Origin of the sequence: Acetobacter aceti NBRC 14818, from assembly GCF_000193495.2 — a bacterium.
Taxonomy (GTDB): Bacteria; Pseudomonadota; Alphaproteobacteria; order Acetobacterales; family Acetobacteraceae; genus Acetobacter; species Acetobacter aceti.
Genome location: NZ_AP023410.1, coordinates 1,495,765 through 1,611,107 on the forward strand (window position 1 = coordinate 1,495,765; position 115,343 = coordinate 1,611,107).

At 55.5% G+C, this 115,343-nt stretch carries 102 protein-coding genes, 4 tRNA genes and 4 pseudogenes (2 of these 110 only partly in view); 60 read left to right on the forward strand and 50 right to left on the reverse strand.

Annotated elements, in window-relative coordinates:
- A protein-coding gene (locus tag EMQ_RS06735; RefSeq protein WP_018308277.1) for an adenosine kinase crosses the window boundary here: on the reverse strand, positions 1 to 722 show its 5' portion. 268 nt of this gene lie to the left of the window's left edge; 722 of the gene's 990 nt are visible here — the first part of the coding sequence; it begins with the start codon at positions 720 to 722; its stop codon lies off the left edge, out of view.
- A gap of 281 nt (positions 723 to 1,003) precedes the next feature.
- On the opposite strand from EMQ_RS06735, the gene EMQ_RS06740 reads away from it, so the two are divergent.
- On the forward strand, positions 1,004 to 1,744 hold the full coding sequence (locus tag EMQ_RS06740) for a bactofilin family protein (RefSeq protein WP_373278083.1): 741 nt from the start codon (positions 1,004 to 1,006) through the stop codon (positions 1,742 to 1,744).
- 173 nt (positions 1,745 to 1,917) lie between these two features.
- Here EMQ_RS06740 and EMQ_RS06745 read toward each other — a convergent pair whose 3' ends face one another.
- Positions 1,918 to 2,658: a GcrA family cell cycle regulator gene (locus EMQ_RS06745; RefSeq protein WP_010665844.1), complete on the reverse strand. Its 741-nt coding sequence runs from the start codon at positions 2,656 to 2,658 to the stop codon at positions 1,918 to 1,920.
- A 166-nt stretch (positions 2,659 to 2,824) separates the two neighbouring features.
- Entirely contained in the window at positions 2,825 to 4,051 is a 1,227-nt protein-coding gene (rnd, locus tag EMQ_RS06750; RefSeq protein ID WP_010665845.1) for a ribonuclease D, read from the reverse strand.
- A gap of 102 nt (positions 4,052 to 4,153) precedes the next feature.
- Between rnd and queF the strand changes: the two genes are divergently transcribed.
- Entirely contained in the window at positions 4,154 to 4,624 is a 471-nt protein-coding gene (gene queF, locus EMQ_RS06755; protein ID WP_010665846.1) for a preQ(1) synthase, read from the forward strand.
- 214 nt (positions 4,625 to 4,838) lie between these two features.
- Here the strand turns inward: queF and atpC are convergent, their stop codons facing one another.
- The 7 genes from atpC to EMQ_RS06790 all read right to left on the reverse strand — a co-directional run bounded on the left by atpC (position 4,839) and on the right by EMQ_RS06790 (position 11,669).
- The gene (gene atpC / locus EMQ_RS06760) at positions 4,839 to 5,246 is read right to left on the reverse strand and encodes an ATP synthase F1 subunit epsilon (protein WP_010665847.1); all 408 of its coding nucleotides are present in this window, start codon (positions 5,244 to 5,246) and stop codon (positions 4,839 to 4,841) included.
- 28 nt (positions 5,247 to 5,274) lie between these two features.
- On the reverse strand, positions 5,275 to 6,753 hold the full coding sequence (gene atpD, locus EMQ_RS06765) for a F0F1 ATP synthase subunit beta (protein ID WP_010665848.1): 1,479 nt from the start codon (positions 6,751 to 6,753) through the stop codon (positions 5,275 to 5,277).
- Positions 6,754 to 6,813: 60 nt separating this feature from the next.
- Entirely contained in the window at positions 6,814 to 7,695 is an 882-nt protein-coding gene (locus tag EMQ_RS06770) for a F0F1 ATP synthase subunit gamma (RefSeq protein WP_010665850.1), read from the reverse strand.
- A gap of 16 nt (positions 7,696 to 7,711) precedes the next feature.
- The gene (gene atpA, locus EMQ_RS06775) at positions 7,712 to 9,247 is read right to left on the reverse strand and encodes a F0F1 ATP synthase subunit alpha (protein ID WP_010665851.1); all 1,536 of its coding nucleotides are present in this window, start codon (positions 9,245 to 9,247) and stop codon (positions 7,712 to 7,714) included.
- Positions 9,247 to 9,930 (reverse strand): F0F1 ATP synthase subunit delta, encoded by a 684-nt coding sequence (locus EMQ_RS06780; RefSeq protein WP_010665852.1) that lies wholly within the window; start codon positions 9,928 to 9,930, stop codon positions 9,247 to 9,249. The genes atpA and EMQ_RS06780 overlap by 1 nt, the downstream gene beginning before the upstream one ends.
- 117 nt (positions 9,931 to 10,047) lie before the next feature.
- A complete protein-coding gene (locus EMQ_RS06785; protein ID WP_010665853.1) occupies positions 10,048 to 11,487 on the reverse strand; it encodes an MFS transporter in 1,440 nt (479 codons plus the stop codon).
- 108 nt (positions 11,488 to 11,595) lie between these two features.
- A tRNA-Gly gene (locus tag EMQ_RS06790) sits at positions 11,596 to 11,669 on the reverse strand.
- A gap of 296 nt (positions 11,670 to 11,965) precedes the next feature.
- Between EMQ_RS06790 and EMQ_RS06795 the strand changes: the two genes are divergently transcribed.
- The 3 genes from EMQ_RS06795 to nusG all read left to right on the forward strand — a co-directional run bounded on the left by EMQ_RS06795 (position 11,966) and on the right by nusG (position 12,930).
- Positions 11,966 to 12,042, forward strand: a tRNA-Trp gene (locus EMQ_RS06795).
- 153 nt (positions 12,043 to 12,195) lie between these two features.
- Positions 12,196 to 12,390 carry a preprotein translocase subunit SecE gene (secE, locus tag EMQ_RS06800; protein WP_026200153.1) on the forward strand — a complete coding sequence of 65 codons (195 nt, stop codon included), beginning with the start codon at positions 12,196 to 12,198 and terminating at the stop codon, positions 12,388 to 12,390.
- Positions 12,391 to 12,399: 9 nt separating this feature from the next.
- On the forward strand, positions 12,400 to 12,930 hold the full coding sequence (gene nusG / locus EMQ_RS06805) for a transcription termination/antitermination protein NusG (protein ID WP_010668723.1): 531 nt from the start codon (positions 12,400 to 12,402) through the stop codon (positions 12,928 to 12,930).
- A 157-nt stretch (positions 12,931 to 13,087) separates the two neighbouring features.
- Here the strand turns inward: nusG and EMQ_RS06810 are convergent, their stop codons facing one another.
- Complete coding sequence (locus tag EMQ_RS06810) at positions 13,088 to 13,537, reverse strand: DUF2501 domain-containing protein (RefSeq protein ID WP_010668722.1); 450 nt, start codon at positions 13,535 to 13,537, stop codon at positions 13,088 to 13,090.
- A gap of 296 nt (positions 13,538 to 13,833) precedes the next feature.
- Between EMQ_RS06810 and EMQ_RS06815 the strand changes: the two genes are divergently transcribed.
- From EMQ_RS06815 to EMQ_RS06845, 7 genes are all read left to right on the forward strand, one after another.
- A complete protein-coding gene (locus EMQ_RS06815; RefSeq protein WP_010668721.1) occupies positions 13,834 to 14,856 on the forward strand; it encodes an aspartate-semialdehyde dehydrogenase in 1,023 nt (340 codons plus the stop codon).
- A 272-nt stretch (positions 14,857 to 15,128) separates the two neighbouring features.
- Complete coding sequence (sdhC, locus tag EMQ_RS06820; protein ID WP_010668720.1) at positions 15,129 to 15,605, forward strand: succinate dehydrogenase, cytochrome b556 subunit; 477 nt, start codon at positions 15,129 to 15,131, stop codon at positions 15,603 to 15,605.
- Position 15,606: 1 nt separating this feature from the next.
- Positions 15,607 to 16,026 (forward strand): succinate dehydrogenase, hydrophobic membrane anchor protein, encoded by a 420-nt coding sequence (gene sdhD / locus EMQ_RS06825; protein WP_010668719.1) that lies wholly within the window; start codon positions 15,607 to 15,609, stop codon positions 16,024 to 16,026.
- A gap of 84 nt (positions 16,027 to 16,110) precedes the next feature.
- Entirely contained in the window at positions 16,111 to 17,922 is a 1,812-nt protein-coding gene (gene sdhA, locus EMQ_RS06830; protein WP_018308276.1) for a succinate dehydrogenase flavoprotein subunit, read from the forward strand.
- 27 nt (positions 17,923 to 17,949) lie between these two features.
- Entirely contained in the window at positions 17,950 to 18,732 is a 783-nt protein-coding gene (locus tag EMQ_RS06835) for a succinate dehydrogenase iron-sulfur subunit (RefSeq protein ID WP_010667270.1), read from the forward strand.
- Between the two features lie 234 nt (positions 18,733 to 18,966).
- Complete coding sequence (locus EMQ_RS06840; protein ID WP_010667271.1) at positions 18,967 to 20,043, forward strand: aromatic ring-hydroxylating dioxygenase subunit alpha; 1,077 nt, start codon at positions 18,967 to 18,969, stop codon at positions 20,041 to 20,043.
- Positions 20,044 to 20,358: 315 nt separating this feature from the next.
- Positions 20,359 to 21,459, forward strand: coding sequence for an acyltransferase family protein (locus tag EMQ_RS06845; protein WP_018308275.1), 1,101 nt, complete (start codon positions 20,359 to 20,361; stop codon positions 21,457 to 21,459).
- A gap of 3 nt (positions 21,460 to 21,462) precedes the next feature.
- Here the strand turns inward: EMQ_RS06845 and EMQ_RS06850 are convergent, their stop codons facing one another.
- Together EMQ_RS06850 and EMQ_RS06855 are read right to left on the reverse strand one after the other, a co-directional pair.
- A complete protein-coding gene (locus tag EMQ_RS06850; protein ID WP_010668959.1) occupies positions 21,463 to 21,810 on the reverse strand; it encodes a zinc ribbon domain-containing protein YjdM in 348 nt (115 codons plus the stop codon).
- A gap of 120 nt (positions 21,811 to 21,930) precedes the next feature.
- The gene (locus tag EMQ_RS06855) at positions 21,931 to 23,046 is read right to left on the reverse strand and encodes a THUMP domain-containing class I SAM-dependent RNA methyltransferase (protein WP_018308274.1); all 1,116 of its coding nucleotides are present in this window, start codon (positions 23,044 to 23,046) and stop codon (positions 21,931 to 21,933) included.
- Positions 23,047 to 23,283: 237 nt separating this feature from the next.
- Here EMQ_RS06855 and EMQ_RS06860 point away from each other — a divergent pair, with 237 nt between their 5' ends.
- Both EMQ_RS06860 and EMQ_RS06865 read left to right on the forward strand, forming a co-directional pair.
- On the forward strand, positions 23,284 to 24,672 hold the full coding sequence (locus EMQ_RS06860) for a PAS domain-containing protein (RefSeq protein ID WP_018308273.1): 1,389 nt from the start codon (positions 23,284 to 23,286) through the stop codon (positions 24,670 to 24,672).
- Between the two features lie 271 nt (positions 24,673 to 24,943).
- Positions 24,944 to 25,606 carry a protein-tyrosine phosphatase family protein gene (locus EMQ_RS06865; protein ID WP_010668736.1) on the forward strand — a complete coding sequence of 221 codons (663 nt, stop codon included), beginning with the start codon at positions 24,944 to 24,946 and terminating at the stop codon, positions 25,604 to 25,606.
- Positions 25,607 to 25,776: 170 nt separating this feature from the next.
- On the opposite strand, the gene EMQ_RS06870 is transcribed toward EMQ_RS06865, so the two are convergent.
- Entirely contained in the window at positions 25,777 to 27,399 is a 1,623-nt protein-coding gene (locus EMQ_RS06870; protein ID WP_010668737.1) for an ABC-F family ATP-binding cassette domain-containing protein, read from the reverse strand.
- A gap of 383 nt (positions 27,400 to 27,782) precedes the next feature.
- Here EMQ_RS06870 and glf point away from each other — a divergent pair, with 383 nt between their 5' ends.
- The gene (gene glf, locus EMQ_RS06875) at positions 27,783 to 28,931 is read left to right on the forward strand and encodes a UDP-galactopyranose mutase (protein WP_026200152.1); all 1,149 of its coding nucleotides are present in this window, start codon (positions 27,783 to 27,785) and stop codon (positions 28,929 to 28,931) included.
- A gap of 105 nt (positions 28,932 to 29,036) precedes the next feature.
- Here the strand turns inward: glf and EMQ_RS06880 are convergent, their stop codons facing one another.
- Together EMQ_RS06880 and EMQ_RS06885 are read right to left on the reverse strand one after the other, a co-directional pair.
- Complete coding sequence (locus EMQ_RS06880; RefSeq protein ID WP_010667923.1) at positions 29,037 to 30,335, reverse strand: AI-2E family transporter; 1,299 nt, start codon at positions 30,333 to 30,335, stop codon at positions 29,037 to 29,039.
- Between the two features lie 201 nt (positions 30,336 to 30,536).
- Positions 30,537 to 31,142 carry an NUDIX domain-containing protein gene (locus tag EMQ_RS06885; protein WP_010667922.1) on the reverse strand — a complete coding sequence of 202 codons (606 nt, stop codon included), beginning with the start codon at positions 31,140 to 31,142 and terminating at the stop codon, positions 30,537 to 30,539.
- 150 nt (positions 31,143 to 31,292) lie between these two features.
- On the opposite strand from EMQ_RS06885, the gene EMQ_RS06890 reads away from it, so the two are divergent.
- The 4 genes from EMQ_RS06890 (at position 31,293) to EMQ_RS06905 (ending at position 33,853) form a co-directional block, all read left to right on the forward strand.
- Complete coding sequence (locus EMQ_RS06890) at positions 31,293 to 32,498, forward strand: MFS transporter (protein WP_010667921.1); 1,206 nt, start codon at positions 31,293 to 31,295, stop codon at positions 32,496 to 32,498.
- 118 nt (positions 32,499 to 32,616) lie between these two features.
- Positions 32,617 to 32,820: a hypothetical protein gene (locus tag EMQ_RS06895; protein WP_180952843.1), complete on the forward strand. Its 204-nt coding sequence runs from the start codon at positions 32,617 to 32,619 to the stop codon at positions 32,818 to 32,820.
- A 257-nt stretch (positions 32,821 to 33,077) separates the two neighbouring features.
- Positions 33,078 to 33,674, forward strand: a complete 597-nt coding sequence (locus EMQ_RS06900; protein ID WP_018308271.1) for an LOG family protein — start codon at positions 33,078 to 33,080, stop codon at positions 33,672 to 33,674.
- A 102-nt stretch (positions 33,675 to 33,776) separates the two neighbouring features.
- Positions 33,777 to 33,853: transfer RNA gene (locus tag EMQ_RS06905), tRNA-Pro, on the forward strand.
- A gap of 851 nt (positions 33,854 to 34,704) precedes the next feature.
- On the opposite strand, the gene EMQ_RS06910 is transcribed toward EMQ_RS06905, so the two are convergent.
- Positions 34,705 to 34,920, reverse strand: coding sequence for a hypothetical protein (locus EMQ_RS06910; protein WP_162467793.1), 216 nt, complete (start codon positions 34,918 to 34,920; stop codon positions 34,705 to 34,707).
- Between the two features lie 295 nt (positions 34,921 to 35,215).
- On the opposite strand from EMQ_RS06910, the gene EMQ_RS06915 reads away from it, so the two are divergent.
- The 4 genes from EMQ_RS06915 (at position 35,216) to EMQ_RS17140 (ending at position 39,847) form a co-directional block, all read left to right on the forward strand.
- Positions 35,216 to 36,088, forward strand: coding sequence for a hypothetical protein (locus EMQ_RS06915; protein ID WP_010665903.1), 873 nt, complete (start codon positions 35,216 to 35,218; stop codon positions 36,086 to 36,088).
- Positions 36,089 to 36,305: 217 nt separating this feature from the next.
- Positions 36,306 to 38,072, forward strand: coding sequence for an aminopeptidase P family protein (locus EMQ_RS06920; RefSeq protein WP_373278085.1), 1,767 nt, complete (start codon positions 36,306 to 36,308; stop codon positions 38,070 to 38,072).
- A 70-nt stretch (positions 38,073 to 38,142) separates the two neighbouring features.
- Entirely contained in the window at positions 38,143 to 39,174 is a 1,032-nt protein-coding gene (locus EMQ_RS06925) for an isocitrate/isopropylmalate dehydrogenase family protein (protein ID WP_010668740.1), read from the forward strand.
- A gap of 535 nt (positions 39,175 to 39,709) precedes the next feature.
- Positions 39,710 to 39,847, forward strand: a complete 138-nt coding sequence (locus EMQ_RS17140; protein WP_018308268.1) for a hypothetical protein — start codon at positions 39,710 to 39,712, stop codon at positions 39,845 to 39,847.
- 455 nt (positions 39,848 to 40,302) lie between these two features.
- Here EMQ_RS17140 and EMQ_RS06935 read toward each other — a convergent pair whose 3' ends face one another.
- The 17 genes from EMQ_RS06935 to EMQ_RS07015 form a co-directional block, all read right to left on the reverse strand.
- Positions 40,303 to 40,500: a LysM peptidoglycan-binding domain-containing protein gene (locus tag EMQ_RS06935; RefSeq protein ID WP_081471047.1), complete on the reverse strand. Its 198-nt coding sequence runs from the start codon at positions 40,498 to 40,500 to the stop codon at positions 40,303 to 40,305.
- 6 nt (positions 40,501 to 40,506) lie between these two features.
- A complete protein-coding gene (locus EMQ_RS06940) occupies positions 40,507 to 41,406 on the reverse strand; it encodes a hypothetical protein (protein WP_165878934.1) in 900 nt (299 codons plus the stop codon).
- Positions 41,406 to 42,296: a hypothetical protein gene (locus tag EMQ_RS06945; protein WP_132012057.1), complete on the reverse strand. Its 891-nt coding sequence runs from the start codon at positions 42,294 to 42,296 to the stop codon at positions 41,406 to 41,408. Before EMQ_RS06945 ends, EMQ_RS06940 begins: the two co-directional genes overlap by 1 nt.
- A gap of 136 nt (positions 42,297 to 42,432) precedes the next feature.
- Entirely contained in the window at positions 42,433 to 42,750 is a 318-nt protein-coding gene (locus EMQ_RS06950) for a hypothetical protein (RefSeq protein WP_018308266.1), read from the reverse strand.
- A gap of 2 nt (positions 42,751 to 42,752) precedes the next feature.
- Positions 42,753 to 43,178, reverse strand: a complete 426-nt coding sequence (locus tag EMQ_RS06955) for a hypothetical protein (RefSeq protein WP_132012056.1) — start codon at positions 43,176 to 43,178, stop codon at positions 42,753 to 42,755.
- Positions 43,178 to 44,800 (reverse strand): phage tail sheath protein, encoded by a 1,623-nt coding sequence (locus EMQ_RS06960; RefSeq protein WP_190653919.1) that lies wholly within the window; start codon positions 44,798 to 44,800, stop codon positions 43,178 to 43,180. The genes EMQ_RS06955 and EMQ_RS06960 overlap by 1 nt, the downstream gene beginning before the upstream one ends.
- Positions 44,787 to 45,635 carry a hypothetical protein gene (locus EMQ_RS06965; RefSeq protein ID WP_132012055.1) on the reverse strand — a complete coding sequence of 283 codons (849 nt, stop codon included), beginning with the start codon at positions 45,633 to 45,635 and terminating at the stop codon, positions 44,787 to 44,789. The genes EMQ_RS06960 and EMQ_RS06965 overlap by 14 nt, the downstream gene beginning before the upstream one ends.
- Positions 45,635 to 46,315: a hypothetical protein gene (locus tag EMQ_RS06970; protein ID WP_132012054.1), complete on the reverse strand. Its 681-nt coding sequence runs from the start codon at positions 46,313 to 46,315 to the stop codon at positions 45,635 to 45,637. Before EMQ_RS06970 ends, EMQ_RS06965 begins: the two co-directional genes overlap by 1 nt.
- The gene (locus EMQ_RS06975; RefSeq protein WP_132012053.1) at positions 46,315 to 46,698 is read right to left on the reverse strand and encodes a hypothetical protein; all 384 of its coding nucleotides are present in this window, start codon (positions 46,696 to 46,698) and stop codon (positions 46,315 to 46,317) included. Before EMQ_RS06975 ends, EMQ_RS06970 begins: the two co-directional genes overlap by 1 nt.
- Positions 46,699 to 46,751: 53 nt before the next feature.
- Positions 46,752 to 48,119, reverse strand: coding sequence for a hypothetical protein (locus EMQ_RS06980; protein WP_018308263.1), 1,368 nt, complete (start codon positions 48,117 to 48,119; stop codon positions 46,752 to 46,754).
- A gap of 13 nt (positions 48,120 to 48,132) precedes the next feature.
- On the reverse strand, positions 48,133 to 48,699 hold the full coding sequence (locus tag EMQ_RS06985; RefSeq protein WP_081617501.1) for a phage scaffolding protein: 567 nt from the start codon (positions 48,697 to 48,699) through the stop codon (positions 48,133 to 48,135).
- A gap of 30 nt (positions 48,700 to 48,729) precedes the next feature.
- Entirely contained in the window at positions 48,730 to 50,178 is a 1,449-nt protein-coding gene (locus EMQ_RS06990; RefSeq protein ID WP_231367980.1) for a phage portal protein, read from the reverse strand.
- Positions 50,179 to 50,186: 8 nt separating this feature from the next.
- A complete protein-coding gene (locus tag EMQ_RS06995) occupies positions 50,187 to 51,074 on the reverse strand; it encodes a hypothetical protein (RefSeq protein ID WP_190653920.1) in 888 nt (295 codons plus the stop codon).
- A 53-nt stretch (positions 51,075 to 51,127) separates the two neighbouring features.
- Positions 51,128 to 51,520, reverse strand: coding sequence for a hypothetical protein (locus EMQ_RS07000; protein ID WP_018308262.1), 393 nt, complete (start codon positions 51,518 to 51,520; stop codon positions 51,128 to 51,130).
- The gene (locus EMQ_RS07005; RefSeq protein WP_132012052.1) at positions 51,510 to 52,004 is read right to left on the reverse strand and encodes a hypothetical protein; all 495 of its coding nucleotides are present in this window, start codon (positions 52,002 to 52,004) and stop codon (positions 51,510 to 51,512) included. The genes EMQ_RS07000 and EMQ_RS07005 overlap by 11 nt, the downstream gene beginning before the upstream one ends.
- Positions 52,005 to 52,298 carry a helix-turn-helix domain-containing protein gene (locus tag EMQ_RS07010; RefSeq protein WP_099349287.1) on the reverse strand — a complete coding sequence of 98 codons (294 nt, stop codon included), beginning with the start codon at positions 52,296 to 52,298 and terminating at the stop codon, positions 52,005 to 52,007.
- Between the two features lie 30 nt (positions 52,299 to 52,328).
- The gene (locus EMQ_RS07015) at positions 52,329 to 54,527 is read right to left on the reverse strand and encodes a hypothetical protein (protein WP_010666934.1); all 2,199 of its coding nucleotides are present in this window, start codon (positions 54,525 to 54,527) and stop codon (positions 52,329 to 52,331) included.
- 238 nt (positions 54,528 to 54,765) lie between these two features.
- Between EMQ_RS07015 and pheS the strand changes: the two genes are divergently transcribed.
- The 17 genes and pseudogenes from pheS (at position 54,766) to EMQ_RS07100 (ending at position 75,581) form a co-directional block, all read left to right on the forward strand.
- Entirely contained in the window at positions 54,766 to 55,833 is a 1,068-nt protein-coding gene (pheS, locus tag EMQ_RS07020; protein WP_010666935.1) for a phenylalanine--tRNA ligase subunit alpha, read from the forward strand.
- Positions 55,834 to 55,836: 3 nt separating this feature from the next.
- Complete coding sequence (gene pheT, locus EMQ_RS07025; RefSeq protein ID WP_010666936.1) at positions 55,837 to 58,299, forward strand: phenylalanine--tRNA ligase subunit beta; 2,463 nt, start codon at positions 55,837 to 55,839, stop codon at positions 58,297 to 58,299.
- 49 nt (positions 58,300 to 58,348) lie between these two features.
- Entirely contained in the window at positions 58,349 to 59,497 is a 1,149-nt protein-coding gene (locus tag EMQ_RS07030; RefSeq protein ID WP_018308260.1) for an ATP phosphoribosyltransferase regulatory subunit, read from the forward strand.
- A 66-nt stretch (positions 59,498 to 59,563) separates the two neighbouring features.
- Complete coding sequence (locus EMQ_RS07035) at positions 59,564 to 60,853, forward strand: adenylosuccinate synthase (protein ID WP_010668402.1); 1,290 nt, start codon at positions 59,564 to 59,566, stop codon at positions 60,851 to 60,853.
- Positions 60,854 to 60,933: 80 nt separating this feature from the next.
- On the forward strand, positions 60,934 to 62,907 hold the full coding sequence (locus tag EMQ_RS07040; protein WP_018308259.1) for a serine/threonine-protein kinase: 1,974 nt from the start codon (positions 60,934 to 60,936) through the stop codon (positions 62,905 to 62,907).
- On the forward strand, positions 62,904 to 63,359 hold the full coding sequence (locus tag EMQ_RS07045) for a hypothetical protein (RefSeq protein WP_010667925.1): 456 nt from the start codon (positions 62,904 to 62,906) through the stop codon (positions 63,357 to 63,359). The genes EMQ_RS07040 and EMQ_RS07045 overlap by 4 nt, the downstream gene beginning before the upstream one ends.
- A 247-nt stretch (positions 63,360 to 63,606) precedes the next feature.
- Positions 63,607 to 64,308, forward strand: a pseudogene (locus EMQ_RS07050) (IS5 family transposase).
- Positions 64,309 to 64,336: 28 nt separating this feature from the next.
- A complete protein-coding gene (locus EMQ_RS07055; protein WP_010667250.1) occupies positions 64,337 to 64,504 on the forward strand; it encodes a hypothetical protein in 168 nt (55 codons plus the stop codon).
- A gap of 133 nt (positions 64,505 to 64,637) precedes the next feature.
- Positions 64,638 to 65,900: a C4-dicarboxylate transporter DctA gene (locus EMQ_RS07060; protein ID WP_010667251.1), complete on the forward strand. Its 1,263-nt coding sequence runs from the start codon at positions 64,638 to 64,640 to the stop codon at positions 65,898 to 65,900.
- Entirely contained in the window at positions 65,901 to 66,944 is a 1,044-nt protein-coding gene (locus EMQ_RS07065; RefSeq protein WP_010667252.1) for an Ldh family oxidoreductase, read from the forward strand.
- A 116-nt stretch (positions 66,945 to 67,060) separates the two neighbouring features.
- Entirely contained in the window at positions 67,061 to 67,879 is an 819-nt protein-coding gene (locus EMQ_RS07070) for an EAL domain-containing protein (RefSeq protein WP_010667253.1), read from the forward strand.
- Positions 67,880 to 67,925: 46 nt separating this feature from the next.
- Complete coding sequence (locus EMQ_RS07075) at positions 67,926 to 69,224, forward strand: Hsp70 family protein (RefSeq protein WP_010667254.1); 1,299 nt, start codon at positions 67,926 to 67,928, stop codon at positions 69,222 to 69,224.
- A gap of 51 nt (positions 69,225 to 69,275) precedes the next feature.
- Positions 69,276 to 70,442, forward strand: a complete 1,167-nt coding sequence (locus EMQ_RS07080; RefSeq protein ID WP_010667255.1) for an L-dopachrome tautomerase-related protein — start codon at positions 69,276 to 69,278, stop codon at positions 70,440 to 70,442.
- Between the two features lie 40 nt (positions 70,443 to 70,482).
- A complete protein-coding gene (gene thrC / locus EMQ_RS07085) occupies positions 70,483 to 71,883 on the forward strand; it encodes a threonine synthase (protein WP_010667256.1) in 1,401 nt (466 codons plus the stop codon).
- A gap of 50 nt (positions 71,884 to 71,933) precedes the next feature.
- Complete coding sequence (locus EMQ_RS07090) at positions 71,934 to 73,199, forward strand: M16 family metallopeptidase (protein ID WP_010667257.1); 1,266 nt, start codon at positions 71,934 to 71,936, stop codon at positions 73,197 to 73,199.
- Positions 73,196 to 74,554 carry a TldD/PmbA family protein gene (locus tag EMQ_RS07095; protein ID WP_010667258.1) on the forward strand — a complete coding sequence of 453 codons (1,359 nt, stop codon included), beginning with the start codon at positions 73,196 to 73,198 and terminating at the stop codon, positions 74,552 to 74,554. Before EMQ_RS07090 ends, EMQ_RS07095 begins: the two co-directional genes overlap by 4 nt.
- An 88-nt stretch (positions 74,555 to 74,642) precedes the next feature.
- Complete coding sequence (locus tag EMQ_RS07100) at positions 74,643 to 75,581, forward strand: Tim44 domain-containing protein (protein WP_010667259.1); 939 nt, start codon at positions 74,643 to 74,645, stop codon at positions 75,579 to 75,581.
- Between the two features lie 320 nt (positions 75,582 to 75,901).
- On the opposite strand, the gene EMQ_RS07105 is transcribed toward EMQ_RS07100, so the two are convergent.
- The 6 genes and pseudogenes from EMQ_RS07105 to gmk all read right to left on the reverse strand — a co-directional run bounded on the left by EMQ_RS07105 (position 75,902) and on the right by gmk (position 82,702).
- Entirely contained in the window at positions 75,902 to 76,972 is a 1,071-nt protein-coding gene (locus tag EMQ_RS07105) for an acyltransferase family protein (protein ID WP_048874231.1), read from the reverse strand.
- A gap of 306 nt (positions 76,973 to 77,278) precedes the next feature.
- Positions 77,279 to 77,362 (reverse strand): annotated as a pseudogene (locus EMQ_RS07110) (IS5/IS1182 family transposase); the annotation flags it as partial.
- 345 nt (positions 77,363 to 77,707) lie between these two features.
- Positions 77,708 to 78,697 carry an adenosylcobinamide-phosphate synthase CbiB gene (gene cbiB, locus EMQ_RS07115; RefSeq protein ID WP_010668993.1) on the reverse strand — a complete coding sequence of 330 codons (990 nt, stop codon included), beginning with the start codon at positions 78,695 to 78,697 and terminating at the stop codon, positions 77,708 to 77,710.
- A gap of 294 nt (positions 78,698 to 78,991) precedes the next feature.
- Positions 78,992 to 80,191: an iron-containing alcohol dehydrogenase gene (locus EMQ_RS07120; protein WP_018308253.1), complete on the reverse strand. Its 1,200-nt coding sequence runs from the start codon at positions 80,189 to 80,191 to the stop codon at positions 78,992 to 78,994.
- A 415-nt stretch (positions 80,192 to 80,606) separates the two neighbouring features.
- A complete protein-coding gene (rfaE1, locus tag EMQ_RS07125) occupies positions 80,607 to 82,043 on the reverse strand; it encodes a D-glycero-beta-D-manno-heptose-7-phosphate kinase (RefSeq protein WP_010668858.1) in 1,437 nt (478 codons plus the stop codon).
- Between the two features lie 8 nt (positions 82,044 to 82,051).
- On the reverse strand, positions 82,052 to 82,702 hold the full coding sequence (gmk, locus tag EMQ_RS07130; protein ID WP_018308252.1) for a guanylate kinase: 651 nt from the start codon (positions 82,700 to 82,702) through the stop codon (positions 82,052 to 82,054).
- Positions 82,703 to 82,800: 98 nt separating this feature from the next.
- Between gmk and EMQ_RS07135 the strand changes: the two genes are divergently transcribed.
- From EMQ_RS07135 to EMQ_RS07155, 5 genes are all read left to right on the forward strand, one after another.
- Positions 82,801 to 83,640, forward strand: coding sequence for an SDR family NAD(P)-dependent oxidoreductase (locus EMQ_RS07135; protein WP_010668911.1), 840 nt, complete (start codon positions 82,801 to 82,803; stop codon positions 83,638 to 83,640).
- A gap of 46 nt (positions 83,641 to 83,686) precedes the next feature.
- Positions 83,687 to 85,036 carry a purine-cytosine permease family protein gene (locus EMQ_RS07140; RefSeq protein WP_010668912.1) on the forward strand — a complete coding sequence of 450 codons (1,350 nt, stop codon included), beginning with the start codon at positions 83,687 to 83,689 and terminating at the stop codon, positions 85,034 to 85,036.
- A gap of 167 nt (positions 85,037 to 85,203) precedes the next feature.
- Positions 85,204 to 85,767, forward strand: coding sequence for a hypothetical protein (locus EMQ_RS07145; RefSeq protein WP_010668913.1), 564 nt, complete (start codon positions 85,204 to 85,206; stop codon positions 85,765 to 85,767).
- A gap of 103 nt (positions 85,768 to 85,870) precedes the next feature.
- Positions 85,871 to 85,962: transfer RNA gene (locus EMQ_RS07150), tRNA-Ser, on the forward strand.
- Between the two features lie 155 nt (positions 85,963 to 86,117).
- Entirely contained in the window at positions 86,118 to 87,326 is a 1,209-nt protein-coding gene (locus tag EMQ_RS07155) for a tyrosine-type recombinase/integrase (RefSeq protein ID WP_018308250.1), read from the forward strand.
- 87 nt (positions 87,327 to 87,413) lie between these two features.
- Here EMQ_RS07155 and EMQ_RS17145 read toward each other — a convergent pair whose 3' ends face one another.
- A complete protein-coding gene (locus tag EMQ_RS17145) occupies positions 87,414 to 87,668 on the reverse strand; it encodes a helix-turn-helix transcriptional regulator (protein ID WP_010668950.1) in 255 nt (84 codons plus the stop codon).
- A 481-nt stretch (positions 87,669 to 88,149) separates the two neighbouring features.
- Between EMQ_RS17145 and EMQ_RS07165 the strand changes: the two are divergent.
- The 3 genes and pseudogenes from EMQ_RS07165 to EMQ_RS07175 form a co-directional block, all read left to right on the forward strand.
- Positions 88,150 to 88,815, forward strand: a pseudogene (locus EMQ_RS07165) (IS5/IS1182 family transposase); the annotation flags it as partial.
- Positions 88,816 to 89,182: 367 nt separating this feature from the next.
- The gene (locus tag EMQ_RS07170) at positions 89,183 to 90,262 is read left to right on the forward strand and encodes an IS5 family transposase (RefSeq protein ID WP_018308246.1); all 1,080 of its coding nucleotides are present in this window, start codon (positions 89,183 to 89,185) and stop codon (positions 90,260 to 90,262) included.
- 220 nt (positions 90,263 to 90,482) lie between these two features.
- Entirely contained in the window at positions 90,483 to 90,845 is a 363-nt protein-coding gene (locus tag EMQ_RS07175; RefSeq protein WP_231367979.1) for a transposase, read from the forward strand.
- Positions 90,846 to 90,859: 14 nt separating this feature from the next.
- On the opposite strand, the gene EMQ_RS07180 is transcribed toward EMQ_RS07175, so the two are convergent.
- The 4 genes from EMQ_RS07180 to EMQ_RS07195 form a co-directional block, all read right to left on the reverse strand.
- Positions 90,860 to 92,299: a CoA transferase gene (locus EMQ_RS07180; RefSeq protein WP_010668792.1), complete on the reverse strand. Its 1,440-nt coding sequence runs from the start codon at positions 92,297 to 92,299 to the stop codon at positions 90,860 to 90,862.
- A 65-nt stretch (positions 92,300 to 92,364) separates the two neighbouring features.
- Entirely contained in the window at positions 92,365 to 93,963 is a 1,599-nt protein-coding gene (locus tag EMQ_RS07185) for a carbohydrate porin (protein ID WP_018308245.1), read from the reverse strand.
- Positions 93,964 to 94,071: 108 nt separating this feature from the next.
- Positions 94,072 to 95,589 carry a sodium:solute symporter family transporter gene (locus tag EMQ_RS07190; RefSeq protein ID WP_010668712.1) on the reverse strand — a complete coding sequence of 506 codons (1,518 nt, stop codon included), beginning with the start codon at positions 95,587 to 95,589 and terminating at the stop codon, positions 94,072 to 94,074.
- Between the two features lie 108 nt (positions 95,590 to 95,697).
- Entirely contained in the window at positions 95,698 to 95,961 is a 264-nt protein-coding gene (locus tag EMQ_RS07195) for a DUF485 domain-containing protein (protein ID WP_010668711.1), read from the reverse strand.
- A gap of 228 nt (positions 95,962 to 96,189) precedes the next feature.
- On the opposite strand from EMQ_RS07195, the gene EMQ_RS07200 reads away from it, so the two are divergent.
- The 4 genes from EMQ_RS07200 (at position 96,190) to EMQ_RS07215 (ending at position 103,193) form a co-directional block, all read left to right on the forward strand.
- Positions 96,190 to 97,068 (forward strand): LysR substrate-binding domain-containing protein, encoded by an 879-nt coding sequence (locus tag EMQ_RS07200; protein WP_018308243.1) that lies wholly within the window; start codon positions 96,190 to 96,192, stop codon positions 97,066 to 97,068.
- A gap of 432 nt (positions 97,069 to 97,500) precedes the next feature.
- Positions 97,501 to 100,407: a nitrite reductase large subunit NirB gene (gene nirB, locus EMQ_RS07205; RefSeq protein ID WP_018308242.1), complete on the forward strand. Its 2,907-nt coding sequence runs from the start codon at positions 97,501 to 97,503 to the stop codon at positions 100,405 to 100,407.
- 234 nt (positions 100,408 to 100,641) lie between these two features.
- Entirely contained in the window at positions 100,642 to 101,634 is a 993-nt protein-coding gene (acuI, locus tag EMQ_RS07210; RefSeq protein ID WP_010666245.1) for an acrylyl-CoA reductase (NADPH), read from the forward strand.
- A gap of 602 nt (positions 101,635 to 102,236) precedes the next feature.
- Complete coding sequence (locus tag EMQ_RS07215) at positions 102,237 to 103,193, forward strand: alpha/beta hydrolase (protein WP_010666180.1); 957 nt, start codon at positions 102,237 to 102,239, stop codon at positions 103,191 to 103,193.
- Between the two features lie 62 nt (positions 103,194 to 103,255).
- Here EMQ_RS07215 and EMQ_RS07220 read toward each other — a convergent pair whose 3' ends face one another.
- Both EMQ_RS07220 and EMQ_RS17330 read right to left on the reverse strand, forming a co-directional pair.
- On the reverse strand, positions 103,256 to 103,903 hold the full coding sequence (locus EMQ_RS07220) for an SOS response-associated peptidase (RefSeq protein ID WP_010666181.1): 648 nt from the start codon (positions 103,901 to 103,903) through the stop codon (positions 103,256 to 103,258).
- A gap of 188 nt (positions 103,904 to 104,091) precedes the next feature.
- Positions 104,092 to 104,466, reverse strand: a pseudogene (locus EMQ_RS17330) (replication initiator protein A); the annotation flags it as partial.
- Positions 104,467 to 104,733: 267 nt separating this feature from the next.
- On the opposite strand from EMQ_RS17330, the gene EMQ_RS07230 reads away from it, so the two are divergent.
- From EMQ_RS07230 to EMQ_RS07245, 4 genes are all read left to right on the forward strand, one after another.
- On the forward strand, positions 104,734 to 105,099 hold the full coding sequence (locus EMQ_RS07230) for an antitoxin Xre/MbcA/ParS toxin-binding domain-containing protein (RefSeq protein WP_010668813.1): 366 nt from the start codon (positions 104,734 to 104,736) through the stop codon (positions 105,097 to 105,099).
- The gene (locus tag EMQ_RS07235) at positions 105,096 to 105,614 is read left to right on the forward strand and encodes an RES family NAD+ phosphorylase (protein WP_081471034.1); all 519 of its coding nucleotides are present in this window, start codon (positions 105,096 to 105,098) and stop codon (positions 105,612 to 105,614) included. Before EMQ_RS07230 ends, EMQ_RS07235 begins: the two co-directional genes overlap by 4 nt.
- Before the next feature lie 395 nt (positions 105,615 to 106,009).
- Positions 106,010 to 106,522: a hypothetical protein gene (locus EMQ_RS07240; protein WP_132012121.1), complete on the forward strand. Its 513-nt coding sequence runs from the start codon at positions 106,010 to 106,012 to the stop codon at positions 106,520 to 106,522.
- Between the two features lie 83 nt (positions 106,523 to 106,605).
- A complete protein-coding gene (locus EMQ_RS07245; RefSeq protein WP_010668290.1) occupies positions 106,606 to 106,893 on the forward strand; it encodes a hypothetical protein in 288 nt (95 codons plus the stop codon).
- On the opposite strand, the gene EMQ_RS07250 is transcribed toward EMQ_RS07245, so the two are convergent.
- Together EMQ_RS07250 and EMQ_RS07255 are read right to left on the reverse strand one after the other, a co-directional pair.
- Positions 106,887 to 108,137, reverse strand: coding sequence for an MFS transporter (locus tag EMQ_RS07250; protein WP_010668291.1), 1,251 nt, complete (start codon positions 108,135 to 108,137; stop codon positions 106,887 to 106,889). The genes EMQ_RS07245 and EMQ_RS07250 overlap by 7 nt on opposite strands.
- A gap of 144 nt (positions 108,138 to 108,281) precedes the next feature.
- Entirely contained in the window at positions 108,282 to 109,733 is a 1,452-nt protein-coding gene (locus EMQ_RS07255; protein ID WP_010668292.1) for a multicopper oxidase family protein, read from the reverse strand.
- A gap of 266 nt (positions 109,734 to 109,999) precedes the next feature.
- On the opposite strand from EMQ_RS07255, the gene EMQ_RS07260 reads away from it, so the two are divergent.
- Complete coding sequence (locus EMQ_RS07260; RefSeq protein ID WP_018308237.1) at positions 110,000 to 111,934, forward strand: copper-translocating P-type ATPase; 1,935 nt, start codon at positions 110,000 to 110,002, stop codon at positions 111,932 to 111,934.
- 280 nt (positions 111,935 to 112,214) lie between these two features.
- Positions 112,215 to 113,744 carry an LA2681 family HEPN domain-containing protein gene (locus EMQ_RS07265; protein ID WP_010666366.1) on the forward strand — a complete coding sequence of 510 codons (1,530 nt, stop codon included), beginning with the start codon at positions 112,215 to 112,217 and terminating at the stop codon, positions 113,742 to 113,744.
- Positions 113,745 to 113,968: 224 nt separating this feature from the next.
- Here the strand turns inward: EMQ_RS07265 and EMQ_RS07270 are convergent, their stop codons facing one another.
- Complete coding sequence (locus EMQ_RS07270) at positions 113,969 to 114,214, reverse strand: hypothetical protein (RefSeq protein WP_018307606.1); 246 nt, start codon at positions 114,212 to 114,214, stop codon at positions 113,969 to 113,971.
- A 190-nt stretch (positions 114,215 to 114,404) separates the two neighbouring features.
- Here EMQ_RS07270 and EMQ_RS07275 point away from each other — a divergent pair, with 190 nt between their 5' ends.
- Both EMQ_RS07275 and EMQ_RS07280 read left to right on the forward strand, forming a co-directional pair.
- Entirely contained in the window at positions 114,405 to 115,043 is a 639-nt protein-coding gene (locus EMQ_RS07275) for a LexA family transcriptional regulator (RefSeq protein ID WP_173585204.1), read from the forward strand.
- Positions 115,044 to 115,280: 237 nt separating this feature from the next.
- Positions 115,281 to 115,343 carry the beginning of a hypothetical protein gene (locus EMQ_RS07280; protein ID WP_018307607.1) on the forward strand. 108 nt of this gene lie beyond the right edge of the window, so the window shows 63 of its 171 coding nt (coding positions 1–63); it begins with the start codon at positions 115,281 to 115,283; the stop codon falls past the right edge of the window.

Consider the following 115,343-nt stretch of genomic DNA (forward strand, 5'->3'; position numbering starts at 1 on the left):
TCTGCAACATGCCGGGCAGCCGTTTCAAACTTGTCTGTCTGATACAGAGCGCAGATCTCATTCTCGTTGGCGAAGAGAATATCAATGTGTCCCTTGATCAGATCCAGAAACGCATCCCGGTGGCGGCCCACGCAGAACGGGTCTGAAAGCGACAGGGAAACCTGACGTCCCGCATTGTGCGCCAGTGTCGCAGCGCGACGGAAGGCTTCCTGCGCATGCGGCGGATCAAAGAGATAGCCTTCAAGATAAACGATCGAGGACGAGGCGATGACGTCAGGCAGCACGTCTTCCGGAGAAAACTGTGTGCAGGCTCCAAGATATGTGCACATCGTTCGCTGACCATCCGGGGTGATCAACACGATGCAACTGGCAGTCGCCAGATTGGCGCCTAGGCGTCCGTCCAGAGGCTTGGAGGGAAAAGTCACGCCACACCCACGCATGTCATCAGAAAATGCGTTTCCAGCCGTATCGCCCGACACCTTGCCGAGATACGCCACGCGTGCACCCAGCTGGGCGGCGGTCACGCAGGTGTTGGCGGCTGACCCGCCCCCTGTCTCACATTCGACCTGCACCGCATCACGCAGCGTCTTTACCCTATCCTCATCAATGAGAGTCATGCTCCCAGCCACGAGGCCCTGAGCTTCGAGAAAATCGAAACTCACCTTCGCCAGCACATCCGTGATGGCGTTTCCTATACCGCAAAGATCGTAAAGGATGGTCATACCCTGGTCCCGCTGACTGAAAAGCTGGTTTCCTCTACCCCCAATGTGCTGGCGCAGTCCATGCCTCCAGATCATCCTCTTTTCCATTTTTGGCACATGGATAACCATTTATCAGCCATTTTCCGGGAAAATTCCGTAACAAACTCCCTTGTCGAGCGGCCTCTTATGCGTATAACCGTGAAGAACCGCTGACATTGGTTACAGACTTCCCTTCCGAAGCTGACGATGTCGGCAGCTATCTGGTCGCCCAGCGGCCCATAAACGAGTGACGGGGTTTTTTCTTGCTATTCAAGAGACACAAACCTGACGCCTCCAAGACCCAGTCAGCCGGGTCGGCCACATCTGCGACCGGTAGCAATGCCGGCGTTTCCCGGTCGCCAGCTTCTGGTTCTTCCGAAAGCAAATCTGCAAATGCAGACGCTGCCGGACATGGAGCCATCTTTTCGCCCAAGCCTGCAGGCCAGCCGGACAGGGCGCCAACCAGCACCGCTGGCTCTTCCTCACCTTCGAAGGATTCAACATCTATGGGTCGTGCCCCCTTTCCTCCCACGTCCGGAACTCCGGGTTCATCCCCTGCTGGTGGCCCTACCCCGCCGAGCGCACCGCTCGCAGGCGGACAGGGTGCCGCCCCGGGTCAGCGTCCTTCAGCCGTGAATGCTCCCCGTGATGACCGCCGCACACTCGTCGTCGGTCGTGGCATCAGCGTTCAGGGCTCCGTGCAGGATGCAGAGCGTCTCGTGGTTGAAGGCACTGTCGAGTCCAGCATGATCAACGCCAAGGAGCTGTCCGTTGCTCCGGGTGGCCTGTTCCGTGGTGGCGTCGAAGTGGAAGATGCAGAAATCGCCGGCACCGTGGATGGCACGCTCACAGTACGCGGTCACCTGACCGTTGCAGCAACTGGCCGCCTGCTCGGTAAGGCCACCTGCAAGCGTCTGCGCGTTGAAGATGGTGGTCAGATCACGGGTCAGCTGGAAATGCTCTCCGACAAGGAAGTGGCAATCAAGACTGACAAGCCTGCCTGAAACAGGACATCAGAAAAGCACAGGGGCAGACCTGTGCATCTGATTATAAAAAAACCCGCCGTTTGGCGGGTTTTTTATTGCTACTCTCTGATTGAGCGACAGATTTTCTCCGTCAATGGGATGGAAACAGTACAATCAGCTTCCATCCGAAGGGAAAGCTCTCGCTCTTACGATCAGCCTGCGTTTTCGCGACGATCCCGCAGCTTGACGTAAGCCAGAGCGGCATGTTCCGCACAGTAAGGCTTGCCCGGCAAAGGTGTTGCGCCGCAGAAGTGAAAGCCTGGTGTTCCCGGATCGCCAAGCGGCCAGCAGCAGGTTGCACTGCGACGACGAGGTTCCATCACAGCAGCCAGACGCTGAGCTGCGGGGCGCGAGGCCGGAGAGACTTTTTTCTCGACAAGGGTCGCTTTCTCTACAACGGGTTCATTCTGGGTCACTTTCGTCAGGACCGGAACCGTCGCTTTTACACGCTGCTCAGCCGGCTTTTCCTGTACCGCGACAGCCGCCTCCTGCTTTACGGGCGTGCTTTCAGCCTTTGTGCTGCTGACAGCGACCGGCTTTTCAACCACTTTTTTAATCTGAACTTCGCTTACCGCAGGAGCAGCACCGGTCACGGGCTGGGGAACAGCCGCTCCTCCAGAGGCAGCGGGAGCGCTCTCGGCAGCGACCGCTTCCTTGACCGGGCGACGCGATGACGAGGTTTTGGCCTGCTCACCAGTCTCTGCTGTTTTCTTGGCGGCTGTCTTTCCATCCTGTCGACGAATCGGAGATGGACGCGCAGGAAGCCCCAGGCGGTGAGCCTTGCCCACCACCGCATTTTTTGTAATTCCGAGTTGTCGCCCGATCTCAGCCGTTGACAGTCCTTCCTGCCATAAAGCCTTGAGACGGGCGATTGTCTCGTCTGTCCATTCCATGACACGCCTCTCCCATTCTCGGACGGTCGCACCCGGATCCGAGTTCTGAGCGAAAATATGATTTTCGCCACACACACTCAAGCAACAGCCATCGAAACTCAGTCGCGAACATCACAATGCCCCGCAGAGTCTTGTGATTTTGCCGCGTCAAAGTCTCGTCCCCCGTTCAGACGTTCTCACCTGAACGGGATTGGCCCTGATTATCCGTCCGTATCAGACGAAGCCGCCCTGCGCTGACACCGAGAGACAGATGTCCCTCAAACAGCGCAAGTGCTTCCTCACCGAAAACATCACGACGCCAGCCCGTCAGTAGCGGCCCGGTCGGGTCGGGGTCCAGAGCAAAAGCGTCGAGATCATCGGAACTGGCCACAAGCTTGGGGGCAACATCGTGCTTTTCGCACTGATACGCCAGCAATACCTTCAACAATGCAACCAGCGCCGGAGAAGGACGCGGCCCATCCGATCCTTTCCCGCCCCGCACAACCTTGGGCAATTCGGAATCCGGAAGCTGGACAGCATCCTGGATCACAGCCAGCAGGTCCTGTCCGGCCCGACCTTCCGCAAAGCCCCGACTGACGCCTCTTACGCGCGCCAGATCGTCCGTATTACCCGGCACCGTCGCGGCAATCTCGAGAAGACTTTCATCCTTGAGCATACGCTGTCGAGGAATATTCGCGTTCTGGGCTTCTCTCTCCCGCCAGGCAGCAATCGCCCGCAGGATACCCAGCATCCGACGATTGTTGGTCCGGGCGCGGAGCTTTTCCCACTGCTTTTCCGGATCAACCCGCAATCTGTCCGGATCGGAAAGAGCAGCCTGCTCGGCGCTGACCCATGCCGACCGACCTTCCCGCTCCAGTTGCTTGAGCAGGGATTCATAGACCAGACGCAGATAGGTCACGTCAGCCGCAGCATAAGTCAGCTGTGCGGGCGACAGAGGACGGACTGACCAGTCCGTAAAACGATGACTCTTGTCGATCGATGCGCCAGTGACTGCGCCCACAAGATTATCGTATCCAACCTGATCGCCATATCCGGCCACCATCGCCGCCACCTGTGTATCGAACAGGGGCTGAGGCAAGCGATCAAACAGATGCAAAAAGATTTCCAGATCCTGGCGGGCAGCGTGAAAAACCTTCACGACAGACTGGTCATCGAACAGGGCCGTCAGGGGAGTCAGGTCAATATCCGGGGCGACGGCATCGATCAGGACGACTTCCTTCTCACCGGCTATTTGAAGCAGACACAGCTCGGGCCAGTAGGTCTTTTCCCGCATGAACTCGGTATCGACCGTGACGAACGTCTCGTTTCTGAGTCTTTCGACTGTTTCTGCAAGGTCAGTCGTGCTGGTAATCAGACGGGGCGCCGGAAAGCTGTATCGGGGACTTTGAGCCATGAGCGTTCCATACACAGAGCCGCTGAAAAGCGAAAGTGTGCTTCCTTGACGTCAGCACCACGCCAGTGACACATCGCCTGAAAGATTGAATGGAGACAGACCATGACCGCGCAGAATGACGGCCGGGAAACCCTTACCCAACTCGGTCGATCCACACCGATGCCGCAGTCGCCTGAAGAGGCGGAGCTGGAACGCGTTCCCGCTCCCCACAAGGGACGACAGTATGTCGTGCGCTTCACTGCACCCGAATTCACATCACTCTGCCCTGTCACAGGTCAGCCGGATTTTGCGCATCTGGTGATCGACTACATTCCCCGTGACTGGATTGTCGAAAGCAAGTCCCTGAAGCTGTATCTCACGAGCTTCCGGAATCATGGAGCCTTCCACGAGGACTGTTCGGTGACGATCGCAGAAACGCTCGTCAAGCTGCTTGATCCGGTTTGGCTGCGGATTGGAGCTTACTGGTACCCCAGAGGCGGAATGCCGATTGATGTCTTCTGGCAGACGGGCCTGCCGCCGGAAGGTGTCTGGATCCCCGCTCAGGATGTTCCGGGTTACCGGGGACGCGGCTAAGCCGCACACCTAGGGGCACTTGATAGACAATTCTGTAAAATCATCCGCCCCAAAAGTGTCTGTCTCCACTTTACCGGTAGAGCATCCACAAAGGGATTGCGTCCCTTTGTGCGATCAGACGCAAAGCCTGAAGACACATTTGCAAGATATAAAAAAAACCCGGCTCAGAACACTGAGCCGGAGCTTTTACTGTAATGACCGTTACTGGCGACGCTCAGCCACCAGCTCCAGCGTCAATCTCTGCACGCACAGACTGGATCTTCGACATCAGACCTTCAAGACGGGAAACATCTGACTTGTCAGCTGACTCCCATGCCTCAGTCAGGGCTTCAAGCCTTGCCGTAGCGGCGTCTATGGAAATTTCCGTAACCGGCACGGCTTCGTCCGCAAGGATCGTGCACCGTGTCTGCGTCATATCCGCAAAACCACCACCGACAAAGTAATGGTCAGTAGGGGTCTCACCTTCATAGAGAGTAACGGTGCCGCCACGCAGAAGCAGCATCATGGGGGCATGCTCGGGCATGGCGGCGATATCGCCTTCCTCACCCGGCATGACGACCATGTCCACGTCGCGGGACACCAGAACCTTCTCCGGGCTGATGATCTCGACCTTGATCGGCATTCTGTTGGTCCCTTCCGACGTCGGCGACTTACGCCGCTTCCTTCATCTTCTCAGCTTTGGCGACTGCTTCCTCGATGGAGCCAACCATGTAGAAGGCACCTTCCGGAAGATCGTCATACTCGCCAGCCACAATCGCCTTGAACGAACGGACCGTGTCTTCCAGCGAAACCAGCTTGCCCGGTGCGCCCGTGAACACTTCGGCCACATGGAACGGCTGGGACAGGAAGCGCTGGATGCGGCGAGCGCGGGCAACGAGCTGCTTGTCGTCTTCCGAGAGCTCGTCCATGCCGAGAATGGCAATGATGTCCTGCAGGGATTTGTAAGTCTGCAGGATACGCTGCACGTCACGGGCAACCTGATAATGCTCTTCACCAACGATCTTCGGATCGAGCGAACGCGATGTGGAGTCCAGAGGATCCACAGCCGGATAGATACCCATTTCAGCGATCGAACGGTTGAGAACCGTTGTTGCATCCAAGTGAGCGAAGGTCGCGGCAGGAGCCGGATCGGTCAGATCGTCGGCAGGCACGTAAACGGCCTGAACGGAAGTGATCGAACCCTTCTTCGTGGAGGTAATACGCTCCTGCAGGGCACCCATTTCCGTGGCCAGCGTCGGCTGATAACCCACGGCGGACGGGATACGACCCAGCAGAGCGGACACTTCCGAACCAGCCTGCGTGAAGCGGAAGATGTTATCGACGAAGAACAGGACGTCCTGACCTTCCTCGTCACGGAAATACTCAGCCTGCGTCAGACCGGAGAGAGCAACACGGGCACGGGCACCCGGCGGCTCGTTCATCTGGCCATAGACCAGAGCCACCTTGGAACCGTCCGTGGAACCATCTTCGTTAACCTTGATGACGCCCGCGTCCTGCATTTCGAAATACAGGTCGTTACCTTCACGGGTACGCTCACCAACACCGGCGAACACTGACACACCACCGTGCGCCTTGGCGATGTTGTTGATCAGCTCCTGAATAATAACGGTTTTGCCGACGCCAGCACCACCGAACAGACCGATCTTACCGCCCTTGAGGTAGGGGCATAGCAGATCGACAACCTTGATGCCTGTCACGAGGATTTCGGACGCACCAGCCTGCTCTTCGAAGGAAGGAGCTTCACGATGGATCGGAGCCTTACGCGTGGTGCGGATCGGCCCCTTCTCGTCGATGGCTTCACCGATCACGTTCATGATGCGGCCAAGCACTTCCGGGCCGACCGGCACGGAGATCTGCGCGCCGGTGTCAACGACTTCCTGACCGCGGACGAGACCGTCCGTGGTGTCCATGGCGATGCAGCGCACTTCGTGTTCGCCAATTTCCTGCGCCACTTCGAGCACAAGAGTGTGGTTGCCCAGCTTTACATGCAGCGCACCAAGAATCTTGGGCAGCTCGCCTTCAAACTGGACGTCAACGACAGCGCCACGAATCTGGGTGATACGGCCGACATTGTTTGACGAACCCGCGGCTGAAGACTGGGCCGGGGTCTGTGTGGTGGTGTCCGACATGGGATCAGCTCCTGCGGGCAAATTCGGTCTGAATGATACGGGATCGGATGGAGGCGGCGATCAGACCGCCTGCGCACCCGAGATGATCTCGATAAGGTCGTTGGTGATATTGGCCTGACGGGTCCGGTTGTAGGTCTGCGTCAGACGGTCGATCGCCTTGCCTGCGTTGCGGGTTGCGTTGTCCATAGCGGTCATACGCGCACCCTGCTCACCGGCTGCCGACTCAAGCAGGGCAGCATACATCTGCACCTGCAGATTACGCGGCAGCAGACGCTCCAGCAGCACCTGTTCATCCGGCTCGAACTCATACTGAGCAGCATCCGGATCAGGCTTTGCCTCGGCTTCATCCAGCCCCAGCGGGATCAGCTGCAGAGGCGTAGGCACCTGCGACATCACATTGCGGAACTGGTTATAGATAACGGTGCAGACATCAAACTGTCCGGCTTCCAGAAGCGCCGTCACCTTCGCACCGAGATCACTCGCCGCAGAGAACGGAATTTCCTTGCCACCTACACCGATGACATGATCAACGATCAGATCGGCATATTCGCGGGACAGATAGTCATATCCCTTGCGTCCGATCGGCAGCAGCTTGACGGTCTTGCCTTCGGATTGAAGACGACGGATCGTCAGACGGGTCGTGCGGTTGATGTTCGAGTTGAACCCACCGGCAAGACCACGGTCACTGGTGATCGGAATCAGGAGATGAACGCGGTCATTACCCGTGCCGGCAAGAAGCTGCGGAAGACCATCCTGACCAGCCATCGATCCGGCGAGCTCACCAAGCATACGACGCATGGCAGCCGCATAAGGGCGGGCTGCCTCGGCGTGCAACTGGGCGCGGCGGAGTTTCGCGGCCGCGACCATTTTCATCGCGCTCGTGATCTTCTTCGTCGATTTGACGCTTCCGATCCGTGCGCGGAGTTCCTTCAGGGAGGCCATGAACGGTTACTCGCGATCAGGCTGTGAAACGACGATTGAAGTCCGTAAGGAACTCGCCGATCTTCGTTTCAAGATCCTTGGTGATCTGACGTTCGGTGCGCAGCGCCTGGACAATGTCCTTGGCGGGGCTCCGCAGTTCAGCCAGAAGCTTCGTCTCCCAGGGCACGACCTTCTCGACAGGAATGCTGTCGATATAGCCACGCGTTCCTGCGAACAGCACCACAACCTGCTCTTCAACAGACAGCGGGGAAGACTCAGGCTGCTTCAGAAGCTCGACCAGACGGGCACCACGGGCAAGCTGCTTCTGCGTTGCCGGATCAAGGTCGGATGCGAACTGGGAGAACGCAGCCATCTCACGATACTGGGCAAGCTCAAGCTTGATCTTGCCAGCAACCTGCTTCATCGATTTGATCTGCGCCGCAGAACCAACACGCGAAACCGAACCACCAACGTTCACGGCCGGACGGATACCACGGTAGAACAGGTCGGTCTCAAGGAAGATCTGACCGTCCGTGATGGAAATCACGTTCGTCGGGATGTAGGCGGCGACGTCACCAGCCTGCGTTTCAATGACCGGCAGAGCCGTCAGTGAACCGGCACCATTTGCATCGGACATCTTCGCAGCGCGCTCCAGCAGACGGGAGTGCAGATAGAAGACGTCACCCGGATAGGCTTCACGAGCCGGCGGACGACGCAGCAGCAGGGACATCTGACGGTAAGCAACAGCCTGCTTTGACAGATCGTCGTAGCAGATCAGGGCGTGCATACCGTTGTCACGGAAATACTCACCCATGGCGCAGGCGGAGTAAGGCGCGAGATACTGCATCGGAGCCGGATCGGAGGCAGTAGCTGCAACCACGATCGAGTAAGGCATCGCGCCATTCTCTTCGAGGGTGCGAACGAGCTGGGCAACAGTAGAGCGCTTCTGACCGATTGCGACGTAGATGCAATACAGCGACTTCTTGTTGTCGCCGAGCGCATTGACATCTTTCTGAGCCAGTATGGTGTCGATCAGGATCGCGGTCTTGCCGGTCTGACGGTCACCAATCACGAGCTCACGCTGTCCACGTCCAATCGGCACAAGGGCGTCGATTGCCTTGATGCCTGTCTGCATCGGCTCGCTGACCGACTGACGCGGCATGATGCCGGGAGCCTTGACCTCGGCAGGCGTCATCGTGACGTCTGTCAGCGGGCCCTTGCCATCGATCGGGTTGCCAAGACCATCGACAACGCGTCCGAGCAGACCCTTGCCGACCGGAACCTCGACAACCGCACCGGAACGGTTGACGGTGTCGCCTTCACGGATCTCCGTGTCGGAACCGAAGATAACAACACCAACGTTGTCGTTCTCAAGGTTGAGGGCCATGCCCTTCTGACCGGCCGTCGGGAAGTCGACGAGATCGCCGGCCATGACGTTCTGAAGACCGTAAACACGGGCGATACCATCGCCAACGGTCAGGACTGTTCCTGTTTCGGCGATTTCTGACGCCGTGTCGAATGAAGCGATCTGCTGCTTCAGGATATCCGAAATCTCAGCGGGACGGATTTCCATCACGCGGCTCCCTTCATGGCATAATGCAGGCGTACAAGGCGGGATTGCAGGCTGGTGTCAACAAGGCGAGGGCCGACGCGCACCACAAGACCACCAAGGATCTCGGGATCAACGTGCTCCTGAAGCACGACACGCGAATAACCGGCTTCGGCGAGCTTGCCCTGCAGTTGGGCGCGCTGTGCTGTCGTCAGGGGCTGCGCGCTGACGATCTCGGCAGACACCTCCCCGCGACGGGCGGCAGCCACAGCAGCAAACGCCGCCATAATCTGGCGAAGACGGGGCAGCCGACGATTGTCCGCCACCACACCCACGAAATTGGTGATCAGTTCGCCGAAGCCCTGCTGCCTGATCACGGCGAGAACAGCCTTGCGGGCGTCTCTGATATCAAGACGCGTGTCCTGAAGGACTGCCGCGAACTGAGGGCTTTCATCGATCAGTCTGGCGAGAGCATCGGCCTGGGGGAGGACCTCGTCGAGCTTCCACCGATCGGCGGCAAGCTCATAAAGCGCGGTCGCATACCGCCCGGCGAGGCCGCCTGTCCCCACCGGGGACTGAGCAGCGGATCGGGTACTTGTTACGGCAGTGGCCACTGTCGGCTGTTTCCTTCTGCGTTCCCCAAGGGCATCGGACTGCGCGGTCCCGGTCGGGTTTTGCACCAGACCAGAAAGCACACCCGGTCGCATTTGTTATTGTGGCGGCCTCTAGCATGGTGACTATCGGCGCGCAACAGACCAGATGAAGAGAAGTCAATCTTCCCCTAATATTTCACCACGGCAACAATCTGGGCTTCCCCATCTCCCTCAGGAAAAGTCGCGCGCCACCCGCTCCGCGCTTGCCCGTGCATAACCGCTTGTCGCCAGTGCTCCCACAAGCACCACACTACCTCCAAGCACCGCCGCGATCCAGCAGACGAAATAGCTAAGATGCAGAAAAGAGGCTGCAAATTCCGCCCTGTCCTCTGAGACAATCCCTGCACCACGCAGACTGCCGGCTATCGCCACCCCAAGCGCTGCCCCGATCTGTCGACTCGTGGAGGCTACGGCGGCCGCGAGTCCGGCCTGCCGTCTTGGCATTCCCGACACGGCGGCGTTGGTTATGGGCGCGTTACAGAGCCCGAATCCTGCTCCCGTCAGCGCATAGGCCACCGCAAGCCAGAGCGGTGACGTGTCCGCAGCAAGCCCGGTCAGCATCCATGCTCCGCCAGCCAGACCGCAACCGGACAGCACCAGCGGCACGCGCGCGCCCTGCGCCGCCACCAACCGCCCGGAAAGCGGAGCTGCGATCACCACGGCCACGGCGAAAGGCATCAGTTTCCAGCCCGCTGCACCGGGCGCGAATCCTCTTACGTCCTGCAGGTAGATGGTGCTCAGGAACAGCAGCGACGAAAAAACCGCGAAACAGAGCACAGCCAGCACAGTGGCTGACGCGAACGGAACCGAACGGAAGAAGCCAAGATTCAGCATGGGGTGGGTGCTGCGTTTCTCGACAATGAGAAACACCACCAGCGACAGAACGGACAGGATCAGCAGTCCTAGAATCCGAGCGCTCCGCCAGCCCAGATCCGGGCCTTCGATCAGCGCGCCCACCAGCGCCATGCTCGTCAGTGCGGCCAGCCCCTGCCCCGCCGGGTCGAATCGCGCCGGAATCGGTGAGCGCGATTCGGGAACGAAACGAATCGTCATCACCAGGGCAATCAGCCCCACGGGCACATTGATCCAGAATACCGCCCGCCAGTTCAGGGCATCGGCGATGAACCCGCCGACAGCCGGCCCCAGCGCCAGAGCGATGCCAGACATCATGCCCCACAGACCGATCGCACGTGCACGGTCACCGGGGTCCAGAAATGTATTCGCGATGATGGAGAGCGCGACCGGGTTCAACATGGCGCCACCTACGCCCTGCAGAATCCGCGCCACAATCATCTGTGTCGGTGTAAGGGCCAGCCCGCAGAACGCGGATGCTGTGCAGAAAATCACGATGCCTGTCAGAAACACTTTTCTGCGACCAAAACGGTCCGCCAGCGTCCCAGCCGCCATCAGCAAAGCTGCAACCGTCAGCGTGTAGGCGTCCACAATCCATTGCAGACCGGAAAGACTGGCTCCGAAAGCCTGCTTGATGGAAGGCAGCACCACATTGACGATGGTAACGTCCATCATCACCAGCAGCAGGCTGAGGCAACAGGACGCCAGCACAAGCCACTGATGTCGCCTGGAATCCGGCTGGGTGATTTGTTGAGGCATCGTTTCTTTTCCTGACAGCGCGGCAGACATGACAAAGCGCAGGCAAATGGGACCAAACCCAGCCCGACTTACTTAGTCACATTGCGTATTTTACTTATACAGGAAATCTGGAGCGGGCGAAGGGAATCGAACCCTCCTCAGAAGCTTGGAAGGCTACTGCATTACCACTATGCTACGCCCGCATCCGAGGCGCTTATATAACCTCCCTTTCCGACGACGCAAGCCTCTATCGTTGCCCTTATGCGTCGGGAGGCATGAGCGACTTTTTTCACAGAAAATAATTCTCGCAAAAACCCGGAATTTCCGGCGGATTTTCAACATCTTCCCGGTCAAGAAGAACATTTTTCCGAAGCAATTCCCGCTCTGTCCTCTTGACTTTAAACGCGCAACATATTCTTTTCCGCCACCTGTGCCCGACCTGAGTGGAAACAGCGAAAAAGACTTCGGTCTGCTTCGGGGTCACTCGGGATGGTACCGCAGGGGTGTAGCTCAATTGGCTAGAGCGCCGGTCTCCAAAACCGGAGGTTGCGGGTTCGAGACCCTCCGCCCCTGCCAAATCAGCCTGAATTCAGTCTCAACGGGACCAGTCCCGACGCTGGACAGGGCTGGCACAGGTTGCCGGCTCCGGTCGGTTTCTGGCGAGTGTTACCGGTCTGCCGGATTCGATCCACGAAGGATCGATGGCAGGTCGAAAGAGAAGGTTTTTTCGTGTCAACCAGTCCAGTCAAATTCCTCCGGGATGTAGAAGCCGAGGCCAAAAAGGTCACGTGGCCGTCACGGAAAGCGACGCTGGTGACAACGGGAGCCGTACTCGCGATGGCTACGCTCGCTTCCATTTTCTTTTTCGTCGTCGATCAGGCTATCGGGCTCGGCGTTCGAGAACTTTTCGGACTGGGAGGCTAGAAGACCGGTATGGCCAAGCGGTGGTACGTCGTTCACGTCTATTCGGGTTTCGAGAAGAAAATCGCCACCCAGATCATGGAAGAGGCTGCCCAGAAAGGGCTGTCCGACCATATTGAACAGGTTCTCGTCCCTTCCGAGGAAGTGGTGGAGATTCGTCGAGGCCAGAAGGTCAACTCCGAGCGCAAGTTCTTCCCGGGATACATCCTGGTGAACATGGAACTGACGGATGATGCCTGGCATCTGGTGAAAGACACTCCCAGAGTGACCGGGTTCCTTGGCTCCAAGACCCGTCCGAGCCCCATCCCTGCGGCGGAAGCCGAGCGGATCATGAAGCAGGCTCAGGAAGGCGTTGAGCGTCCTCGCTCCTCCGTCACCTTCGAGGTTGGTGAACAGGTCCGCGTTGCAGACGGTCCGTTCACCTCGTTCAATGGTGTTGTCGAGGAAGTCGACGAAGAGAAGCAGCGCCTCAAGGTCAGCGTTTCGATCTTCGGTCGCTCCACGCCTGTCGATCTGGAATATGGGCAGGTCGAGAAGCTCTGATCGTCTTTTCAGTTCGCATCTAACAAGAAAGCCCCGGTTCAAAAGACCGGGGCTTTTTTTCGTTTGTATGCCAAGGCAGAAACAAAGTGCCGCCCTTGCTTTCACCTTACCTGCCGCCGCCGGACACGTGCCAGCGACAGCAGATTCATGCCTCTCTTCAGAGAAGTGAGGAAGCCTTGCTCGTGACAGCCTTGCACACTTTCTTGCGGACCGCGGCTTTCAGGGAAGACAGGGAAAGCTGGTTGCCATCAGCAAGCTGAAGAAGTCCCTGCTGGCCGGAAGCATAGGACGCATCGCTGGTCACATCGGACTTGCCTGTCAGCGTGTTCAGCGTGGACTTGGCGGAAGAAACATTGCTGACCAGATCATTCTGCACGCAGTAGCCCAGCAGACCGGCGATGTTACCTGAGCTGGCAGAAGACAGGGACGGAACACCAAGGCTGCCGAGCAGGCCGGATGTGCCGCCGGAAGAACCCGTCACGCTTTGCAGGGCGCCCTGCTCCGCACCCTGAGCAATGCCTCCAAAAGACTGCGCGTGAGAAGCGGAGACACCGGCAAATGACAGGCCGGCGATGAGCGCCAGGACGCCAGAACGACGAAAGATCATGGATTTTCCTTCTCAGTGATGGCCCCGGCAAGCCAAATATCACCGAAGCGCATTCAGACTGTTGAACCTTAATGAGGCGGAAACGCGGCACAACCGCAAAGTCGGTCGTGAATTGCAGGGCTGTTTCTCCTGCAACTCTCCCTTTCCCGTTCACTGCGCGGAAGGGTAGCCTCTGGGATGAACGCACCCTTCGGGCTTGCGATAAGCCTTCCACGCACCACGTTCCTGCTATAGGTGTCGACTCGCAATTCTACAGTGGCATTCCACAGTGAGCGTGGAGCAGGAGAGGAACTGAGATGGGTTATCGCGTAGCGGTCGTGGGCGCGACAGGCGCTGTCGGACGCGAAATACTGAAGACCTTGCACGAACGGGAGTTTCCCGTCGACGAGATCGTGGCTCTGGCGTCACCGCGTTCGACCGGGCGCGAAGTCTCCTTCGGGGACCGCACGCTGAAAGTCCAGAATCTCGAGACATTCGATTTTGCTGGCTGGAATGTCGCCCTGTTCTCGCCGGGCGCAAGCGTGTCCGCCATTCACGGTCCCCGTGCTGCGAAGGCCGGATGCATCGTGATCGACAACACGTCCCACTTCCGCATGGAGCCGGATGTCCCGCTGGTCGTGCCGGAAGTAAACCCGAACGATCTGAAGAAGGCCAAGCGCGGGATCGTCGCGAATCCGAACTGCTCCACTATCCAGATGGTCGTGGCGCTGAAGCCGCTGCATGACCTGTTCACGGCCAAGCGCGTCGTCGTCGCGACCTATCAGGCCGTCGCGGGCGCAGGCAAGGACGGCATGGACGAGCTGTTCGCCCAGACCAAAGGCACGTTCGTCAACGATCCGCCGAAGGTCGAGCAGTTCCAGAAGCAGATCGCGTTCAACTGCATTCCGCAGATCGATCGTTTCATGGATGACGGCGCCACCAAGGAAGAGTGGAAGATGACCGTCGAGACGAAAAAGATTCTCGACCCGGAGATTCAGGTTCTCGCCACCTGCGTGCGCGTGCCGGTTTTCATCGGTCACTCGGAAGCCGTCGTCGTCGAGTTCGAGGAACCGGTCGATCTCAGGAAGGCACGTGAGGCGCTACGTGAGGCTGAAGGAGTCGTCCTGCTCGATGAGCGTGAGGACGGTGGTTATGTCACCCCCATCGAGTGTGTGGGTGAAGACGCAACCTATGTGTCCCGTCTGCGAATCGACCCGACCGTGCCGAACGGTCTGGCTTTCTGGTGTGTGTCCGACAATCTGCGCAAGGGCGCTGCCCTGAATGCCGTGCAGATCGCCGAGACGATGATTGCTCTCGATCTGTTGCCTCATCGCAACTAAAGCGCAGAAGGCCGCCGGTCACGGGGGATTGATACAACCAGTCGACCAGATGACTGTTTCAGCCTGTTTGCACTCTCTGAAACAGTCCTGCCTTCATCCGTCGGGGAGCATCCCTGCTCCCCCCGCCCTCACATCCTCCAAAACGTGAGGTTCCCTCTCGGTCTCGTGTTTCCCCGTTCAATTGACCACGAAAACCCTGCGGCGTAGGACCGGTTCTGGAATAGCGCCGCCTTCCGTGCGGCGTTTTACATGGACAAGATGACGAGGCGACGATGCAGGATGTCCGGGAAGCGCTCTATGTCGGGAGCCGAAGTGACGGCACTCTAATCCGACGACCGATGTCACCGCATCTTCAGGTCTATAAAATGCGCCTGTCGATGTTTCTTTCCATTTCGAACCGAATTACGGGTGTGGTGGCAACCGGCGGTTCAGCACTGGGTGTCTTCTGGCTGGCGGCCCTCGCAAAAGGACCGAAATCCTTTGCAAGCGCCCGCAAGGTGACAGGCAATCCGCTGGGCCAGCTCGTGCTGTTCGGATGGATCCTCTCACTGGTCTGGCACACAGTCGGTGGCCTTCGCCACTTCATCTGGGATGCTGGTCATCGCTACGACAAGAAGGAACTGAACGAGGACGGTCCGGTGGCGCTTGGCGTCATCGCCGGTGTGGGCGTCACGCTCGCAACCGCCCTGCTCGGTGTTTCCTGCTGTCGCGCACGGCATCGCGCCAAGCTGCTGAAGAAGGCTTCCTGAGATGAATGCAACGTCTCCCACGCATCGCACCGTGATGCGCTCACAGCTGGGCCGCGCCCGTGGCCTCGGCTCCGGTCACTCTGGCACCGGCCACTGGATCGTGGAACGTGTTTCAGCAGCCAGCCTGCTGCCGCTCTCCGGCTGGTTCGTCATCCAGATGTTCCGTCTCGGCGGAGCGGATTATGAGCAGGTCGCCAAATGGGGCGGCAAGCCGGTCAACGCGACGCTGCTGACCGCTCTGGTCGCCACCAGCTTCTATCACGCGGAAGTCGGGCTGCAGGTGATCGTGGACGATTACGTGCATGGCAAGGCTCACGCCCCCACAAAACTACTCGTCAAGATCGGCACAGGACTTCTTGGCCTGCTCGGCGTCGTTTCGGTGCTGAAACTGGCCCTTGGTCGCCCTGCCTCTAAAGGCTGATCGCCGCTGACCGACGTGGCCAGCAGGCTTCGCCGGTTTTTCTGATGCATTGACTGGTCGCAAGATAACGGGAGCGCCGTCACTATGAACGCTAATTCCTCTCCTTCTCGGGGGGCCTACCGCATTGTCGATCACGCCTATGACGTGGTCGTGGTCGGCGCCGGCGGGTCGGGTCTCCGTGCAACGCTGGGTATGGGCGCCGCTGGCCTGTCCACTGCCTGCGTCACGAAAGTTTTCCCCACACGCAGCCATACGGTCGCAGCACAGGGCGGCATCGGCGCCTCCCTCGGCAACATGGCTGAAGACAACTGGCGCTGGCACATGTACGACACCGTAAAGGGGTCGGACTGGCTGGGCGATCAGGACGCGATCGAGTTCATGTGCCGCGAGGCGGTCCCCGCCGTGCACGAACTCGAACATTTCGGCGTGCCATTCTCCCGTACCGAACAGGGCAAGATCTACCAGCGTCCCTTCGGCGGTCACATGAGCGACTACGGCAAGGCCCCTGTGCCCCGCGCCTGCGCCGCCGCCGACCGCACGGGTCATGCGATCCTGCACACGCTGTATCAGCAGTGCCTGAAGCATAACGTCGAATTCTTCGTCGAATATTTCGCCATCGACCTCATCATGGATGAGGAAGGCGCATGTCGCGGCGTGATGGCGTGGTGTCAGGATGACGGCACGATCCATCGCTTCAATGCGAAGATGGTCGTTCTGGCGACGGGCGGTTACGGCCGCGCCTACCAGTCCTGCACCTCGGCCCACACCTGCACGGGTGACGGCGGTGGCATGGTCATGCGCGCCGGTCTGCCGACGCAGGACATGGAGTTCGTGCAGTTCCATCCGACCGGCATCTATCCGGCAGGCTGCCTGCTCACGGAAGGCTGCCGTGGTGAGGGCGCTTACCTGACCAATTCGGAAGGCGAGCGCTTCATGGAGCGTTACGCACCGACGGCGAAGGATCTGGCGTCCCGTGACGTCGTATCCCGCGCCATGACGGTTGAAATGCGCGAAGGCCGTGGCTGTGGTCCGAAGAAAGACCACATGATGATGCATCTGGAGCATCTTGGTTCCGACCTGCTGCATGAGCGTCTGCCGGGCATCATCGAGACATCCCGCATCTTCGCCGGTGTGGATGTGACGAAGGAACCGGTTCCGGTTCTGCCGACCGTTCACTACAACATGGGCGGTATCCCGACGAACATTCATGGTGAAGTTGTCCGCCCGACGGATGACAACCCGGATGCCGTCGTACCCGGCCTGATGGCTGTCGGTGAAGCGGCCTGTGTGTCCGTGCATGGTGCAAACCGTCTCGGCACCAACTCGCTGCTCGATCTGATCGTCTTCGGTCGTGCCGCTGCGAAGCGCGCCGCCGAGATCGTCAAGCCGACCGACTTCGTAAAGCCGTTGCCTGCTGGCGCTGGCGAGAACGCGCTCGATCGTCTCGATGCGCTGCGTTACGCCAAGGGCGGCACCCGCGTTTCCGAACTGCGTGACCGTCTCCAGCGCGACATGCAGATGCATGCGGCGGTGTTCCGCACCGAGGAAAGCCTCAAGGAAGGCTGTGACAAGATCCAGGATATCTGGAAAGCCAAGGGCGACCTGTCCGTGGCCGACCGTTCCCTGATCTGGAACAGCGACCTGATGGAAGCGCTCGAGTTCGAAAACCTTCTCGCCAACGCGACGGTGACGCTGGAAAGCGGCCTTGTCCGCCATGAAAGCCGCGGTGCTCACGCCCGTGACGATTATCCGGACCGTGACGACAAGGAATGGATGAAGCACAGCGTGTCTTGGCTGGATGACAAGGGCGGCACGAACATGACGTACCGTCCGGTACACATGAAGACCCTCACCGATGAGGTTCAGGTCTTCCCGCCCAAGAAGCGCGTCTACTAACCCGCCGTCAGAAAAGGGAGACTGAAGATGGTCGAACTGAGACTTCCGCGTAACAGCACGGTGGGTAAGGGGCAGTTTTTTCCTGCCCCCGCCGGCTCCAAGAATGTGCGGACTTTCAAGATCTATCGCTGGACGCCGGATGACGGCAGCAATCCGGTGATGGACACCTATGAGATCGACATCGACGCCATCGGCCCGATGGTTCTCGATGCGCTGATCCACATCAAGAACGACGTCGATCCGACGCTGACGTTCCGCCGTTCCTGCCGTGAGGGCATCTGCGGTTCCTGTGCGATGAACATCGACGGCGAGAACACGCTCGCGTGCCTCAAGCCGATCCGGGACATGCAGGGGGATATCATCATCAATCCCCTGCCCCACATGCCCATCGTGAAGGATCTGGTGTCCAACCTCGACGGCGCGTATGCCCAGCTGCGCTCCATCGATCCCTGGATGAAGGCCGACAGTGCGCCTCCGCCGGATGGTGAGCGTCTCCAGTCACCGGAAGAGCGCGCCAAGCTGGACGGTATGTGGGAGTGCATCCTGTGCTTCTGCTGCACCACCTCCTGCCCGTCCTACTGGTGGAACGGCGACCGTTACCTCGGTCCGGCCACGCTGCTTGCGGCCTATCGCTGGATCGCGGACAGCCGTGACGAGCATCAGGGCGATCGTCTCGACTCGCTGGAAGACACCTTCAAGCTCTATGCGTGCCGCACGATCATGAACTGCACGCAGACCTGCCCGAAAGGGCTCAATCCCGCCAAGGCTATTGGCCGGATCAAGGAACTTCAGGTCGAGCGCAAGCTCTGATCTGCTGATCCAGCGCTGTATCAAGGAACGCCGGCGGGGAAACCTTCCGGCGTTTTTTGTGGCCGGTTGTTTACCGGCAGAGTGGAAGAGTCTGTCTGTTCATCAGCGTCTGACGTAACAGAACGAAACTTTTTCGCTCAAACCTTAAATTCTAAACCGATCGGCAGTTTTCCCAATGAACTGTTAACCCTCTCGCCGCATCTCTTTGACTATTCAAAAAGTGTGCGAGATTTCATGGCCTTTTATCCCTTCATTGCTGCTGAACAGGCCTACCCCCGGAACCAGTGGTATGTCGCAGCATGGAGCCATGAAGTTGGCGAAGCACCGCTGATGCGAATGATCGCAGGTGAGCGCATCATCCTCTATCGGCAGCGGTCAGGCTCCGTCGCGGCAGTGTCAGCACTCTGCCCCCACCGGCAAATGCCTCTGGAAACAGCGGAAATCGTCAACGACCAGATCGTTTGCCCTTATCACGGTGCTGCTTTCGGTTCTGATGGCGTGTGTGCCCATCTCCCTTTTCAGAAACATGTTCCCGCAGGCATGAACCTGAAATCATTTCATGTTGTGGACCATGCGCCATTTATCTGGCTATGGGTCGGCTCAGAGGAAACGCCTGACCTGAATCGCCTGCCGTTTGCGCGGTGTCTTCAACCTGAGGCTGGCCAGACTCTGCTCTTTGGTCTGAAGACCTTTCATGTGCAGGCCAGATCGCAGATCGTGCTCGAAAATCTTTTTGACCAGTCTCACATCAGCTTCACGCATCCTCTTACGCTCGGACAGCGCTGCGCGGCCAATGGCTCTACCAGACCTTCCGAAATCATCGACGAGGAAAACTATCTGGCCTTCATGCGCCTCTCTCCACCCAAGGCCACAGATGAAGCTCTTCACGCCCTGTTTCCCGCTCTCAGCGCGCAGATGCGGATCAGAAGCCGCTCAGAGTTATTTGGTGTCGGGCTGGTCATATCAGCGGGTTCCGAGATTATCGCCTGTGATGAAGAAGGCGAACCGACATCGAGTGTAGGTGATCTCGTCTTTTTCCATGCGATTACGCCGGAAACACAACACAGCACCCATTATTTTGCTGGGATCATGCGTAATTTCGCACTGAACGATCAAGATCTTTCCAACAGTTATGCAGAACGCAATGATCAGGTTGTGAGCGAGGATATCAGGGTGCTGGAAGCAATAGAGCCGCATCTTGCAGAGGCGGACGCGCGCAAAGAACCGAATTTCGTGACCGATGCCGCCGCCGTGCGTGTGCGCCGCCGGATTGAAGCTCTTATGGGGAACGCTCCTGCGCACTGTGTTTGAGAACCTGCCTGCGAGGCATAAACATCTGCACCGGAAAGTTTAAGGCTTCGATCTTCCATGAGCTTTTTGGAAAAGCTTCGTCAAAACGTTTTTGCATTTCATCTTATATTTATTGAGAAAATCATTTCCAGAAGTCACCAGTACGATGCTGTCTTCTGAGAGACTGCAAAAGCTGTGGTCAAACATCAATTCCTGTCATTGAAAAACATGATTATACCTGTTTCCCTGACGTGAAGATGTCTCTTCATATATGGAACAGGATACGAAAATAACGATGCAGTCTTCTCGCCCACGTTTTTCGCCTCAGACGCACCGATGAAAAACGTACGCTTTGACGCATTGCAGTCCGTGCGCGGACTGGCCGCACTGGTCGTGGTGCTGAGACATGTTCTGGCCTGCTATCCCCTGTCGAGCCACTCAGCCACTATCATTGTCTTCTTTCTTTTCAACTCGCCTGCGGCTGTCACGCTCTTTTTCGTTCTCAGTGGATTTGTTCTCACACATTCCCTCGTGGGGCAGGACTTTTCCGCAGAGACCGTTCTGACCTTCTGGACCCGTCGCGTCTTTCGCATTCTGCCAGCACTGATTGTTGTCACGCTGCTTTCTGCTCTTTTTACCCGAACGCCACTCGCAAACTGGCCTGTGGCAGGAAGCGACCCATCAATGGAAGCGCTTCTCCCCTATCACATGCCGCTGTCGCCCGGCTTGCTTGCAAAATGTCTTGCCTCGGTCTCAAGCGCATTGGTGCCCCAGAACTGGACCGTCGCAGTCGAATTGATCGCCGCCGCCTTTTTCCCCTTTCTCTGGGCGTCTAGCCGGAATGAAAGCCGACTGTTCCTTCCCGTCGTGCTGCTTGCTCTGGCTCTTTCCATCTGCGCGCCGGCGGGCGGCAAAGGGCTGCCCTTTATCTACGGTTTCAGTTTCGTTGTGGGGATCATCGCCTATCGGGGGTGGCAGAATACGAACGTCATTCTCACGTCTGCCGGTGTTCTGCTCGCAGCGGTGGGCATGTCGCTTCCCACCACCTTGCTGACCGAACCGGAAACACTGGGCGCTGTGTTCAACTCGCCAAAACTGGCTATCCCGGAGACGATCTGTGCTGGCTTCCTGCTGTTCGGACTGGCCCGAAACGGCACGATAGCGGGCCTGCTTTCAAACAGGGCGCTGCTCTGGCTGGGCGATATCTCGTTCAGCCTTTATCTCGTGCATTTTCTGGTTATCGCCATTGCAGGGCGGCTGCTTTCTCCCTTGCTGCCGGCATTTTCAATGCCGGTGCGGGAAGGCATGGTGTTCTGCCTGACGCTGCTGATTGCGCTGCCGTTAAGTCACCTGCTGTATGAGAAAGTGGAAAGGCCAGCGAACCGACTGGGCCACCGGCTTTCCTCTCTCTTTCAGTCGCAGCGCAGAATTTCCTGAAAGTCAGGCTTTCTTCACGAACTCGGATTTCAGATTCATGGCACCAAATCCCGGGATCTTGCAGGCGATATCGTGTCCATCCGTACCGTCGACAAGACGGATTCCCTTGACCTTCGTGCCGCCTTTCACAACCTGCGACGATCCCTTGATCTTCAGATCCTTGATGACGCTGACCGTATCGCCATCCGCCAGCACATTGCCATTGGCGTCACGGATCACACGCTCGCCCCGCTCTCCTGCTTCCGCAGCCTCACCGGACCACTCGTGAGCGCATTCCGGGCAGATCCAGAGCGGGCCATCCTGATACACATGCTCCGATCCACATTCCGGGCATTTCAGGGCTTCGCTCATCTCGCACTCTCCGTTACCGACAGACGCAGGGTGCGCCTTCGCGGAGGCAGGCATGGCAAACCGGCGGCCGGGATACAAGCCTGCGCGCCATCACGAGCAACAGATTTCATATCTGTCCGTTCAGAGAAGCGGCGCCGTGTGATAGAGTGTCACACGCAGACCGCCATGCGGAACGGGCGCTGTTGTCGGCAGAAACGGCAGGCCGGTTGCATGAGCGAGAGCGGTTTCCGTCGTCACAATCCCTACACGCCAGCCGGAAAACCGGGTCGTCAGCGTCTGACCAAATGCGCGATAAAGAGGGATCAGCGCCTTTTTGTCCCCGATCCGGGTGCCATAAGGCGGATTGGCGATCACCAGACCCGGCGGTCCTTCAGGCGGCTGAAGTTCACTGATTGTCGCCTGTTGCAGCGTCACATAGTCGGCGACACCCGCCTGCTCCAGATTGGTGCGGCTCATGGCGATGGCGCCTGCATCACGGTCACTGCCGTAAAACCGGACGGAAGGCGTGCGTTCACTTTTGACCGCCCGCATCTGCGCCCAAGCATCGGGGTCGAATGTCGCCAGTTCCTCGAACGCGAAGTGACGGGAGCGTCCGGGATTGAGGCGGGCGGCAATTTCAGCCGCCTCAAGCAGGAAGGTGCCTGAGCCGCACATGGGGTCCACCACGGGCTCGTTGCCTGTGTAACCGCATTGCCGCAGAAAAAGGGACGCCATGGTTTCACGGATGGGGGCCCGATTGACGGCCGCCTTATGGCCGCGCCGATGAAGAAGAACGCCGGACGTATCCACACTGATGGTGCAGATGTCGCGTTCAATGCGCGCCCGCACCAGAACACCGCCTTCCTTGGCTTCCGCCGCGCCCAGTGTTTCGTGGATGGCACGGGTAATGCGTTCGACCGCGGCTCCCTCGTGATAGATTCGCGAGGTGGTGCAGTCTGCCTCGACACGAAACGGGACGTCCGGACGCAAAATCTTCGCCCAGGGTACCTGCCGGGCGCGTTGATCGAGTTGCGCCAGATGTGTCACGCGAAAGCTGTCGATGCGGGCCAGCACCCGGCTTGCGCCGCGAATCCACAGATTGGCCCGCCAGACCTCCGGCCAGCCGCCTAGTATCGTGACACCGCCGGGAACGGCGACGGGACGTTTGAAGCCTTTAAGGCGCACCTCATCACAAAGGACTGTCTCCAGTCCGGGAATCGTTGCCAGGAAGATCTCGAAGGGGCGCGTTTCAGTCATGGCGCTTCCATGACAGGAAGCCGCTTTCCCGGCAAACAGGACTTACGGGAAAAGCCGGAAAGACCTCCCGGTCCGTTTATAAAAATGCCCACATGCAAGAAATGCATCAGAATGATTCATTCTTTTGACAAAAAAGTCTGCCCCGTGTTTCAATAAGATGCTTATTTTCTGAAGAATTGCATTCTGGTTCTGCCCTGAAAGAGCGCGTGCAGATTTTTCTGACGATCCGGAACTGCCATGAAGATCGCCCCAGCTGTCACTCCGTCTTCGATGAATGCCACGCTCGACCTTCTGCCTGATCTGATCTGTGTGGTCAGTCCGGAGCGTCGCAGTGATTATTTCAACAAGGCCTGGCGCAGCCATGCTGGCGGATCGCAGCAGGATTTTGCCTCTGATGCCTGGGTCAACTGGATCATTCCGGAAGACCGGGAGAAGATCGAACAGGCATTGAGGCTGTCTCTGGACACCGGCGAGCAACAGGTAACGGAATGCCGCCTGACCGGATGCGTCTCACACAGTCCCTCCTGTCGTGGTCGGTGGTTTCTGTTTCGTGCCGTACCGCACAGGGACGCTGACGGCACGCTTCGGTTCTGGTTCCATATCCTGACCGATGTTCATGAGCAGAAACTGCGCGAACAGGAGACCAGCCACACAGCCCGCATGCGTATGGCCATGCTCAATGTGAGCTCAGACTGCATCAAGGTGATCAATACCGACGGCACGCTGGCGCACATGAATGACGCAGGCTGCATGGCGCTGAATGTCGATGCCGATTCCGGTTTCGGCATGAAGTGGTTGTCGCTTCTGCCCGAGGCAGCGTGGGAGCCAGGTGAACAGGCGCTGGAAGAAGCCCGTAACGGTGCAGGCGCCCGGTTTGGTGGCCTCAGTCAGATACCGGGGGCACCGCCGCGTTACTGGGATAACGTCCTGACTCCTCTCCTCAATGCAAACGGCATCGTGGAGGCCATCCTCTGCGTGTCCCGTGATGTGACGAAGGTCAAGGAAAACGAGGATCGCATCGGGATGCTTCTGCGGGAAGTCACGCACCGCTCCCGCAACATGCTGACCGTCGTGCGGGCCATGCTCAGACGGACGGTTCCGGACCCGTATGCCTCCTTTGTGACCACGCTGGATCAGCGTATCACCGCCATTGCCCGCGGTCTGGATCTGCTGGTGCGGGAGCAATGGACTGGTGCCCATGTTAAGGATGTTGTGACAGCGCACACTGCCATAAACGGGGAGACAGGTATCAACCGGCTTCGCATTGACGGGGATTCCCGTCTCCGTCTGCGTGCGGAAGCCGTGGAGAAAATCGGTCTGGCCATTCATGAACTGACGACGAACGCAGTACATTACGGTGCTTTTTCCAACGATACCGGCACCGTGACCGTCAGCTGGCAGGTAGAGGGAAAGGATGATGACACGCTGTTCCAGCTGCGGTGGAAAGAGCGGGACGGTCCCCCGATCACCGAGCCTTCCTCAAAAGGCTTCGGCACGGCGGTGATCGAACGCAATCCACGCGGAATAGAAGGCGCGAATGTCGTCTGTCGTCACGATCCGGATGGCGTGTTCTGGGAATTCACGGCTCCGGCCCGGCGAGTCCTGACAAGTCTGCCGAACAACTGACCTGCCCGTTTACAGAACCTGCTCGCGAAACCTGCTTTCAGTCATAAAGACGTTTCTGTTGCAGCGGGAGGAGGTTCACACGCCCTGCCACAAGACAAAGCTCAGCATGCTTTGATTATCGTCCTGTTATTACACTAAAATCACTGCACATTTTCACTCTCCAGGCATCAAGGGTGTCGCCGTGAGCACACCTTGCACTCATGCGACGGACCATCTTGGAGAGAAGCCGCTCTCTCCCTATACTCCGCCCCCCAACAAAAGGAGCACCCTTGTGTTCGAAGGAAGTCTGGCCTCGCGGAGCGGCCGTCGCAAAGCCTGGGTAGACAGCCTGTTCGTGGATCATGCGGTTTTCAGACTTGTCTGGACCAATTTCCACACAGTCGTTCCCGGCAAGGTTTATCGCTGTAACCACCCGACGCCGGCCCGTCTTGCTGCCGCGAAGCGTCGCTTCCACCTGAAGACGCTCGTCAATCTGCGTGGACATCGGAAATGCGGCTCCGATGCCCTGTCCCGCGATGCGGCAAAGCAGCAGGGACTGATCCATGTGGATATGGCGTTTGAAAGCCGTGGCGCGCCGCACCGCGATCGCATCCTGCGCTTTGCGTCGCTCTATCGCTCGCTCGAATTTCCGATGCTGATGCACTGCAAGTCTGGCGCGGATCGGGCGGGGCTTGCCTCCGGTCTCGTAGTGATGTTCGAAGGCGGCACGACCGATGAGGCTCTACGCCAGCTTTCCTGGCGCTTCGGGCATTTCAACCGCTCCCGCACCGGGATTCTTGACGCTTTCTTCTGGCGTTATCGCACCGAAGCCGAAGGACGCATTCCGTTTCTGGAATGGGTTGAGCATCATTACGACGAAGCTGCTCTCAAGCGCGATTTCGTTGCGGGCAAACTGGCGTCGTTTGTTACGGACAAGGTGCTGCGGCGGGAGTAATACCAGCGGAGTCATGGGTTACCCCTTATGCGGGCTCTGCCCGCACCCGGAAGGGACCACAGGCCCCTTCACCCCGGTTTATTGATAACAAACGGTTTCCAAAGACAGGTCTTTTAGCGGGGTGCGGGGCAGCCCCCGGTAAAAATCTGTTGGTATCAGCCTTACCACATTCACGCGTGCAGGCCCGGCGCTTCCCGACCGGTGCGGGCGACATATTCCGAATAGCCGCCATCATAGGGATGGATGCCCTCCGGTGTCAGTTCCAGCACGCGGTTGGACAGGGCGGCGAGGAAGTGGCGGTCATGCGAGACGAACAGCATGGTGCCCTCGTATTTCGACAGGGCGTTGATCAGCATTTCCTTCGTGCCGATGTCGAGATGGTTGGTTGGTTCGTCAAGCACGAGGCAATTCGGCGGATCGAACAGCATCAGCGCCAGCACAAGCCGTGCCTTCTCACCACCTGACAGAACGCGGCAGGGTTTGTCGATATCGTCGCCGGAGAAACCGAAGCCGCCAGCCAGCGCTCGGAGCGCACCCTGATTGGCGAGCGGGAAATTGTCCTCAAGCGTCTCGAAAATCGTGCGGTCGCCATCGAGCAGATCCATGGCGTGCTGGGCGAAGTAACCCATCTTCACACTACCGCCGAGCGTGACTGTGCCAGCGTCCGGCTCTGTCGTGCCGGTGACGAGTTTCAGCAGCGTCGATTTACCCGCGCCGTTCACACCAAGCACACAGCACCGTTCCTGACGGCGGATCATCAGGTCGAGACCTTCGTAAATCACCTTGCTGCCGTATTTCTTGTCGACGCCTTTCAGAGTCGCAACGACATCACCTGAGCGTGGTGCTGGCGGAAACTCGAAAGACAGGGTCTGGCGACGCTTCGGTGGCTCGACACGGTCAATCTTGTCCAGCTTCTTCACACGGCTCTGGACCTGCGCTGCATGGGAAGCGCGGGCCTTGAACCGGTCGATGAAGGCGATTTCCTTGGCCAGCATGGCCTGCTGACGCTCGAACTGGGCCTGCTGCTGCTTTTCGTTCTGGGCGCGCTGCTGTTCGTAGAACTCGTAGTCACCTGAGAAGCTGGTCAGATTACCGCCGTCGATCTCGATGACCTTGTTGATGATGCGGTTCATGAAGGCGCGATCGTGCGACGTCATGAGCAGTGCGCCATCGTAGTTGGCAAGGAACTGTTCGAGCCAGATCAGACTTTCGAGGTCGAGATGGTTGCTCGGTTCGTCGAGCAGCATGGCGTCGGGGCGCATGAGCAGGATGCGGGCCAGTGCGACGCGCATCTTCCAGCCGCCCGACAGCTTGCCGACATCGCCATCCATCATTTCCTGACTGAAGCCGAGGCCATCCAGCACCTCACGCGCTTTTCCGTCCAGCGCGTAGCCGCCCAGTTCCTCGAAACGGGCCTGCACTTCCCCGAAGCGCTCCAGAATGGCGTCCATCTGGTCCATCTGTTCGGGGTCGGCCAGCGCCGTCTCAAGCTGGGCCAGTTCAGCTGCAACGGTGGAGACTTCGCCCACGCCATCCATGACTTCGGCGACAGCGCTCCGGCCTTCCATCTCGCCGACGTCCTGACTGAAGAACCCGATGGTCAGCCCCTTATCGGTGACGACATTACCTTCATCAGGCTCTTCCTGCTTGGTGATGAGCCGGAACAGGGTCGTCTTGCCCGCACCATTCGGGCCAACGAGACCGATCTTCTCGCCCTTCTGGAGGGAAGCTGATGCCTCGATGAAGATGACACGCTTGCCGTTGTGCTTGCTGATATTGTCGAGACGGATCATGGGGGCTCGGAGGTCCTCGGACGGGCTGATGGAAGCCGCCGGGGTACTATCAACCGCCTTCCGGCGCAAACCGGTCCATACATGGTGGGAAATCCGTCCGATCCGGTCATATCTGCTGCTGGCGAAGAGCCGTAAATGGAAGGTTCGCAAAACCCTCATTCGGCCTTTGCCCTGCGCAACAATATCAATGGGTTATAATTGCCACTCATCCAGCAACGGAAAACGCTTTTAACATACTAATTTTATTATTTATTAAATATATCTTCACTGCATTATAAAATTATAAATCTTACTCCCGTAAAATATCATATCTAGAATTTCTGAAAAAATATGCGTCAGAATCTTGTACGCATATCATCCGGAACAGAATTTGAGTTTTGCTGATAAGAGTCTGTATCGTTGGAGCGGGTTTCAGCGGCGCCATTATTGCCCGTCATCTTGCGCAGAAAGGCCATGAGGTCGTTCTGCTGGATGAACGTCCTCACGCTGGCGGCAACTGCCACACCGAACGAGACGCGGCGACCGGCATCATGGTGCACCGGTATGGTCCGCACATCTTCCATACAGCCGATCAGCGGGCATGGGATTACATCAATCAGTTCGGAAAATTTCACCCCTATGTAAACCGGGTCAAGGCGATCTCGCAGGGCAAGGTCTATACGCTTCCCGTCAATCTCCTGACCATCAACCAGTTTTTCGGCACGACACTGAGCCCGAAAGAAGCCCGGGTTTTCATTGAGTCGAAAGCGGATAAATCCATCACGGACCCGCAAAATTTTGAAGAGCAGGCGCTATCCATGATCGGCCCCGACCTGTATCGGGCTTTTTTCCACGGCTACACCTGCAAGCAGTGGGGCATGCCGCCCACGGAACTACCAGCCTCCATTCTGAAGCGCCTCCCCCTGCGCTTCAACTATGACGACAATTACTTCAACCATCCGTATCAGGGCATGCCCGAGGACGGTTACACGGCCATCATCGAAAACATTCTGAAGATTGACCGGATCGAAATCCGGCTTGGCACCTCTTTTGAAGCGGTGGCCGAAGAGTTCGACCATGTTTTCTATACGGGGCCAATTGATCGTTATTTCGGTTTCAGGCTTGGACGACTGGGCTACCGGACGCTGGATTTCGAGCGGATCGAGGATGAGGGCGACTATCAGGGTACGGCCGTCATCAATTACTGTGATCAGTCCGTTCCCTTCACGCGCATCTCGGAGCACAAGCATTTCGCACCGTGGGAAGCTGACAAATTCTCACGCACGGTCTGCTTCAAGGAATACAGCCGACTGGCCGGAGAGCAGGACATTCCCTACTATCCGATCCGTCAGGTCCATGAAAAACGGATGCTGGAAAGCTATATCGAGCTGGCCAAAACGGAAAAGAAGATCTCCTTCCTTGGACGCCTTGGAACCTACAGATATCTCGACATGGATGTGACCATTTCCGAGGCTCTCGCCGCCTGCGACCGGATTGACGAGCTTGTTGCCGCCGGAGAGGCTATTCCCGTTTTCTTTGTTGATCCGACCTAAGCCCACGTTTCAACACACCGTATCAAGGGCGTCGTCTTTCAGTAGAAGCGACGCCCTATGAAATGCGCAGAAAAGGCAACCGAAGGCAGCAGTCAGGCCCGGTTCTTACGAACTGGCATGTGTCCCGGGGTGTAACTCGGTCGCCTCATGGTGAAGGTCATGCCTGTCAGGCATCGCACCCGGTCCACCGATCATGTGACCGATAGGCGTCAGGTAATCGACGTGATCACAGATGATCTTAAAGACCGCCAGCATCGGCACGGAGAGAAACGCGCCGGTAATGCCCCACATCCAGTCCCAGAACAGCAGGGACGCCATCACAAGCACCGGGTTTAGCGTGAAACGGCGCGCCAGCAACATGGGCGTGATGGTCTCTCCCTCCAGCAGATGGATGCAGAGATAGACCGCTGGCGGAAGAAGCGCCTGCACGACCGTTGGAAAACTGAGAAGCCCCACGCAGAAATAGATCACGATGCCCGTGCAGGGGCCAATGATCGGGATATAATTCAGAGCGAATGCCACCACGCCCCACAGCAAGGGGGTCGGCATGCCCAGCATCCAGCACTGGACCGTGTTGGCGATCCCCACGAACACATTCATCATCGTGATGGTGGCCAGATAAAGCGAGATATTCCGCTCGATATGGGACGAAATCTGCACGGCGCGTCGCTTGTCATTGAAGGTCGGCATGATCTCGACAAAGCGCCGCAACAGGCTGTCTCCCTGCGCCAGCAGAAAGAACAGCATGATGAAGAAAGTGAAAAGCTGTCCCATGAACGCCTGCGTGCCGAGCAGAAGCGAGGAACCAAGTGGCATGATGCCGGAGGCCACACCCGGCGCATGCGGATCGGCCGGCACACCCAGCAGTTTCTGTATCCTCAGACCGGTGCTTTCCAGAAAATGGATAGGGTCATTGAGGATCGCCAGATGCGACTGAACGAGCGTGATTTCCTGTGGTAACTGTGAGAGCCACCCGGCTGCAGGCACCGAGACGGCCATTCCGACGGCCGTAAACCCGCCGAACACACTGCCGATCAACAGGAACGCGATGATGGGTCGCGGGAGCCTGATCCAGTGGGAGATGACGCGCATCGGCGTCACCAGCATCAGGTTCGTCACCACCGCCATGACCATCGGCAGCACGATCGAGGCGGCGAACTTCAGGGTGTACAGTATCGCCAGAATGGTCAGAATAATCAGACAGACCTGATTGACACTCAGCCGCGCACGTCGCACGGCTTCGTGCATGCGGGCCTGCTGGGCCCGCTCCGCAGCGGCTTCCTCATCCGGTTCGCTGGCCAGAACCGACGGTGGAAGCGTTGCACGCTGTGCGCCGCTGTCCGCACCGGCTTTTACGTCCGGTGACGCCCCTGAAGAAACGGACTCATCCATATCGTGCGGCATGCCCCGGACTCCCTCTGCCGTCAGCGGCGTGTCTTTTACCACTGCGTATCCGGAACGGTGGGAGACAGGTCTTGAATTCTGACCCTTCTAGAGACTGTGGAAGACGAGTCCCTGTCAATTGCTTATCGTCCGAGGATTGCTTTGCCGACAGTCCAGCCATACGGACACATCCGCGTGCTCCATATGGCCCCGGCGTCTGTTTCAGACCAGTCCGTGGGAACGGATCATGGCAAAGGCTGCGAGCGTCACCATGCAGGTGATTTCATTATCACGAACCATCCGCTCGAATTCCGCCAGAGATACGGTGTGACAGGTTATGTCCTGCTCGGTGTCCTCAAGCGCGTTTTCTCCTTGAGTCAGATCGGTCGCGAAATAGACATGGCCGCGCTGGGTTGAATAACCCGCCCCCTGATAGACGACACCGACATGCTGCATCCGTGCGGCGGACAGGCCGGTTTCTTCCCGCAACTCTCCGGCGGCGACAGCATCCGGGTCGGCATCGGGTTTCGTCTCCCACATGCCCATGGGAAACTCCCACATGCGGCGCTGAACCGGATAGCGAAACTGCTGGATGAGCGTCACGGTCCGCTCACCGCCCTCGCCACCCACAGGCATGATGACGACGAAGTCTCCGCGCTCGACAATCCCGTAGAGCCCATCCTTTCCGTTCGGACGGCGGATGATATCCTCACGCATCCGTGTCCAGGGATTTTCATAGGCGATACGAGAGGAAAGCGTGACATATCCTCCATCATCGGGTGTATCTGTGAGTGGGCTGATATTTTCTGCTGACGGCATGATCGTCATGACGGATTACCTCCCTGAGGGGTGGAAGTTCACTTGAGGCGTCTGAAACGTCCCTGTTTCCCAAGCGTTACAGGCTAAACCGCCTTCCCGCACGCAGAAACCTCCCTGCCTCTGCAATGACCGCTACTGACCACTTCTACCGGATGCTGCATGACTTCCCCATCGTCCCGTTCTTCATCCGTAATTGCCCGCACGTATCCTGTCCTGCTGTTCACGCTGGCCTGTTACACCGTCATCGGCCTTCAGATGGCGGTCGTACCGCTCTTTGTCCATCGTACTCTGGGATACAGCGCAGCGCTCGCGGGGTTTGCTGTTTCAGCGCAATATCTGGCGACACTGGCGACCCGGACCTGGGCGGGAAACCGGCTTGACACCAGCGGCGCACGCCCTGTGGTCACCATCGGTCTGATCGTAGGAGCCCTGTCCGGCGTGATGCTGGCCGTGTCAGCGCTGTTCGCATCGGAATCGGCGCTATCCCTTGGGCTTCTTCTTGTCGGACGTATTCTTCTCGGTTTTAGCGAAAGCTGGGTGGCGGTCGGCGTCATCATCTGGAACATGCACCGGGCGGGGGCAGAGAATTCGGCGGCGGTCATTTCATGGAATGGCGTGTGCTCCTATGGCGGTATCGCCCTTGGTGCGCCCATTGCGGCCATGATCTTTTCGTCTCACGCAATGTTTGGTGGTCTTGTCGGCGTGGGGCTTCTGTCGACGCTTCTGTTCGCGGTCTGCATTCCGCACGCGCTCCGACAGCAGACCACACGTCCGGCTCCACAGACCGGCCCGAAACCCGGTTTCGCCACCATTTTCCGCGCGATCATGCCGTATGGCTGCGCCCTGGGCGCAGGGTCGGTCGGATTCGGTGCGATCGTCTCCTGCCTGACGCTCTATTTCAATGACAGGAACTGGAGCGGAGCCGCCATTGCGCTGGCTGTTTTCGGTGGATTTTTCGTTCTGACACGGTTCGTTTTCTCCTCCACGATCCGGAAGATCGGGGGCGAGAGAGTGGCGCTGATTTCCATGGGCGTGGAAACGCTCGGCCTGCTGATTATCGCGGGCGGCCCTTCGCCCATTCTGGCCAATATCGGAGCGGCTCTGACTGGTGTCGGATTTTCGCTGGTTTTCCCGGCTCTCGGCGTGCTGGCCATCGAACGGCTGGGAGCGGAAAATCGCGGTGTGGCGCTGGGTGGGTTTTCCGTCTTTCTCGACCTCGCCATCGGCGCGTCGGGTCCGGGGTTGGGGATGATCATTCCCATATGGGGCTTCCCGACGTTGTTTGTCGTGGCGGCCGCGTTCTGCGCTATTGGTTTCTTCCTGACTTTCACTCTGCCCAAAAACAGTCATGCCGCGTCTGCGTGATGCGATAGCGTCACTTCCGTCGCTCTTGCGGTTTGATCGAATTTCCTGGCGACGGGTTTCTGTTGTGCATGCAAGATGCAGGCGGGTAGCCTGAGTAAAACGGGGCGGACAGAATGGCATGTTACGCCATCATGTTCTGGGTCGGTTACGGACTCGTAGGCATGGCATCGCTGATCCTCTGCGTAGAAATCTGGCGAATGAAACAGAAGCCGGGCTTATGGGAATGGGGTTCGGTGCGCTTGGAACCGGAAGCGGTCTGTGCGCCGCGGCTTTTTCCCTTCTTGCCCGGCATCAGGCAGCATCCTTCCAGTCTGCCCCTTAAACCCGACTTCAACTGACCGGCTATAATCGACTGGCTGACAGCATCCCGAAGGCCTGTTCAAGCTGCATCTGAGCGGCGAAAAATGCCGACTTTACGGCAGAAAACCCTCCCCCGCCCCATGATCATCGCAAATACGGTGTCGGATGACTTGGCGGAAAGGTATGAAGCTGTATCATGCTTTTATTGGAAAAACCGGCTGCCGTTGACTGACGACGCAGCCGGAAAAAATGCCTGATAAGCCATGGAGAGTTGACCGCATGCCTGCCCGCATTAATGCCGCCGCCGTCTTTTGCGGTTCCCGTTTTGGAAATTTGCCAGCCTACAAGGAAGCAGCGGAAGCCGTGGGAGCCGGTCTTGCCCAGGCTGGTATTCATCTTGTTTATGGCGGTGGGTATGTAGGCCTGATGGGTGTTGTGGCGGATTCAGCCATTCAGGCGGGCGGGCGTGTCACGGGCATCATTCCAGAATTTCTGGAAGCGCGTGAGGTCATGCATCGTGGCGTGACGGAACTGGTTGTCACGGATTCCATGCATACGCGTAAACAGAAGATGTTTGCGCTGGCTGATGCGTTTCTGATTCTTCCTGGCGGTTTCGGCACTTTTGACGAACTGATGGAGATTCTGACTTGGAAGCAGCTCCAGCTGCATGCCAAGCCCATCCTTATCGTCAACACCGCAAACTGGGCGCAGGGCGTGCTGGCGATGCTTAACGAGGCTGTCAGTCAGGGCTTCGCCTCGCCAGAAGCGCGTGGACTGCTTGAGGTGGTGCCTGATGCGGCGGCGGCCCTGCAACGACTGGAACTTGTTCCCCGCTCGGACAGCCGCGAGGCCCTTGAAGCGACCTCCAGAATGTAAATTTCCGCCCTCTGGATAAAAATAAACGTCCTGTTCAGGGGGCTCATGATATTTCGGCTCTTGCAGTCATGAACGATGAGCGCTATTAGGCCCGCACCCAATCGGAGTGTAGCTCAGCCTGGTAGAGCACTGTGTTCGGGACGCAGGGGCCGGAGGTTCGAATCCTCTCACTCCGACCAGGGGTTTTTAACGGATGACCCGACATCCGTTTCTGTGCTCTGTTGTGCAGATGCATTGAGAACAGTAAATCTCCCCCACAAATTTCCCGCTCCCTTCTTTAACATGCACGCCAGCTAGTGCCGTAAGGTAGTCGCAGAATGGGATATTTCAGCCAACACGCCGGCTTCCTGCTCGAATAAAGCGTCCCATAGATAGACAGGCAGAGATAACCCTTCCAGCCTGTCTCGCTGCCACCACTGCGACTCTTTCTCGTCCTCGGCGCGCATCGACTCCCCAATCCAGGATGGTAGGGTTAAGGTGTTGTCAGTCTTAGGGAGGTTGATTTGGACGAAGCAGCACTCAAAACATGGGTCGCAAAAAGCATTAGAATTTCAGCTGCTTACAGCTATTACCCTTCCTGCTTTATTGAGATGATTAAACGTTATGGTGAATGGCGCGACTGATGGCTGGCGGCGAAATTCAGACAGGGGTTTCCAAGCTGGACAGAGTGAAGCTCGCTCACATACGTGATTCCTCGCTCCAAAGTCGCATGCGGTAAATATGATCCAGAACCATGACCTTTATAACTTCTTCCTTTCGTATCCTGACGATGACATCCCTTCTGTGTCTGCTGGCGGCGTGCTCCGGTCCCACCCGACTGTCACCTCATCAGGAGTTCCGGCGGGATCAGAAGAAATTGCATAATTGCAATGAAATTTCAGACAGAACCGCCCGTGGACGGTGTCTCATGGCTGAATCCAGACGCCATTATCTGTATCAGCATCCCCGGAAACCGCCGGTCCGAAGCCGTTAACTGAGTGAGGCATCCTGTCCGCCGTCTACGACAGAGAGTTTTTCCAGCAGACGGCTCTCAGTTTTTGCCCTGATCACTGCGAGGCTGCCGCACTTCTGGTGAAGAGCTTTTGGGCGGTCCAGCGGCATCTTCATCAAGATTGATTTCTTTTTCAATTTGCCGGGTATGTGGTGAATTATGGTTCTGTATTATTTCCTTTTCAGTGGAACAGGCCATCAATCCCGAGCATATAAATACAGCGACAAGTCCCCGGACTGCTACAGAGCGCAACATGATGTTTTCCCTGACTTCAGAGCGTGATTTCAAACAGTAGAATCAAAGTAAAATCGAAACAGGGAAGTTTCGATATTCATGCATCATAATATAACCTGACGGCATGACATGCCGTTCGACGGGTTACTGCTGTTATATGACGTCGCACAGCAGGAACAGAACATACGCCCGCAGTGCAGTTTTTCCGGGGAATTACCTGAAAACCGGCCTCTATATCCGTGCCCCCCTTGCTCTTGTGCGCCGTCTCTGGTCCAACCCGTGATCAAGAGAACACGCTCAGGAGAACGAGTGCGCCATGCGAACAGGACAGATTGCGGCCATGCTGCTGACCGCATTGGCGCTTGAAGGCTGTTACGCCCAGTACAACTACCGTCCCACCGGTTATGAAGAAGGATGGACGATGGGCCATCATGCCGGTCATCTCGGTTGGTATGACCAGCACGGTCACTGGCGAGGCTGGTTCGATGGCGCGTCATGGCATGATGCCCATGAGACGGCTCCACATGGCGCATCGTCTCCGCTAGCGGGTCGACCAGCGCCTGTCAGCAGAACCGCCCCTGCCCTGCGTGGTGGAGCAGCCAGATTGCCCGCACAGCAACCTGTCAGCGCGCAAGAAGAAACACCGTCCGCCGTTAATCCTGTGCCAGAAGCCCCACAGGTATCTGCTCCTCTGCCGACACCGGTCGCGCCACCAGCACATTCTGCTCCCATTCCCGCAACGGCAGCGCCGCAGGTGGCCACCCCAGCGGTTCCACCACGGGCGACACCAGCTCTCACACCACCAAGGGCACCAACCCCTCCCGCTGTTACGCCAACCGCTCCGCAGCCATCCGCGCCGGTCAGCGCCCCGGCACCCCAGCCTGCACCTGTCGTCCAGACGCCTCCTGTTCAGTCTGCCCCCGCGCCCAGCGTCCAACCCTCCGCTCCAGTTCAGACACCGGATGAAGAGGAAACGGCTCCATCGACGCCAACAGCGCAACAGGCTCCCTTCAAGGTCAAACCGGGTTCATCCATGCCGCAGGGTCCAGACGAGTCGACATCAGCGGCCTCTCAGGTGCTGCCTGCCTGGCTCGACCCCTCACCCGATCCGGTCACGTCCTCGCAGCCTGCCACTGAACAACCTTCGGGCAACGCAACCGGTAGGGCGACACGTAAAACGACGCGGTAAGTCCCTGCCGGTTTACGTCTAGGGTCGTACGGATATGCTTTGGTTGAGAGTGATGCTCGGCGCGAAAGCAGACAGGAGAGAATATACTCCTGTCGCGCTTTTCCACGGCTCGCGCCGCGACATCGCCATGAAGGGGCAGCAACGCATCCTTTGAAAGAGATGTGTGTCAGAGGAGAGACCGTTGACAGAGACCACGATCAGTTCCGCTTCCGGAAAGATGAGCGACCGTCTTCAGGCCTTGCGCGTTCTATTAAAAGAAAACGGTCTGGATGGGCTGATCATTCCGCGCAGTGATGAATATCTGGGGGAATATGTACCAGCGTGCGCCGAACGGCTGGCATGGATCAGCGGTTTTACGGGTAGCGCTGGACTGGCCGTGGTTCTGTCCGACAAGGCCGCCGTTTTTTCGGATGGACGCTACATCACCCAGATGGATGATCAGGTCGATGGCGCGCTGTGGGAACGCCATCACATCACGGAAGCGCCTCCACGTTCCTGGCTCGCCAAGAACGCCCCGGAAAAGGCCCGTATCGGCTATGATCCGCGGATCATCAGCCGCTCCGCGCTTGAAGCACTGCGTTCGGACAGCGTCACATTTGTCCCGACAGCGTTCAATCTGATCGACACCGTCTGGACTGATCGCCCTGTCCCGCCTTCTGCTCCAGCGGAGGTTCATCCACTGGAATACGCTGGGCAAGGCAGCGCAGAGAAACGTCATGCTCTTGGCGCACAGCTTGCCGCAAACGGATGGCAGGCCGCACTCATCGCCGATTGCACGTCCGTCGCGTGGCTGCTGAACATCCGTGGGACCGATGTGCCTCACACGCCTGTAGTGCTCTGCTTTGCCGTTCTGCATAGCAATGGACAGGTCGACCTGTTTGTGGATGAGGCGAAGATCACGCCTGAAGTGCGTAACTGGCTTGGCGACGATGTGAACATTCTGCCGCCGGAAAAGCTGGAAGAGTCGTTGCGGGCATTGAAGGGGCAGACAGTAGCCGTCGATCCGTCCGCCACACCGGTCTGGTTCAGCCAGACGCTGGAAGACGCGGGAGCGCCCGTCGTGGAAGCCGCCGACCCCTGCGCCCTGCCCCGCGCTCGGAAGAATGCGGTCGAGCAGCAGGGAGCCCGCGCCGCGCATCTCCGTGACGCTGTCGCCATCTGCCGCTTCCTGCACTGGCTGGACACACATGCCGCAGGCTCGACGGAGATGGAACTGGTGGAACGGCTCCGTGCGTTCCGGGCTGAAGCGCCAGAGTATCGCGACGATTCCTTCGATACGATCTCTGGAGCTGGCCCGAACGGAGCCATCATCCATTACCGCGTCACGCCGGAAACCAGCCGCCACCTTGGTGCGAACACGGTCTATCTGGTGGATAGCGGCGCGCAGTATCCCGATGGCACGACGGACATCACCCGCACCGTCTGGACGGGGCCGGATGAGCCCCCTGCCGGGATCAAAGAGGCGTTCAGCCGCGTGCTGAAGGGCAATCTGCTGCTGGGGCGGGCGCGCTTTCCCGTCGGCACCACCGGCAGCGCGCTGGATGTGGTGGCGCGGTATGCGCTGTGGCAGGGAGGTCTGGATTTCGACCACGGCACGGGACACGGCGTGGGGAGCTATCTGTCCGTGCACGAGGGGCCGCAGCGCATCTCCAAGCAGCCCAACAGAATCGCATTGGAAGACGGCATGATCGTCTCGAATGAGCCGGGCTATTACCGTCCCGGCGCGTTCGGCATCCGGCTGGAGACTCTGGAAATGGTCAGATCATCCGATGTCGGACAGGACGGACGAAACTTTCTTGAGTTCGAGACGCTGACTCTGGCTCCTTTTGACCGCCGTCTGGTTGATCCGGCCGTTATGGGACCGGAAGCCTTGGATTTCCTTGATTCTTACCATGCGAGAGTGCTGGCGGAGGTTGGTCCGCTGCTCTCCGGAGAAGCAAAATCCTGGCTGGTGCATGCCTGCTCTCCCATCAAGAGGAAGTGACAACACGTAATTGCGTATCGCGCTGGCTCTCAATGCGAGGCAGAAGAGGCGGCGGATGTATAGGGAGTTCATGATGACGAACAGCAAAACAATCCCCGCCACCCTTATTCCGGGCGACGGTATCGGTCCCGAAATTATGGATTCGGTGGTCGAGATCCTCGATGCGGTCGGCGCACCGTTTGCGTGGGAGCGTCACATCGCTGGCATGGCGGGTGTTGACGCGGTTAATGATCCGCTTCCGAAAGACACCATCGAGAGCATCCGCAAGACCGGCCTTGCTCTCAAGGGCCCGCTGACCACGCCTGTCGGCGGTGGCTTCAAGTCCATCAACGTTACCATGCGTCAGGAGTTCGAGCTCTACGCAAATCTTCGTCCGACCAAGACGATCATTCCTGGTGGCCGTTACGAAGACATCGATCTGGTGATCGTTCGTGAGAACCTCGAAGGCTATTACGCCGCGATGGAGAACACGATCCCCGCCAATGGCGACAAGAAGGGCATCGCCCTTTCCGGCGGTTATGTTTCCCGCAAGGAATGCGAGCGCATTGTCCGCTTCGCCTTCGACTACGCCGTACAGAACGGCCGCAAGAAGGTGACGCTGGTCCACAAGGCCAACATCATCAAGCAGATGTGCGGCATGTTCCTTGAGGCAGGCCGCAAGGTTGCTGCGGAATACAAGGGCAAGATCGAGTGTGACGAGCGTATCGTCGACGCCTGCTCCATGCAGCTGGTGACCAACCCGTGGCAGTTTGACGTGATCGTCACGACCAACCTGTTCGGCGACATCCTCTCCGATCAGGCCGCTGGCCTTGTCGGTGGTCTGGGTCTGGCGCCGGGCGCTAACATCGGTGAGAAAGCTGCGATCTTCGAGGCGGTGCATGGCTCCGCTCCTGACATCGCAGGCAAGAACCTCGCCAACCCGCTGGCTCTGCTGCTGGCTGCGGTGATGATGCTGCGTCACGTCCGTCGTGATGATCTGGCTGACCGGATCGACACGGCGATCAAGAACCTGATCACCAGCGGCAAGGTTCGCACCCGTGACATGGGCGGCGAAGCTGGCACGAAGGAACTGACGGCTGCGCTGAAGCAGGCTCTCGTCTGATCTTTCAGTAAAGCACTGCGTGCGGACCGGAATTTTCCTTTTCTGGTCCGCTTGAAGAGAAGCCCTGCCGTTCTGCGGCGGGGCTTTTTTTGTGTTCATGTCTTTTACAAAGCTCTTCCCGTTTTCACTGGGAAGCTGCTGGGATGTATTACAGCCTCTCCCGTATGGCCCAGAATTTCTGGTAAGTTTCATCGGTCCGATCGGGAACGATCGCCCCACCTCAGAATCAACAGAACTTCAATCAGCATATGCAGTTTTTCTCCCGAATTCTGCCAAAGCTGACGCTGATCGGCGCGATCAGTCATGAATCCGAACAGCCCGCCATGATTTGCGAGAGCTACTCAACGGGCTTTGAGATCTGCGGTTTATCAGCAGTCCCGGCGATGGATTGAAGCAGGCTGTCTCGAATGGCGGCAGGAACGAAGGCTGACCAGCTACGGCGATCATCAACAGCATTACACTGCACCCGCCCCCGGAAAGCGCATCATGCCCAGACTATGATGACGCAAAAAGAAAGAACGGATCGAAGCTGCGCATGGCCGTTGATACCCTGGGGCTTTTTCTGACGTTGCATGTAACGCCGGTAAACAGGAATGACCGAGCAGAAGTCGGGCCACCGGCTGAAGCCATTCAGCAGGCGGCCCAGGGCAGCGTTGAACTGGCATGGGCTTGATCAGGGCTATACCGGAGCACACGCCGTATATGCCGCTGAAAAGGAAGACATCACTCTCGAAATCGTCAGGTTGTCCCATACAAAATGAGGATTCATGCTTCTGCTACACCGATAGATTGGGGAGCGGAGTTTCGCATGGGCAACACAATCCAGTAGGTTAATGAAGGACTATGAACGGTATGCCTCAACACTTGCGGCCAAGCACACCATTGCCTGCGCTGGCTGCATGCTCAGAAATGCCGCTAACCTGTTTTTCCAAAGAGCATAACAGCCCCCAGAATGATATTTGCCGAGATGGAAGCTAACTGAAAATGTGACGAGCAGGATTGGTTGAACTTGACTGCGTTAGCCGCTTTTTTCTGGTTTATTTTCAGGATAATTATGTAGACAGAAAAATATATAAAATGATATTATATATATCACTTGATAATTTTTACAATATACACTTATTATAATTACATATTAATACCTCCTCCTTGACTGAGGTCGTAGCTGGGTAAAGTAAGAGTAGTTACTGTTACAATCCATGTATCATTAAGGTTATTAAGCGACATAATTCTATTTGCCTGTGTTGCATCCCCTAAATATTTGGCGGCAACATGCCACAGTGAAATATCACTCGCACTTACATTAATTGTTTTTCCGGTTTTCATTCTGACTCATGATAATATATTTGAAAGAGAAATATTGTTAGTCGAGCGCGTTAAGTAGGCATTGTTCAGTGCTGATGTTGCCAATATTCCGGAATGTGCTGTCGCAGCAATCATGGAAGAGGCACCTGAGACTAGATTTCCGCCGGAATTAGCGGAAATAGACGATATTTCAGTGTTGGAAGCATTGAATATTGATGAGTTTAGGTTTGTAGATGACGAGATATTACTTTGAAGGTTTGTAAAATCTAGGTTTGAACTCAAAGAAGATAGAGCATTCGCTTGTGTCGAAAGGCCTGATAGTTTGCTGTTTAGAGTAGACATTTCACCTCCCTCGCCAATCAGATTAGCTAAAGGAGTTATTTCCCCAGCGTAAGAACTTGAGACATTTGTGAGATAACTCACATAGGAACTGGCGTCTGAAAGCAAACCGGTTGTTGTGGAAAATGCACTTGAAAGATCAGAATTCAGTAAACCGACGAGGGAAGATAATGTCGAGGTTAAAGTTGAAACTGTTTGAGGAATAACTTCACAAAAAATTTTGTAAGGAATAATGGTTCCACAATTTGTGTAAGAGGCCTGAAAAGCTGTGATAACGACTTTTCTTGAAATCCCTCCACCTGAAAAAGTGTAGGAATTACCACTCCGAGCCATGGCATCAAGAGTTCTTGCTTTCTGAAGGGATGAGCTACCCCGAAAAATGCCACCCCAAGTTAATGGCTGATCATAGTATCCATTAAGAATAACGACTTTAGCACCGCCGATTTGGTGAAAAGTCTCGGTTGCCTGATAGCCGCCCCAAAACAATTCAGAAGGCACTTCTGTATCCAGAAAAGTAATTGGCCCTAATGTAAAATTTTGAGTGCCAAGAGCGGATTCTATAGAAGAAACAATGCCTAAAAAACTCATTAGATATGTAATCCAGGATAACTTGGAACACTTTGTACCCACGACATTAATGAGCCGCTGGGAGGAGAACGAAAAGATTGGTTGAGTTCAGATTCAACAAAGTTCATTATTTCATGAAAATCAGTTTTATTTATAGATAAATTTCCTACATTACCTAATTCATTTTCATTTTTTAAGTATGATGTATTTACTGTATTTTCATTTATTTTATTTAATGATTTTCCTGATATATTCAGTAAATTTTTTTTTCCTACCTTTCTTTCCATTACATTTTTTGTGATTTTATTTTTATGATTTGTTTTATAATAAACGAAACTATGGTTTTTTATATTTTCTGAGGAGATGCTTTGAGATGAGTTTATAAATTTTATGCTTGTATTTGGTTGTTTCTGCTCAATATGAGAGATGTGTAAACCATGAAATAACATTCCACTTCCATTATAGGTGGGGAATATTTTTTGTATATATCTATTTTTTTTTGATTTATCAGCTCTTGCCTTATATTCTAAAAAATTTAATAAATTAATGTTTCTGCTTATGTTCGTATTATTGTTTATTCCTTTATATTCACTATTTGATGTTATTTTGTTTTCATTATTTTTTAATTGTGTATTTATAAATTTATTTAAGTTTCTTTGGTTGTATGTGTATATTTTTTCTACATTTTTATAATTTAATAAATTTTTTGTGATATGGGTTTTTTGTGGTATTGAATTTGATGAGTTGAAATTTTTTATATGACTGTTAAGACTTATTGTAAATTTTTTTCTTAAATAAGTTAAATGCGTTTTGAAATTATTATATTTTTTTATAAATAAATTTTGTAAGGAGTTTTTTTTGTTATAGGCATTTATTCGGAATTTTGCTCCAACCATTGAAGGCGCTCCCACGAAAACTCCCCTCCATCCATTTTCCCTATGACGATAATAGCAGCAGCTCGCAAACGCCAATCCCACTGCATAATCAAATCATAGGGAATGTTTGCCTTTAATAGAGTTATTATTTCTGATAAAGACGGAGAGGATGCTAATTTTTTATTAAGTTTATATCGTCTTCTTCTGTACATTCGGTTGAAATAAGATAATCCTCAATTGACTTTATTCCATCTACACCAATATCATTCGCCAACATGTCGAGCATATTTTTGTTTTTCGGAAAAGGCACGGGGATGCTATTAATGGCACGAATTGAGCACCATTGTTGTACAACATTTATATAAGTTTCATTTTTTGAGCCGTCTGGGCCACAAATCAAAATAATATCAAGCATTTCACTTGGTGTTATTTCTTTATAAATAAGCTCTTTGCCTGTTTCACAAACCAGTTTAACCATATTATCTTTCATTATTATATAGCTCTTCTTAGGCTGGCGAAAAATGTTACAGATTGGGATACGACGCTTTCAGCTGTAAATTTACCTGCGTTTGAAAACGCTAAAGTCAGACCACTATATTCAAATTTTGAAGTACTGCCATCACTTTCCTGAATATAACAATACAAAACACCTGATGAAATAGTGTTGGAGTTCCAAAAAGCAAGTTCATCTGTATTGAATAAATCGTCTAGAGCAGAATTTCCTCTATCGATCGTGAATGATCCTCTCCACCCAGCAGGTGTGTTAAATTCAACAGGAGGCTTGTTGAGAGGAGAAACTTTTTGGGCGCGAATTTCCTGATGGACACTGAAATCAGTAACATCCTGAATGTCGATCCTGTTTCCATTCCAAATAAGGATAATGGATCCTTGCCGACCAAGTGTGTATGTAGTAGCCATTAGTTACTAGAAACCGTCACACCGGCCCCTCCTGTAATATTTACAATAAATTTCTTATTAATACCAAAATAGGTAACATTGATATCAGCTTGTAAAAAACCTAAAGAAATTCGAGATTGTGGATTATTTGTTGTTGAGCAGATGACGGAGTAGGGTGCACTACCAGAAGCAGTACCAATGACGCCTTGTTGTTCTAAGTCAGAAAGAAATCCGGTTAAGGTAGCTTCAATATCAGTGAATAAAGTAGGAGATATTGGTTGACCAATATAAACTCCCATACCGTTGGCAAGTGTCTCACTGATAAAATTAGTTACTCTAGTATATTCATCACCATTATTTGTTGAGTTACTAGAGATATTTATTCCAGCTCTAACAGTCCAGTAACTTCCTCCTGGAGCAGGATTGCAAATAACATCAATCCCATTGGTGAAAAGAGAAGTCAATTCTGCTGAAGAGTAAGTTAAGTTCTGACCAGAACTTATTAGGCCTGATTTTTGACTGCCAATAACACCATATATTTGTTTGTTAAGGCTCGGGAGTTGAGGCGAAAGAGCCGCCAATCGCCCTGCGACAAAACCTGTTGGAGGTACTAATCTGGTAAGAGAATTCTCACCATCGTACCAGTAAAGCCAGTCCCCTAGCATAGCTTTCAAACTATAACTGTCTACACCGACTGAACTGCGTTTTGCTGAAGCTGTTTCAACAGATTCACTGGGGGGACCGGATGTGATCATATAGATTCCTTCCGATAAAGCAAAGGCGGCCTGAGTGGACCAAGTTGTATCATCTGTTACACCGGCAAGGACTGCCAGACTGCATTTTTGCCCTCTCAAGGCATACATGCCCGTGCGGGTAAGTCCATCTGATCCTAGCAGTATGTTGGCTGTTACAGCTGAATTTCCATCAGTCCCTCCTGTCAGAGCTGTGGTATTCATTGCACTCGGAGCTACATCGACTGCAGTGCCAAGTGTCGCTGTGATTATTGAACTTGGTCCCCTAATAGATGATTGTCCGTTATTGATGGCTGAAACAAAGTTGTTCCAAAAAACACCATTATCTGTTTGTTGAATTAAGTTATCAAATGTTTCTGGAAGATAGTTGGGCATCGTTACCGTTATCTTCCAGCTTTTAGGAGCCGAACCAGGAGAAATATTAAAGCTAATATTGTTTGATTCTGATCCTGTGTACTTTGATTTTATTAAAACTGGATATGTTTCGTTATCACTTTGTTGAAGTACTGGTGCAGAACCAACTGTGTCTGTACCATCCGTAACTCTTACTCCAACAAAATTGGAGGCCCCCTGCAAAATAGCGGTAGATGCAATGGTTGCTAAATCAAAGGCACTGTCTTGCATTGAGCCAAAATAGGCAGCTCGTTCTGCTGAAGTTCCAAAAACTAATGGGGTATTGGTGGGACCCCATGAGCTGGTTCCAACAATACCGACAATGTCAGTTTGAGCGCCAGATAATGAGGTTGTGCCACTTGTCTGAATTTGAATATAGAGATCTGGAACAGCAAGTGAACTTGTGTTCAATGTTCCCGACTGACTTATAACAGTCATTGTTTTTCCTAACTTATAATAATTTAAACCATTTAATAAATAATATTTAAATGATTCCAATTACATCAAGAGAATTTACATCTATAGATGGCAACAACAAGGGAGGACATGAGATTGTAGATATAATCGCAAACTCTATAGACCACATAATATCAACGCGATACAAATTCGCATTTAAATTATTGTCATATAACTTTCTATCCTGAAAATTTATAATTCCGCGGTCGAATGTTGCATTTGATAGGGTATCTGATGTTAATAAGGATTCTATTACTGCATTTTCCACATTATCACGTGCAACAATAGATGGAGAAAAAACAGAAGTACAGAACATATCTTCTAGCCGACTGATTTCTTGATACATAGTTGAATTTCCACCACAAAATCCTTTTACCACTATCTCTGATTGTGATGTTATCGTTGATCCATCGATAGATATTAGGGCCGAATAATCCGATTTAATAAGTTCATAGATATTGTTCGTAACTGTAGCAGAATCTTGACCTGATTGAACCACAACAGGATATGCTTTTTCTGATATGACTATGCCAGCGAGGCCATTTTGGAGAGCGGTCCCGGAAAATTCAACTTTACATGATGAGTTTATAACATTATCTACAGATAGTCCAAACAAATCATTAGTGTCGAAAGTCTTCCACTGTCGCCCATATCGCGTTTTGTTTTTAGTCTGCCCTGGTTGCTGATTGACAGCTATCCAAGAAATCCCAGATGAAGACATCAAGTCTTTTGATAATTCTACTTCCTGAGGCCAGCCACGACAAATCTTTAAGTTTTCATTAATTGTTGAAAGGAGGACACCGCTCGTATTTTCTGGATAGATATAGTTGTTTATTGTATTACAAATTATATTTTCTATTTCAGAAACTGAAGCCATTATGCTTGATCGCTCTTCGCCACCAAACGCAATCCGAATTCAGTCTCTTCAACAATTAAAACGTGATAACAATTCTGATCCATATCCTTAACCCTTAAGCCTTGATATAATGTGATATCAGGAATTTTAGGCATGAGTATTTCCCAGTTACCGAGAGAAAGATCAGTTCCTAGACCGGTTGGTGAGCGTCCGGATGCGGATACTTCAAGCATTGATACTTGATAGTTAGAAACCACTTCAACATCTTCTTTCCAAACTGGCCCAGAAGGAGATCGTAAACCAATTGAATTGTTATCAGAAGAAAGATCTGATTCATAAAAAGATATTGATTTGTTTGTCTGCACTATCAGTAGAGGTTTCCAAGGTTCAAATCGGGCAACAAAGTAAATATCTGTTGTAATATTCTCTATATTTTCATCTGGTTGTGTTTCGAGATAGTCACCTACAAGAATACCATTTGTATCAATGGAAGCAAACAAAAATTTATGTCCCCATATGGCCGGAGATACTCCGGTAAAGGATGCTGATGGATCAATAAGACACTTTAATGTAGCTATTTTTTCTGATGGTAGTGGCATGGATGAGCTTTGCGGGCGAGTTTGAATAACAGAAAATCCCACAACCGTTGCAGCCTTTTGAAATCCATAGGCAGCTTTTTTCTGTAATTTATCTATATCCATCAGATCGACATTTTTATTAATAAGGAATTAAATCCAGGTCCGACATCGACCCCTATGAATTTAACCAGTTCCAGTCTTTGCTGCTTAAATAAACTAACTCTATCGGTAAATTCGTTTTTGTTATGAGTCCAGATAGCTGCTTTATCTGTATCTAAATTATCAGCAGAATTTGCTGGGCCTTGCTCGAGAACAGATAATGTCGCCAACATCGAGCGAATAACTTGTATTTCTTCTTGTGAAAAATTTGATAGTCTATACTCTAAAATTCCGTAATGAGAAAAATAAAGCCAGCTACCGGAAATATGACTATTGCCACGAGCAGGATACCAACAATAACGCCGTATATTGACTTTTTCTATTTCGCTCAAAACATCTTCAGACATAGATAAAACTTTCTAGAAAATGACCCAGAAAATCTCTGGGTCATTTTAATTATTTAGAGACTTTCAATAATGACGCCACGCTTCAGATAGCTGTTCGTCGATGTTGGAATGATTGAAGGATTGACAGTCGCATCTGTTGGGAGTGCAAAGCCTCCAATCCAGTACCAGGACTGAGCAATAATCTGTTTCAAGCGATCCAAAGGTTCTCTAGTAATCATCATGATACCGTCGACATTTTCGACCAGGGCTCGGTCACTGTCTGGAATATCAACGGATCCGTTGTAATCGCCTTCAATTAGAGCTCCCTGGCCGCAAACAATCGCTCTATGGATAACGCCGCTACCAAGGGAAGCCTGCAGTGGTGCCTCAGTCGTAGGAATAAATCTTACTCCTAAAAGTTCCACAACAGAGCCAGAGCGATAGGCTTCACTGCCGTAAGCACCACGATACAAATATTTAAAATCACCATCACGAAAAAGACCGAGCATCTGCTGATCATCGAGGTAGCAGTGATAGGCGCCATCGATAGTGGGCACGTTATTCATACGTAGAGCAGCTACAGCAGCGAGGACAGTCTGAATGCCTAACGTGTCACCTGTGATGTAATTACTGGAACCGTAATTGCCTTCAGGTGCAACCAGTTGTGCTGTAGTCAGTCGATTATTCGGACGCAAGACAAGTGGAGCTGTTGAAGCCACGACAGCATTTCCTTCTGCGCCATCGCTAACGGACACAGCAGTAGAGAATGTCAGCACACCCGATATGCCCAGGGGGGCGGTCGAAATATTAACAGAGTCATATGCGACGCTGATGAGGGTGTAGGCGTTGCTTCCCACAGTTACAGTCATGCCTGATGACTGAGCTACCGAAACTACCTGCCCGGTTGCGTTTAAAACTCTTTCAAAACCACGCACATCGTCGACAGAGACCTGCGTGCTGGAAGCGCTAATAGAGGTTGTTACCCGGGTGTTGCCGCCCATGTAACCACCGACACCGCCAGACGGACCAGCGAAAAGGGTATTCCGTGCAATTCTATCAAGGGATTGAAGTGCCTGGATGCCGTTGGTGTTTGCATTAGCAAGGAACTGATCGCTGATCCCGACACCTTCACTGACAACATTGAGATCAATGGTGTCACCATACTGATTGATCGTCAGTGTATATTGTTCAACAGACCAGGTTGAAGGAGTCAGGCCATTGTCAAAGTTGGTGTTTTGTGACGGCGACATTGGAACGGTGACGGGTGCCTTCAAACCCTTGCGGGTTTTAGTAATGCTTTCACCAATTCTATTTGGAAAAATTTCTCTGTCTGCGATAGCGCGAAAAGCAATTCGAGACTGCAGACCGGCAGAGAATTCGCGGGCAAGGTAGCCTTCCTGAATAATAGGCTGAAGCTGAGCGGGAAAGTTATCAATAGCCATTAAATTTTGACCTTTAATTATAGCGACGAGAATAAGACGGTGCTACTCTTTTTAAAGAGCGTTTGTATTCAGATTCAGACATATCTTTAACAGGCAATGCTGTGTTGGCTTTTGCCTTAGGCGTAAGAGCTGAACGAGCAGTGCTGCTCATTTTTCCAGCTCGACTGGTGTCTGCAAAAAGAAAAGGTTTTTTTGACTTTAAATCAGCTATAGCTGTGTCGATTCCAAGAATATTTCCATTTTCATCTAAGGTAATTTCAGATGAATCTAAAAGCGGTAGACAGTCCAGATCAATAAGTCCAGAAGAAATAGCTTGTGATTTGATTTCGGAGTCAATTTTTATTCTAGAAACTTCTTGCGCCTGCTTTTCTGCCATTACCGCTGTTTCAGCCTTCAAATTGAGCAACTCTTCTTCGACAGACAGAGCGTAGGCTTTCGATGCGGCAAGATCGGCCTGAACTTGAGCCAGTTGATTTGAAAATGCATTAGCTACACTATCAGCTGCTGACCGGGGTGTGTTGGATGCTCCATCTGAAATATTACTATCTTTGCTTTCAGACGATCCTGAATTTACTTCCATTTATTCTCCGCAGCGATATTGATTTTCTTTTTAAGATAACTCATTATCGTTCAATATTTTCTTTATTTCTTCAGCAACATGCTGAACATGCGTTGCAGGTTTCATCATTCTGACTGCGGTGTCCATTGACACAACTCCGGCAGTTTTTGCTGACTGCACCGCATTGGCTATAGTCTGCATGTCCCCAAAGGTTGGTTCAAACCATGCAGGCCAGACAAGTGAAATATTTTTTGCCTGAAGTTCACCATAACTCTGTCCTGCAATCTTTAAATCTGGAAATTTTTGAGTAATTAGAGTAATCAAGTTGATAACTGAGACCAGTCCGCAATCTCCATAAGATCTGCGTAGACGACCAACGAGCCATGTTAAACCGAGACACATGAGTTCCATAGCGCGCCCTGATTGAGCAGCACTAACGCGGTCTCCATGTGCGCGGTTTCCATGCATTGCTTCTAAGGCCAGGGAACGTAAGGCTTGCCACATATTGAGAGCTGCTGCGGCCCCAGTCCCATTAATTTCAAGAAGTTTTGCATCGCTGCCTTGCGGTAAGGCAATTGCATGCGAGGCATCTTTGGTAAATGAAGAGGTTAAACCATTTGAGATTTGATATTCATCAACTGAAAGCACCATCGTTGGATCAGAGGAATAACGTAGTCCTCTCACTGTTTGTGAAAGAAGGTAATCAGCATCAATCATGGCATCAATACCCGCACTAAAAGTGCATTTTCCATCAGGAGCGTTAGGATCTGCAGACGGAAGATTCTTGATCCAGACGATAGGTATTACTCCTAATCCATGCTGTGTGCAGCGCGCTTCATCTCGGATAAGTTGGGTATTCTTATCTGCACTGTATTCGACAGGAATAGGATCGTACCAGATAGTCTCAAATTCAGTGAAATCTCTTGTGAACCAATAATTTCCATCAGGAAATTCGCCGAATCCAGCTTTTTTTAATCCATCAGCGTCAACAATATACTGCTCTCTTACATAAACAAGTTTTCTGGGATCGAGAAGTGAGAAGGTTGGTTCAAGAAAACAGGTTCGTTTTAATTCAACTACAAGCTCATTTTCTATGGCCTGAACTAGGATTGCAACCGATCCTACAGCCCCCATAACTGCAGCCTGCTCCATAAGAGACGGCAGATTTAGATCGAAGCAAATTTTTCGTATTTTTGCTTCGATCTCGCAGTCTTCATTATCATCGTCTTTTTGGACGTGGATGGAAGGCCAGTGAGAAGCACTAAAAAGTAAGGAAACAGTATCATCCACTACAACATTGCATAAATGTGTTCTGACGGAAGGGCGTCTTTTATTGATCGGGATATATGAACCATCGCCACCACACGTCTTGAAGAAAGGATATCGAATATGGTCATAAAGGCTTCCATCCAGAACTTTTTCCAGAGCGAGAAGATTTCTTGTTCTATTCGAGTATTGTGATGGAAAATTCATACTTTTTTTTAATTCGTGCCAGTCCACTTTATTTCCTATCGATCAAGAATTTTGTTGGAATTTATATCGAGTGCATTTTCCGAGAATCTGAAGTATAAATAATAACCACTTGCGTCTACGAGATGGTCATATCCCTGTTTTTTATCTGGTTCAGAGGTCCCTGTTATGAAAGCATATCTCTCGTAACTTTCTATACTTTTTGTGCACTTCGGGGAAACAAAAGCCCTTCGTTGTTTTAATGAATTCTCAAACATCGAATTCATGAAATTCAGTCTGTCACGTACTCGTGGCGATTGTTTTCTTGTTTTGACGCTTATTCCATATGACAGAAGTATAGATATATCTGTTTTTCCTGAAGCTGACGTTTTTCGTGCTTGTCCTGCAGGGTCTGGATAGACTGTGATATGTTGTGCGGAATATTCTTCTACCCCAGAGAAATCTCTTTCTTTTTTACCATATCGTTTCAGTATTTCTTTTGAAATTTCATCAGTATTGGATGTCTGTATAATTATTTCGTCTATTTGCGTAGTAATTATAATGCCATTTTCATCCATATCCTCCTGCCAGACTGTTGCCGACATGGGGTTTATGTTGAAATCCATTCCTATATGAACAGCTTTGGTCTCATCATATGTAGCGTTTTTGATGGAGTGTTTTCTTGAGAATGCATATAAGCAACGACCGCAGAAAGTTTCAAACGATGCTTCATATTCCTGACGATATGTACGAAGATCAAGGCTGTTCTTGGCATTATTGATTTCTTCAGCTGAGACGTTTCCTCCATCCAGTGTCGTGTAAGAACAGGACCACCAACCATTTTCATGTGTCTCTCCATGCTGACCTTTCAAATAAAGATCATAAAAATGATCTTTTCCTTTCGGTGTACCAATGAAAAGAGCATTTCCTTCGCATGTTGAAAGCATTGGGCGAATAACTTCAGTCCAGGCTTCAGGTGGAGTGTCTGCCCATTCATCACCTAAAAAAAAAACAAACCACTCCCACGTAACGCATCATAATTTTCTAATCCTACGATGCGTACCGTATGTCCGTATGGCCCAACCTCAAGGGAAAGCTCCGATTCCCTAGGGGGACGTATAAGCCATTTTTGGGGAATGGTGGCTTTCAGTTTTGGCCAGAATATTTTTTTTGCCTGTTTGTATGTGGGAGCAGCATACCAGATCTCATTATCGGGATTGATGTTTCTTACAACAGCGTTCTTTACGGCTCGACGAATCTCTTCTGCGGCTTCAAATGTTTTGCCGAATCTTCTTCCGCAGGCGGCGACGCGAAAGCGAGCATGTTTTTTCCATCCTTCCCGATATATATTCATCTGGGGCGATGTTAGCGATATTCTCTCTTCATTCTTCATGAGAATTTGTATTTTTAGTAATATTTTCCTGAGGAGATGGATCAGAAATTATTTCATCCCTAAGTCGTGCCATCTTGTCTTCTGGTGGTGTGTGTATGGTATTTGAAAGATCTGCCTTTTCTGCACGCGCCAGACGACTGGAGTGATCTTTCAGAAGAGTTGTAATGAGACGTGTGTCGGGGATTCTATCTATGACAGGTTTTCCTCTTTCATCTATAACAATTTTTCCTTTTTCTGTTCGCCTTATTTTGGGAATTCCGCCAAAAGCGAGATCATGAACTGCGGCAGTCATTTCATCGTGAAAGAAAGTACGTGCTATTGTTAAACGCTGGCGTTCTTCAGGATTTTTCTTTAAATAATAATATAAATCGCTAAGAGGACGGTTAGCAAGTCTCATGCAATTTGAACTGTTTCCTGTTTTTGATACACAATCACAGATGGAAATAAATTCAGCCCTGGTCATAGGCTTCTGTTTTTTTTTCATTTAATTTTCATTTAGATTGTAAGTATTTCTTCTAGCCGTGTTTTTTAATTTTATAGCATCCCATGAAATTGGATTGCCGGGTGCTAGAGGCTCCCATCCGGCTTCTTTTCGCCTTTCGCTAGCCTGTTTCATGGAGCCTGAAGATAAAGCTATTTTAATGGATAATCTGTGAATGTAGCTTCGGCTTGCGCCTGTTATTTTGGCAATATTTCTTATTGAAAGGCCTTTTTTCTGAAGTTCTGAAATTTTATTATATACTTCCTTGCTATAATCTTCATCAAATTTTTTTGCCATTTAATTTTTCAGTTTTTTCTATTTTGAATGCTAATTTTTTACAGTATTACCAAGTGAGTCTGTCCATGTTGACCCATTCCACCACACAGGAATCCCTCTCTGGGCTGAGGTCGATGAACTGGAATAGCAGTCTGAGCAGTAACGTTGGTCACCAGCGTTTGTGTTTGTTGTCGGCAATGAACTGTAGGTATTGTTGGGTGCATTGATCGCACCATTTGATTTCAAGCCGGCATCAATAACAAATGTGCTGTTTGAAGGGCCGTTTACGCCCAGAATGTGCATGTTTCCATCAGTGCTGGCATAGAAATAGCCGGCAAGAGCGTTATTGGTATTCATCAAGATAAGAGATTTTCCGTCGTTGATAACAAGATTGTCATCAACTTCGGGGGTGCCTTGTCGATTTACGGAAAAACCACAACCCGTATAGCCGCACAGGCTAATTCCATTGGGATAGTTGGCTGGATTAAACTCAAGATGTTCCTGGGTCGTTCCGTCCATGGAAAGCTGATGCACATCATTGTGTCCATCAACCTGCACGCCCATGCTTGTCGTAATATCACTGTAGTCGTTCTGGTTATTGGTATCATCGGCATTGCGCGTGTTCCAGATTGTCAGACGCATATTGTGCGAATAGGCAGGCCACGCTGTATCCGCATCCCACGCAGGTCTATTGGATTGCCCAAAATCGGCGATAACCTTTTGGGAACCTTTTGTATAAGCAGGACCACCGTATCCTGCGGATGCAAAAGAGCGCGATGCAACATTCATCGAATACCATTCGCCTGAAAGAACTAGGGTGTTTGCATTGCCTCCAGCCAGATTCATGTCATAACTGTCTGGGCTGGGAGAAGTGGTGCCGCTATAGGCTACAGTAATGCCCTGCATATAGGCTGTCTCTCCGGACGTGTCGTCATTCCAGAGGTCATATTCAATCCCTTCACAACCACGGACCTGATTATTGATTTTTCCTGTTGGATCATTGATGTCTCCCGGAGATGCATGTGGAGTCGGACCGGGAAGGTAACAGATAACATTATTATCAAATGCCTTTGTGTATACTCCAAACATTATCGCTGGGTCGCCAAAGTCTGACCATACTGTATCAATGGCCGGTGTGGTTCCGTCCAGTGAGGTCGTGCCAGGTGTTTCTGTACCAGTGTTCGTGTTTGGAAAATTCTGGGTCTGATTGAAAATGCGCCAGCCATCAGTCAGAATGGTTGTAACCAGTCCAGCGGAATTTGTGTAATAACCACTTATTTCACCAACAAAAGTCGCATTTTTATAGCTGGCGGGATTAATGCCAATTTCATTGGTCATCATCCGTGCATGATTGTGAGATTTAATCCAATCAGACCACGTCTGCGGAAGAGGATTTGCAAAAGTTGCTCCCCAGCTATAAAAAGTTGGAATATGCGTTAGCCCGTCAGGTGCGGTGACGGCGCTTCCTGTTGTAGTAAAAACAGGTGAGCTGGGACCTGCGTAGGTGTAACGGGCAACAGCGTCATAATTATCGTAGGATGCCGCACCGCTGGCATAGCTGGGGCCGACACCGGCAATCGAACCACGCATGTTTTCCGACTGCATGAAAACACCTTCGACAATTCCCATATTCCCGCCGGAGTAAGGGATATTATGCACAAAAAGTGGAACGCCATCGAATTCCTGTGATCCACCCAGACGCAGATGAGTGGGCGGCATATAGTCGTCCACCTGAGCAGTGCCGGATGTGTCGTATCCCATTGTCCAGCGATGATTGAAGGCAACTTTGGGATTGCCGTACTGGGTCGCTGTCCCGGAGTTGGTGGTCCAGGTGAGCGGATTGTTCCAGCCGACAGTGGAGTAATCACTGGCTGTGGAGGCTGTTGTGGAAACGGGCGAGGTGACGTTTCCTGTTGAATCCAGCACAGCCAGACCACCGGCCACACCCATCAACGATTCCTGGATTGCGCCGACCGCAAGTGAATAAGCGGAACTTGCAGTTGACGTAGTGGATGCGAGAGAATTTGTATTTTTCTGTGTGGTGCTTGCAAGTTGTAAGAGAGTCTGGCCTGTGCCAGTTACAACAGCACTGCCATTGATCTGCGTGACCTGCAGAGTACTGTCCGCGTAGGCGCTGGATGTGGCTGTTGTCAGGAGAAAAACAAACCAGGGCAGCGGGAAAAGGCAGCGATGCAGGCGCGAGTGCCCGCCGCGCAAAGCGTTAAAAATATTCGGATATGGGAATGTCATTTTATCTCGGCAGGTGAAGACAGAGTGCAATGAATAAATCTTGAGCACATGAAAATGTGTGAGGCTCGAATGCTCAGATATTAACGTGTCCCTACTTGTCGCGCTTCACCGGGACACGCCGCCATTCCCCGGTTTTCTGCTCTTCGGGCTTTTCTCCACCGGCCAAAGCGGCTATCCGCGCCCTGAGCAAACAGTTCCGCCCCGCAACAAGAGGGGCATGAGACGCGGACGAGGTCACATGAGCGACGATGTTGATACACTCCGGCAGGACTGCCTCGCGGCCCTTGCGGAAGCCACCGACCAGCGTGCCTGGGATGCCATCCGTGTCTCGTTTCTCGGAAAGTCGGGCCGTCTGACGGGACTGCTCAAGCAGCTCGGACGTATGGATGCCGAAGAACGCAAAGTGCGCGGCGCCCAGCTTAACCGTCTCCGTGACGAACTGACCCGCGCCATCGAGGACCGTGGCCGCGAGATCGAGACGGCCGCACTCGACGCACGTCTCGCTGCCGAGCGTGTCGATATCTCCGTGCCAGTCGTTGAAACCCCGCGCGGTGGCCTACACCCGGTCAGTCAGGCCGTTGAGGAAATCACCGCGATCTTCGGCGCCATGGGATTCACCGTCGCCGAAGGGCCGGACATCGAGACCGACTGGCACAATTTCTCCGCGCTCAACACGCCGGAACATCACGCCGCCCGCACCGACCACGACACGTTCTACCTGCCGCCAGAAGGCGATGGCCGGAACCGCGTCCTGCGCACCCAGACCTCAGGCGTGCAGATCCGCACGATGCTCGGTCAGAAGCCGCCGATCCGCATCATCGCGCCGGGCCGCACCTACCGTGCCGACCACGACGCCACCCATTCACCGATGTTCCATCAGTGCGAAGGGCTGGTCATTGACCAGGGCATCACCCTTGGCCACCTCAAGGGCACGCTGATCGAGTTCCTGCGCGTGTTCTTCGGCAAGCCCAATCTGCCCGTGCGGTTCCGCGCCTCCTATTTCCCCTTCACCGAACCTTCGATGGAGGTCGATATCGGCTGGTCCCGCAAGACCGGCGAAATCGGGGGAGGAGAGGACTGGCTGGAAGTCCTCGGTTCCGGCATGGTCCACCCGCGCGTGCTGGCCAACTGCGGTCTGAACCCTGAGGAGTGGCAGGGCTTCGCCTTTGGCATGGGCGTCGAGCGTCTCTCCATGCTCAAGAACGGCATCCCCGATCTCCGCTCCTTCTATGAGAGCGATGTCCGCTGGCTCACCCATTACGGGACCGATCCGCTCGCGCCCGCCCTGCTGCACGAGGGAATCTGATCCATGAAGTTCACGCTATCCTGGCTTCACGACCATCTTGAAACCTCCGCCACACTGGAGGAAATCTGCGCCGCCCTGAACCGCATCGGCCTTGAGGTCGAAGGCGTCGAGCAGCGTGGGGCCGCTGTCGCGCCGTTCCTCACGGCCCGCATCCTCTCTGCCGTGCAGCATCCGAATGCCGACCGCCTGCGTGTCTGCCGCGTCGATGCCGGTCCGGGCTTCAACGATGTGCAGGTCGTGTGCGGCGCGCCAAACGCCCGTGAAGGTATCGCCGTCATCTTCGCGCCGCCGGGTACCTATGTTCCCGGTCTCGACATCACCATCAAGGCGGGCAAGATCCGTGGCGAGGCCAGCGGCGGCATGCTCTGCTCGCTCCGTGAACTCGGTCTTGGCGCGGAATCCGACGGCATCGCCGAACTGCCCGAGGACACGTTCCCCGGCCAGTCCTATGCCGACTTCGCGGGCTTGGACGATACCGTCATCGAAATCGCCATTACCCCCAACCGTGGCGACGCACTGGCCGTGTATGGCATCGCCCGCGATCTCGCCGCAGCAGGTCTAGGCAAGCTGAAACCGTTCCTCGCCGATACGGTCGATGGCACTTTCCCGTCACCGATCAAATGGGACGACACCTACACCGAAGCCTGCCCGTGGGTACTTGGACGCACCATCCGGGGCGTCAAGAACGGTCCCAGCCCGCAATGGCTGCGTGACAAGCTGGAAGCCATCGGTCTGCGGTCGATTTCCACGCTGGTCGATATCACCAACCTGTTCACCATCGATCTCGGCCGTCCGCTGCACGTCTTCGATGCCGCCCGCATCAAGGGCGATACGCTCACCGTCTGCCGTGGCGGCAACGAGACGATCCGCGCCCTCGACGGCAAGGACTACATCGTCACATCCGATGACTGCGTGATCGCTGACGGCGCGGGCGTTCAGTCCATCGCCGGCATCATGGGCGGCGAGGCAACCGAGGTCACGGACGCCACCACCGACGTGTTCGTCGAATGCGCCCTGTTCGACCCGATCCGCATTGCCCTGACCGGCCGTCGTCTCGGCATCAATTCCGATGCCCGCTACCGTTTCGAACGCGGCGTCGATCAGGCTATGCCTGTTATGGCGCTCGAAGCTGCAACACGCATGATCATGGAACTGTGCGGCGGTGAAGCAAGTGAAGTCGTGTCAGCCGGTGCCCAACCACACTGGCAGCGCACGGCGAAGCTGCGCTTCAAGCGTGTCGCGTCCTTCGGCGGCCTCGATGTGCCTGCCGATGAGTGCGTGACCATCCTCGGCCATCTCGGCTTCGAGACAACCTCCCGCGACGAGCATAGCGTCACCGTTGCGGTTCCCTCATGGCGCAACGATGTGGCTCAGCCGGTCGTGCTCGATCCGTCTTCCGATATTCCGGCCGATCGCTGCATGGAGCTGGAAAACGCGGTCTCCCGTATCGAGCCGGAATGCGATCTGATCGAGGAAATCCTCCGCATCAAGGGGCTGGATCAGGTCAGGCCCGTGCCGCTTCCGACGCGTTCCGTCGTGCCCGGCACCGCGCTCACGCCGGGACGCGCCCGTCTGGCCCGCGCCCGTCGCGTCATGACGGCGCGCGGCCTGATGGAGACCATCGGCTTCTCCTTCATCGCTTACGATGAAGCCCGCAAGTTCGGTGATGCGCCGGAATCCCTGCGTCTGCTGAACCCCATCGCCGCTGACCTCGACCAGATGCGCCCGACGCCCGTGCCGAACCTGCTCGCCGCCGCCCGTCGCAATGCGGCCCGTGGCTGGCCCGATCTGGGGCTGTGCGAGATTGGTGCGGCCTTCAGCGCTGAAGGCCAGACAACGATTGCCGCCGGTCTTCGTGCTGGCCGCACGCCGCGCCAGCCGGGTGTGACAGCTGCCCCCATGACCTTCGCCGCCGCCAAGGCTGATGCGTTCGACGTGCTGACCTCACTTGGCGTGCCGACGGACGCTCTGACCGCCACACCTGACGCGCCTGGTTATTACCATCCCGGCCGTTCCGGTGTGCTGCGTCAGGGACCGAAAAACGTGCTGGCGCATTTCGGCGAACTGCATCCGTCCATCCTGCAGGAAGCCGGGTTCGACTCACCGGTCGTGGCGTTCGAGGTGTTCCTTGACCGTATCCCCGAGCCCAAGCGCCGCAAGAAGTCCGCGCCTGACCTGTCGCCGTTCCAGCCGGTGCGACGCGATTTCGCGTTCCTCGCCGCGCATGATGTGCCGGTGGAGAGCATCCTCCGTGCCGCCAAAGGTGCCGAGCGCAACCTGATCACGGGCGTGTCGCTCTTTGACATCTACGAGGGCGACAAGCTGCCGGAAGGTCAGAAATCGGTCGGTATCGAAATCGTCATCCAGCCGAAGGACGCCAGCCTGACGGACGCGCAGCTGGAAGCGGTGTCGGAGAAGGTGATCGCCGCCGTCGCCAAGGCCACTGGCGCTACTCTGCGATCGTAAGGGAGAAACTCCACATGACGTGGAACCGCCGTGGTGATATGAGCGCAGCATGACCTGCGATCAGCTCCCTTCTCCGGCTCTCCTGCCGCCGGGCTTCATCGACCTTCTCGCGGCGGATGCCCAGACGGAGGCCAATGGCACTCAGGCCCTTCTGTCCGTGTTTGCAAGCCACGGATATGAGCGGGTCGCACCGCCGTTGCTGGAGTTCGAGGACACGCTGCTTGGCGGGGCAGGGGCGGCGCTGGCCGATCAAGCTTTCCGCCTGATGGACCCCGATACACGCCGGATGATGGCGCTGCGTCCGGACATCACGCCGCAAATCGCCCGTATCGCGGCGACCCGTCTGCATGATGCGCCACGTCCTCTCCGTCTTTCCTATGCAGGGCAGGCTGTTTTGGTCGGCAACGGCACTGCAGGACAGAATGAACGTCAGATCGGACAGGCCGGAATCGAGCTGATCGGTCCCGACAGCGCGCAGGCCGACGCCGAGGTGGTGGCTATCGCTGCCGAGGCGCTGGCCCGTGTCGGCATTACCGATCTGTCCTTCGATCTCACCATGCCGCTTCTCGCGCCTTCGCTGATCGAGCAGGCTGGTCTACCCGCCGCCACAGTCACTGCGTTGATGCATGCGCTTGATCGCAAGGACGCCGCCGCCGTCGCCGAGCATGGTGGCCCGATTGCCGATGTCCTGATCCGGCTGCTCAATGCTGCTGGTGAGGCGGATCAGGCGCTCGCCGCCCTGCAGGAAGTTGATCTGCCTGAAAAAACACGCGCTTTCAGTGACCGCCTGAGAGACTCGACAGCCGCCATCCGCGCTCGCGTGCCGGGCTGTCAGGTGACGGTCGATCCGGTCGAATTCCGTGGTTGGAAATATCACACAGGCGTTTGCGTCTCGGTTTACGCACTAGGTTCGTCGGAAGAACTCGGACGCGGTGGCCGTTATCTGTGCAATGATGACGAGCCAGCCTGCGGCCTGACCCTGCGTCCCAACGCTGTTTTTCGTGTGGCGCCTCGCAGGGCACAGCCACAGCGCGTCTATCTGCCGTTCGGCACGGATGAAGCCGTTGGTCGTACGCTTCGTGACAAGGGGCATGTGACCGTTGCGGGTCTCGCTCCTGCCGGAAGTGAAGAAGAAGAGGCCCGTCGTCTCGCCTGTTCTTTCGTCAGCCGGGATGGCACGCTCGTTCCTGTCAACTGACAGTTCCTTTTCACGGGGGCTGTAGCCTCCTGCATACCTATCATTCACCATCGGAGAAGCTGCGTCATGTCGAATGTCACCGTGATCGGGACCCAGTGGGGCGACGAGGGCAAAGGCAAGATCGTTGACTGGCTGGCCAGCCGCGCCGACGTCGTCGTTCGCTTTCAGGGCGGACACAATGCAGGCCACACGCTGGTCGTCGGCGATCAGGTCTACAAGCTGTCCCTGCTGCCGTCCGGTCTGGTGCGCGGCAAGATCGGCATCATTGGTAATGGCGTGGTCGTCGATCCGCAGGCGCTGCTGTCGGAAATTGCCCGGGTCGTGGCGCAGGGCCTGCCTGTTTCTCCGAAGACCCTGAAAATCGCCGAAAACGTGCCGCTGATCCTGCCTGTGCATGGCGCTCTGGACCGCGCTCGTGAAGCGGCACGCGGTGACCGCAAGATCGGCACGACCGGTCGTGGTATCGGTCCGGCTTATGAGGACAAGGTCGCCCGTCGTGCCATTCGTCTGTGCGATCTCGCCGAGCCTGAAACGCTCGACTGGAAGCTCGACGAGCTGCTGCTGCACCATAACACCCTGCTCGCTGGTCTCGGAGCCGAGACCTTCGAGAAGGCCGATCTGCTGGCATTCCTGAATGACATCGCTCCCAAGGTTCTGCCTTACATGGCGCCTGTTGCGGACCTGCTGGAAGCCGAGCGCAAGAACGGCAGCAAGATCCTGTTCGAGGGCGCGCAGGCCGTCATGCTGGACGTGGATCACGGCACCTATCCGTTCGTGACCAGCTCCAACACGGTAGCGTCCAACGCAGGCACAGGTTCCGGCATGGGGCCGAACGCTGCTGGCTTCGTACTCGGTATCGCCAAGGCCTACACCACCCGTGTCGGCGAAGGGCCGTTCCCGAGCGAACTGTTTGACGAGACCGGTCGTGTGCTCGGTGAACGCGGCCATGAATTCGGAACGGTCACGGGGCGTCCGCGTCGCTGTGGCTGGTTCGACGCCGTGCTGGTGCGTCACGCAGCACAGGTCGGCGGCGTCAATGGTCTGGCTTTGACCAAACTGGACGTGCTCGACGGCCTGGATGAAATCCGGGTCTGCGTTGGCTACGATCTGGACGGCGAAACGATCAAACGCTTCCCCGCAGGTCCGGCCGCCCAGAGCCGCGTCAAGCCGGTTTACGAGACCCTTGAGGGTTGGAAAGAATCCACGAAGGGCGCTCGTAGCTGGGCCGATCTGCCAGCGCAGGCTGTCAAATATGTCCGCCGCATCGAGGAGCTGGTCGAAGCTCCTGTGACGCTGCTGTCCACCAGTCCGGAGCGTGACGACACCATCCTGGTGCGTGATCCGTTCGATTCCTGAGAGAATCACTCCCTTTTATAAGAGTCCGTTAAGAGCTGCCCGCTACCCTTTGCGTATTGTGAAATGCGTAAAGGGCGAGCATGGCCGGGACGGACGAATTCGGGCAGTCTGAGACAGGCGATAGTCGGAGCCTTACGATCGACGGTCGCTATGTCATTGATCTCGACCAGAAGCTCCCTGATTTCGTCAACTGCCCTGCCTATCATGTCAAGGATACGGTCTCCCCGACAGCCGAACTCCTTGCCCTGGCGCCAGCACCTCTCCTGCCACCGCACGCCGGCGCTGCCGTCATCGCCAAGATACGTGCGCCCAATTTGCTGCCGGTCAGGTCATTCAGCGATGCGACCGGTTCGCTCTGGATCCTGTGCGATGCGCCCTCCGGCAATCCGCTGAGTGACGGCGGCACCTGGACAGAAACCTCTGTTCTTGAACGCGTCATCGTGCCGATTGCGAGCATCCTGCACGCCTATAACGAGGCTGGCGTCACGCATCGCTCCATCCGTCCCGACAATGTGTTCGATTCAGGCGGCCGCAGCGCTGTATGCCTTGGCCCGGCCATCACAGCCCCACCAGCCTATTTCCAGCCGGACCGGTTTGAACCGCTGACATCAGCCCTGTGTGAGCCCGCCGGGCGTGGCAGTGGCAGCATAGTGGACGATATTTTTGCTCTTGGAGCCCTTGCCGCATGGCTGCTGGGCGGCTGTACGCCCTATCGGGATGACGTGCCGGGCGCCCTGCTGGAAGAACGTTTTCAGAAGGGCAGTTTTGCCGTACTGGCCGGGCACCTGCCGCTTTCTCTGGATGTGGCTCCTCTGCTCGCGGCCATGCTGTCGGATGACCCGGCTGCCAGACCATCGCCCAGAGATCTGCTGCATGCGGCAGACCACAAGGGATATGTTGTACGGCGTAGCGCTGTTGCCACGGCTCCGATCATGCTGGCAACCGTCCGGATCAAGACAGCCCGGGCGCTCGCATGGTACGCTGCACGGTACAGGAAGGAATTCGCCAGTCTTCTGGTCAGGGGGATTATCGAGCGATGGATGTCCTACGAGCTGGGGATGCCTCAGGCGGCGGCCAGGCTGGCTCTACTGTCCCGGGACGCTTCTCTGGCTGAAGACGGTACACTCGCTTCTTCCGCGACACTTATGGAAATCATCTCCGTTATCGATCCGGCCATGCCTTTATGCTGGGGTGACATATGGTTCTGGCCGGATGCTATCGGTCAACTGCTGACAACCGCGCTGGCAGGGAAAAGTACGACTTCCATTGATCCCTCAATGGCTGTTTTCGAACTGATCCGTACCGGTCGTCTGGAGAAGTTTGCGCTCGTCACAACTGTGCCCGCACAGGCCGCGGCCTGCGCTGTGGTCCAGAAGGCAGCCGGACAGGTTTCCATCGAAACCCTGTCAGACATCGATAGACTGCCTTACGTCCTCAACCCTTATCTCCCCTGCCTGTCGCCCCGCTGCCAGAACGATCGTCTGACGGCGACATGGGCCCTTTTGCAATGGCTTAATGCCGGAGAGGACACGGAGGTCCCCGGGGCGACTGCATTACTTGACAGGCAGATGACCATATTCATGGTAGTTGCCGCTTTGAGAAGCCGTCTTGTAGAAACATTCAGCGATCTGACTATATCGAAGAACAGCTGGTCTCTGGATCTAGCGCTTCTGGCAAAGGTCCAGCATCTTTACATGACCGGTCCGCTGAAAGGGATCGGTCGCAAGTTGTTGCCTCATCTGACACCAGACCTGAAGCGGTGGCGTAGTCGCAGCACCAGAACATCCCGCGGAGAGCAGCTTGCTGTTGCTGCTGGTGAAGGCGATCTGGGCCTCATGCAGAAAATTCTAGCTGATCCGCAGGCCCTGCGACGTGATCAGGCTGCCTATAACGCTGCGCGCAAGCTGGAGAGTAAGCTCAAAGCAGAGAGCGAGCGTCTCGAACATCAGGATACAGACGTGCCCTTGTCCATGAGAAACGAAATGATTCGTCTGGCTACGGCCGTTGGTGTCGTGTGCGCCATAGGCTCTCTTTGTGCGGAGATTGTGTTGTGACGGCCTCTGTAGCCAAGGGACAGCGTGGCTCCCTGACGAAATGGGTCAATGGTCTAGCCTGCGGTGCCGCTCTGGCATGGCTTCCCGGATATTCCCTGCTGATCGGGGTCCTGTTGATCCCGTTGATTGCTGTCTGCCTTCTGGACAGCAATCGGGGAGAGGTGATGGCCAGAATGATGATGCCTTACGCCTTTGCTGCTCTCGTGCATCCGTTTCATATGTTGTGGAACGCGGACGGATCGATGGACGCCGCCGTCATGCTGCTGATGAATCCCATGACCAGTGTTGTCGGCTGGTGTGCAGCTGGAGGCGGCTGGTTTGTGTTTGAAGTGGCCATTCTGGGGGTGAAACTTACCCGTCAGTTTCAGGTTCGTCAGCGTAAGGCCACCATCGCGAAAGATCTGGCGACGCTGGCGGAAGAATGGGATGAACAAGTGGCTGAGAGGCCGTAAACTGTATCATCAGGATCGTAGGTCGGTGAAATCATCGCATGCACCCGGCAAGCTGTCTCTGTGCAATCATTTCAGCTGGTAACGCGGTCATCCAACTCGGTTGCAATAAGACTATACTCTGTGGTTCAGAGAGTAATTCCAGACCCAGACCCTGTTAATTCATTGAGCTGAGCATGTTGTTGTGATTCACAGGCTTACCGCTGGGGAGAAGTCTGCGAGTGACGTGTTTTTGCTTTCTGAGTGCCAGATGGATCTGATCAGGCCGTATTTTCCTCTGGCTCACGGGGTTCCACGTGTGGATGACTGTTGTGTTCTGAGCAGGATTGTTTACGTCATCCGTCACGGCCTTCAGTGGAAAGACGCACCGAAAGCCTCTGGTCCGCAAAAGACTTTATGCAACCGCTTCATCTCTTCGTCGCGCTGACGGAACAGTCAGGACAGTCGAAGAGCCTGATGATTGATGCGACACACCTCAAAGCGCACAGAACGGTAGCGTCTTTGCTCAAAAAGAGGCTTTTCCCCGCCATATCGGACGAACCAAAGACGGACTGAACTCAAAGCTCATGCTGTATGTGACGGTGAGGACCGGCCTGTCCGGCTTCATCTGACTACGGGTCAGGTCAGTGATTTCAAAGAGGCTGATGTTCTGCTGGAGAAGCTTCCCAATGAAACAGAAGAAGTTCTCGGAGACAAGGGATACGACAGTAACCGGATCAGGCAATTACTCGCAGGACGGAATATCACGGCCTGTATCCCGTCGAAGAAGAACTGGAAATCAAGGCCGCCTTACAACTGGCATCTGTATAAAAAGCGCCACCTCATCGAAAACATGTTCGCAAAGCTCAAGGACTGGCAACGGGGGCAACCCGATACGATCGGAGCGCTCATTACCTTCATGTCCACTATCCAAATCGCAGCAACCGTCTTCTGGCTAAAGAAAAGAGGTTGAGCCTACGGAGTTCTGGGTGGCTATGTGAATGCTCCTGACTTTCGCGGCACCCAAGCAGCACTGGTCCGTCACCGTTTGCGGCCAGAACCTTGTGGATCGCCGCTATTGGCTCTCGGGCGGAACACAGGCAACATTCTATGAGGTGATTCCGGGGCTTCCGCGCTTTGTCGGCGCTAAAATCAACGTCAGTTACTAAAGGCCATGCGGATACGGCAACTTTTGACATGCGTCGTTTCCGCAATGACCCTACTCATCGAACATACGGAAAGGCGGCCATGACGATATCCGAGACCGTTGCGTCGATGCCCGCACAGGGCAGGTCGAGGCGCATGCCGGGCATTTTCATTCAGGTGGTCGTCGCGACCTGTCTTGGCGTGCTGACAGGTCTTTTCCTGCCCCAGCTTGCCGGACAGTGCCGCTGGCTCGCCGATCTGTTTCTGCGCCTGATCCTCATGGCGGTCGGTCCGCTGCTGTTCTGCATTGTCGTCACCGGAATTACCGGCGCGGGCTCTCTCAGCGCCGTCGGCAGGCTTGGTTTGCGGGCCCTGATCTATTTCGAAGCCATGACGACCCTTGTGCTGCTTCTCTCGGTCGGGGCCGCTCTCCTGATCGAACCGGGGCGTGGTCTGCTTTTTGCTCCGACACCTGAAGACGCGCATCTGATCTCTTCCTATGCTGGCAATGCCCATCTTCTGCATGGACAGGGCGTGACCGGCTTTATCCTGAGCGTCATTCCGCGTTCTCCCGCCGCAGCCTTCGCGGAAGGCAATATTCTTCAGATCCTTTTCTTTGCGATCCTGATCGGCTGCTGTCTCTCGCATGTCGGAGAGGCCGGCGCGCCGGTGACACGGCTGATCGAAAGCCTGTCGGTCGTCTTTTCCCGCATGATGCGGCTCATTATCGCCACCGCACCGCTCGGTGTCTTCGGAGCCGTCTCCGCAACGATTGCCCGTTACGGTTTGGACGCAATCACGCATCTCGCCTCATTCGTTGTGCTGTACTTCATCGCCATCGCCGTCTTCATCGTGGTGATCCTTGGCGGCTGTCTGTTTCTCTGCGGGGTCAATCCTCTCCGCTTCGCACGCTATTTCCGGGAAGAACTGCTGATCGTAACGGCGACGACCAGTTCCGATTCAGTGCTGCCGGGGATCATGGCCAAGCTGGAAGCCATGGGCGTGTCCCGACAGGTCGTCGGGCTGGTCGTGTCCGCGGGCTACTCCCTCAACCTCGACGCCCTGTCCATCTATCTCGGTCTTGCGGTTGTTTTTCTTGCCAACGTAACGGGGACACATCTCACCGCAATGCAGATGCTGTCGATGCTTGCCACAGCGCTCATCACGTCCAAGGGCGCTCATGGCGTGCCGGGCATCGCCATCGTGGTGCTGGCCGCAACATTGGCCGCGGCCCCGTCCATCCCGGTTTCCAGTCTCGTCCTGCTGCTGGCGATCGACTGGTTTATCGGCATCGCCCGCGCCGTCGGCAATCTGGCGGGAAACTGCGTGGCGCCCGTCGTCATTGCAGCATGGAATGGCTCCCTTGATCGTGAGCAGGTCCGTGTCGCTCTCGCTCCTTCATCGAAAGCAGGTCTCTGAGTGACTAACGAAACACGCGTTCGGTATTATCCCGAAGAAATGCTCAAACACCGTGTGCAGACGCTGCTTGTTGAGACTGGCGCACGGGCTTCCGACGCTGCCGAGACGGCGCGGGCGCTGCTGCATGCCTCGAGGATCGGCGTGGACAGTCATGGGGTCCGGCTGGCGGCCTATTATGCCTCACTGTTGCGGTCAGGCGGCCTCAACGCAGCGCCGTCTCCACTCTACACACGGACGGCTTTCGCGACAGGACGGCTGGATGCCGACAGTGGCCTTGCTCATCCCGCCTGTTACCGCGCCATGTCCGAGGCCATGATACTGGCACGGGAAGCCGGTATCGGCGCTGTCGGCGTTCACCGTTCCACACATTTCGGGGCGGCAGGCGCCTACGCGGTCGAAGCGGCGCGACAGGGCATGATCGGTCTGGTTGTGAGCAACTCGGATTCGGCTGTCTCCCTGTTCTCGGGCGTCGCCCCGTTTCATGGCACCAACCCGATTGCCGCAGCCGCTCCGGTGCGTGATTCCGAACCCTGGCTGCTCGACATGGCGACCTCGTCCATTCCGTTCAACCGCGTGAAACTTTACGAGGCTCTCGGCATTGATCTGCCCGCAGACGTTGCGCTGGATGAGCATGGCCAGCCGACGCGGAACCCACGGCACGCCTCTTTCCTCCAGCCGCTCGGCGGAGAAACGTTCGGCTTCAAGGGGGCGGCTCTGGCCAGTCTCGTCACCATTCTTGCAGCCGTAATGACGGGAGCCGACACGGACCCTGTGATGGTCGGCACAGACGCCGCGCAAACGGCAGAAGCACGCCAGAATGTCGGTCACTTTGTCATCGCCATCGACCCGGAACGCTTTATCGGACGAGCCAGCTATGATGCGGCGATGACGCGATACCTGAACCTGCTGCGTGCGGGGCCATCCATCGATTCCGGGCATCCTGTTCTGGCGCCGGGCGATCGGGAGTGGCAGGAGTCCCGACGTCGTCAGGAGACCGGCATTCCGGTCGATCCGGAAACCCGGACAAGTCTTGGTTTGCCCTGAATTTTCTGACAGCCGGATTTCTTCTCCGGCTTTTTTGTCAGGATCGCCATAATTTACCAGAAAATTACCTGCTGTTTGTAACTTCTCCTGTGATCCGCCTTACCGGGAGAGCTTTTTTGCCTGTTATACCTGTTTCTGGTCCCCCGGAGACCACCCACCGCACCACGTCGCATCTGACAGGCACGCACACGAGACAAAAGACCGAGGCCAGCTTCAGTATCTTACCCCGTTTCTCTCTCTCGACATTAGCGGTTGCAGGCGGCGATCTCTGTCCTCCTCCGACCTTTTCGACTGGACGCACGACACTCCGACGCCGCCACAAGGAGCCCGTCTGGCTGCCGCTCATATCGGAAGGATGCAGGATAGCGGCTAAATTTCCGCCAGATTGCCGTCTGGCCCTGCCTGTCGAGGCTGCCGACACGTTCCCGGATGATCTGCTGACCCATCTGGCCAGCCTCCTTTCCGACAATCAGCTAGAAACCTCGAGGCTGGATTTTGAATTTACGGAAACGAGCCTCGCCATTGATAACGAGATTCTGATTTATTCACTCGCCGCGCTGCGGGATGCCGGGGCCGGACTTGTGCTTTCTGGTTTTGGAACGGGTCTGACCAGCCTGTCCCTTCTGCGGGACAGAAGCTTTTCCGGGCTGCTGACGGCCGTAAAGCTGGACCGGCATCTGTTCTGTCATGATGACCCGGCGCACCTTCAGGCAGGCCAGAGCATTGCCCGCGCTGTGGTGCAGTTGGGTAGCGATTTTGGCCTGAACACACGCGCCGAAGGCGTGGACACGCCTGAGACACTTCATTTCCTGCAGAGCATCGGCTGTCAGGAAGGGCGGGGAAACTGTCTTGGAAAACCGCAGTCTCTGACGGACTTTCTGAAAGACCTCAAGCCAGCCCGGTCAGGTGTGAAGAAAAGAAAACGCACATCGTGACAGTCAGGCGTGGACAGGAGGAGTCGCAGCTTTTAAGTCCCCGCTCATGAAAAACGGCTCCTCCTCTCCTTCTGTCCGGCTGGGCATCGATTTCGGCACAACGAACAGCGTCATCGTTCTACGAGACGAGGACGGCGACACGCGTACCGTGCGCTTTCCAACGCCGGGAGGAAACACGGCGGATACATGCCGCACGCTTCTGGCGCTGTGGCAGGAACTGACGGGCGGACGACGTCTGACCGAACGCGCCGTGGGAGAAGAGGCCGTTGAGGCGTATCTCGACGATCCGACCGAAACGCGGCTCATCATGTCGATGAAGTCCTATCTGGCGCAGGCCAGCTTCCGGGAGACCCAGCTTTTCGGTCAGCGGGTTCCGCTGGAAACGCTGGTCGCCTCCTTCCTGCAGGAACTGATGAAGCTGGCGAAACTGGCACCGCAGGATTGCGCCGTGACAGTCGGACGGCCGGTGCGTTTTGTCGGTGACAATGCCGATGACGATCTCGGCGAAGCCCGACTGCGCGCCAGTCTTGCCGAAGCCGGTTTCCCCGAGATTTCCATCATGCTCGAACCGGAAGCCGCCGGATGGAAGTTCGCCCATCGCCTCAATCATCCGGCGACAGTGCTGGTGGGAGACTTCGGCGGCGGCACGAGCGACTTCTCGGTTCTGCGGTTCGAGCCGGGAACGGCCCAGCCCACACAGGCGCTGGGTTATGCAGGCGTGGGGCTGGCCGGGGATCAGTTCGACACACGGATCATCGACCATGTGGTCGCACCGTTTCTGGGTCGCGACTGCACCTTCCGCATCATGGGCGGTGAGCCGCTTCCCGTGCCGATCGAGTGGTACACTTCCCTTGCCCGCTGGCATCGTCTCTCACTGATGCGGACTCCGCGCATTCTGAACGAGATTGCCGAAGTCGCTCGTACGGCCTCCCAGCCTGAACGACTGATGAACTTGGTCGAACTGATCCGCGAGCAGAACGGGCAGCTTCTTTATAATGCCGTCTCCGCCGCGAAGCGGACCCTGTCTTCCGAAGACAGCGCCGTGCTGCGCTTCTCGCAAAAGGGTCTCACAATCGAGGAGACAATCCAGCGCGCTGATTTCGAACGCTGGATCGCGCCCGATCTGGCACAGTTCGGAGACGCCATTGACCTTGCCATTGAGCGCTCGAACCTGACGCCGGATCAGATCGACCGTGTGTTCCTCACCGGCGGCACCTCGTTTGTGCCAGCCGTGCGGGAGCTGTTCATCCAGCGGTTTGGCGCGGACAAGGTTGAACTGGGTGGCGAATTCGTCTCCGTGGCGGAGGGGCTGGCGCTGGCCAACCCTCTCGCTCTGGCGGCCTGACAGAAATATCTTGCGCGTCTGGATCGCACCCCGAGGTGTTGTCAGAGGGATATGAACGGGGTGAAACTCTCGCTTATGAAACGGCTGCTTCTCGTCACCTGTCTGTCCCTGCCACTTGCGCTGGCGACATTCTCCCCGTCCGCGCTGGCGGTTCCCATGCCGGAAAAGCCGGAAGCGACGGCGGCTGATCTGACACCCGCCGTGACGTCGTCCTCCCAGATCTGGGAGTCCGTGATTGCTCTCCCCGATGGCAGGCTGGTGCTGGAAGCGCCGCGCTGGCTGGGTAATCCGAACCCGCAACTCAGCATCGCAACAGTCGGTGGCATGCCCGCGCCCTACCCTGATGCGGACTGGAATGCGACGGAAGGGGATCCGGCCAAACGGTTCGTGGCGCTGACCAGCATGACGCGGGCAGCTGATGGCACACTCTGGCTTGTCGATAGCGGCGTTCCGGATCGGGAGGCCAAGCCGGAAGCGCCTGCCAAGCTGATTCAGATCGATCCCGCCACAGGTCAGGTCAAACGCTCTTTCCCCGTTTCAGCCGATGCGCTGCGAGACGGCAGCATCTTGGCAGGCATCGCCGTGCATGAGCAGACGGCCTATGTCGCGGATTCGGGTGTGCCGGGGATTCTGGTCATCGACCTTGAGAGTGGTGTCGCCCGACGTTTTCTCGATCACGTCGAAGGGCTGACCGCCAAGCGTCCGATCGTCACCCCCTCGGGCGAGGTCAAGGCACGGGATGGGCGACCACTGGCCATTGACGCCACCCTTGTCGCCATCAGCCCGGATGGTCAGTGGCTGTATGTGCAGTCCTATTGTGGCCCGCTTTATCGCATCGCCACGCGCCTGTTCGACGATCCGGATTCGACGAACACCGCCTTACAGGAAAGCGCCACGCTCTGGTATAAAACCCGTGCGCTGGGCGGACTTACGGTCGGTCCGGATGGCACGCTGTACTGGTCGGACGTCACCACGGGCAGCATCGACAGCTACACGCCGGGACGGATTCCGCATCACCTGATCACCGATCCCCGTCTGAAATGGCCGGGCGGTTTGTCCCTGTCCACGACCCCGTCTGGCAACACGCTTTTCGTGCCAGCCGCGCAACTCGATCAGGCCGCACGCTTTCAGAATGGACAGACGACGGTGCAGTGGCCTGTGACCGTTTACAGCTTCCATGTTCCCGAAGACGCGACTTCTGACGTTCTTCGCAAATAGTCCCCTCCCCGCTTCGCTCCAGACCGGTTATAGAAAGCGCATGAAATACGTCTCCACCCGTGGCAAGGCCCCGGTCCACTCCTTCTCCGATATCCTGCTAGCCGGGCTCGCCGAGGATGGCGGGCTTTACATGCCGGAATCATGGCCCCAGTTTTCCGCCGATGAGTGGCGCGCCATGCGGGCGCTCCCGTATCCTGAGCTGGCCGCGAAAATCATTGCGCCCTTCACCGCCGGGTCGATTGATCACGACACACTGCTGGGTTTCTGCAAGGACGCCTATTCGCAGTTCGATCACGCCGCCATCGTGCCGCTGACCCAGATCGAGGACGGCCTGTATGTGCAGGAACTGTTCCACGGTCCGACGCTGGCCTTCAAGGACATGGCGCTTCAGCTTCTCGGACGCCTGTTCGACCATGTTCTGACCGAGCGCGACGAGCGCGTCACCATTGTCGGCGCGACCTCCGGCGACACCGGCTCCGCTGCGATCGAGGCCTGCCGTGGCCGTGACCGTCTGACGGTTGTGATCCTGCATCCGGAAGGCCGCACCTCCGACGTGCAGCGCCGCCAGATGACGACGGTGCTGGACAGCAACATCACCAACCTCGCCCTCAAGGGCACGTTCGATGACTGTCAGGACATGGTGAAGGCGATGTTCGCCGATGCGCCGTTCCGTCAGGACATGAAGCTGTCTGCGGTCAACTCGATCAACTGGGCGCGTATCGCGGCGCAGATCCCCTACTATGTCTATTCCGCTCTCGCGCTTGGCGCACCGGATCGGGAGGTCTCGTTTGCCGTTCCCACAGGCAACTTCGGCAACGTGCTGGCGGCGTGGGTAGCGAAGCAGATGGGGCTCCCCATAAAGCATCTCTGCGTTGGCTCGAACCGCAACGATATCCTGACCCGCTTCCTCAACAGCAATGACATGTCGGCGCGTCAGGTTGTGCCCAGCCTGTCGCCGTCGATGGACATTCAGGTGTCGTCGAACTTCGAGCGCCTTCTGTTCGAGTTCCTTGGCCGTGACGCCGAAGCCTGCGCCAGACTGATGACCGGTTTCCGCTCGACCGGAAAGATGGATGTGCCGGAGAAGGTGTGGGAGTCGATTCACACGCTTTTCTCGGGTCTCGCCCTTGATGATGAAGAGACGGAAGCCCAGATTCGTTCCGTGCATCAGAACAGCCAGTATCTTGCTGACCCCCACACCGTCATCGGCATCACTGCCGGACGCAAGTTCCGTGAACCTGGTGTCCCGATGGTGGCCATGGCGACCGCACATCCGGCGAAGTTCCCGGATGCGATGCGGGCCGCCACAGGCATTACACCGGCGCTGCCTCCCGCACTTGCCGATCTGTTCGACCGCGAGGAGCGTTTCCGCGTGGTGGACAACGCCCTTGGAACCGTTGAAGACGCCGTAAGGTCAGCCGTGCTGTCCAACAGCCACTGATTTCCATCTCAGGAGTGGCGACTTCCCGCCACTCCCCTTTCAGGACGCTCATGACCGATCCCATTCAGCAGACACGCCTTCCCTCCGGCCTGACGGTCGTCACAGAACGCATGGACCGCGTCGAAACCGTGTCATTTGGCGCTTATGTCGCCACCGGCACGCGCAATGAGCGCCCCGAAGAGAACGGTGTTTCCCACTTTCTCGAACATATGGCGTTCAAGGGAACGGCCACCCGCTCGGCGGCCCGGATTGCCGAAGAGATCGAGAATGTCGGCGGCCACATCAACGCCTACACGGCCCGCGAGCAGACGGCGTATTACGTCAAGCTGCTCAAGGAAGACCTGCCGCTTGGCGTCGATATCATTGGCGACATCCTGACGCATTCGACCTTCCTGCCGGAAGAAGTCGAGCGTGAGCGTGGTGTGATCCTTCAGGAGATCGGTCAGGCGAACGACACGCCGGACGACATCATCTTCGACCATTTTCAGGAAACGGCGTTCACCGGCCAGCCGATGGGCATGCCGACGCTTGGTCCGGAAGGGCTGATCCGTGAGATGAGTCGTGAGACGCTGATGTCCTACATGCGGACGCATTACACGACGCAGAACATGGTCGTCGCGGCAGCCGGCAACCTGCATCATGATGATGTGGTGGAGCGGGTCAGCCGTCACTTCGCCGATCTGCCGACGGAAACCGTCCCGGATCGTATACCCGGTCGTTATACAGGTGGTGAGTTCCGTCTCCCCAAGGAACTGGATCAGGCGCACATCCTGCTCGGTTTCCCGAGCATCCGTTATGGTGGCCCGGATTATCATGCGGCGCTGCTACTCTCGACGCTGCTCGGCGGCGGTATGTCATCGCGACTGTTTCAGGAAATCCGTGAGAAGCGCGGACTGGTCTATTCGGTCTACTCCTTCACCACGCCGTTCCTTGATGGTGGCCTGTTCGGGATTTACGCGGGAACGGGTGGCGAAGAAGCCCGTGAACTGATTCCGGTGACACTGGCTGAACTTCAGAAAGTGCAGCAGTCGGTCGGTATGGACGAACTGTCCCGCGCCCGAGCGCAGCTGAAATCCTCGCTGCTCATGTCACTGGAAAGCACCGGCAGCCGTTGCGAGCAGATCGCGCGTCAGCTTCAGATATTCGGCCGCCTGATCCCGATCGCCGAAACGGTCGCCAAGATTGATGCGGTGACACCTGCTGATATCTGCCGGGTGGCTGCAAAGATTTTCAGTGGTCAGCCGACACTGGCCTCCATCGGCCCGATTGATGGCGTGATGACGCTCGACACCCTGCAAGGACGACTGGCTGCATGACAGACTCTACGCCTACTCAGGCTCCTCTCGATCTTGCCTGCGAGCTTGCCGAACTGGCCCGGAAGAAAGGGGCCGACGCGGCGGATGCAATCTGTGTCGGTAGCACGTCGCTCGGTGTCAGCGTCAGAAATGGCGTAACGGACGAACTGGAACGCTCCGAGACGACCGATCTTGGCCTGCGGGTTTTTGTCGGCAAGCGTTCCGCCATTATCTCCACCTCAACGCTGGACAGAGGCCGTTTCGACGGACTGGTCGATCAGGCGCTGGCGATGGCGCATGTCCTGCCGGAAGATGGTTATGCCGGGCTGCCGGAAGGTATTCCGCTGATTGGTCGCCTGACCGAGAACAGTCTCGATCTCGTGGATACGACCGAGCCGACTGCTGAAGAACTTCTGGCTCGCGCGCGCACCACGGAGGAAGCGGGGCATGCCGTTAAAGGCGTGACGAATTCCGCAGGGGCCAGCGCCACATGGGGCCGCAGCCTTGTCGCACTGGCAAGCTCGGCGGGTGTTGCTGGCTACTATGAACGCACACGCAACTCCGTATCCATGAGTGCGCTTGCCGGTCAGGGCACGGGCATGCAGCGGGACTGGGATTTCCATTCCACGGTTTATCTGTCGGATCTGGAAGATTCTGCGGTGATTGGCGAAAAAGCCGGTCGCAATGCGGTAGCGCGGCTCAATCCGACGCAGCCTCGTACCGGCACCATGCCGGTGGTCTATGCGCCGCGTGTGTCCAATGGACTGCTCGGTCATCTGACGGGGGCGATCAATGGTGCTGCGATTGCACGTGGCACCTCGTTCCTGAAAGAGAAAATGGGGCAGCGGGTTTTCGCGCCCGGCATTCGGGTGCTGGATGACCCACACAGAAAGCGTGGTCTGCGCTCCAAACCTTTCGATGGTGAGTGCGTGGCGTGCGAGCCTCTGGAACTTGTCGCGGACGGTGTGTTGCAGCATTGGCTGCTCGACTGCCGCAGTGCCCGTCAGCTTGGTCTCACCACCAATGGACGGGCAAGTCGGGGCACATCCTCGCCTCCGTCTCCCGGCGTTTCCAACCTGTATTTTGCGCCCGGATCGGTGTCGCCTGCCGAATTGATCGCGGATATTGCGGAAGGTGTGTATGTCACCGAGATGATGGGCTCGTCGATCAACGGTCTGACCGGCGATTACAGTCGCGGTGCATCCGGCTTCATGATCCGCAACGGACAACTGGCTGAACCGATTGCGGAATTCACAGTTGCCGGCAATCTTCTGGACATGTTTGGCCGTCTACAAGTGGCGGACGATCTCTCTTTCCGGTTTGGTTCCGACGCACCGACAATCCGTATCGACGCCATGAGCATCGCTGGAAACTGAGACAGATCTCAATCGTTTATACCAGGTATCGCGGACTTTCTCATGCGTTACCCACCCCTGACTTACCGGAGACTGACCCCTGACCCTCATGAAGACTCGCCCCGTTCTGACGACAGCGGTAGTTCTTGCGCTTTCCCTCGCGTCATTCGCAGGCATTGCGGATGCACGGCCGGGCAATGGCGGCTCCATGGGAAGCCGCGGTAGCCGGACGTGGTCCGCACCGGCACCAACCCGGACTTCGCCCTACGGTGCAGCACCGATGGAACGGTCTATCGCCCCACAGCAGCAAGCTCCAGCCTACGAACGCAACACATACGGTGCGCCTGCCTACAATAACGGCATGATGCGTCCTCCGTCGCGCCATCCGTTTCTGACCGGGTTTGCTGGCGGTCTGCTGGGCGCCGGACTGTTTGGTCTGATGTCAGGCCATGGCCTGATGGGCGGTGTTCACGGATTCTTCGGGTTTATCGGACTGCTGATCCAGATTGCTCTGGGCATTTTCCTCGTGCGCTGGCTGTTTGGTCTCTTCATGCGCAGACAGGGTGGCAGCACATCCGGTGGTAACGGCGGGTTTGTCCCCACGGGCACTGCCCGACAGCCTGCTCAGGGCAATCAGCGCACTGTTCAGATCGGACCACAGGATTACCAGGCTTTCCAGCAGCTTCTTCTGAATGTGCAGGCCGCATGGAGCCAGCAGAACATTCCGGCTCTGCAGGGCATGGCGACTCCCGAAATGGTCAGCTACTTCAATCAGGAACTGGCGGGACTGGCGAGCCGTGGCGAACGGAATGTCGTGTCCGACGTCCGTTTTCTTCAGGGCGATCTGTCTGAGGCCTGGTCGGAAAACGGCTATGACTATGCCACAGTGGCGCTGCGTTACAGTCTGATTGATCTGACAACGGACATGATGGGGCGTGTGGTCAGCGGCAGTTCCGCCGATCCGGTGACGGTGACGGAACTCTGGACATTTGTGCGTCCGTCTTCAGGCGGGGGTTGGCTGCTCTCGGCTATCCAGCAGACCCGTTGAGACAGGCTAGTTTCTGCTACAGGTATTTCCTCTCCTGAGAAATGGAGAGGAAATACCTTATACAATCTCTACTGAAACGATTTTTTCGGAGAGTGCCAATGTCGGCGCATAGGCGCTGGAACGATGTCAGAATGTGCTACTGACATCCTGAAGGCAGAGGTCTCACGAGGCTTTAGTCGTGTATCCTTTACAGACACTCCAACCTCATTGATCCCGATGACCTGTTAACTCAAATATCTGCGCAGGCCTATCGATGCGTTCCAGACGGTGAATTCTGCCTTCTGAAAGTATCCGGAGATTGCCACGATCTCATGTGGCACCTACTTTGCTGGTGTGTCCTTGCCGAAGAGGCGGACTTTCCGTCCCATGAGAATAAAGGGTTTTTCGACAAACTCGTACGTCAGGCACGACACCAGAAGCGTCATCAGAATGGAGAAGTGCACGATCCAGTTGCCTGCGTCATAGGACTGGTCGATGTGGAACAGGTACACCAGAAACATGCAGACCGGGAAATGCACCAGATAAATACTGTAGGACAGTTTTCCCAGCATGAAGAAGATCGGGTTTCCCATGACCTTGTCGACAAAGGCAGCTTTATCCATGAACGCTATGGCAACAGTGGTAAACAGCACCGAGACCAGATAGATCGGTACCGGATGAAATGGCGGCGGCAGACAGATCGTTGAGACAGCAATCGTGAAAATACCGAACGTACAGAGGGCTTCAGCAACATCCTCTCTGACCGGCAGGCGTTTTACGACGTCCATGACGAGAACCATAATGCCCATGCTCAGTAAAAGCCGAAACATTCCGGTGCTTATACCGTGAAATACCGGATCTTTATTCCCTGCAACACGAAAGCCGTGCCACTCTGCGACAAAAAGAAAAAACACAAATACAGCATAGAATAATGGACGGCAGAACACCGCAAGAAGCACAACCAGTGACCCCAGATAGAACTCCAGAGAGATAGACCAGGACGGCAGATTGATGGAAAAGGACTTGGATGTGACAAGAGACTGGATCATCAGATAATTGCTGATCAGGTCACGTTTTACATTATTACTGAAATAGGATGGGACGCCGTGTGCCATTCCGTAGAAAATACCTACCACCACAGACAACATGACAAAATGGAGAGGATATAGCCGGAGAAAACGGGACCAGTAAAAGTTGACGGCTTCCCGGATATTCACGCAGGAATATTTTTCATCATAGGATTTTATAAGAACATAGGCGGACAGGGCAAAAAACACATCAACGGCAAAAGGGGCATTGGTAATCAGTGAGCGTCCGGATTGCCAGCCTATCATGAGACCGAATGTGTGCTGATAGGCGACAGCAAGAGCCAGTAGTCCCCGAATTCCTTCGAGACCTCGTATTCTTTTCACATTCCCACCCTTTGTTGACAGACCTGTTTCCTTTCTCGTTGCCTTCAAAAGGAAAGTTTCTGGCTTTCATGCTTTATGGCTGTGTTGATGGCAATAGTATTCCCGGAGATTGTCCGGGATCAGTCAGGCGACATTGCCGTTAATTACTGTTATCTGGTTGCTGGTGAAAACAGCGGCGAACAAGGGAAAACGCTATCATCCAGCGTCCTGAAGAACGTTATGCACTTTAGCATGAGAAGGTTCACTGCGTTTCCGGGCCTGAAGCCTGCGAAAGCGATCATGTGCATTGCAGCAAGTGCATTCCTAATCCTTGACCAGCCTTCTGCATCGCGTGGCCCATGCGAAAGACCGTTCCACAATCCAGCGAGAGGGTAGCAGCACGAAACCCCGTTTTATCCTGAGGCAGCCTGATGATTTCGATAGTCATATCATGCTTTTTTGCGACATTGGCTGCTTTTGTTCTGGTATAGCCCTGACTTCAACCCGAACGCGATGGTCCTCTCAAAATTCAAGGCCCATCTGCGCCGCTGGATATGAACCAGATTGAGAAGAAAACGCTCTATTTTTTCATAGATATTGAACCGCATTTCGACAATGCCGAGATCATAAATTCTACCAATGGGTACGTTATTGTCTGGTGAAAGAGTATGCCGTTTCAGGCAACATGTAGAGGAAAAATTTTCCAAGAAAATACTTCTTCTGAAATTTTTGTGTTTTTATTATTATAAACAGCTTTTAGTTTCTTATTGGATTTGCGTTTTGTGTTCTCGAATTATGTGTGTTTCTAAAAATAATATAAAAAGTGAGGCATTGAATGGTACACGCCGCACGATACAGCTTCAATGCCCTGCGAATATCCGCAGGCGTCGCTTCCTGACGCCCCTTTCCAATCCAGGGCACATTGGCAACTTCGCCATTGTAAAGACGTGGTCCACCAATCGACAGGCCGAGTGCTCCGGCCATCGCCGCTTCTGGCCAGCCTGCATTCGGTGAACGGTGATGGCGGGCATCGCGCCTGATGGTGTGGAGGGCTGCTTTCCAGTCCTGTCCGGTGAAAAACGCAGCAGAGACAATCCAGAATGCAGAAAGGCGGGATGCGGGCAGGTTGATGAGGTCATCCAGCCGGGCGGCTGTCTTGCCAAACGCTTCATAGCGCTCGTTGCGATGGCCGATCATGCTGTCAGCCGTATTCACGGCTTTATAAAATACGGTGCCCGGCAGTCCACCGAGCGCACACCAAAAAGCAGGGGCGACAATGCCGTCGGAGAAGTTTTCCGCGAGCGTCTCAATGGTGGCGCGACAGATGGCGGCTTCATCGAGCGCGCTGGTGTCACGACCGACAATCATGGAAACGGCCTGACGTCCCGCCGACAAGCCCTTGTTTTCCAGCGCCTGTGCGACAGCTTCAACATGCTCATGCAGGGAGCGTTGCGCCAGACAGCAGCTTGCCAAAAGACCGCACGCTATAGGTGAGTGGCGAACATTCCTTGAAACCAGAGCCGCGAGGGCAACGGGTACCGCAGTGAAAAGGCCGGTAGCGAAGGCTCCGGCAGCAATTCTTTTTCGACGTGAAAAAGTTTGATGATTCAGGTGGCGTTCGAGCGTCGAGATCAGCGCTCCTTGCCACATGACGGGATGCCGGATGGCGGAATAGAGCCATTTGGGATAGCCGAACAGCCCTTCAGTCAGGGTGGCTATGAATGCAGTGCGAGGAAAAAACGACATAGCTGCATTCTATCCCAAGTAAAAACGCGGGTTTGGCGAAAATGGAAAGTGGGTTTTTACGGCATTTCGCCTGATTGCGAAACGCTGTCCTTGTGTAGCACTTCCGTCCCCATTGCCTGTGGAGATCTGTACCCGCTATCCACAGGGTTGTTCACACAACCATCCTCAGAATCTGTGGATAAGGACGAAAGCGGCCCTTACCGGGTCCCATCATTCTTGAGGAGGTATGTTTCGTTCTCCTTGCCCTGCGTGTGACACGTCGGAGCGTCAGCACGCAGGACATTGAAACTGACTCTAGAAAGGCGTCACATCCTCCAGTCGCCCACGGACGGCGGCCCGATAGATCGCAGCATACTGTTCGGCGTTCAGTGGCAGGGCATTGGTCTCGGAAGAGGAAATGTCGGCGACCGCCTGTTGCCCAACCCATTCAGCATCGTTTTCGGTCAGGCTGACAGCATGCAGGTTATGCGGCACATTCAGGTTGTTGCGGAGCGACAGGATCCAGCTTTCCACCGCATTAAAGCCTGTTCCATCCAGATCAAGCATACGGGCCAGACGGTTCATCTGCGGTTCAATGGCGTTCCGGTTGGCGCGCATCACGTAGGGCAGGAGGATGGCGTTCAGGAGGCCGTGAAGGGTCCCGAAGCGCGCTCCAATCGGGTGCGCCAGAGCATGTACGCCGCCGAGTCCTTTCTGGAACGCGACCGCAGCCATGGCCGACGCTGTCAGCATGCCGGATCGTGCAGACAGATCGCTTCCGTCCGCAAACGCTTTGGGTAGGTGTTGCGCAATAAGGCAGATGCCTTCCAGCGCAATGCCCTCCGACATGGGGTGGAAGAGAGGTGAACAGAGCGCTTCGATATGATGCACCAGTGCGTCCATGCCCGTCATGGCGGTCAGGCCGGGAGGAAGGCCGACGGTCAGATCAGGATCAAGCAGAACACAGAAGGCCAGCAGTTCGGCGTGGGTGATGACTTTCTTGATATGCAGGTCCGTGTCCACGAGCACGGCTTCACGGCTCAATTCCGAACCTGTGCCTGCGGTTGTGGGAATGACAATCAGGGGTGGCAGTTCGGATTTCGGATAATCGGCCAGTGTCGGATACTGAGCCATGGCCTGCGACCATTCGAACTGTTCAAGATAGGTGGGATTTTGGGAGGCAAGAGCAATGCCCTTGGCGGCGTCAATGGCGCTGCCGCCTCCGATGGCGATGATAGAATCGTGACTGCCTTTTTGGAAAAAATTTGCGCCATTTCTGGCTTCATCCAGTGAGGGATTGGCGCGAATGTCGCTGAAGATGACGAGGTCCGGGCAACGGGCGCGCAGTGTTGCTGTGAGCTTTTCAAACCAGGGAAGGGCCCGCACTCCCGGATCTGTCACGATAAGCGGGCGTTTCCGTCCGGCTTTGCCGCACCATGCCACAGCCTCAGCGGAACAGCCTGAAGCCAGAAGAATGTTGGTGGGATATCCCCAGTAAGCGATTTGCTCGGACATTTGGGTGCTCTCCAGACTGTGCTGTTTGGACGAATTAATGCACCCGGTTTGCTGGTTGTAAAATCGTAATAATCGAACCTTACATTGATCGCTGGAGATTATTGGGACGGGTCTGAAAGTGCGTCTCCAGAGTTAAAACATGCAAATTAGATATATGTTTTAAAGCGCGTTTATGGCGCATTTTTCTGATAAAAAATGGTTATTTTGCCCGATTTGGCGATTTCCCACAGGAAATGGGTTTGAAATTCAGCCGTGGCCTTTGGGGGAATTTTCGGTGAAATAATCAGATGGCCGTATCAGGCCCACTTCACGCGCAATCAGAGCGACATATCATGATCGCACAGCGATTCAGTCACAGGGTGGGAAGCGCTCATCCGTGATTGGTCAGGAATGCTTTTACGGAAAAATAAAGAAACTATTCCGCCGCCAGAATGCGCCCGATCGTGGCAGTGGTCGAATGGCCAGCCTGTAGGTCAGCAAGGAATAAACGGCCACCATTGTCGGTAATTTCTCTCGCTCCGACGACATCTTCAGGTTTGTAGTCGGAGCCTTTCACCAGCACATCCGGCATGAGGGCCAGAAGCGTTTCAAGCGGCGTATCCTCGGAAAACGACACAACGGCATCGACATAACGGACGGCCGCCATCACGGCGGCACGGCTGGCAAGGGTGTTGACCGGTCGTGTTTCGCCCTTGAGGCGCCGAATGCTGTCATCGTCATTCAATGCGACGATCAGCCGGTCACACTCCGCACGGGCCGCCGCCAGAAGGCTGATATGACCCGGATGCAGAATATCGAAGCAGCCATTGGTGAAACCGACCGTCAGGCCCTGTGCCTGCCATTCCTGAACCTGTCGTTTGGCTTCGTTTAGAGTCAGCAGATGTGGCGAATCAATGGACGAGTTCTGGGCCTGCAATTCGCGGGTCACTTCGCCGATGTCGGCGGTCGCCGTGCCCAGTTTGCCGACAACGACACCGGCGGCGGCGTTGGCGACGCGCATGGACTGGCCAAACGACATGCCGGACCCGACAGCAAGCGCCATTGTGGCGATCACGGTGTCACCAGCGCCGGAGACGTCAAAGACTTCTCGTGCGCGGGCGGGAACAGCTTCGGCTTCTCCGTGTGCCGGAACCAGCATCATGCCTTTTTCCGAACGGGTAGCGAGAATCACATCCGCCTCGGCTTCCGCCATCACCTTGCGGGCGGCGCGTTCGACGCTCGCATCATCCGTGCCGGAAATGCCGGAAGCGGCGACCAGTTCTTTCGCGTTGGGCGTAATGCAGGTTGCGCCGCGATAATGCCGGAAATCGGAGGTTTTCGGGTCAACGAAGACGGGAATGTTCCGCAGGCGTGCTTCCCCAATCAGATGCCGGACGACCATGCTGTCGCAAACACCCTTGCCGTAATCGGAAAGAATGACGACATCGGCCTCTTCCAGTCGTGCATCGATAGCGCGGCAGAGCAGTTCGGCTTCCTCGGGTTGCAGCTTCTGCCGACTTTCCTCGTCAGCTCTCACGACCTGCTGGTGGGAGGCGATGAAGCGGGTCTTGCAGATGGTCGGGCGCTTGGGGCTGGTGACCAGCATTTCGGAAACACCGGTGCGGAGACGCAGCGCGTCGCGGAGAATGACAGCGGCCTCGTCTTCACCGACCAGCCCGATCAGGATGGCCTGACCACCGAGAGAGATGATGTTGCTGGCGACGTTGCCCGCACCGCCCGGCATTTCCTTCCGTTCTTTCAGCAGCAGGACCGGGACCGGCGCTTCCGGTGAAATCCGTTCCATCTCGCCATAGACGAACCGGTCGAGCATGACGTCGCCGACACAGAGAACGGTGATGTTCGAGAAATCCATGATGCGCGTCAGCCCCAGAAGCTGGCGACAAAATCCGCCAGACCGGTCTGGCGTGTGGTGCGGAGACGGGCGGCGTTCAGCACGGCCTGTGTTTCCGCAATGGCGCGGTCGAGCTCCGCGTTGACGATCACATGGTCGAATTCTTCCCAGTGGGAAATTTCGTCGAGCGCCGCGTCCATGCGTTTTTTGATTTCTTCCGGCGCGTCCGATGCGCGACCTGTCAGGCGGCGTTCCAGTTCGGCGAGGGAAGGGGGCAGGACGAAAAGACTCACCACATCATCGGGCAGTGCAGCCCGGATCTGGCGATGCCCCTGCCAGTCGATGTCGAACACCATATCCTGTCCCGCGGCGAGAGCAGCTTCCACCGGAGCGCGTGGCGTGCCGTAACCGCGCCCGAACACGGAGGCCCATTCCAGCAGTTCTCCCTGATCGGCCATTTCCATGAACTTTTCCATGGTGCGGAAATGATAATGGATGCCGTCCGTCTCACCGGGACGCGGGGCGCGGGTGGTGATGGAGACGGAGTGTTTCAGACGGGGATCGGCGGCGCGCAAGGCGTTGGCGATGGTGGATTTTCCAGCGCCGGACGGGGCGGAAATGACAAGGCAGACGCCTCGCCGCGTGATGGGCGACGGGACGGTCGTTCCGGTGCGTGTCATATCGGCGTTCGTGCCTCCCTGCCGTATCGAGCGTTTCTCCCGATTGTTTCGGGAGGACGGTTGCGACCTTTTAGCAGCAGGTTCTTAATGGGGCGACTATGAAACAGGATTCTCTTCTCATCACGGGAGCCGCTTCGGGGCTTGGCCGTGGTTTCGCCCTGCGTGTCGCCCGTCCGGGCATTACGCTCCATCTCATTGATTGCAACGAAAATCGGCTGAAAGACACGGCTTCCCGCACGGAAGCATTGGGTGCGCGGGTCTTCATGCACGCGCTGGATGTTACGGATGCTCCGGCGATGCGAAGCGTAATTGAAGATATCGGCGCGTCAGGTGAATCGCTTGATGTGGTTCTGGCCTGCGCGGGGATCACCGGCGGGGTCCATGATCAGCCCGGTGAAAAAGGAGCGCCGTCCGAATCTGAGTATCAGGTGCGCCGCATGGTGGACGTCAACGTAAACGGCGTTCTCAACACCATTTTTCCCGCTATTGACGTGATACGTCGTCAGCCTGTGGCATCCGATGGCTTCCGTGGCCGGATCGCGGCGATTTCCTCCATTGCCGGGCTGGTCTCCTTTCCCGGCACGCCGTCCTATTGCGCGACCAAGGCGGCGGTTGATCGCTTCATGGTGGCGACGGGCGGCAATCTGAAGCAGGATGGTATTCTGCTCAGTTCGGTGGTCTGTGGTTTCATCAACACACCGATGGTGGCGACGAATGAATTTGCGATGCCGGGTCTCGTGCAGACGGCCGATGCTGTCGAGCGGATCATGGCGGGTCTGGAAAAGAACAAGCGCCGGATCACGTTCCCTCGCTGGATCGCTATGGGATCGCGCCTGATGGATCTGCTGCCGATTGGGCTCTCGGAACCGTATTATCTGAATCAGCCGACAGGCGCTGCGGGCAGTATGCCTGTGGTGGAAAAGCCTTCAGGCAGATAGCTGATTTCAACATCGTTCATGGTGTCATTGTGTTTGGAGTGTGAGGATGGCGTCTGAACCGTCGGGCCTGATGGAAGACCTTTCGGCGGCATCTGTCTGTCAGCCCGTGCCCGCAGCCCGCAAGACGATGGCGATGGACCGGGTTTTCTGGAGTCATTTCTCACCGAATCTTGGTCCCGGCGGCTGGGTCACCGGCGCGTTGCTGGTCAGTCTTGGACTGGATTCCAGGATGGGTTTTCTGGCCATTCTGCTGGGGAATTTCGTCGGTGCCCTGCCTGTCGCGTTGGCGGCGGCGATTGGTCCGGCGACGGGTCTGACGCAGATGGAGGCCTCCCGCATGGCGCTGGGCACGATTGGTGTCCGGCCGCCTTCCTTTCTGAACTGGATCTACTGCGTCGGCTGGGATGCCGTGAACAATGTGCCAGCTGCGGCGGCGCTGGTCAGTCTGTTGATGCTGGCTGGTGTGCCGACGCCGTTCTGGCTGGCGCTGGGTGTACTGGCGTCCATCCAGATGGTGGCGTCCATCTATGGGCATCACGTTGTGCAGGCGTTGCAGAAATATCTCGGCGGCATGTTGCTGGTCGTGTTTGCGATCATCGGCGTGACGTTTGCAGTGAGGGGCGGCGGCGTCGTGCAGGCGGCGCATCCGGTTGGTCTGGCGACGTTTCTGTTGGCGGTCGGGATTCTGGTCAGTTTCAATCTGTCCTGGGCCACCTATTCATCGGATTATACCCGCTATCTACCCGCGAATTCCGATCCGAAGCAGGTGGTTGTGCTGGCTCTGTTAGGGCTGCTGCTGTCGGCTGTGCCGTTCCAGATCCTTGGTCTACTCACTGCGGCGAGCATCGCCGAGCCATCCCCGACGGCAGTGATTGCCAGTTTGCAGCATGCCATGGGGCCGCTTGGACCACTGGCGCTGGCGGCGATTGCCCTGTCGTCAATTGCCGGGAACTCGTTCAACGATAATACGGCCAGTTACAGCCTGATTTCGGCTGGGATCCATGTGCCACGTGTCGCGGCAGCGATCATCACGGCCAGTCTGGGCTATGTGCTGGCAGTTGTCGGAGCTGGCCAGTATGCGACGCTCTATACGGATTATCTGCTGGTCACGATGTACTGGATCGCACCATGGTGCGGTATCGTTCTGGCGGACTGGTATCTCACGGGCGGTCATTCGGCAGCGCGGGCTGTATACGGTCAGGTGTTGCGGCCGCCTGCCGGGTGGAAGCGTGGGGCGACGATCTTTGTTGTGACTTCGGTGCTGACGGTGCTGCTGTTTTCCACCAGTTCGCTCTACACGGGACCGGTTGCGCGCTGGCTTGGAGGGGCAGATATCGGATACTATGTCGGATTTCTTGTCGCCGGCTGGTGGTATGCGGCGGGACGCGAAAAGTAGGTCAGGCTACGTATTTGCGCTGGCGCGGGTTTTATCATCAGCGATTTTGACAATGACGCATCCGTGCCATGATCGCTCAATAAGGTTCTGTTATGTTGGTGCGGACGTCATGTCTCGAAGCATGGCTATCGCTGCAAGCTGAAGCTTACAGGAAGAGATGGAACGTGATGAAACGACGCTATTCGCTCAAGACAATTGGGGCTGTTTTTCTGCTGTCGGCTGCGGTTGGACTCTCTGCCAGCACGGGGGCAAAGGCTCAACAGGTCTATTCAAGCCAGCCACAGGATAGCCAGCAATCAGGCAATTTTCAGCAGCCTCCAGCACCGGACGCGGCGCAACTGGCGGCAATGCGCAAGGATGTTCAGGTCGCTGCCTCATATCAGTTGCCGGATGATTTCCTGCCACGGATGACCACGACCTTGCAGGCGCTGCAGGATGCGGGTTTGCAGCCTCCTCCTCCGGAGGGTCATATCTCTCTGGATGACACGATCAAGCGCGTTGAATCAGTGCCGGGCATTGAGCCGGTCCTGAAGTCACAGGGGTTTACGGCCCGTCAGTTTGTCATGGGTCTTACATCCTTCGGCATTACCTATGCTGTGACGTCGCATGCGGCTGATGCCAAGGATGCTCCCCGACTTAACCCGCATAACGTGTCCCTTCTGCAAAAGAATCCTGATGCTGTAAGGGCATTACTGCAGCAGATGGGGAACCAGCCTACCCAGCCGCAATGACGACAGGGCTAAGGATGTTTTTATGACATCCCCCGGGCCATCCAGAATTGACTGCCGATAGAGAACAAGGTAGTTTCCGCCGCAACGCACTGTCTCAGTGCCTGGAGGGGTGGCCGAGAGGCTGAAGGCGGCGGTTTGCTAAACCGTTATACGCTTAACAGCGTATCGTGGGTTCGAATCCCATCCCCTCCGCCAGTTGATATATCCCATAGCAGTCTATAGCGTTTCAAGCACAGAAAGGCTGGCAGTTTTCTGCCACTTATGTGCTCTATGACGCGCTGTGATGTTCCTTCAAGCTCATGCATTGTGGGGGTAGATATGGGGGTATCATTTCTGGTGTTGGGGTATCAATGCTGACAGACGTTCAGCTGCGTCGCCTCGCACCCCGAGAAAAGCCATACAAGCTCGCCGATACAGGCGGACTGTTCATTCTGGTCCAGAAAAATGGCTCGCGTCTGTGGCGCATGAAGTATCGCTTTGGTGGTCGGGAAAAGCTGCTCGCTTTTGGCGCTTACCCTGAGGTGACGCTTGCAGCGGCCCGTGACGCCCGTGATCAGGCACGCGCGGAGCTGCGGGCGGGCCGTGATCCATCTCTGACCCGTCGTCAGAGACAAGCGCAAGCCAGGCGCACTGATAGACAGCTGCAGCATGTCGGCGAAATGTGGATTCAGACTCAATCTGCCCGGTGGACACCCCGACACAGTGAAGACGTTCGAACGAGTCTTCAGCGTCTGATCTGGCCGCATCTGGGGCACATCGACTTGGACGATATCACTGCTCCGATGGTCCTTGAGGCAATCAGGAAAATTGAAGCTGGGCGTGCGAAGGAAACGGCGCGCCGGATCAGACAGAGATTAAGTGCAATTTTTCTGTTCGGTATCGCGCATGGGCTGGGTTCTCATGATCCCGCCGCCGTTATCAAAGGCGCTCTGGCTCCTCTGAAGAAAGGACGGCAACCTGCCCTCATTGATCTTGATGCGCTAAGACAGCTCTTCCAGGACGTCGAAGCCATCCCGGCCCATCCGGTTACACTTCTGGCGATGCGTTTTCTGGCTTTGACTGCTGTGCGTCCCGGTGAAGTACATGCAATGGCCTGGCATGAGGTGTCTGCGGACAGAACCACCTGGGTCATTCCAGCAGAGCGCATGAAGATGCGGCGTGAGCACGTTGTTCCCTTATCGCGTCAGGCACGGGACATTCTTGATGCGGTCTCTACGCTGACGGGCAGAGGCCCTCTTGTTTTTCCTAATGCGCGGTGGGCCCATCGCCCGATGAGCGAAAACGCTCTCGGTTATCTTCTGCAGCGGGCAGGCTACGCTGGCAGACAGGTGCCACATGGTTTTCGTGCTTCGTTTTCGTCCATCATGAACGAGCATTATCCGCAGGACAGAGCTGTCATTGATCTTATGCTGGCACACTCAAATCAAAACAGAGTTGAAGCCGCGTATAACCGGGCTCTGCATATGGAACGTCGGCAGGAGCTGGCTCAGATATGGGCCGATCTTCTGATGTCAGACGCAGCCGACGCCGTGACACTTCTACAACACAGAAAACGGTGAGGTCGGTGATCGTCGTATCGAGTAAATTCTTCCATTCATTTCACTCTACACATGAGTCATGAGTTATTCTGTTTTATATTCAACAGTTTAGTGTTTTTTCTGCTCGTGCGTCTTTTCAATCCATTCATTAATGCTGCTTTCGCTCCATCTCACCATACGTGTGCTCAACCTGTGCGTCGCCGCGGGAAATTTTCCCAGCTTAATCCTTTTGCGTATGTGAGACGCCGACATAGACACGCGTTCGCACACCTGAGCAATTGTCAGAAGATTTTCTGCCATCATTACCTCCGAGAAAACATATACTCCAATAATTACTTTAAAAATTAGAGTATATCGAGGCATATCGCCTCTGATGCGAATGGTATATCTCGAAAAAACGTGACTTAAAACAATAAAATATTTTTATCTGTACAAATATAGAAAAAACTCCTGATAATCAGCAAAAAATAGTGCCTAATTCTTCGGTTTGTTGCCAAAATTGTGTATTAATATGTATATTTTCATATATTATCGACTTGAAACGTGAATATATGCGGCTTAGCAATTTCCAACCCTTGAACTTAAAAATAACATTCGCTCATATTTTTAATATAAATATGAAAAGGAGAAAAAATTACTCAATATGTTCAAATAAACAATAAAATAAATTGAATTTATCCGATATTACTCTAATGCGATAATGAATATTCTAATTTTATTTCAATTATTTATTTACTTCAAATAAAAAGGCATAAATTCAAATGATGTAAAAATAATCACTTTCTGCGCGAATCGGATTCGAATCGAGAGGACGCGTCTTCTCCACAAACATGATCATCGCCCGTATCTGTCGATGTCAGGCCAGATTCTGGCTGCAACATTGGTAGCAGCCCCAAAGTAGCGCAATACTAACGATGAAAAGGCGGATCTGCGGGAAGGATGGATCCGACGGATCCCACAGGGACAGGCAGGACAAGCCTCCAAGCTGTCCCACAAGGACCGTCATGCGCGCTGGACGTTGAAGTTCACGAAAGCGAAACGAAAGGAGGACGGGAGTATGCCCGCAACAGACTTGGCCATCCCGTTCTTTGGCTACAAATCTCATATTTCCATCGACCGGAAGTTTCGTCTGCTCCGCAAATGGAAGACGACAGATGCCGCCGCCAGTGATGGTGCGCGATTGAGAGAAGGCTTGCTTGATAAAACCAATACAGCCTCAATACTCTGGGCAAACACAGTCTCCCGTTCAAAAGCCAATGAGGACTTCATGGAAAAGCAAAGCTTTGTCTAAAAAATCCATCGCAAGAAGCTGCATCTCAAGCCTATGCCCTGGCACACCCAACGCTCCAATGCCGGAAAGTTCATCATCCGGCCGCATGTCGAGAATGTCTTTGCCGATCAGAAATCACAGACGGGGCTGTTCGTCCGGACTGTAGGCATCGCTCGAGCCACCATCGTCTATAATATGCGCCGCTTTCTCCTCTTGGAGCGGATTAACGCCGCCGCGTAGCAATCCAGAGCATGAAACCCTCTCTCTGTTTAAAACGCAGAGTAAAAATCACCATGCAGAGCCTTCAATACCAGACTATAAGCCCAAAATCAGGCAGAAAGGTCTTCAATCAACGATTCTTCGAACCCGCCACTTGTAATGGTTTTGTGCCGGTCATCTGAGCGTTTTAAGTTCGTATCAGGAGACCGACGAGACCATGAAGCATACTGAAGATTTCAAGCGTTATTTTAAAACTACCGCACTGAAACGTCCGCATCTTCTTTCGGTTAATTCTCTATGCGTCGGAGAGAACCAGAACCACCTGGAGGGTTCGAAAAACCCGTTGGCTGTGATTCCCTACCTTGTGTGATGATTGGGGGGATGGCTCATGAAGCAGCCGGGCTTCTTTGATGTTGAAGAGCGGCTTGCTCGATTGAGCGGGCTTGGTGATCAGCTCGAAGCGTTTTCCCGGACTGTGGATTTTGAAGTGTTCCGCCCTGATCTTGAGAAGGCTCTGGCCTATTCAGACGGCAGCAAAGGCGGACGTCCGCCGTTTGATGCCGTGTTGATGTTCAAAATTCTGGTGATCCAGACGCTGAACAATTTGTCTGATGAGCGGACAGAGTATCTGATCAACGATCGCCTATCCTTCATGCGTTTCCTTGGTCTGGGGCTGTCGGATCGTGTGCCTGACGCCAAAACGGTCTGGCTGTTCCGCGAACGTCTGACACAGGCGGGTGCGATTGAAAGACTGTTTGACCGCTTTGACGCGACCCTGCGCAACGCCGGGTATTTGCCGATGTCGGGCCAGATCCTGGACGCAACGCTGGTGGCTGCTCCAAAGCAGCGCAATACGAATGCCGAGAAGGCAGATCTCCGGGCAGGGCGTATTCCTGAAGATTGGCAGGACAAGCCGTCCAAACTGTCCCACAAGGATCGCCATGCGCGCTGGACGCTGAAGTTCACCAAAGCAAAGCGGCAGGACGATGGAACCATGCCATCGAGTGATCTCGCCATCCCGTTCTTTGGCTACAAATCCCACGTCTCCATCGACCGGAAGTTTCGGTTCATCCGAAAATGGAAAACGACGGATGCCGCCGCCGGTGATGGCGCGCGATTAAGAGAGGGCTTGCTTGATAAAACCAATACAGCCTCAAGCGTCTGGGCGGATACCGCCTATCGCTCAAAAGCCAATGAGGACTTCATGGAAAAGGAAGGCTTTGTCTCGAAGGTTCATAGGAAAAAACCACATCTCAAGCCCATGCCACGGCATATCCAGAAGTCGAATGCTGGAAAGTCGGTGATCCGATCACGCGTCGAGCATGTCTTTGCCGACCAGAAATCACAAACGGGACTGTTCATCCGAACTGTCGGCATCACCCGGGCCACCATGAGGATCGGGCTGGCCAATATCGTCTACAACATGCGCCGCTTCCTCTTCCTGGAGCGGATCAGCGCGAATGCATAGCTATCCAGCGGGTGGCAGCCTTCGATCTGCTCAAAACGCAGATCGAAAGCGACCAAAGAACCGTCAATCAACACGCCAAAAGCCCAAAATCAGAACCAAGGCACATCAATTAACGGTTCTTCGATCCCTCCAGATTGCGGCCCAGCTCGTTTCCATCGATGCCGTCATAGAGGCATTGATCGCTGATGACGCCGTATTGTCCCGCCGACGGCAGGTGCTGATGAGTATTCCCGACCTGGCCGCCATTACGATCTATGCCCTTCTCGCCGACATACCGGAACTGGGCTCGATGGAGGAAGGGCAAGCAGCGGCGCTCGCCGGTCTTGCCCCGATGACACAGCAATCGGGTAAGTGGTCCGGTAGAAGCGCTACCCGTGGTGGTCGTGCCATGCTCCGGCAGGCTCTCTACATGCCAGCCCTCGTCGCCATGCGGTTCAACCCCGATCTCAAGCGCGTCTACGACCGACTCACCGCCAGCGGCAAACATGCCAAAATCGCTATCACCGCCGTTATGCGAAAGCTCGTCATCATCGCCAACGCGCTGCTCCGCGACGATCGGCTCTGGCCCTCAAAAGCCGCTTGATCACAACGGATACTCTAGCTTCTCGGGAGCCACACTGGAGAATCCTCACCCAACCGAGGGGTTACACGGGACCAGCGACAAGGTGTTTCGGACATTTTCAAAACGGGGCCGAGACAACGCAAGTCGCCATAACACGTGCCGGCCTCGTCAACTTCGTATTCACGGAATTCCGACACCGGCATCCCGCCTGGTGCATTATCGTACGCAGTCACAAAACCCTCTCGCTGAAAGAGCATGGCGGACTGGCACAGCGAAACTTGAACGCGATAGCTTCCTCCCTCACGAGCCCTTCGAGCCAACGCCAGCATCGCACCAAAACTGCCTAGTCGACCGGCCGCGTAATCGCACATATAGACCGGCGTCAGTTGCGGTTGACCGCAATTGGTTCCAAGCCCCTGTGTGTGGCACATTCCTGTAACCGCCTGTGCAACCTGATCCCACCCCGCGCGGTTGCCGAACGGACCACCAGATCCAAAACAATTGACCGAAACGTGAATAAGTCCCGGCCTTATCCCAATAAGATCTTGCCAGCCAAAACCATGAGCCGAAAGTCGTCCGGGTCTGTAACCATCGATAACAATATCGGCTTCACTGACTAGATCGCGAAGACGAGCAGCGTCATTATGCTTGGTAAAGTCCAGGAAGCAACTGCGCTTACCGTGACTTGTATCTCTGACGAATTCTGGAACCTGCGGAAGCTGTGCAGCCGTCACCATAAGATCGTCAGCACCGAACTCGGTCAGGCTCAGACCACATGTCGGTCCAGCCAGAATGCGTGTGAGATCAAGGACGCGGACACCGGATAAAGGCATATCGCCCGGCCTCAACTTTTCCTTTACGCTCTCCCCTGCTTTCGTGATCTCGACCACGGGTCTGTCCGCCAAGTAAGCTCCCTGAGGGTGGGCAAGCCACTCTTCGGCTGTCCGAACCATACCTCCGCAAGCCCCTGCCGCCGCGATAGCGTCCTCCAAATCCTGTGCGTTCCAGTTCCTGATCGCCGCACTGATTGATTCTGGCGTGCTTTCACACTTCAGCAGATCGAGAACGCGGCGTTCAAGGTGTGGCAAGTTTGTATGTGGCAGAAACCACTTCCTATCCGTCGTCGGCCACGGTTGCGTCAGCGATACCATATGCTTCATGGAGTCGGAGCCGGGGAGAACGTTGTAAACGCCGCTTTCTTCACGCCGGAAAGTACATCCACTGCTCTTCACGGTCGAGGCAGCGGCGCTCACAGATATGCCGACCGATTGACGACGACCCGTCTTCAACTCCCATAGATCATTAGCAGCAACACCACAGGCTGCGAAAATCTGCGCCATGGTCTCCCCAACTCGGTAAGGAGTCTCGAACAGTGGGTCCTGCCCTTTAATCGTCACCTCTTCCGGACTCAAAGTGGAGCCGTCGCGAATTGCCATCAACTCGGAAAACGCTCTGTATGCTTTTTTCTGCATCATTAGATCCTAATTATTCTTCGATGTGCGACCAGAAAGTTTCGTTCACGCACACCGTTTGATGTGATTCAGTTTCGTACCCGGTGCAGAGCGGGAAGATCGAAAGCTGGCGCGAATTGCATCAGCAGCGATACCCCGGTCTGTAACGCAAACTCTGTATGGGACGGGAGGGTCGAGTAACTGAGGAGATCCGGGTGCCAGATATATTCGAAATACGGCGCGACAACGAAGCCCGGTGCGATGTTAAAACCATAGTTTACCTCGAGCATTGTTTCGAAGTGAGCCCATTTCTGTCTACTATGTTGCTTACGGTACGTGTCATTCATGGCTCGGATCAGCCGATCATCCCACTGGAATGCCTGAACGGCGATTCCCAGATAATCTCGCGGTCGGGAGGCAAAAGGCCCCCAATCAACCAAGCCGCCAACAAATCCCCGCTTTACGGGAGGATTCCCCGATAACTGAAAATTAGCTGCACCAAAAAGAATCAGACCACGTGTGCCCTTTTCCTGAGGTTTCCATACCATTTGCTGGGCTTGAACATACAGTTGCGTCCGGCCACGCCTGGGTTGGGCAGTTCCCCCATATGTGGCACGGGCCAGCCCCTTCGTATTGTAAAGTGGATCGCTATATACAGACGTATCGTAGGTAAAACCGAGGTCATAAGCCCTTGGATATAGATCATTTGAAAAATTTGTTCTGTAACCACCCTCGACTGGAAAATATTCACCCTGAGCCCTGTCGAATCCCCAATCCGGACCAGGCCAGGAATTATGATTCGACGCTTTAAGTGACGGCTCAACCTCCCATATTCCCCCTTTTAAATAAGAATGGGCTGTAGGTTTCACTAAAATCCGAAATTCCCACGTTGAAATTGTGGTGCTCGGCACAGCGCTATTTGCGGACATAGCTGCAGGTGCAGAACAAAGGATTGCAGAAAACATACAATAGAGTTCGGATCCTTCGAATTCCCCGCCCTTTGGATTTCCTCGCCCCGCCAGAATATAAAGTCTGTCACGGAAGAGCGCCTGGTCCCATGAGAATTCCCTGACCTGAAATCCGTCGTGAGCACCCAGCCACGACAGATAGCCCCATGTCGAACCGGTAAATTCTCCGGCGTGAGCTTCTCCCGATGTATCGAGAGCAAAAAAATGAATCTGCGCTCCCGGAATTCCGATAATTTTCTTTAGGTCAAAGTCAGCTCCGATCCCCACGTTATTGTTGAAAAAAGAACCGGCATTAGTTCCCCCCGAAGGAACCACGCCGACCTGTGAAACATTCCAGCCTGTGAAATAAATCCCCTGCCGCTCCATCCATTTACCTGCGGCGGTCATGGCTTGGTTGTGGAGTGAAAACAAATATGGCTGGGTGCCCAACGACTGAGACGACGAAGGTGTTGATGGAATACCGCCTACACCATTGATCGAGGGCACGAACGCTGGAACCGATGGTTCAGTCGGCGCATGTTTCACATCCAGCAATGCACCCTGACGATCCTTGAGTTTCCCGTGGACGACGATATCGATATTATCTCGTCTACGCATATCATCAACTCGTTTTGCAATACTGTCAGTTGCCCAGCTATGCTGAATCGTGCCCAACAAAAGACACGTCAAAGCAGCTCCCTTACGCGTGGCATGCAGGCGCTTCCGGAGATAAGTTCGCATTTTCACCTCTCCGCATCGATTTACGTAGGATGACTGTATATTTTATATACAATCGTATTTTATTGCTTTCTCTGTGCGTATAGAAAAACAAACTACTTCTATTATTCTTCACATGACCTGTAGAACTGCGTTCTCGCTCGTTGCCTCTACTATCCTCGGTTTGAAGGCCAGGGAAACGAGAGTGGAAACAACGAAGGCCACTGTCATCGAGACCAGCGTTGGAGGATCCAGTGTGATGAGAGGCTCTTTATATCCAAAAACTGAGACCCAGACTGAAGGACCCATGATGGTCATCGCCACGGCAGTCATAAGTCCACTCGAACCGCCCCACACTGCACCTGCGACGGTCAATTTCTTCCAGTAGATAGAGAGAAAAAGAACTGGAAACGTGGAAGAACACGCAATCGAAAATGCGAGGCTAATCATGTAAGCAACGTTCTGATTCCTGAACATAAAAGCTAAACACATCGCGACCACGCCAATCACGATAGTCGCAATTCGAGAAAGAAGAAATTCAGAACGACCGTTACCGGTTCCAGCACGAACTGCACCATATAAATCATGGCTGACGGCGGCTGCGCCGGACAGTGTCAGACCTGAGACAACGGCGAGAACAGTTGCAAAGGCTACGGCCGACACGAACCCTAGTAAAATATCTCCACCCACGGCGTGAGCCAAGTGGAGAGCAACCATATTTCCGCCTCCCATTATTGTGCCATGAGCATCGAGATATCGGGGATTGTGTGACAGGATTGCCATCGCTCCAAAACCAAGGATACCAGTGATGACATAGAAGTAGCTCATCAAACCTGTAGCCCAGAAGACCGACCATCTTGCTTTTCTGACATCTGAAACCGTGAAGAACTTCATAAGAACATGTGGTAATCCCGCTGTCCCCGCCATCAAGGTGATGCCAAGTGAAATCGAGGAGGCGGGACTATTTGGCAACGTCAGCGGAGCCAAAAGAGCCGTTCCCGCCTCTCTTTGCGCCACGGCGGCATGTAGAAGCGACGATATTTTAAAGTCAAAGATATGGAAAACAAGAAATGTCATGAGTGAACCAGCAAATAGCATAGTGCCAGCCTTAATGATCTGCACCCATGTTGTGGCTTGCATGCCTCCAAAATTCACATACACTACCATCAAAATAGTCATTATAATTACGCTATCGTAATAATTTAAACCAAAGAACAAGCCTACCAATTGTCCAGCTCCCGCCAGTTGCGCAGTCAAGTAAAACAGAACGATCACTAGCGTGGCGAGGCCACCAAATATTCGTACTGCTGACCCACCGAGCTTGGCGTGAACAACATCAGAAAATGTATATTTACCAAGTCGTCTTATTTTCTCGGCAAAGAGAAAAAGAACCAAGGGCATCCCGGTCGCATAACCGATAGCGTATACAACACCGTCATACCCTTTGTTATAGACAAGACCCGTCAATCCCAAAAATGCCCCGGCAGACATCGCATCCCCGGCTATAGCCATTCCATTTTGGAAGGATGTAATGCGCTTCCCGCCCGTGTAGAAGGATTGAGTATCTTTTGTCTGACGAGCAGATACATATGTGATGATACCTGTGATAAGCACAAACAGGATACAAAAACATAAGCTTTCAATGTTCATGATCACCTACTCCCACGCAAACCATTGACTTGTTTTTCCATTAAAGACTGATGAGCAGATATTTATTATCTATAGGCATGAAATATTTTGGTTTTTTCAGTATAGATTTCACTCGCGGTCAATGCGATCAGCCAGAAAGACGTAAATTCCCGTCAGGATTATCCCGGTAACAGGAATAATTGCCGCCATTAGGAGGGCTCCGTTGAAAACGGATCCTTCAGCAAAACTGGTGGCGAGGACTCTCGGAAAAAACGAGTAAGCTCCGACATAAAATGAATAGAGAGCTAAAAACGTAACCGTGAACAACGCATCAACAATGCGCATTCTCTCGACCATTCCCGTAGTATCAAGCCGGTTAATCGTTTCCTTCATCCGACGACATCCCTTCCTTATCAAAGATCCGATGGCTCGGATTAAACAAACCGCCATCTATTTTTATTTCGGAATAACCCGTTACCGAAACGACAATGTGGGCACTACCTAGTCACCTCCCACGTTAATATCGTTATATGTGATAGCTTGACACGCAAAAAGCCTGATGTTCAGATGTTAGCCATCTTAAGGAGAGATGGCGTGAATAGCGGCGATTTGTAGTTTTTTTTGGCTGTTTTTGAGGCGGGAGGAATCGGAAAAGGTGCGGAACGCCTCAATACTGTGCAGTCGAACGTAACATCACGCATTCAACGCCTAGAAGCCAATTTAGGCGTTCAACTATTCAAACGACACACGCGCGGCGTCGAACTGACGCCTGCCGGGAAAAGACTTCTTCCCGTAGCCGAGCAGATCAGCAGTCTGCTTGGGAGCGTTCGTGCAATCGCACGCGACGACAGCACACCGCAGGGTCAGCTGACCATCGGAGCTCTAGAGACTACCAGCGCAATTCATCTCCCCAAGCTACTCAGTGGTTATGCAAAGACTTTTCCGCAGGTGGATCTGACACTGCGCACCGGCACTACAATGGAATTGACGCAGCAGGTTCTTAATCAGACATTGGATGGTGCGTTCGTCTGTGGTCCTGTGGTCCATCCCCGCTTGCGCGTCGAACGGGTTTATGAAGAAGAACTGGTTCTTCTTGCAGAACAGCGTTTCAGCGACTTGTCCCAAATTGTCGCCTTGGGAGAGGTGTCTGTTCTGGTGTTGCGTATAGGATGTTCCTATCGACGAAAGCTCGAAGAGATCCTGGCAAATAAAGGGGTTTCCGTGTCAAAGACATGCGAATTCGGCACTTTCGATGCAATTTTTGGTTGTGTATCCGCCGGGTTGGGCATCACCGTCGTCCCCCGGTCAATGCTGCCCGCGGTTGCCGCACGATGGACAGTCTCCACACACGATCTTCCGCTAAGCACAGCGGTCGTGGAGACCCTTTTTATTCGGCGTGCCAGCGCTCACGTTCAAACCGCTCTCTCCAAGTTCGTCGATCATGTCCGGGAAGCAAGCAATCTGCAATCAGGTGATCGAGAATGCGACCAAGTCGCCTGATTTTCGAGGGTGCTGGCAAGGCAAATCGAGGCGGTACCAGCTTCCCTCATTCCCCCCACACAAGGACACCTGTAGCAACGGTGCCGTCCATGCTTATGGCATTCAGCTCTGGGAGATAGCAGGTTATCTTTACTATCAAACTTTTATTATACAGCGTAAAAAGAAAAGACTTAATGCACAAAGAGGACGCTATCTACATGACCTCGCGTCCTCAAGTAAGCCTATCATTGTACGAGATGTTAGGTATCTCTAGGTCAGACTTCGATCTGAAGCCGCAATAGATTATGGTTCATATCAGCGAACAATTTTTCGCGGAAGATTTGATTCGCGATCCGATGCTTATGGTATGTCCCCGATCCCGTGCGTTCCAGAGCCTTATGCGAAGTTTGGCGGTTATACCGTCTATCCTATGAACAGTGAGGCCATGTGGTCATGTCGGTTATGAACAATAAGAGTTCAATCATCATCATCGGCAACGGCATGGTTGGTCATTACTGTGCCGAGCAGCTTGTGATGCACGGACTGCACGAAACCCATGCGATCCACATCTTCGGCGACGAACTGCATGACGCCTATGACCGCGTGCATCTCACCGAATATATGAGCGGCAGGGACGCTCTGGCGCTGCGGCTTCACGTCGAGGATTTTCATGCCGCGCATGAACTTACCCTGCATCGTGGCGTGCGGATCACAGGCATCGACCGTGCGGCGCAGACCGTGGAAAGCGCTGAAGGATCCCTGCCCTACGACACCCTGATTCTCGCCACCGGCTCCACGCCTTTCGTGCCACCGGTTCCCGGCAATACCGGCACGGCAGGACTGGTCTATCGCACACTGGATGACCTCGACATGATCCGCGCTGCCGCTGAAGGCGCCACACATGGCGTGGTTATCGGCGGAGGCCTTCTGGGGCTGGAAGCGGCAAATGCCCTTGCTGGCCTTGGCCTTTCAACAGCCGTGGTCGAATTCGCGCCCCGTCTCATGCCGGTGCAGCTTGATGATGAGGGTGGAGCGGCCCTCAAACAGCGGATCGAGGCGCTCGGCATTCAGGTTCTGACTGCGCACGCCACGCAGGAAATTGTGGCTGGTGAAACCCATAGGCACCGTCTCATCTTTGCAGACGGCACTTCGCTGGAAACCGATCTGGTGGTGTTTTCAGCCGGTATCCGCCCACAGGACCGGTTGGCCCGTGACTGCGGTCTGGCCATTGGCGCTCGTGGGGGCGTTGTCATTGATGACACATGCCGCACTTCCGATCCGGCCATTTTCGCCATTGGAGAATGTGCCTGCTGGAATGGACAGGTATTCGGCCTTGTTGCGCCGGGCTACACCATGGCGCGCACCGTCGCCTCCTCGCTGGCGGGTGAAGAAGCAGCCTTCTCCGGCGCAGACATGTCCACCAAGCTCAAGCTGCTTGGCGTCGATGTCGGCTCCATTGGCGATGCACATGGCGCGACACCGGGCAGTCGCAGCTATCGCTTCATCGGGGAAGTGGACGGCTCCTATCGTCGTCTTGTTCTTTCGGAAGATGGCAGTCAGGTGCTCGGAGCCGTTCTGGTGGGCGACAATGCCTATTATGACACGATCCTTCAGTATGTGCAGAACAGCATCAAGCCGCCCGCAGACCCTGCGGCGCTGATCCTGCCGCGTGGTGAAGGCGCGGAACTGCTGGGGGCCGATGCCCTGCCGGATACGGCCATGATCTGCTCATGCCACAACGTCACCAAGGGCGCGATCTGTACCGCCATTGATGACGGCTGCGCAGACTTTTCCTCCCTGAAACAGTGCACCAAAGCCAGCACGGGCTGCGGCGGTTGCGCGGGCCTTCTCAAAAGCGTGTTCGAGACCGAACTGGAAGCTCGCGGCATTACCGTAGACCGCAGCCTGTGTGAGCATTTCTCCTACACACGACAGGAACTTTACTCTCTGGTCCGCGTGCACGGCATCCAGACATTTGAAGACCTCATGGCGCAGTACGGTAATGGTGGAATCGGCTGCGATATCTGCAAGCCTGCCGTCGGCTCCATTCTGGCTTCCGCATGGAACAAGCCCATTACGGACCCGCTCTACATTCCGCTTCAGGACACGAACGACACGTTCATGGCCAACATGCAGAAGAACGGCACCTACTCCATCGTTCCCCGCATCGCGGGTGGCGAGATCACGCCTGAAAAGCTGATCGTTCTTGGTCAAGTCGCAAAGAAATATGACCTCTACACCAAGATCACCGGCGGACAGCGTATCGACCTTTTCGGCGCGCGGCTTGAGCAGTTGCCCGATATCTGGCTCGAACTGCTCGACGCCGGTTTCGAGACCGGACACGCTTACGGAAAATCCACCCGGACAGTGAAATCCTGTGTCGGCAGCACATGGTGTCGCTACGGTGTGCAGGACAGCGTGAGCAAGGCGCTGGATCTGGAAAACCGCTACAAGGGCCTGCGTTCTCCTCACAAGCTCAAATTCGCCGTGTCCGGCTGTACCCGCGAATGTGCGGAAGCGCAGAGCAAGGATGTGGGTGTGATCGCCACGGAAAACGGCTGGAACCTGTATGTCTGCGGCAATGGTGGCATGCGGCCCCGCCACGCGGAGCTGTTCGCAACGGACCTGGATGCGGACACTCTGGTAAAATATATAGACCGTTTCCTGATGTTCTATATCCGCACAGCCGACAAGCTTCAGCGCACCTCCGTCTGGAGGGAGAACCTCGAAGGTGGACTGGATTACCTCAAGGACGTCATCATCAACGACAGTCTCGGCATCTGCGAGGAACTGGAACGCCAGATGCAACTGGTCGTTGACCGATATCATTGCGAATGGCGGGATGCCCTGACGGATCGTGAAAAGCTCAAGAGATTCCGCACATTCGTCAATGACAGCCGTCCCGACCCGAATATTCGCACAGTGCCGGAGCGTGACCAGATCCGCCCGGCTGACAATCTGCCGGAAACCGTTGCCTCGGCAGGTCCGTCGCATTGGACGGCGCTGTGCGGACAGGATGATCTCGTGGAAAACTCGGGTGTCGTCGCCTGGCATGATGGCAGCCAGATTGCACTGTTCTACCTACCCGCTACGGAAAACACTTCCGCCCGCGTTTATGCCATCGACAATCATGATCCATTTTCCAACGCCAATGTGATCGGTCGCGGCATCATGGGGGATCTGAAAGGGCAGCTTGTGGTGGCCTCGCCTCTCTACAAACAGCATTTCCGCCTGGAAGATGGGCAATGTCTGGAAGACCCTGCTGTCCAGCTGCGGACATGGGATGCCCGACTGGAGAACGGAAAGGTCGAGATCAAGGCAAAAGTCGAGACGAACGCGCTGGATCTCGTAACGGCCTGATCCGCATAACTGTATTACTCCAAAAAGCTTGCTCTAGGCTTAGGACTCGCAGTCGGAAGATGACGGTTGCAACAGGCTGATGGTTCAGAAGGGGCAGTTCTGCACGCCAAGCTCGAACGCAACATCACCCTACTTAGAACATTCGGAAAGGGATTTCTTGCGATGGTCCGCACATGATCTCCTTTTTTCGGCAACGCTAGACGATCGGTCTAATTATAAAGGAGTTACGGCATTATGTGCACATTTCGGGCGATCGTGATCGAGAAGAACGACACGAGTCAGATCGTTGGACTGAAAGATTTCAGCGAGGCGGATTTGATGGACGGAGACGTCACGTTTCGAGTGACGCATTCCACGGTCAACTATAAGGATGGCCTGGCTCTGACAGGTAAGGCTCCGGTCGTCCGGCGCTTTCCCATGATCCCGGGCATTGATGGTGCTGGCGTAGTTGAAGCATCAGGTCATCCAGATTTCCGCGTCGGCGACCAAGTCATCCTGAACGGCTGGGGAACGGGTGAAACACACCTCGGTTCTTATGCCGAGAAAAGCCGTGTCAAAGGGGATTGGCTCGTACCCTTGCCTGCCGGGCTGACGCCAGCCGAGGCTATGGCGATTGGCACTGCGGGCTACACTGCAATGCTCAGCGTTCTGGCGCTGGAAAAGCATGGATTGCAGCCATCTGATGGGCCGGTAATCGTCACAGGTGCTGCCGGCGGCGTGGGTTCAGTCGCGATTGCCCTATTGGCGAAGGCTGGCTGGCACGTCATCGCTTCGACCGGGCGGGCAGAGGAAGCAGATTATCTCAGGAGCCTCGGAGCGGCCGAAATCATTGATCGTAACGAACTTTCCGGCCCCATGCGTCCGCTCGGCAAGGAACGGTGGATCGCGGGCATCGATGCTGTGGGCTCACATACGCTCGCTAATGTGCTGTCGATGACCCGATACGGCGGTGCAGTTACGGCTTGTGGCTTGGCGCAGGGAATGGACCTGCCTGCATCGGTAGCACCGTTCATCCTGCGCGGCGTCTCGCTGCTTGGTATTGATTCGGTAATGTGTCCGAAGCCGCGTCGCCTTGAAGCCTGGGCGCGTCTTGCAACGGATCTCGATCGCGAGAAATTAGGTCAGATTACCACGACAATCCATCTTGAGAATGTCATTACGGCCGGTCATGATATTATTGTGGGGAAAGTGCAAGGTCGTCTTGTCGTTGACATTGAGCAAAGTTGAGTAGACGGGATAGCGCGGCGATTCCAATCGGTGCCCAGATCAGATTTTGCAACTGTTTTATGTCGCTGCAAAGGCGTACGCCCTGCGACGTAACGAGCTTAGCGCTCGAACCGCCCCAAGGACGGCAGCTTGCCAGCTGTTGCGGCTCCATAGTGGACATTCCGTCGCTCCCCTAGCGGTCAAAGCGCACTATTTTTGCAGCGCCATTTCCGCTTTATTCAAGGGGGGCTGAAACAAACTCGTGTTCTCAAAGTAATGTATGCTGACTCTGAAGACACACTGCCCTATCCGTCACAAAGCAACTGTTCCATACCAAAAGTAAACACTCCGACGAAAAGCGGCTGACCAAAAGTATCACATATATTAAGTATAAATTATAATAACCAAACAGAATGTGCTTAGAAAAATCGTAATAACTAAATTTGAAATATCAATCAATCATATACACAATAAGTATAATAGAATTTATAAATATTCTATATTAATTTGTTCTGTTTTTAGAGTGATTCAGATCATAGTCACGCCCCTTGGCAGCATGAATATCATCTCTCTACGGATCACAGACCTGTGACAGGTCGATCCGGAAAAGGAGTTATCAAGTCATGCCAAAGAATGTCGTAAATCCGGAATTTCTGCCCGTTCTGGCGAAAATGCCGTCTTTCGACGGTCTTTCGGATCGTTCACTGCCGGAAGTGCGCGAAATCTTCCTTACCTCTGTCCGGCTCATGGAAGGCAGACCTTCGCCGGATGTCGATACACGGGAAGAATACGTCCCCGGCCTCAACAAGGCGCCCGACGTGCGCGTCCTCGTCTACAGCCCCCGCAAAGCTGCCCCCAATGCTCCCGCCATGGTCTATATTCACGGCGGCGGCCTTATCTCGGGCCACCCGGAAGTGGACGATCCGAAATGCCAGATCCTAGCCAACCGTCTCGGTATGCACATCTTCTCGGTCGATTATCGTCTTGCCCCGGAAGTGAAGTATCCCGGCGCCATCGAGGACTGTTACGCCGTCCTCAAATGGGTGAACGAAAACGCAGCCCGCTTAGGTATCAACCGAGATAAAGTCGTTGTTGCCGGAGAAAGCGCGGGCGGCGGCCTCAGCGCGGCTCTCGCCCTCATGGCCCGTGATCGCGGCGAATACAAACTCGCCTGCCAGATCCTTATTTACCCGATGCTCGATGATCGCACGGCAATAAAACGCGATCCTGCCCCGGCATTCGGTGAATATGTCTGGACCCGTTCAGCCAACAAATACGCCTGGCAGTGCTACCTTGGAGACGCGGTCGGCGACGACAAAACCCCGGACTACGCAGCTGCCGGACGCGCAACGAACCTCGCCGGACTGCCGCCCACCTTCATCGGGGTCGGTTCCATGGACCTGTTTCTCTGCGAAGACCTCGATTACGCCACCCGCCTGATGGCCGCCGGCGTTCCTGTCGAAGTCTTCGTTGTGCCCGGCGCCTACCACGTCTTCGATATGTTCGTCCCCGACGCCGCCCTCTCAAAACGCTTCATGGACGCCTATTGCGACGTCATCAAACGTACGCTCGCAATCTGAAGATACACCTGTAAAAACCTAGATACTCTTTCAGAATAAGGGGGAGTCCGTCTCTCCCCCCTTTATTCTGAAAGAGGCTGGGATTCGACACGAGCAAGCACGCCATTCGGCAGAGGTCGCTGAAGCCGCAGAGCCTCTGCCACCGGAGCGTTCATCCACGCATCCAAGTCGGTTGGTTGCGTCAGAATGACGGGCATGGCCTTCGGATGGATCGCGCCCACTTCCTGATTGGCCTCTGTGGTCAGAAACCCGAACAGATCATCCGTCGTTTCGCCATCTGCCAGTTTTCGCACGGACGTCCACCGGCACCAGATCCCGGCGAAGAAAGCGAGCGGCTCTCCATCATTCCGTGCAAACCACACAGGCCGTGATTTCCCGTCGGGCAGGCGCTCCGGTTCCGAGAACGCGGTCAGCGGCACCAGACAGCGATGTGCCACGCCTTCCCAACGCTTCCACCATGTCGAGGTCGGATTGCGGATATTGGTCACACCGCGATCCACCTTATGGCCTTTCAAGTAACCAGGCGGCGTCGGCATGCCCCAGCGCGCCATGACCAGTTCACGGCCGTTCGCAGCGTTCCGCACGATCGGCGCCATCGTGTTCGGCCAGATCTCGGGAAGCGGCTGGAGATTGCCTGTGCGATCCTCAAGAGCTTTCGCGATCTCGCGGATCGCCTGCGGGTTCGACGTCATGGAATAAAGATTACACATCGGCGTTGCTCCCTTACAACCACATGCCACGCAGACAAACGGGCCGCCATTTTTACGACAGGCCACACCACAGCCTGAAACAGGGGCAGCATGTCCCGGTCGATGAAACGGGTGCGCGAGGCATAAACATGCCGGTCGCCCCGGCTGTGCTGGCTATACACATAGAAGCGCTGCGGCACCATGATATCGAGACGCGCGAGGGCGCCATGAAGCCGGCGATACTGGTGGGTGCCGTCAGCCCATCCCAGATCCTGGAACAGACGCCACGGGGTGAAGCGCACGTGGCACGACACCCACAGATCGTGGTTGAGGGCATCGACGATCTGACCAGTCAGCCAGAGCAGGACATCGGCGTCCCGGATCGTCGCCATACCCAGAGGAGCCGCGGCTTCGACAACGATCTCCATCTGACGCGAACGGTAGCGAAGTGGCTCAAGGCGCGCCATGTGCCCCAGCGAGAAGAACGGGCGACCCATCAGATCGCGGATGTCGCGGGGCCGCGCCGACCCCGTGATCACAAAGCGCCGGTCGGGCTGACGCCAGCTATCGGCGACCGGCATCATCGTCCGGCACTCCGCTGCTTGGGGGCTTAGAAACGCAAAAAGCCGCCCTTGAGGCGCCCCAAAGCGTTTGTTTTCAAACGGAATTCATGGTTGCGGGGAAAGGCAACCAACGATACTTGCGATTGGTGGACCGTGAGATACCCCGTCTCGCTGCATGACAGAGTGACCATGCCAAAGCGCATGGGCATATCCAATTGAAATCCTTGCCACAGGTAATCCGCCTCATATATGATCCCACATCATGGTCAATATATGAGGCGCTCCGTCATGTCTGAGACCACATTCCTCTCTGACGCCTTTGATCCGTCCGGGCTGATCGCGGCGGAACGGCTGAGCAATATGCTGCACATCACCCGAGGCGAACTGGCCGTAACACTGGGCCTGTCGCGCGACGCCGTCTCGAAAAGCGCACGCCTCGGCCGCCCCGCCACCCAGGCGAGGCTGCGCGACATGGTCGAGATCCTCAATCGCGTCAGGCCATGGGCAGGTTCAGCCCAACAGGCTTTTGCATGGTACCGGTCACAACCCCTGCCCTCCTTCGGTGACCAGACTGCCGAGGCGCTCGTCCGAGAGGGGCGCGCCGACGCCGTCCGGCGCTACCTGGATCGAATTGCAACCGGCGGTTACGCGTGAGGTTTACCGGACGGGTATTCAGGGCTCACAATCCCCGCTGGTCTTTCACCCCATTATCAGGCGATGGTGCGGCGCTTCACGGAGGTCGGTTCAACCCGGTCGGCACACCTGCCCTTTACACATCACTTCGGATGGAGACGGCCTGGCTCGAAGCCCAGCAGGGCTTTCCATTCAAGCCGCAACCTTTGACGATCTGTGCCTATGACGTCGATAGCGAGCCCATCGTCGATCTGACCAATCTCTCCAGTCTTAACGATCGGGGTTTCTCCCCCGCCACCTTGGCCTGTCCGTGGGAAGACCTTGCTGACCAGGGCAAAACACCGCCTTCATGGGAACTGGCAAAGGCGCTCATGGCCGACGGAGCAGCAGGCATCATCGTCCCGAGCTTTGCCCCTGGAGCGACAGAACACGACAGAAACCTCGTCTTCTGGGCATGGTCAGACAGTCTGCCCTCCCGCGTAACCGTCATTGATGATGAGAGGCGACTGCCCACAACCGCAGCGTCGTGGCCATAAGCTGACTGGAAAGTGAGATTACCGAATGTCAACTATCCAGCGCCCAAGCTTAACGATAGCAATGGGGAAAAGCGGTATGGCGGCTTATTGCGGAAGGTAGTTCTTCCTCGGAAATTATAATCTCCATAAAGGCTACTTCCTTCAGCGGCACAGTCTCCCAGCAAGGCTGTCGAATTATCGGTCATAGCCATGGAGTTGGAGTTCGCTCAGAACATGGTCGATGGGCGAAGATGCGTGGTGCGGTTCATGGTCGTCGTGCTCGCTAATCGGAATGCTCCGCCAGTTCGACCGCCACCCTCTCGGTCCAGTTTCCCTCCGGCACCAATTCGGTCCCATTGACACCGGTTTTTAGTATCTCTATATTCGGTGCCAATGAGACCGATTTTGGAGCCACTATGTCCCATCGTACCGTAACAACAGCGCGAGCGGCCGAGATTGTCGGTGTCGGATACGAGGGATTGCGCTCTTATCTGAAGCGGGGATTGGGCGGCCGTGCAGGAATGTTACCCGGCTTTTATAAGCCGGGCACCGACATCCACGACGATCCCAACCCGCGTGCGAAGTGGAAGCGTTTCAGTGTTCCTGACCTTTGCCTGTTTCGGATGGCGAAGCTGCTGATCGACGCGGGCTTCACCTTTGAAGCCGCGAATTCCGTCGTATCTCAACAGGACCTCTGGTCCGCCTTCGCCCACGACAGGAAGCCTGTTCCTCGGTTGATGGCGATCTGGCCGCCTTACGGCGACCACATCATCTACGAACCCGACCAGATGGAACGCCTGAAGAAGGCGCTTGAGGAAGCACCCGAAATCGTGACGCTGATCAATCTTGGCGAAGTGCATGCTCATGTCCTGGCTGCACTCGGGAGCGAAGGCAGCCCGCAGGCCGACGCCGAGCAATCGGCGGCATGAGCGGCGTGACACAAAGCCCGAGTACTGTTCGCCGCCACACCCATTTTGGACTGGGAAGGCGAGCATAACCGATTATCGTAACGATGTCCGGCGATCTGGCGCGCGCCAGAGACGAACTCACTTCCGTGGCCGATGAACGTCTGAAATATGCGGCGCTCGAACTTCACATGGCGATGGAGTCGCTAACCTATGATCACGCCTTGACCTACAAGGACGAGTTTCCGCCCACCGGATACGAGACCTGGCAGCCACGCAAGGTGATGGCGATTGTCAGCGTGGTCGCTGGCGCTGTGCCGTCCGCCCCGGTGGCTCCGGGGTACCCTGCAGCGCCGCGTTATCCCATGGCACCGGCTTATCCTCCACCCTATTGAGTGGGCCGTTCATGGTCCGTTGAGAGCGGCTGACACATTTCAGGTGAACGGGACGCTGATATACACAATCCGTTTCCTGTCCCCCGTGGAAGCAATACCAGCAGCCCGATGATACCGACGACCGCAAAGAGCGCGCCGTCGTAAAATACAGCTGCGTGACCGATATGGTCCCATAATTCTCCGGCGACAATGCTGGCCACCAGTTGGAACAGGCCAACGGTCGCACTATACCAGCCAATCCCGGTGGCTCGCAGTTCTGGCGGCACGAGATCGGCTGCCAGCGTCTTGCCGATACTGCGTGATATGCCCTGATACAGGCCATAAACGACAAAAAGTACCGGAAGCAGAATACCATTCCTGGACAGAGCAAAGCCGAGAGACGCGATCAGGAAGATGACGAACGAAAGCAGCAGCATGCTTCTTCGCCCCCATTGATCGGACAGATATCCGGCCGGATAGGACACCAGGGCCGCCACCAGGTTGAAGACCGAGTAGAGCAGGATGGTAGCCTGCAAGGACATACCGGCTTCCTGGAGCCGCAAAATCAGGAAAGCGTTGCTCGAACAGCCCAGACCGAACAATGCGGTCACCAACAGATATTTCCAATACATGACCGGAAATCGTCCAAGCCCGGCGCCAAGCCTGGATTGGGCTACCACCGCTTCGGGATTGTCCGTCACGAACAGAACCATGCAAACCGCCAGCAGCCCGGGAATAAGGGCCAGATAGAAAATTGACCGTATCCCGACCTGCGGCAGGGAGAGCAGCAATGCCGCCAGCAGCGGACCAAGAAAGGCGCCCGCATTGTCCCCCGCCCCTTCGAGGCCGAACGCCCTGCCCCGTTTTTTTTCCTCCACCGAAGACGCGATGAGCGCATCGCGCGGTGCCGAGCGCGCGCCCGTCCCCAGCCGGTCCAGCATGCGTGCCCCGAACAGGCCTGTCCAACTGGTGGAAAGCCCCATCAGGGGCTTGGAAAGTGCTGCCAGAAAATAGCCGATCAGCGCGATCGATTTTCGCTTGCGCAGCCTGTCGGACAGCGCGCCGGAAATGCCCTGTGCGATATTCTGTGCCGCTTGCGCGCAGCCGTCTATCAACCCGACAATACTGCCCGATGCACCCAGCGTCTGCGTCAGAAAGACTGGCAGGACCGGATAGAGCATCTCCGTCGAAATATCGGTAAACAGGCTTGCGATGGCCAAAAGGACAACGTTTCGTGAAAGTCCGGTGAAGCAGGCTCGGGGCATCCATCGATCCACCCATGAAGATTTATCGTCATGAGAGGGAGAAAGCCCTGCTCACCCCACGGTTCCGAGGCCGCGCTCCTTTGTGGTGGGGAGGGGCGGCCCGCCTATGCTGGCATCACGCTTGGCTCACCGGTGTGAGCGATGTCACGCGTAATCGAAGAGCGCCATGAGGCCGAAATCCATGTGAAGCTGCTGATGACAATGAAAGAGCGTCGGCCCCGGGTTGTCGGCAACGAAATCGCATTCGAGTTCCTGGAATCCGCCCAGCATCACGACATCCTTGATCACGCCACCGGTTGGCCTGCCGCCGATCCGGACCAGTTCGAAACTATGCCGGTGCAGGTGCAGCGGGTGGATGTCATCGCTGGCGTTACGGACCCTGAGCCGGTAACGCCGCCCCTCATGCAGCCTATAGCGCGGCCGCATCGTCTCCATCGAGAAGGCTTCGCCATTGAGGGTCCATTCGTTGAAGCCACCGCGCGCGGCGTTGCGCTTGACGATCGTCATCTCGATCGTCTCGTCGGGTGCAATCGTGGCCTGCCCGCTGCCGAAATGCGTGTAATCCCAACGCACTGGTTTGGGCGTAATCCAGACCGGCTTACCTCTTTGCCCGTCATAGGCAATGACGATGCCCATGCCGCGCCGGCGGTCCTCGTCTGCCAGATCCCCCATGACCCAGATACCCGGTCGATCCATCCGGACAAGAGCCGAAACACGCTCTGCCGTGCCCAGCCAGAGTACGGGAACCTCGGCCTGCACCGGCACCGGATTGCCATCGAGCGCTATAACCCTGAAGACATGTCCGGGCAGGGCAAGGCTACGGATTTCACCCGCACTGCCGTTGAGGACGTGGAACAGCACGCGCTCGCCCTGCTTCACGTGGATAGGCTCTCCATGTCCCAGGATCTTTCCGTTGATCGTGAAGGCGTCATAACCGACCTCGAAGCCCTTTGCCTTCTCCCTGGCGGCCGCGTCGGCGGTCTTTCCCATCTGCACCAGTTCAGCGATGGGCGCGCCGGCCAGCGCATCCATCGCCATATCGCCGCCCCGGCTGAAGAACGGTGAGAATTCCTTCAGCACCAGGAAGACCTCGCGATCATAGTTACCGGGATTCTCCTTTGGCTCGATATAGAGCGGCCCGACCAGACCGGTATATGTGCCACGATTGAGATCACTGCTCGCCGCGACATGCGTATGATAGAAGCGAAAGCCCGACGGCTTCGGCACAAAGTCGATCCGGCGCATGCCGTGCGGCAGTATCGTGGGCGTGCCCTCCTCCGCTGCGCCATCGACATCGCTGGGGATCGTCTGCCCGTGCCAATGCACAAGTTCCGGCGTGTCGGTATCATTGAAAATATCGACGACGACCCGGCGACCTTCCGTGAGGCGCAGCAGGGGACCTGGAAACTGGCCGTTATAAAGCCTGGTTGAAATGATACGATCGGGTGCAAGTTCCACAAGGCCCGTGGCAATCCGCAGCGTATGGTCAGCTTTTCCACCTGCGACGGAGCCTGTGCCTCTGGCCCAGCCCGGCACCGTGGCGGCCAACATTGTTGGCCCGGCCAGCATAAGAAATGAGCGGCGATTCAGCGTCACAATGCTGTCCGATCATGAAGAAACGGCTGCCTTTCTAACGCTCGTAACCATTGGAGGGTTTCAGGGGGAAAACCGAAGGGCCTCAGTACATGCCTTCACCGTAATACTGGAAGCCACTTGAAGAGAATCCATTATATTTCGCAGGCGGTTCCAGAGTTGGCCGCCCCATTCTGAGCCTGGCAGAATAATTCGGTGATTTTTTCTCCTCGTATCCGATCTGGCAAGCGAGTAAGAGAAGATCAGGTGAGTCTATCGGCCTGCATCTCGTGCCACCTGCCCTTTCACCGTGGATCCAGTTGGCGCTCACGCTGCCTATCGTCTGCTGGGCGGGACTGCCGTTCTTCCAGCGTGGCCTCGCCTCACTGCGCACCGGCCATTTCGAAATGTTCACCCTGATCATGTTCGGTACCGGCGCGGCGTTCGGCTACAGCCTCGCGGCCACGTTCGCACCAGCGGCCTTTCCTGCAACCTTCCGGCAGATGGACGGCACGCTGCCGGTCTATTACGAAGCAGCAGGCGTTGTGGTGGCGCTCGTGCTGCTGGGCCAGGTCCTGGAACTGCGCGCCCGCGCCGCAACCGGCAACGCCATCCGTGCCCTGCTCGATCTCACGCCGAAGCAGGCGCACCGCGTCGGTCCAGACGGCCACGAGAATGACGTGGCGGTCAAGGGCGTCGTGAAGGGCGACCGGCTGCGCATCAGGCCAGGCGAGTCCGTTCCGGTTGATTGGTTGGTGATCTCCGGCGCATCCAGCGTGGATGAGTCGATGATCACTGGCGAGCCTGCGCCAGTAACGAAAAAACCCGGCGACCCGGTTACGGGGGGCACCATCAATGGCACTGGCAGCCTGGAAATCGAGGCACAGGCCGTAGGCAGCGACACCATGCTGGCCCGCATTGTAAAGATGGTCGCGGCCGCGCAGCGCTCGCGCGCGCCGATCCAGACCGTGGCCGACCGAATATCGGGCTGGTTTGTGCCGCTGGTGCTGGCCATCTCCGTGCTGACCTTCATTGTCTGGTACGCTATGGGCCCTGCGCCGCGCTTCGGCCATGCGCTGCTCAACGCCATATCGGTCCTGATCATCGCCTGCCCCTGCGCGCTGGGTCTGGCCACGCCGATGTCCATCATGGTCGGCACCGGACGCGGAGCGCGCGAGGGCGTTCTGGTCCGCAATGCCGAAGCGTTGCAGGCGCTGGACACGGTGGACACGCTGGTGGTGGACAAGACAGGCACGCTGACGGAAGGGCACCCGCGACTGATCGGCCTTGACGTGACAGAAGGCTGGCAGGACACCGACGTGCTGCGCCTGGCCGCTTCGGTCGAGGCACAATCGCAGCACCCGCTGGCGCAGGCAGTGGTACGGGCACTGAAGGATCGTCACGGCGATCCCGCGCCGGTCAGTGATTTCGCCTCGCAACCCGGTCTTGGTATCAGCGGTACCGTTGACGGCCATCAGGTGGTGATCGGCAATGCCGAGCGCCTGAAGCAGGCCGGTGCTGACACAACACGGTTGGAGGCAACAGCCACGGCACGGCGGCAGGGTGGCGCGGGTGTGATGTTCGTGGCGATCGACGGAAAACTGGCAGGGCTGATAGCCGTGGCCGATCCCCTGCGGGCGGATACGCAGGCGGCCCTTGCGGCGTTGCACGCGGACGGTCTGCGCATTGTCATGCTCACCGGCGATAACGAGACGACTGCGAAAGCGGTGGCGAAGGCAGCAGGCCATATCGCGGAAATCCATGCCGGGCTGAAGCCGCAGGACAAGGCGGACATCATCCGGCGTCTGGAGGCGTCCGGCGCGCGTGTAGCCATGACGGGCGACGGCGTGAACGACGCACCCGCCTTGGCGGCGGCCTCCGTCGGCATCGCCATGGGCACCGGAACGGATGTCGCCATCGAGAGTGCGGGGATCACGCTGGCGCACGGAAGCCTTGGCGCCCTGGTCCGCGCCCGGATGCTGGCGCATGCCACCATGCGCAATATCCGGCAGAACCTCGCCTTCTCATTCCTGTTCAACGGGATCGGCATCCCGGTCGCGGCAGGCGCCCTCTACCCGGTTTTCGGCATGCTGCTCTCGCCCATGATCGCGGGCGCCGCCATGGCCCTGTCATCCGTCACGGTCGTCACCAATGCGCTCAGGCTCGGAAAAGAGCCGGTGGTGGCAATGCACCCTACGGCCCCACACCATGCTGGTTCCATATAGTTGGTCCGCTATCGCCTTTTTCTACGATCCATCTTGAAAACGACTGATTATGGCTTGGAAGCCGACCTTCAGCTTTCCTCCCGTTCCAACGTAAGCACTGAACGCAACAAATTGCTGATCTTCGTCCCCTGGTAGCCCCTTGATAGGCATCACAGCAGCCGAGAAACTCAAAATTATCGTGAGGAGTCCTCCTCAGCCAGAATCCAGAGTGCCAGTCAAATTGTCCAATCAGCCTAATCTCGACGCTCTTAATAAAAGCTGCGAACGCAGCATTACAAAAATGAGTGACGACGAGGCACTCGAACATATCGGTCGGCTGATAGACGATTCCTGTGATGCTGCATTTGAACGTGGTGCGAAGCGTGCATTGTACTTGCTTGATGAGCTTACAAAGAGACCACTCCCCGAAGAAACGGCCGTGCTGGCAGAATATTTCCGGGCTAATGCTTGGGCTACGCGATCGCAGATTGCTAATATTCGGCAATCCTGGTCTTGGGAGAGTGTGGAACTTCAGGAAGAGATGTTGGCGCTCACGCGCGCAGCCAGCCATCCCGGGTTCATGAGGCTCGATAATGGACGGCGCTGCCAGATCCTGACCAATCGTGCCAATCTGCTCAACGGGGTCGGCCGCTCGATCGATGCTATCGCCGGTTGGGACGAGGCGCTCCGCATCGACCCGCACTTCGCAATGGCTCTCGGTAATCGCGGTGCCGGACTTAGGTATTATGCTGGTATGGTCGACGACAATCGAGAGCGAGCTATTCTGGCGCTCCATGCCTATGACAGCCTTTGCAAAGCGGTGGCGCCGGATGCGATGCATGAGTCTCCTAACTTTCTGCCCGTCGTTGCGCAATTCAAGGAGACGGCCGAGGCTCTTGGAAGAGCGGTCAATGTCGATGCTGTACGAGCAATGCAGAATCTCGATCAGGGTAAACAGGGCCGATCGAAAGTGGAACGCGCTTATCGTCAGTGGTGCCTCGATAAACGGCTGTTTCTTTGCTCATTGAACGATCTCGGATCGTATCTCGCCGCAGCGACCGATGAGCTGATGTTGCCCGGCATTAGGGAGAGGTTCGACGAGCGCCCCGGTGACTATTCACCTCCTCCGATCATCGGCTTTTTTAGTCAAATGAAACAGGAATACGTCTCGGCGCGCTACATGCTGTTCGAAGGAATGAGTAGCACACGGGTCCATTTCTCCGACCGTGGGGTCATGCTCACTAATACGCTAGATTACCCGCTTTATTCACTCGCGAGCGAGAAGGTGCGCACAGCATTTCGTATCGCGTATTCCTTACTCGACAAGATTGCATTTTTGATCGACCGCTATTGGAAATTGGGAAAGGTACCCGCGCATATCAGCTTTAAGAATGTCTGGATGGTCGAAAAGAAACAGAGACTGCTTCCGCAATTCGAAGAATCAAACAATTGGTCTCTACGAGGACTCTATTGGCTCTCAAAGGAACTGTTTGACGATCAACTCAAGCAGACAACGTCCGCAGATGCCCGAGAACTCCATGCGATCCGCAACGCTCTTGAACATACCTATCTGCGTGTAAGCATGGGTTGGGCCAAGCCGTTCATGATCGGGCCATCCAGCACCAGTAGTTTTGGGATTGCCATTGGGAGCGACGAACTGGAATCGAAGGCGATCCGGGTAATGCAGATTGCGCGGTCGGCTTTGTTTTATGTGTCATTCGCGATTAGGCATGAAGAGCGCAAGAAGTTGCGTGATGATTCGGAAGATATGGTTGGATCAATGCCACTTTACTGGTTCGAAGATCGGTGGAAGCGCTATGATCCGAATTAAGAAAGACTGCTCCAGCAGGACAATAGTATTATGGTCTGACTGAGTGTCAGGTAATTTAAATTGTGATCCGGAAGCTGACCTTCCGTTATCCCCCCAAATCTGCCTCTCGCACAGTATCACGGAGACACTTCGCGTCCGCCCATAACAGACCAGTAGATCACTGGCTCTCTACTCCGTTCGTCCGGTCCCCATTCATCGCGCAGAGGGGAACCCCTCACCCTCACTCACAGCCCCCCGATGTCCCGACAGATCTGCAGCAGCCCTGCCATCCTCTGCTGAAGCACAGCGCCGAGGACCATCACCCCTTCCAGCAGCCTCGCCCCCTCGCTGTCAGCCTTCAGGCTTTCCAGCCGCCCGCGCAGCAGGGCATGCTCGATCTCGATCAGACGCAGCACGTCGTGCAGTCCGGCATGGAGGTCCTCAAGACCGGGAGTATGTGCGGGCGGTGGCAGGAGCGGATCTTCAGGCATGATAATCCCTTCGACAGAACGCCGTTTCTGTGCGAGGATCTGACCATGACGAGTGACGGGTCCCGCAACATTTCGATTCACAGAACTACGCTTTTCCGACTTACATATCAAGCGGGAATCCGTATAGCGTCCTCATTTTGTGATGAGGACAGAAAGTGTGGCCCGCAAACGCAGACAGAAGCGCAAGCTCATGGATGAACAGATCCGCCTGATGCGCGAGCGTGGCGAGCGTCTCCGTGAAGCCGCCCAGAGCATCGGCATCACCCACGCCGCAAAAGCGGCCGGCGTCCCCTACACGACCCTGCGGGATTATATGAACGGTGGCGAGATGAAATTCTCCGCCATCGCTTCACTAGCCCGCGTCTGTGGAGTCTCCCTGGACTGGCTGGCCTTTGGCAGCGGCACAGGCCCCGGAACCGACAGTCCGGACGGAACAGCCACCGCCACCCGGCAGATTGTCATTCCCTGGCACGACAATCACGAGGACGGCCTGCGGATCGGACGCGACTGGCTGCAGAGCGCCATCCCCCGGGATCTCTCTGCCCTCTGCCTGATGACCAGCGAGGGCGATGCGATGGAGCCCACGCTGGCCTCAGGCGACCTGGTGATCGTCGACCGTAGCGTGACGACTGTCACGGCCAGCGCCCTCTATGCGCTGGAAAGCAGCGGTACGCTGATGATCCGCCGCCTCGATCCTCGTCTGGGCGGCGGCGTGCGGGTCATAGCCGACAACCACCGCTACCCGCCGCAGGATGTCGAAGAAAACCAGCTGGGCTGCTTCCGGCTGCTGGGTGAAGTTGTGTGGACCGGCGGCGTGCCCCGGCCGTAACGACCCGGCCGGAAACGACCGGCGAAGAGCTGACTGTCACAAAATACGATATTTCGTATTGACGGCAGGCGATATCTCGTAAATTATCCCTCCCATCAGGCATGTAGGGCCAGCGCTTTTCGCCCTTCTGCCATCGGGAGGTCATGATGGTGTCTCTGTCAGTTTTCGATCGCACACCCTGTCGGATCGCGTCGTTCAGCGTGTTTTCTGTCCGTTATGGCGCAGGAGCACCCTGACATGCTGCTTCTGACAGCCCTTGTCTTCGGGGTCGTGGTGGGCGGGATCATCCTGCTGGTATAC

What these genes read in the sequence shown, in the direction of transcription:
- EMQ_RS06745 (WP_010665844.1), bottom strand. Translation starts at nt 2,658, where the DNA reads ATGGAATGGACAGACGAGACAATCGCCCGTCTCAAGGCTTTATGGCAG.
- rnd (WP_010665845.1), bottom strand. Translation starts at nt 4,051, where the DNA reads ATGGCTCAAAGTCCCCGATACAGCTTTCCGGCGCCCCGTCTGATTACC.
- queF (WP_010665846.1), top strand. Translation starts at nt 4,154, where the DNA reads ATGACCGCGCAGAATGACGGCCGGGAAACCCTTACCCAACTCGGTCGA.
- atpC (WP_010665847.1), bottom strand. Translation starts at nt 5,246, where the DNA reads ATGCCGATCAAGGTCGAGATCATCAGCCCGGAGAAGGTTCTGGTGTCC.
- atpD (WP_010665848.1), bottom strand. Translation starts at nt 6,753, where the DNA reads ATGTCGGACACCACCACACAGACCCCGGCCCAGTCTTCAGCCGCGGGT.
- EMQ_RS06770 (WP_010665850.1), bottom strand. Translation starts at nt 7,695, where the DNA reads ATGGCCTCCCTGAAGGAACTCCGCGCACGGATCGGAAGCGTCAAATCG.
- atpA (WP_010665851.1), bottom strand. Translation starts at nt 9,247, where the DNA reads ATGGAAATCCGTCCCGCTGAGATTTCGGATATCCTGAAGCAGCAGATC.
- EMQ_RS06780 (WP_010665852.1), bottom strand. Translation starts at nt 9,930, where the DNA reads ATGCGACCGGGTGTGCTTTCTGGTCTGGTGCAAAACCCGACCGGGACC.
- EMQ_RS06785 (WP_010665853.1), bottom strand. Translation starts at nt 11,487, where the DNA reads ATGCCTCAACAAATCACCCAGCCGGATTCCAGGCGACATCAGTGGCTT.
- nusG (WP_010668723.1), top strand. Translation starts at nt 12,400, where the DNA reads ATGGCCAAGCGGTGGTACGTCGTTCACGTCTATTCGGGTTTCGAGAAG.
- EMQ_RS06810 (WP_010668722.1), bottom strand. Translation starts at nt 13,537, where the DNA reads ATGATCTTTCGTCGTTCTGGCGTCCTGGCGCTCATCGCCGGCCTGTCA.
- EMQ_RS06815 (WP_010668721.1), top strand. Translation starts at nt 13,834, where the DNA reads ATGGGTTATCGCGTAGCGGTCGTGGGCGCGACAGGCGCTGTCGGACGC.
- sdhC (WP_010668720.1), top strand. Translation starts at nt 15,129, where the DNA reads ATGCAGGATGTCCGGGAAGCGCTCTATGTCGGGAGCCGAAGTGACGGC.
- sdhD (WP_010668719.1), top strand. Translation starts at nt 15,607, where the DNA reads ATGAATGCAACGTCTCCCACGCATCGCACCGTGATGCGCTCACAGCTG.
- sdhA (WP_018308276.1), top strand. Translation starts at nt 16,111, where the DNA reads ATGAACGCTAATTCCTCTCCTTCTCGGGGGGCCTACCGCATTGTCGAT.
- EMQ_RS06835 (WP_010667270.1), top strand. Translation starts at nt 17,950, where the DNA reads ATGGTCGAACTGAGACTTCCGCGTAACAGCACGGTGGGTAAGGGGCAG.
- EMQ_RS06840 (WP_010667271.1), top strand. Translation starts at nt 18,967, where the DNA reads ATGGCCTTTTATCCCTTCATTGCTGCTGAACAGGCCTACCCCCGGAAC.
- EMQ_RS06845 (WP_018308275.1), top strand. Translation starts at nt 20,359, where the DNA reads ATGAAAAACGTACGCTTTGACGCATTGCAGTCCGTGCGCGGACTGGCC.
- EMQ_RS06850 (WP_010668959.1), bottom strand. Translation starts at nt 21,810, where the DNA reads ATGAGCGAAGCCCTGAAATGCCCGGAATGTGGATCGGAGCATGTGTAT.
- EMQ_RS06855 (WP_018308274.1), bottom strand. Translation starts at nt 23,046, where the DNA reads ATGACTGAAACGCGCCCCTTCGAGATCTTCCTGGCAACGATTCCCGGA.
- EMQ_RS06860 (WP_018308273.1), top strand. Translation starts at nt 23,284, where the DNA reads ATGAAGATCGCCCCAGCTGTCACTCCGTCTTCGATGAATGCCACGCTC.
- EMQ_RS06870 (WP_010668737.1), bottom strand. Translation starts at nt 27,399, where the DNA reads ATGATCCGTCTCGACAATATCAGCAAGCACAACGGCAAGCGTGTCATC.
- EMQ_RS06880 (WP_010667923.1), bottom strand. Translation starts at nt 30,335, where the DNA reads ATGCCGCACGATATGGATGAGTCCGTTTCTTCAGGGGCGTCACCGGAC.
- EMQ_RS06885 (WP_010667922.1), bottom strand. Translation starts at nt 31,142, where the DNA reads ATGACGATCATGCCGTCAGCAGAAAATATCAGCCCACTCACAGATACA.
- EMQ_RS06890 (WP_010667921.1), top strand. Translation starts at nt 31,293, where the DNA reads ATGACTTCCCCATCGTCCCGTTCTTCATCCGTAATTGCCCGCACGTAT.
- EMQ_RS06895 (WP_180952843.1), top strand. Translation starts at nt 32,617, where the DNA reads ATGTTACGCCATCATGTTCTGGGTCGGTTACGGACTCGTAGGCATGGC.
- EMQ_RS06900 (WP_018308271.1), top strand. Translation starts at nt 33,078, where the DNA reads ATGCCTGCCCGCATTAATGCCGCCGCCGTCTTTTGCGGTTCCCGTTTT.
- EMQ_RS06910 (WP_162467793.1), bottom strand. Translation starts at nt 34,920, where the DNA reads ATGTTGCGCTCTGTAGCAGTCCGGGGACTTGTCGCTGTATTTATATGC.
- EMQ_RS06915 (WP_010665903.1), top strand. Translation starts at nt 35,216, where the DNA reads ATGCGAACAGGACAGATTGCGGCCATGCTGCTGACCGCATTGGCGCTT.
- EMQ_RS06920 (WP_373278085.1), top strand. Translation starts at nt 36,306, where the DNA reads ATGAGCGACCGTCTTCAGGCCTTGCGCGTTCTATTAAAAGAAAACGGT.
- EMQ_RS06925 (WP_010668740.1), top strand. Translation starts at nt 38,143, where the DNA reads ATGATGACGAACAGCAAAACAATCCCCGCCACCCTTATTCCGGGCGAC.
- EMQ_RS17140 (WP_018308268.1), top strand. Translation starts at nt 39,710, where the DNA reads ATGGCCGTTGATACCCTGGGGCTTTTTCTGACGTTGCATGTAACGCCG.
- EMQ_RS06935 (WP_081471047.1), bottom strand. Translation starts at nt 40,500, where the DNA reads ATGAAAACCGGAAAAACAATTAATGTAAGTGCGAGTGATATTTCACTG.
- EMQ_RS06940 (WP_165878934.1), bottom strand. Translation starts at nt 41,406, where the DNA reads ATGAGTTTTTTAGGCATTGTTTCTTCTATAGAATCCGCTCTTGGCACT.
- EMQ_RS06950 (WP_018308266.1), bottom strand. Translation starts at nt 42,750, where the DNA reads ATGAAAGATAATATGGTTAAACTGGTTTGTGAAACAGGCAAAGAGCTT.
- EMQ_RS06955 (WP_132012056.1), bottom strand. Translation starts at nt 43,178, where the DNA reads ATGGCTACTACATACACACTTGGTCGGCAAGGATCCATTATCCTTATT.
- EMQ_RS06965 (WP_132012055.1), bottom strand. Translation starts at nt 45,635, where the DNA reads ATGGCTTCAGTTTCTGAAATAGAAAATATAATTTGTAATACAATAAAC.
- EMQ_RS06970 (WP_132012054.1), bottom strand. Translation starts at nt 46,315, where the DNA reads ATGGATATAGATAAATTACAGAAAAAAGCTGCCTATGGATTTCAAAAG.
- EMQ_RS06975 (WP_132012053.1), bottom strand. Translation starts at nt 46,698, where the DNA reads ATGTCTGAAGATGTTTTGAGCGAAATAGAAAAAGTCAATATACGGCGT.
- EMQ_RS06980 (WP_018308263.1), bottom strand. Translation starts at nt 48,119, where the DNA reads ATGGCTATTGATAACTTTCCCGCTCAGCTTCAGCCTATTATTCAGGAA.
- EMQ_RS06985 (WP_081617501.1), bottom strand. Translation starts at nt 48,699, where the DNA reads ATGGAAGTAAATTCAGGATCGTCTGAAAGCAAAGATAGTAATATTTCA.
- EMQ_RS06995 (WP_190653920.1), bottom strand. Translation starts at nt 51,074, where the DNA reads ATGCTTTCAACATGCGAAGGAAATGCTCTTTTCATTGGTACACCGAAA.
- EMQ_RS07000 (WP_018308262.1), bottom strand. Translation starts at nt 51,520, where the DNA reads ATGAAGAATGAAGAGAGAATATCGCTAACATCGCCCCAGATGAATATA.
- EMQ_RS07005 (WP_132012052.1), bottom strand. Translation starts at nt 52,004, where the DNA reads ATGAAAAAAAAACAGAAGCCTATGACCAGGGCTGAATTTATTTCCATC.
- EMQ_RS07010 (WP_099349287.1), bottom strand. Translation starts at nt 52,298, where the DNA reads ATGGCAAAAAAATTTGATGAAGATTATAGCAAGGAAGTATATAATAAA.
- EMQ_RS07015 (WP_010666934.1), bottom strand. Translation starts at nt 54,527, where the DNA reads ATGACATTCCCATATCCGAATATTTTTAACGCTTTGCGCGGCGGGCAC.
- pheS (WP_010666935.1), top strand. Translation starts at nt 54,766, where the DNA reads ATGAGCGACGATGTTGATACACTCCGGCAGGACTGCCTCGCGGCCCTT.
- pheT (WP_010666936.1), top strand. Translation starts at nt 55,837, where the DNA reads ATGAAGTTCACGCTATCCTGGCTTCACGACCATCTTGAAACCTCCGCC.
- EMQ_RS07030 (WP_018308260.1), top strand. Translation starts at nt 58,349, where the DNA reads ATGACCTGCGATCAGCTCCCTTCTCCGGCTCTCCTGCCGCCGGGCTTC.
- EMQ_RS07035 (WP_010668402.1), top strand. Translation starts at nt 59,564, where the DNA reads ATGTCGAATGTCACCGTGATCGGGACCCAGTGGGGCGACGAGGGCAAA.
- EMQ_RS07040 (WP_018308259.1), top strand. Translation starts at nt 60,934, where the DNA reads ATGGCCGGGACGGACGAATTCGGGCAGTCTGAGACAGGCGATAGTCGG.
- EMQ_RS07055 (WP_010667250.1), top strand. Translation starts at nt 64,337, where the DNA reads ATGCTCCTGACTTTCGCGGCACCCAAGCAGCACTGGTCCGTCACCGTT.
- EMQ_RS07060 (WP_010667251.1), top strand. Translation starts at nt 64,638, where the DNA reads ATGCCGGGCATTTTCATTCAGGTGGTCGTCGCGACCTGTCTTGGCGTG.
- EMQ_RS07075 (WP_010667254.1), top strand. Translation starts at nt 67,926, where the DNA reads ATGAAAAACGGCTCCTCCTCTCCTTCTGTCCGGCTGGGCATCGATTTC.
- EMQ_RS07080 (WP_010667255.1), top strand. Translation starts at nt 69,276, where the DNA reads ATGAACGGGGTGAAACTCTCGCTTATGAAACGGCTGCTTCTCGTCACC.
- thrC (WP_010667256.1), top strand. Translation starts at nt 70,483, where the DNA reads ATGAAATACGTCTCCACCCGTGGCAAGGCCCCGGTCCACTCCTTCTCC.
- EMQ_RS07090 (WP_010667257.1), top strand. Translation starts at nt 71,934, where the DNA reads ATGACCGATCCCATTCAGCAGACACGCCTTCCCTCCGGCCTGACGGTC.
- EMQ_RS07095 (WP_010667258.1), top strand. Translation starts at nt 73,196, where the DNA reads ATGACAGACTCTACGCCTACTCAGGCTCCTCTCGATCTTGCCTGCGAG.
- EMQ_RS07100 (WP_010667259.1), top strand. Translation starts at nt 74,643, where the DNA reads ATGAAGACTCGCCCCGTTCTGACGACAGCGGTAGTTCTTGCGCTTTCC.
- cbiB (WP_010668993.1), bottom strand. Translation starts at nt 78,697, where the DNA reads ATGTCGTTTTTTCCTCGCACTGCATTCATAGCCACCCTGACTGAAGGG.
- EMQ_RS07120 (WP_018308253.1), bottom strand. Translation starts at nt 80,191, where the DNA reads ATGTCCGAGCAAATCGCTTACTGGGGATATCCCACCAACATTCTTCTG.
- rfaE1 (WP_010668858.1), bottom strand. Translation starts at nt 82,043, where the DNA reads ATGGATTTCTCGAACATCACCGTTCTCTGTGTCGGCGACGTCATGCTC.
- gmk (WP_018308252.1), bottom strand. Translation starts at nt 82,702, where the DNA reads ATGACACGCACCGGAACGACCGTCCCGTCGCCCATCACGCGGCGAGGC.
- EMQ_RS07135 (WP_010668911.1), top strand. Translation starts at nt 82,801, where the DNA reads ATGAAACAGGATTCTCTTCTCATCACGGGAGCCGCTTCGGGGCTTGGC.
- EMQ_RS07140 (WP_010668912.1), top strand. Translation starts at nt 83,687, where the DNA reads ATGGCGTCTGAACCGTCGGGCCTGATGGAAGACCTTTCGGCGGCATCT.
- EMQ_RS07145 (WP_010668913.1), top strand. Translation starts at nt 85,204, where the DNA reads ATGAAACGACGCTATTCGCTCAAGACAATTGGGGCTGTTTTTCTGCTG.
- EMQ_RS07155 (WP_018308250.1), top strand. Translation starts at nt 86,118, where the DNA reads ATGCTGACAGACGTTCAGCTGCGTCGCCTCGCACCCCGAGAAAAGCCA.
- EMQ_RS17145 (WP_010668950.1), bottom strand. Translation starts at nt 87,668, where the DNA reads ATGCCTCGATATACTCTAATTTTTAAAGTAATTATTGGAGTATATGTT.
- EMQ_RS07170 (WP_018308246.1), top strand. Translation starts at nt 89,183, where the DNA reads ATGAAGCAGCCGGGCTTCTTTGATGTTGAAGAGCGGCTTGCTCGATTG.
- EMQ_RS07175 (WP_231367979.1), top strand. Translation starts at nt 90,483, where the DNA reads ATGAGTATTCCCGACCTGGCCGCCATTACGATCTATGCCCTTCTCGCC.
- EMQ_RS07180 (WP_010668792.1), bottom strand. Translation starts at nt 92,299, where the DNA reads ATGATGCAGAAAAAAGCATACAGAGCGTTTTCCGAGTTGATGGCAATT.
- EMQ_RS07185 (WP_018308245.1), bottom strand. Translation starts at nt 93,963, where the DNA reads ATGCGAACTTATCTCCGGAAGCGCCTGCATGCCACGCGTAAGGGAGCT.
- EMQ_RS07190 (WP_010668712.1), bottom strand. Translation starts at nt 95,589, where the DNA reads ATGAACATTGAAAGCTTATGTTTTTGTATCCTGTTTGTGCTTATCACA.
- EMQ_RS07195 (WP_010668711.1), bottom strand. Translation starts at nt 95,961, where the DNA reads ATGAAGGAAACGATTAACCGGCTTGATACTACGGGAATGGTCGAGAGA.
- nirB (WP_018308242.1), top strand. Translation starts at nt 97,501, where the DNA reads ATGTCGGTTATGAACAATAAGAGTTCAATCATCATCATCGGCAACGGC.
- acuI (WP_010666245.1), top strand. Translation starts at nt 100,642, where the DNA reads ATGTGCACATTTCGGGCGATCGTGATCGAGAAGAACGACACGAGTCAG.
- EMQ_RS07215 (WP_010666180.1), top strand. Translation starts at nt 102,237, where the DNA reads ATGCCAAAGAATGTCGTAAATCCGGAATTTCTGCCCGTTCTGGCGAAA.
- EMQ_RS07220 (WP_010666181.1), bottom strand. Translation starts at nt 103,903, where the DNA reads ATGTGTAATCTTTATTCCATGACGTCGAACCCGCAGGCGATCCGCGAG.
- EMQ_RS07230 (WP_010668813.1), top strand. Translation starts at nt 104,734, where the DNA reads ATGTCTGAGACCACATTCCTCTCTGACGCCTTTGATCCGTCCGGGCTG.
- EMQ_RS07240 (WP_132012121.1), top strand. Translation starts at nt 106,010, where the DNA reads ATGTCCCATCGTACCGTAACAACAGCGCGAGCGGCCGAGATTGTCGGT.
- EMQ_RS07245 (WP_010668290.1), top strand. Translation starts at nt 106,606, where the DNA reads ATGTCCGGCGATCTGGCGCGCGCCAGAGACGAACTCACTTCCGTGGCC.
- EMQ_RS07250 (WP_010668291.1), bottom strand. Translation starts at nt 108,137, where the DNA reads ATGCCCCGAGCCTGCTTCACCGGACTTTCACGAAACGTTGTCCTTTTG.
- EMQ_RS07265 (WP_010666366.1), top strand. Translation starts at nt 112,215, where the DNA reads ATGAGTGACGACGAGGCACTCGAACATATCGGTCGGCTGATAGACGAT.
- EMQ_RS07270 (WP_018307606.1), bottom strand. Translation starts at nt 114,214, where the DNA reads ATGCCTGAAGATCCGCTCCTGCCACCGCCCGCACATACTCCCGGTCTT.
- EMQ_RS07275 (WP_173585204.1), top strand. Translation starts at nt 114,405, where the DNA reads ATGGATGAACAGATCCGCCTGATGCGCGAGCGTGGCGAGCGTCTCCGT.